This window comes from Promicromonospora sp. NPDC090134, assembly GCF_044746965.1.
Classification (GTDB): Bacteria; Actinomycetota; Actinomycetes; order Actinomycetales; family Cellulomonadaceae; genus Promicromonospora.
The window spans coordinates 833,503-948,845 of record NZ_JBIVCZ010000001.1; the positions used below are offsets into that span (position 1 = coordinate 833,503).

Below are 115,343 nucleotides of genomic sequence, written 5' to 3' on the forward strand. Positions count from 1 at the left end.
CCGGTGGGTGTCCCACCCCTCCCGGGGCGGGGGGCCCCCGCGGGCTTCCCCCCCGCGGGGGCGGGGGGGGCGGGTTGGCCCGCTGGGTGATCGGCAGCCCGGGCTGCCGATCACCTGACGAACTACCGCCCACGCGCCTCGTCTGGGCCTGTGGTGTCTTGACCCTTGGGCGGTCGCGGAATAGGCTTCGAATGAATCGTTTCAAGGTGCGCACGAAGGCGTGCGCGGAGAGGGAGGACGCCATGGCGGCATCCACACGTGTCGAGGCGGCCAGGTCCGCGCTCCGGCAGCAGACGATCGAGCTGCCGTCCTGGGCCTTCGGCAACTCGGGCACGAGGTTCAAGGTCTTCAGCCAGCCGGGTGTGCCGCGTGACCCGTTCGAGAAGATCGCCGACGCCGCCCAGGTGCACCGGTACACCGGGGTGGCCCCGCGCGTCAGCCTGCACATCCCCTGGGACCTGGTCGACGACTTCGAGGTGCTCGCCCGGCACGCCGCGGACCTGGGCGTGCAGATCGGCATGATCAACTCCAACGTCTTCCAGGACGAGGACTTCATGCTGGGCTCGCTCGCCCACCCCGACCCGAGGGTGCGCGCCAAGGCCGTGGACCACCACAAGCAGTGCATCGACGTCATGCGGGCCACGGGGTCCAAGGACCTCAAGGTCTGGCTGTCGGACGGCCTCAACTACCCCGGCCAGGACTCGATCCGGGCCCGGCAGGACCGGATCGCCGAGTCGCTGGCCGAGATCTACGCCGCGCTCGACGACGACCAGCACATGGTGCTCGAGTACAAGTTCTTCGAGCCTGCCTTCTACGTCACCGACGTGCCGGACTGGGGCACCTCCTTGCTGCACGTCCTGGCGCTCGGCGACCGGGCGAAGGTCGTGCTGGACACGGGCCACCACGCGCCCGGCACCAACATCGAGTTCATCGTGGCGCAGCTCCTGCGCCAGGGCCGGCTCGGCGCCTTCGACTTCAACAGCCGGTTCTACGCCGACGACGACCTCATGGTCGGCGCCGCGGACCCGTTCCAGCTCTTCCGGATCATGCACGAGATCGTGTCCGCCGGGGCGCACGCCCCGGACAGCGGCGTCAACTTCATGCTCGACCAGTGCCACAACATCGAGCCGAAGATCCCGGCGCAGATCCGGTCGGTCATGAACGTCCAGGAGGCGACGGCGAAGGCGCTGCTCGTCGACGTCGAGGCGCTGGAGGCCGCCCAGCGGGCCGGCGACGTGCTCGGCGCGCACGGCGTGCTGATGGACGCCTACGACACCGACGTCCGGCCGCTCGTCGCGCAGGTGCGCGAGGAGATGGGGCTGGACCCGAACCCGACCGCGGCCTTCGCGGCGTCGGGCTATGCCGAGAAGATCGCGAGCGAGCGCGTCGGTGGCGCGCAGGCGGGATGGGGAGCATGAACGGCGTCAGCGGAGCCGGCGTGGTCGAGGACCTCGTGGGCCGGTCGAACCGGCTGGGCTCCGACCCCCGGGTGACCAACTACGCGGGCGGCAACACGTCCGCGAAGGGCACCGCCACCGACCCGGTGACGGGCGAGCCCGTCGAGCTGCTGTGGGTCAAGGGCTCCGGCGGCGACCTCGGGACGCTCACCGAGCAGGGCCTGGCCGTGCTGCGGCTGGACCGGATGCGCGCCCTCGTGGACGTGTACCCGGGCGAGGAGCGCGAGGACGAGATGGTCGCCGCGTTCGACTACTGCCTGCACGGCAAGGGCGGCGCGGCGCCGTCGATCGACACGGCGATGCACGGCCTGGTCGACGCGCCCCACGTGGACCACCTGCACCCCGACGCCGGCATCGCGATCGCCGCGGCCGCCGACGGCGAGAAGCTGACCGCCGAGATCTTCGGCTCCGACGTCGTGTGGGTGCCGTGGCGCCGGCCGGGCTTCCAGCTCGGCCTCGACATCGCGGCCATCAGGGCGGCCAACCCGCAGGCCGTCGGCTGCATCCTGGGCGGCCACGGCATCACCGCGTGGGGCGACACCTCGGCAGAGGCGGAGGAGCGGTCCCTCGACATCATCCGGCGGGCCGAGGAGTTCATCGCGGCCCGGGCCGCGGCCCGCGACACCCATGCCTTCGGCGCGGTGCGCCCGGGCTACGAGCCCCTGCCCGACGCCGAGCGGCGGGCCCGTGCCGCCGCGCTCGCCCCCGTGATCCGCGGTCTGGCCAGCGTCGACGCCCCGCAGGTGGGGCACTTCACCGACTCGGGGCCGGTGCTGGACTTCGTCGCCCGGGAGCGGCTGGTGCCGCTCGCCGAGCTCGGCACGAGCTGCCCCGACCACTTCCTGCGCACCAAGGTGAAGCCGCTGGTCGTCGACGTCCCGACGTCGGCCACGGTCGAGGAGACCGTGACCGCGCTCCGGGCCGCGCACGAGGCCTACCGCGCCGACTACGCCGCGTACTACGAGCGCGGGGCGGCCCTCGCCCGGGCCCGCGGCGAGGAGCCGCCCGCGATGCGCGGCGCCGACCCGGCGATCGTGCTGGTCCCGGGCGTGGGCATGTTCTCGTTCGGCCGGAACAAGCAGACGGCGCGCGTGGCCGGCGAGTTCTACGTCAACGCGATCAACGTGATGCGCGGCGCGGAGACCGTCTCGACCTACGCCCCCATCGCGGAGGCCGAGAAGTTCCGCATCGAGTACTGGGCGCTGGAGGAGGCCAAGCTGCGGCGCATGCCCGCGCCCAAGCCCCTGGCGACCCGGGTCGCCCTGGTGACCGGGGCGGCGTCGGGCATCGGCAAGGCGATCGCCACGCGGCTGGCGGCCGAGGGCGCGTGCGTGGTGGTGGCGGACCTCGACGCCGGGAAGGCGGCGGCCGCGGCGGCCGAGCTCGGCTCGGCGGACGTCGCGGTCGGCGTGGCCGTGGACGTGTCGTCGGAGGCGGCCGTGCGGGCGGCGGTCCAGGAAGCGGTGCTGGCGTTCGGCGGGGTGGACCTCGTGGTGAACAACGCCGGGCTGTCCCTGTCCCGGTCCCTGTTCGAGACCACCGAGGCCGACTGGGACCTGCAGCACGACGTCATGGCCAAGGGGTCGTTCCTCGTTTCTCGTGAAACGGCGCGGGTGCTCGTGGACCAGGGCATGGGCGGTGACATCGTCTACATCTCGTCCAAGAACTCGGTGTTCGCGGGGCCCAACAACATCGCCTACTCGGCGACCAAGGCCGACCAGGCGCACCAGGTGCGGCTGCTGGCCGCCGAGCTGGGGCAGTACGGCATCCGCGTGAACGGCGTGAACCCGGACGGCGTGGTGCGCGGTTCGGGCATCTTCGCCTCCGGCTGGGGCGCCAACCGGGCGGCGGTGTACGGCGTGCCGGAGGAGAAGCTCGGCGAGTTCTACGCCCAGCGCACCCTGCTCAAGCGCGAGGTGCTGCCGGAGAACGTGGCGAATGCCGTGTTCGCGCTGTGCACCTCCGACTTCTCGCACACGACGGGCCTGCACGTGCCGGTGGACGCGGGCGTGGCAGCGGCGTTCCTGCGGTGAGCGAGGCGGTGGGCGACGCGGTGGGCGACGCGGTGGGCGGCCCCGCCGAGCCGGGGTTCGTCGCGATCGATCTGGGCGCGACGAGCGGCCGGGTGATGCTTGGTGTGGTGCACGGGGCGGCCGGGCCGACGTCGGGCGCGGCCGCGCACACCGGGCCGAGCGTCGAGCTCGTCGAGTGCGGCCGGTTCCCGAACGGGCCCCGGACGGACGAGCACGGCGCCCTGCGGTGGGACGTGCGCGCGCTGTGGCGCGGGATCCTCGACGGGCTGCGGGCCGCGCGCGATCTCGCGCGGGAGCGCGGCGTCGAGATCCGGGGGATCGGCGTGGACGCGTGGGCCGTGGACCACGCGTTCCTCGACGACGCCGGCGACCTGGTGGCGGACCCGTTCTGCTACCGCGACGCCCGCACGGACCACGTGGCCGACGACGTGTACCGGCACGTGCCGTTCGCCGACCACTACGCCGTCAACGGGCTGCAGCACCTGCAGTTCACCACGGAGTTCCAGCTCGTCGCGGGCGTCTCGACCGGCGTCGGCGGCGAGGAGTGGGCGCGGGCCCGGCACCTGCTGCTGGTGCCCGACCTGATCGCGTACCGGCTCACCGGCCGGCGGGTCGCCGAGGTGACCAACGCGTCCACCACGGGGCTGCTCGACGCCCGCTCGCGCACCTGGTCGGGCGAGCTCCTGGACCGGCTCGGGGCGGAGTACCCCGGGCTCGCTGGGCTGCGGGACCGGCTGCCGGGGCTCGTCGAGCCCGGCACCGTCGTCGGGCACCTCGTGCCCGAGGTGCGGGAGGCGACCGGGCTCGGGGAGGTGCCGGTGCTCGCCGTCGCCTCGCACGACACGGCGTCGGCCGTGGCGGCGACGCCGCTGGGTGCCGCCGGCGCGTACGTCTCGTCGGGCACATGGTCGCTGGTCGGGCTGGAGCTGCCCGCGCCCGTGCTCACCGAGGCGAGCCGCGCGGCGAACTTCACCAACGAGCTCGGCCTCGACGGGACCGTGCGCTACCTGCGCAACGTCATGGGCCTGTGGGTGCTGGACGAGTGCGTCCGGGCCTGGGCGCAGGACGACGGCGCGCCCGTGGACCTGCCCGGCCTGTTGGCGGCGGCCGCCGCCGAGCCGGGCGGCCGCTGCCTGGTCGACGTGGACGGCGGCGAGTTCCTCGCCCCGGGCGACATGCCGCGCCGGGTGTCGGACGCGGTCGCGCGCCTCGGCGTCGACCTCCCCACGGACGGACCGGCCGCGCGGCCCGCCCTGGTCCGGGTGGTCCTCGACAGCCTCGCGGCCTCGTCGGCGCGGGCGGTCTCGAACGCGTCGGCGCTGGCCGGCGTGGTCGTGGACACCGTGCACGTGGTGGGCGGCGGCTCGCGGAACGAGCTGCTGTGCCGGCTCACCGCCGAGGCGACCGGGCTGCCCGTGGTCGCCGGACCGGTCGAGGCGACGGCGCTCGGCAACGTGCTGGTGCAGGCCCGCGCCGTCGGGGTGCTGTCGGGCGACCTGACGGCGCTGCGCGACGTCGTGCGCGCGAGCACCCACCTGCGCCGGTACGACCCCGAGCCTCTACACCCCTGAGCCCGCGCTCGACGCGCGGACGATCAGCCGGGGGCTGAGCTCGATCCGGTGCACCGGGCGGTCGGCGTCCGCGAGCCGGCGCGTCAGCAGCTCCACCGCAGCCGCGCCGATCGCTGCCTTGGGCGGGCTCACCGCGGTGAGCGGCGGGTCGGCGAGAGCGGCCACCTCGTCGTCGTAGGCGACCACCGCGAGGTCCGTGGGCACCCGCACGCCGCGCTCCCGCGCCAGCTCCACCAGCGAGATCGCCTCCCGATCGGAGTGCACCAGCACCGCCGTCACGCCCGTCTCCGCGCACCGGTCCAGCACGGACGCGGCGTCGGCGGCCCACGCGGGGTCGCCCAGCGGCGCCGTCTCCAGGTCGAGCACCACGTCGAACTCCAGGTCCGGTGCCGCCGCGAGGAAACCGCGGCGGACGGCGGCCGAGTGCGGGCTGGTCCGCGACGTCACCAGGCCCACCTGCCGGTGCCCGCGCTCCGCGAGGTGGCGTGCCGCCGTGCCCGAGCCGAGCGCGTGGTCGGTCGCCACCGACTCCAGCGGCTCGCGGTACGGGCCACCCACGAGGCGTCGCTCCATCAGCACCACCGGCAGGTCCAGGCCGGCGAGCCAGTCGCCCAGCTCGGTGGCGTCGGGCCCGGAGGCGGGCGGCGCCACGAGCAGGCCGTCGACCCCCGGGCCGCCGTCGTCCCCGACGAGTGCCGCGAGCTGGTGCCGGATCTGGTCCACGTCGTAGGACCCGCCGCGCAGGATCAGCCGCGCCGAGCCGTCCGCGGCGCCGCGCGCGCCGCGGATCACCTCGGGCCAGTAGTAGTCGAGCGACGGCACGACCACGCCGATCGTCGGCTGCCCGGCGTCGGCGGCGTCCTCGACGTCCTGCCGCCCGGCCGTGCGGGCCGGGATCCGCGCACCGCCGTGCACCTTCTCCAGCGCGCCGTCCATGACCAGCACGGCGAGATCGCGCCGCACCGTCACGGGCGTCACGCCGAGCACGCGCGACAGGTCGCTCACGCGTGCCGAACCCGTCTCCCGCACCCGCGCGATCAGGCGCGCCCGACGCTCGCTCGGGAGCGGCGCTTCCTGCGTCATGCAACCTCCTGCGATCCCGACCCGGTGGGTCTCATGGTGACCTGGAACGTGCCCGACGGCGCCTCTGCGCGCGCCGTGAGTCGCAACCGGGTCAGGTGTTCACCCCATACGGCGGACAGCTCGCGGTCGTCCAGCACGCGCACGTCGAGCTCGGCGTCGACGTCCGCGACGTCCCAGGTGAGGGCGAGCGTACGGCCGGGCGGCCCGTCCGGGACACCGTCCGGCGCGAACCGGACGACCGCCCGGCCGGGCGTGAGCGTCACGTCGCCCGCGAGCAGCCAGTGCCACGCCGTCGGACCGTCCGGTGTGCCGGGCTCCGCGGGCGCGAACCGCCAGGAGTCCTCGACGGTCACCGTCTCGGCGTCCGGGTCCAGCCGCACGTCCCGCCACCAGTGCTCCAGGCCGGCGACCGGGTAGGCCCCGGCCAGGTCCACGCGCGCCCGCCAGCCCGCCGCGGCACCGGCGTGGGTGCTGTCGGCCGCGCCGGCTCCGCCGTCCGCCACCTCGAACGCGCGGGCGGCGAACTCCGGGCCCGGGGCCTGCTCCACCCCGCGCACCCGCGGGACGTTGTGCCAGTCGCCCCGGACCACCCACAGGTCGTACCGGTCCGGCCCGAAGGTACCCGCCCGGTAGGTGGGCTTGCCCGCGTCCACGACGACCGGCACGCCGTCGAGCGCCACGATCACCGAGCCGACGTCCACGTGGTTGTGGTTCTCGTCGTTGTGCCCGCCCTTGACCGACACCGCTACGCCGCGCGCCGAGCCGGGCGCGGAGCGCGCCACCGCGATGCCCGTCGCCGGGAACACGGACCGCCCCGCCAGCGGCGGCACGGCGGCGGGGCCGTCCGCCCAGGAGCCGGTCAGCAGGCCCACGGCGCGCGGCAGGGAGGCGCGCTCGTCGAACAGCCCGCCGGGCCGCCCGCGGTACGACGCCGCGTGCTGCGCCGCCGCGTCGTCGCCCACGCGCAGCGCCCAGGCGTGCACGACGTTCCAGGGCCAGGTCGCGAGCGGCCGCGCGGCGCCGTCGGCCACGTTGACGTACCAGTCGCCGCCGAGGTGCATGGCGTGCGGGAAGGCCACGGTGGCGCGGATCCGGTCCAGCGCCTCCCGGGCCGGCTCGATCCCCGCGAACGCGAGCAGGTCCTGCGCCTCCAGCGCCCGGGCGGCTCCCTGCCACCAGTAGTGGTAGCCCTCGTCGACGCCGCCGTCGGCGGGCAGGGACGCCCAGTACGCGGCGATGCCCTCGGCGACGAGCGCCGAGGTGGCCCGGCGCCGGTCCGGGTCCTCCTCCAGCGCGAGGTTGGCGGCGAGCACGTTGCCCTGGATCCAGGGGCTCCAGTTCATGATCGGGTGGTCGACGCCGAGCCACCACCAGTCGCGCCGCTCCGTGAACGGCCGCAGCACGCGGGCCTGCGCCTCCTGCCGGACCCGCCAGCGCACGCCGGGTGCGCGCTCGTCGAGGGCCGGGCCGAGCAGGTGGTCGACCCAGGCGAGCTGCGCGGCCACCTCGCCCGCCCCGAGGTCCAGGTACGGCTCGGTGACGGTGGGCGTGATCCGGCCGAACCGGTCGAACGTGTCGTCGTGGGCGGCCCAGCACCACGAGGACTGCTCGCACAGCAGCAGCACGCCGTCGACCACCTCGTCGACGCGCTCGTCGCTCGGGTCGACGAGGGCCGCGAGCGTGGCGCGGGTCAGCCGCGCCTGCCGGGCCGCGACCTGCGCCTCGTAGACCGTGCGGACGCCGTCGCGGAAGAACCGGGCGTACTGCGAGGCCAGGGTCTGCGGCCAGGGGGTACCGCGCTCGGCGTCGGCGGCGGCGAGCGTGGGGGCGAGGGCGCCCGCCACACGCGGCCCGGCCCAGAGGCTCCGGGCCGTGACGTCGGGCGCAGGCAGCGACGGTGCTGTCATGTGCGTATCTCCTATGATCGAAAATGATCGTAGTGGAACTCTTTCCCGAACGCCAGGGGCTTGCCAACGGCCAGCCGGGTGGGCTTCAATGGGCCATCGTTCGATCGTAGGTGATCGGAATTGTTCGTCTGAACGGTCAGGCGAACGCGGACTCGATGGAGAGGAGCGCGGTGGTGCGGCGACCTGAGGCCCTGCTCGTCATGGACGATCGGGCACTGCGTATGCAGTTCGGCCCGGACGAGGACTCCCGGCTGCGCGCGATCGCGCGGCTCGGCGAGCCCGCCCGTGTGACCGCGTACGACACCCCGGAGGCGAAGGCCCGCCTGGCCGACGTCGAGGTGCTCCTCACCTCCTGGGGCGCGCCCCGGATCACCGCCGACGTGCTCGACCTCGCGCCGAACCTGCGCGCCGTGCTGCACTGCGCGGGCTCGGTCCGGTCGCTCGTGTCCGACGCGGTCTGGGACCGCGGGCTGCTCGTCACCAACGCGGTGGTCGAGAACGCGCTGCCGGTCGCGGAGTTCACGGTGGCCGCGATCCTGATGGCCGGCAAGAAGGCGCCGTTCCTCGCGAACATCGCGCGCAAGCGCCGCGACGACTGGTCCTACCTGGGCGAGCACGGCGAGCTGTCCAACCGCGGCCGGGTCGTCGGCATCGTCGGCTTCTCTCGGACCGGCCGCCAGGTGGTGGCGCGCCTGACCGTGCCGGGCTCCGGCCCCGAGACCCGCGAGATCCTCGTGGCGGACCCGCTCGCGGACCCGGCCGCCGTGGCCGCCGCCGGCGCGCGGCTGGTGCCGCTCGACGAGCTGCTGGCGGCCTCCGACATCGTCTCCCTGCACGCCCCCGACCTGCCCTCGACGCGCAACCTGATCGGCGCGCGCGAGCTCGCCCTGCTGCCGGACGGCGCCACGCTGATCAACACCGCCCGCGGCGCCGTCGTCGACACCGCGGCGCTGGAGCGCGCGTGCGAGACCGGGCGCATCTACGCGATGCTCGACGTCACCGAGCCCGAGCCGCTGCCGGCGTCGTCGGTGCTGTACGACCTGCCGAACGTCATGATCACCCCGCACATCGCGGGGTCGCTCGGCACGGAGGCGCGCCGCATGACCGCGGCCGCGCTCGACGAGCTGGAGCTGTACGCGCGGGGCGAGGCGTCCCGCAGCGCCGTGACGCGCGAGGACATGGAGTTCGTCGCATGACCGACCACATCTCGTCCGTCCCGGCCGGCGCGGGCGCGTCCGGCCCCGAGGCCCGCGCCTGGCTCGCGGCCTACGCCGACCGGCTGCTGGCCGCCGTCGAGCCGTACGCGTCGCCGAGCGGCTCGCTCATCACGCTGCCCGGCACCCCGGGCGGGTACGGCACCGCCGTCGACGGGCTGGAGGGCTTCGCCCGCACGTTCCTGCTCGCGGGCTTCCGGCTCGCGGGGGAGGACGGCGCCGACCCGACGGGCCTCGCCGAGCGGTACGCGGCCGGCCTCGCGGCGGGCACCGACCCCGCGCACCCCGAGCGCTGGACCCGGCCCGACGAGCACGGCCAGGCCAAGGTCGAGGCCGCCTCGCTCGCCCTGATCCTCGACCTGACGCGGCCCTGGATCTGGGACCGCATGGACGCCGCCGCGCAGGAGCACGTGGTCGACTACCTCGGGACCGTGGTGGGCGACGAGGACTACCCGGACAACAACTGGGTCTGGTTCCGGATCGTCGTCGAGACCTTCCTGCGCTCGGTGGGCGGCCCGTTCTCCGCGGACGACGTGGCCCGCGACCTCGCCGCGCACGACCGGTTCCGCCGTCCGGGCGGCTGGTTCGCCGACGGCCCGGAGCGCAGCTTCGACCACTACGCCGGCTGGGCGCTGCACCTGTACCCCGCGCTGTGGGCGCGGATGTCCGGGGCCGCGGAGGTCGCGGCGGCGGCGGGCGACGACCTGGCCGTGCGCTCGGCGTCCGACCGCGAGCACCTGGCCCGCTACCTCGACGACGCCCTGGCGCTCGTGGGCGCCGACGGCTCCCCGCTGCTGCAGGGCCGCAGCCTCACGTACCGCTTCGCGGCCGCCGCGCCGTTCTGGGCCGGCGCCGTGTCGGGCGTGGGCCGGCCGGGGCAGCTCCGCGAGGCGGCGACACGCATCGTGCGGCACTTCGCCGACCACGACGTGCCCGGCGACGGCGGCCTGCTGACCCTCGGCTGGCACCACGCGTGGCGCCCCCTCGCGCAGCGGTACAGCGGCACCGGCTCGCCGTACTGGGCGAGCAAGGGCCTCCTGGGCCTCGCCCTGCCCGCCGCGCACGAGGTGTGGACGGCGGCCCCCGAGCTGCTCCCGGTCGACGTCGGCGACGTGCTCACCGTGGCCGCCGCGCCCGGCTGGGCGATCAGCGCCACGCGTGACGACGGCATCGTGCGCGTGGTCAACCACGGCACCGACCACGCCCTGCCCGGGGCAGACGGGGGTGACTCGCCCCTGTACGCGCGGCTCGGCTACTCGACCGCGACGTCCCCGCTGCTGGACGCGGACGGCTGGAGCTCCCCGCTGGACCAGTCGGTGACGCTCCTGGACGCGGCGGACGGGGCGACCCACCGCACGGGCTTCGAACCGGTCCCGGTCGAGACGACGGGACCGGCCGTGGCCCTGGCCTCCGTGGCCTCCGCGCACTGGGTCGAGGCCGATCCGGACGCGCCCGACCACGGGTCCGGGCGGCCCGGGGTCGCCACCGCCGCCGGGCGGATCACCACCGTCTCGATCGTGCGCGGCGCCTGGGAGGTCCGGCTGGTCCGGGCCGCGGACGGCGTCGACGCCCGGGCGACGGCGCTCCGGATCGGCGGCTGGGCCGCCGGGCCCGGCCTCGACTCGACGCTCGTACCGCTGCTGGGCGACATCGCGCCGGTCAGCGGGACGGCCACGGCCGAGGACGCGACCCCGCTCGCGGGCCCGACGACCACCCCCTGGCTGCGGTACGCCCCGGTGCCGGAGGGCTGGACCGGCGTCGCCGTCCGCCTCGGGCGGGCCTCCGCCGACGACCAGGACGCGCCGACGGCCCCGGCCGCCGCACCGCAGCTCGACCTCACCGCCGGACAGGCCGTCGTGACCTGGCCGGACGGGGAACGGACCACGGCAACCCTGCCCTGACCACACGCACCCGGTGGTTCGTCACCGGGGCGTCGCAGTACGACTCACTCGAAGGAGAGTAGGAATGAACCGCAAGATCATGAGCGCGCTCGGCATCGCCGCCGCCGCCTCGCTGGCCCTGACGGGGTGCGGCGGACAGGACGAGCCCGCGGCCGCCGAGGGCCCGGTCACCATCAGCCTGGCCGGCTGGGACTTCGCGTCCACGCCGGAGTTCCAGACGCTCGCGGACGCCTATCACGAGGCGAACCCGGACGTCACCGTGGAGCTCAAGGAGTACCCGGCCGGCGACGACTACGACACGGCCCTCACGGCCGACCTGTCCGCGGGTGCCGCGCCCGACATCTTCATCGTGAAGAACCTCAAGAACTACATCACGTTCCAGGAGGGCGGCACGCTGCTCGACGTCTCCGACGTGGCGGGCGAGCTCGACCCGGCGACGGGCGGCCTGGAGCCGATGGCCGTCGACGGCAAGACCTACGCGGTGCCCTACCGCCAGGACTCGTGGCTGCTCTACTACAACAAGGCGCTGTTCGAGAAGGCCGGCGTGGACCTGCCCGACGGCTCCTGGACCTGGGACGACTACGCCGAGGCCGCCGAGAAGCTGACCAAGGGCATCGGCGAGAAGGAGGTCACGGGCACCTACCTGCACAGCTGGCAGTCCACCGTGCAGGGCTTCGCGCTCGCGCAGACCGAGGGGGCCACGCTGGACGGCGGCGACTTCTCGTACCTGGCGCCGTACTACGAGCGGCAGCTCGCGCTGCAGGACAACGGCTCGCAGCCGTCGTTCGCGACGGTCACCACGAACGAGCTGGCCTACCAGTCGCAGTTCGGCACCCAGAAGGCAGCGATGCTCCCGATGGGCTCCTGGTACATCGGCACGCTGGTCGCCGAGCAGGCGTCGGGGGCGGCGGACACCTTCGAGTGGGGCATCGCGCCGATCCCGCAGCTCGACGAGTCCACGACCGGCACGGAGAACACCCCGGCCACGTTCGGTGACCCGACGACCATGGGCATCAGCTCGAACATCGACGAGTCCAAGATCGAGACCGCGAAGGACTTCCTGCGGTTCGCCGCCGGCCCCGAGGGTGCCGCCGCGCTCGCGGAGATCGGCATCACGCCGGCCCTGATCGACGACACCGTGGCCGACGCGATCTTCGCGCTCGACGGCGTGCCGCAGGACGACCTGTCCCGCTTCGCCTACACGACGCACGACACGCTGCCGGAGAACCCGGTGGGCGAGAAGACCGCGGCCATCCAGACCATCCTCGGCGAGATGCACTCGGCGATCATGTCGGAGTCCACCCCGGTGGACGAGGCGATCACCGAGGCCGAGGAGCGCGTCGCCAACGAGGTCGGCTGATGGCGACTCCTGTCGCCGACGACCGGCGGACGCTCGGGCTCACGCAGCCCGGGCGCCCGCCCCTCCGGGCGCCTCGCACGTCGCTCAAGATCCGCAACGCCCTGATCGGCTGGACGTTCATCCTGCCGAACTTCCTCGGCTTCGCGGTGCTCACCCTCGGCCCGGTGCTCGCGCTGTTCTACTTCTCGCTGACCAACTGGAACATCTTCGGCAACGCGGAATGGGTCGGCCTCGACAACTTCACGCGCCTGGTCGGGGACAAGAGCTTCCACAAGGCGCTCGGCAACACGTTCTACTACGCCGCGCTGCACATCCCCCTGACCATCGTGGTGTCCCTGTGCCTGGCGCTGCTGCTCAACCAGAAGCTGCGCGGCGCCGCCTTCTTCCGCACGGTGGCCTTCTTCCCGTACATCACCTCGATCGTCGCGGTCGCCGTGGTGTGGAACATGCTGTTCAGCCCCGAGTACGGGCCGATCAACCAGTTCATCGGCCTCTTCGTCGGGGGCGACCTACCCGGTTGGACGGTCTCGAAGGACTGGGTGATGCCCGCGGTGATCATCGTGGGCACCTGGAAGGACATGGGCTACTACATGCTCCTGTTCCTGGCCGGCCTGCAGACCGTGCCGGGCGAGCTGCACGAGGCGGCCCGGATCGACGGGGCCGGTGCCTGGCAGCGGTTCTGGAACGTCACGCTGCCCTGCCTGCGGCCCACCATGTTCTTCGTGACCGTCATGGTCACCATCCAGAGCTTCAAGGTCTTCGACCTGATCCTCGTGATGACCGACGGCGGGCCGGGTCAGGCGAGCCTCGTGCTCAGCCAGTACATCTGGCAGAAGGGCTTCGAGCAGTTCGAGCTCGGGTACGCCTCGTCCGTCGCCGTCGTCCTGTTCCTCATCTGCATCTCCGTGACCGTGGTGCAGTTCCTGTACAACAAGCGGAAGGAGGCGTGATGGCGGCCCGCACGTCCCCCCTGCAGAGGTCTGGCCGGGTGCTGCTCTACGCGGTGATGATCGTCGCCGCGGCAGGCATCATGCTGCCGTTCGTCTGGATGATCATCTCGTCGCTCAAGATGAACAACCAGGTGTTCACCGCACCCGTGCAGTGGATTCCCGACCCGGTGCAGTGGAGCAACTACGTCGACATCTGGGTCAAGGCCGACATGGTCACCTGGGTGCGCAACACCCTGGTGGTGTCCCTGGCGGTGACCGCACTGCAGGTGCTGACCGGCAGCTTCGCCGCCTACGGCTTCGCCAAGATGCGCTTCCCTGGCCGCGACGCGCTGTTCCTGCTGTACATCGGGACCATCGCCGTGCCGTGGCAGTCGTACATGATCCCGCAGTTCCAGATGCTCTCGAGCTGGGGCCTGAACAACACCCTGTGGGCGATCATGCTGCTGCAGGCGTTCGGCGCCTTCGGCGTGTTCCTCATGAAGCAGTACTACGAGTCGATCCCCGACTCGCTGTCGGAGGCGGCGCGCATCGACGGGCTCTCCGAGTACGGGATCTGGTGGCGCATCATCATGCCGCTGTCGGTCCCGGCCCTGGCGTCGCTGACGATCATCACGTTCGTCTCGACGTGGAACGACTACCTCGGGCCGCTCATCTACCTGCGCGACCGCGAGCTGTGGACCATCCAGATCGGCCTCCAGTCGTTCATCGGCGAGTACAACGCCGAGCACGCGCTGATCATGACGGGCTCGGTGCTGTCGGTCCTGCCGATCGCGCTGATCTTCCTGCTCGGCCAGCGGTACTTCGTGCAGGGCATCGCGACGACGGGCGTGAAGGGGTGAGTGCCGTGGGGATCGCGGGAGCGTCGGGCTCCGCCGGAGCGGCGGCCGGGGCGGCCGGCGCGGCCGCGCCGCGCCGTCGGCGGACCCTGCTCGGGCCCGAGACCTACGAGCTGGTGTTCGGCACCGTCTACACGGGCCTCATGACCAACCTGCTCCTGGCGGTCGCCTGCCTGCCCCTGGTGGTCCTGGTCGTGGCGACCGACGTCGCCACGACCTGGCCACTGGCCGCCCTGGCGGCGCCGCTGCTGGGCCCGGCCCTGGTCGCGGCCTTCGTGGTGTTCGGCGCCTTCAGCGCCGACGGGTCGACGGCGGTGGTCCGCACCTTCGCCCGCGCCTGGCGCCGGCACCTGCGCCGCGGCCTGGCGATCGGGGCGCTCGCGACGGGCGCCGTGGTGGTGGCCGCCGTCGACATGGCCTTCTTCTGGGGCCGGACGGCGGGGGCCGCCGCCATTCCCGTGCTGGTCACGCTGGCCGCCGTGGCGGTGCTGACCGCGCTCCTCGCGCTGGCCGCCGTGCCCGAGATGCCGGGCGCACGACTGCGGGACGTGCTGCTCGCGGCGCTCGTGCTCGGGGTACGGCGCTGGTATCTGTCGGCTGGTGCCCTGGTCGTCCTGGGCCTGCTGGCGGGCGTCGTCGCGACCCGCCCGGCCGTGGGCCTGGGCTTCGCGGCCGCCCCGCTCCTCTTCGCGACCTGGGGCGTCTGCCGTTTCGTCCTGCGTGCCGCGCCGCCGTCGGCGCGCTCGGCGCCGACGCTGCCCCGCTGACCCGTCCGCCCGGTCACAGGACTCGGTACTTCCCTTTGAGGCCCGGGTTTCTCCGCTTTGACAGGGCTCAAAGCGGAGAAACCCGGGCCTCGAAGAGAATTCGGCGTCCTTACAGGTGCGGGGCCACGTGCTTGTCGTAGCGGGTCAGCACCGTCGCCGCCGTCTCCGCGGCCGGGCGGGCCCAGATCTCCTCGTTGAAGATCTCGGTCTCGATGTCGCCCACGTAGCCGGCGTCGCGCACCCAGCCCGTGATCGTGGCGAAGTCGATGTACCCGTCGCCCACATGCCTGCGGGAGTTCAGCGGCTCCGCGGCCAGCGGCAGCGCCCAGTCGCACACCTGGTACGACGCGATGCGGTCCTCCCGCCCGGCCCGCGCGATCGACTTGCGGAGCGCCGGGTCCCACCACACGTGATAGGTGTCCACGACCACGCCCACCTCCGACGCCGCGAACGGCGCCGCCAGGTCGAGCGCCTGCGCGAGCGTGGAGATCACCGCCCGGTCGGCGGCGAAGATCGGGTGCAGCGGCTCCAGCACGATCCGCACGCCGTGCTCGGCGGCGAACGGCACCAGGTCGGCGATCCGGTCGGCCACCCGGCCGCGCGTGGCCACCAGGTCGCGGTCCACGTCCGACGTCGGGGCGCCGCCCGGCGTCGAGCCCACCAGGCCGCCGACCACGAAGACCAGCTCCGCGGTGCCGATCGTCGCGGCCTCCTCGATCGCCCGCCTGTTGTCGTCGAGCGCGGCGCGAATGCCGGCGTCGTCGGCCGCGGTGAGGAACCCGCCGCGGCACAGGGACGACGCGCGCAGCCCGGCGTCGGCGATGATGCGCGCCGCCTGCGGCGCACCCACGGCCTGGACCACGTCGCGCCACGGTCCGACGGCGCCGAAGCCCGTCGCCGCCGCCGCCTCGCACGCCTCGGCCAGCGAGGCGTGCTTGACGGTGGCGGTGTTCAGGGAGGCCCTGCTCATGCGGTCACCCCGTTCGTCGTCAGGAACGCCCGCAGGCGCGCGGCGGCCAGCGGCGGGTCGAGCAGCATGCCGCAGCCGTCGGCCAGGCGGGCCAGCTCGACCAGGTGCGCGAGCGACCGGCCGGAGTGCAGGCCGCCCACCAGGGAGAACCCGGGCTGGAAGCCGTTGAGCCAGGACAGGAACGCGATCCCGGTCTTGTAGTAGTACGTGGGCGCCGCGAAGATGTGCCGGCCCAGCGCCTCGGTCGAGGCCAGGATCTGGTGCCCGCGGGCGGCGTCCCCGGCGTCGAACGCCTGCAGGGCCGTGGAGGCCGCCGGGTAGATCGCCGCGAAGATGCCGAGCAGGGCGTCCGAGTGGCCCTGCTCGTCGCCCGCGATGAGCTCCGGGTAGTTGAAGTCGTCACCGGTGTACAGCCGGGGCCGCACCCCGTCGTCCGACGCCGGCAGCGCCGCCAGCGAACGGCGCAGCCCCACCTCGTGCGCGGCGTCGAGCAGCGACACCTTGACCCCGTCGATCCGGGGCTGGTGGGCACGGATCAGGTCGAGGAACGTCTTCGTGGCGTCGTCCACCGAGTCGGAGCCCCAGTAGCCGGCCAGCGCAGGGTCGAACATGGTGCCCAGCCAGTGCAGCACCACGGGCTGGTCGGCCTCGGCCAGCACGGCGTCGTAGACGCGGGCGTAGTCCTCGGGCCCGCGGGCGACCTGGGCCAGCGCGCGGGAGGCCATGACGATCACCTGCGCCCCGGCGTCCTGCACCACGCCCACCTGCTCGCGGTAGGCGTCGGCGACGACGGCCAGGCCGGCGTCGCCCGGTTCGAGCGCCGCGACGACCGTGGGGTCGAGCTGGTCCGTGCCCGCGCCGCACGCGACGCGCGCGCCCACGGAGGCGGCCTCGGCCGCCGAGCGGCGGACGAGCTCCTGGGTCGCCGCCCAGTCGAGGCCCATGCCGCGCTGGGCGGTGTCCATCGCGTCGGCGACGCCGAGCCCGTGCTCCCAGATGCGGTGCCGGTAGGCGAGCGTGGCATCCCAGTCGACGACGGCGGGCGCGCCCGGCACGTTCTCCGCCCCGACCTGCGGCACCACGTGGGCGGCCGCGAAGGCGATGCGGGAGGTGATCGGGTCCGACGGCGTGGTCCAGGGGCCGGGGGCGTTCAGCTCGACGGCCTCGGAGCCGCTGAGGCGGCCCGCGGCGTCGAACAGGGGGAGGACGACGGCGACCCCGCTCCCTGTCCCGCTCACAGGGTGATCTCCGGGATGTCGATGCGGCGGCCCTCGGCCGACGACTGCAGGCCCAGCTCCGCGAGCTGCACGCCACGCGCGGCCGACAGCAGGTCGTAGCGGTGCGGGCGCCCGGCCACGACGTCGCGCAGGAACTCCTCCCACTGCAGCTTGAAGCCGTTGTCGAGGTCGGCGTTCGCGGGGACGTCGAGCCACTGGTCGCGGAACGGCTCGGTGACCGGCAGGTCCGGGTTCCACACGGGCTTGGGGGTGTGCGCGCGGTGCTGGGCGCGGCACTCGCGCAGGCCCGCCACCGCGGATCCGTGCGTGCCGTCCACCTGGAACTCGACCAGCTCGTCGCGGAACACCCGCACGGCCCAGGACGAGTTGATCTGCGCCACGACGTCGTCACCGCCCGGGGTGGTGACGTCGAAGATGCCGTACGCGGCGTCGTCGGCGGTCGCGGCGTACTCGCGGCCCTGCTCGTCCCAGCGCGTCGGGATGTGCGTGGCGGTCTTCGCGGTCACCGTCCTGACCTGCCCGAGGATGCCCTCCAGCACGTAGTTCCAGTGGCAGAACATGTCGGTGGTGATGCCGCCGCCGTCCTCGGTGCGGTAGTTCCACGACGGGCGCTGGGCGGGCTGCGAGTCGCCCTCGAACACCCAGTAGCCGAACTCGCCGCGCAGCGACAGGATGCGGCCGAAGAAGCCCTCGTCCACCAGGCGGCGCAGCTTGACCAGGCCCGGCAGGTACAGCTTGTCGTGCACCACGCCGACGGTCACGCCCGTGGTGGCCTGCAGCCGCGCGAGCTCGATGGCCTCGGCGAGGGTCTCGGCGGTCGGCTTCTCGGTGAAGACGTGCTTGCCCTGCTGCATCGCCTTGGACAGCGTCGCAGGGCGCAGGTTGGTCATGGCGGCGTCGAACACGATGTCGGCGTCCTTGATGGCCGCGTCGACGTCGGTGGTCCAGTGCTCGACGTCGTGCAGGGCCGCGAGCTCCTTGAGCTTGTCCGCGTTGCGGCCCACCAGCACGGGCTCGACCTGGACGCGCGAACCGTCGGGGAGCGTGACGCCGCCCTGGTCGCGGATCGGCAGGATCGAGCGCACGAGGTGCTGGCGGTAGCCCATGCGGCCGGTGACGCCGTTCATGGCGATGCGAAGTGTGGTCACGGGCGAGACTCCATCGTCGTGGGAATGCGCTTTCCAGGCGAGAATAGCGCACGGATCCGGGGGAGTACATGGGGGCCGGGGTGAGAGGCGGGGCCGCGGGTCGGCAGTTTGCATCGCAGACTCGGCAGTTTGCATCGAGGTCGGCACAGGCCTGTGCCGACCTCGATGCAAACTGCCGACGTCGCAGGACACTGCCGACGTCAGCCGGCCCACGACATCCGCAGCAGGCTGCCGATGTCAGCCGGCGCGCAACGTCCGCAGCAGAGTGCCGAGATCAGCCCGCGCCCCCCGGCCCCGCAACCTGCTCGGGTGCGAGCCTCCGGCAGCGGCTGGGGTCAGGCGCTCCGCTCCTTGCCGAACAGGGCCGGCGTCGACGCCCGGAGCACGACCTCGCCGCGTACCGGCGTGCTCGTGTCGCCCGCCTTGCCGAGCGCCAGGTCGGTCGCCAGCTCGCCGACCTCCGCGAGCGGGATCCGCACCGTCGTCAGCCCGGGAGACACGTCGCGCAGGGTGTGGATGTCGTCGAACCCGGCCACGGCGACGTCGTCGGGCACGCTCAGGCCCGCGTCGCGGACGGCGGCCATCGCGCCCACCGCCATGACGTCGTTGACGGCGAAGACGAGCTCGGGCAGCCCGCCGGTGCGCTCGATCAGGTCGCGCATCGCGGAGTACCCGCCGTCGCGGGTGAACGGGCAGGCCAGCACGCCGTCGGGCGCGACGGGGCTGCCGAGCTCCGCCAGGGCTCCGGTGAAGCCGCTCGTCCGGTCCGCCGCCGTGCGGTGGCCCGCTGGGCCGGCCAGCACGGCGAACCGGCGGTAGCCGTGGTCGTGCAGGGCGCGGGCGAGGTCGGCCGCGCCGGCCGCGTTCGCGATCTCGACGACGGGCAGGCCGCCGATCGGCTGGCCGACCAGCGCGACCCCGCCCCCGGCCTCCTGGAACGCGTTCAGGGCGGCCTCCAGCGCGCCCTGGGCGGGGCGTGCGTCGTCGGACGCCGGCGCACCGCCCCCGCCGTCCGCCGCCGCACCGCCGCCGTCCGCCGCCCCACCGTCGCCGCTCGGCGCCGCCGCGCCGCCGTCCGCCGGCCCCTCCGCCGGCTCCAGCCGGCCGCCCGCCAGGATGATCGCGCGCGAGCGCTGGCGCCGCGCGAGCTCGACGAAGGCGAGCTCGCGCTCGGAGCTGTGCTCCGTGGACGCGAGCGTGACGATGAGGCCGGCCTGCTCCGCCGCGCGCGCCACACCAGCGGCGATCGTCGAGAAGTACGGGTCGGCGATGTCGTGCACCACGAGCCCGAGCGCCGTGGTGCGGCCGCGGGCCATGGCCTGTGCGCTGGGGTCGGGCGAGTACGCGAGGCGGCGTGCGGCCTCCAGGACGCGCTCGCGCAGGTCCTCGCGGACGCTGCGCGTGGCGCTCCCGTTGATCGCGCGCGACGCCGTGGCGAGCGAGACGCCGGCCTCGCGGGCGACCTGGCTCAGGGTGACGGGGGCGTCGGACATGAGGTCATCCTGCCGTGTCCGGCGCCCTCGTGGTCGCCGAGCGCTCGGCAAGGGTGCGGATACCGCCCGCCGGACACCCCGCGGGCGGGGCGCGTGGGCTGCGCCTAGCGTGGGGACGGACGACGGAGGACCGCCATGACCCCACATCAGGACGTCCCGTTCGACCCGGCGCTCACGGACCTGTACCAGGACCTGCACCGACATCCCGAGCTCGGCTTCCAGGAGCATCGCACCGCGCGGATCGTCGCCGACCGGCTCACGGCGTCCGGGTTCGAGGTGACGACGGGCGTCGCCAAGACCGGCGTGGTCGGCGTCCTGCGGAACGGCCCAGGTCCGACGGCGCTGCTCCGCGCCGACATGGATGCCCTGCCGGTCAAGGAGGACACGGGCCTGGACTACGCGAGCACCGCGACCGCGACGGACGCGGCCGGGAAGACGGTCCCGGTCGACCACGCCTGCGGGCACGACCTGCACACCACGTGCCTCCTGGGCGCCGCCGACGTGCTGGCGCACGCCCGCGAGAGCTGGGCCGGCACCCTGCTCGTGGTGTTCCAGCCCGCCGAGGAGCTGGGCCAGGGTGCCCAGGCGCTGGTCGACGACGGCCTCTACGACCGTTTTCCGACCCCCGACGTCGTGCTCGGCCAGCACGTGGCGCCGCTGCCGGCGGGCAAGATCGCGGGGCATCCCGGCGCGTCGTACGCGGGCTCCGACTCGCTCCAGGTCCGGCTCGCCGGCCGCGGGGCGCACGGCTCCATGCCCCAGGCGTCGGTCGACCCGATCGTGATGGCGGCGGAGACGGTGCTGCGCCTGCAGACGGTCGTCTCGCGCGAGATCCCGAGCACGGCCACCGCCGTGCTCACCGTGGGCTCGATCCACGCCGGCGACGCCGCCAACGTCATCCCCGGCGAGGCCGAGCTGCAGCTCAACATCCGCAGCTACGACGAGGCGGTGCGGCAGCGGATCCTCGACGCCGTCGAGCGCATCGTGCGTGGGGAGGCGATCACCGCCGGTGCGACCGAGGAGCCCACGATCACCCCGATCGAGCGGTTCCCCGTCGTCGTCAACGACGATGCCGCTCTCGCCCGGACGTTCGCCGCCTTCGGCTCGTGGCTCGGCCCCGGGAACCTGCTCGATCCCGGGGCGGGGGCGGGGAGCGAGGACGTGGGCATCCTGGCGACGAGCGCGGGCGCGCCCCTGTCGTACTGGCTGCTCGGCGGCACCGACCCGGCCCTGTTCACGACCGGCGACATGAGCGACCCCGCGCTCCTGACCGTGCCGTCCAACCACTCCCCGCACTACGCCCCGGTCCCGGACCCGACCCTGCGCAACGGCGTGACCGCCCTGGTCACGGCGGCCCGCACCTGGCTGCCCGCCGCGTAGTGCGGACGATCGGCAGAACGTCAGGTGGTCGGCACCCCGGGGTGCCGACCACCTGACGTCCTGCCGATCACACGAGGCGTCGGGACCTCAGACCCGCGCCATGCGTAAGCCCGCGTCGCGGTGGGTGCGCTCGATGATGCTCGAGTACCCGGCGATCATCCGGACGTGGCTGAACCGGGGCCGGACGGCGGTGCGCGCGGACTCCAGCTCCTCGCGGCGGGCGGCCGCCTCGATCCAGGTCGCGGCGATCTCGTCGGGTTCGAACGACGTCACGAACCCGATCCGCTCGACGATCGACGGCGCGTCGCCCACCGGCGTCGTGACCGGCACGGCGCCGCACATCGAGCCCTCGATGAGGCACAGCGGCGCGGCCTCGCCGAAGGTCGAGGTGAGCGCGACGACGTCGGCCGTCGCGTAGACCAGCTCCATGTCGTGTCGCACACCCAGCAGGTCGAGGCGCTCCAGCAGGTCCGGGCGGTCGCCGAAGATCCGCTCCAGGTCGGCCTGGAGGTCGGGGTTGGCCGAGCTCATGCCGGCGCCGCACATCAGCACCCGGCCCGTGGGCTCGAGCGCCAGGAACAGCCGGGCGGACCGGAGGAACAGCTCGGGGTTCTTCATCTCGTCGTACCGCGCGGCGTAGACCACCACCGTCGCGTCGGCCGGGATCCCGGCCGCACCCCGCAGGGCGAGCCGGCGCGCGCCCTGGACCGGGCGGAACCGGGCGAGGTTGATGCCGTTGGGCACCACGCGCAGCAGCTCGGCGGGCACGCCCGCCTCCCGGTACGCGTCGCGCGTGGACTCCGCGCAGCAGACGACGGCGGCGAGCCGGCCGCGCTCCGCCGCGGTCAGCAGGTCGCCGAGGGCGTCACCCTGGTGCTCCGGGTCGGACCGGTGCAGGCAGGCGATGACGGGGCGCTGCGGGAACGCGTCCTGGTTCACGAGCCGGAGCGGCTGCTCCTTGAGGGACAGGATGACGTGCGAGCCCTCGGCCTGGTGGGCCGCAGCCCGGAGCTCGGCCTCGGTGAACACCCGCGGGTCGTGGTTCGCGTCGGTGCTGCGGCCCAGGGAGCCGATCCGGACACCCGCGGCGCGCAGCGCGCGGTAGCGGGGGTCGTCCTCCATCCGCTGGAGGGTGGCCTCGCGCCGGACCTCGTGGTGCAGGCTCAGCACGGAATGCTGCTGACGACCGCCCTGATGCAGACCGGCGACCACCGTCGAGTGCAGGACACGAGCCCCGCCGCTGAAGAAGCCCTCGTAGAGCGAGAGCACACGCAAGCCGTTGCGCTGGATCACAGACACCACCTCCTGCGCCCAGAGTGAGCCCTGCGGATGTGCATCACATGGCAGTTCGGTTACACGAGGATTACGTATCCGAGGACTTCTGCACAAGGAGGTTCCGGATGTCCCTCTCGGCCTGAGCGGGTGATGTTTCGCGGCAGCCCAGCGCCACCCACCGCTCGATCATGGCCGGCTCCGCGCGCAGCAGCGAGGTGCCGCGGCGCAGCAGCGTGCCGAGCGGCTTGCGCGCCTCCGCGACGTCGCGCAGGAACCGGAACCAGAAGGTGACCAGGCGCGGCCGGGACAGGCAGATCGCGTCCGCGAGCAGCCCCTCGGCTCGGCACTCCTCGACGAGCTGCGCCGCGAAGATCCCCTCGGCCAGGATGAGCGGGGAGTCGCCGATGTCGAGGCGGCGCATGCCCGTGCGGCGGGACGTCGGGATGTCGTAGACCGGGACCTCGGCGCGGCCCTCCGTGGCCAGCTCCTGCAGCGCGGCCAGGGCGCCCTTGCCGTCCCAGCTCGCCGGGCTGTCCCAGTCCACGCTGCCGTACCGCTGCGGCAGGCCCGGGTGGTCGATGTCGAGGTAGAAGTCGTCGAGCTGGACCACCGGCAGGCCCAGCCGCTGCGTGAGCGAGGTCTTGCCCGAACCGGACGGGCCGGTCAGCAGCACCACCCGCGCGCGGGGGCGCCGGGCACCCGGGGGCAGTTCGAACAGGGTGGGCTCGGGGGCGGGGTCGGTCACGAGAGGCCATTCTCCCGCACCCGGCGCCCCACCGCTGCGGTGCGTGGGCGTGCGGGGCGTGACGCTGCTCGCCTTTGAGGCCCGGCTTTCTCCTCTTTGAGGCGGTCGAAAGCGGAGAAAGCCGGGCCTCGAAGGGGACGACGGCGGCGCGCCCCGCTGAGCGGGCCCGGCAGGCCCCGCCGGCCCGGCCCGGTCAGCCCCGCTGGTAGCGGCCCGGCGTCGTGCGCAGCAGGCGGCGGAAGTGCCGTGTCAGGTGCGCCTGGTCGTGGAATCCCGTGGCCACCGCGACGTCGGCCGCGGGCTCGCCGGCGAGCAGCCGCCGTCGGGCCAGGTCCAGACGGCGTCCCACCAGGTACCGGTGGGGCGGCAGGCCCAGCTCCCGGGTGAACGAGCGGACCAGGTGCGGCACGGTGACGTCCAGCGCGGCGGCCACCTCGGCGAGCCGGACGGGCCGGGCGGGGTCGGCGTCGAGCAGGTCGCGGGCGCGCCGGGCCGTGGAGGCGGCGGGCGGCTCGCGCGCCGGCGTCGGGCGGCCGGAGAGGTGCCAGGCCAGACCTTCCGTGACCAGGGCGAGCAGGCTCTCTGCCGCGACGTCCTCGCGCACGGTCAGCGCCCGGTCGAGGCCGGCGAACCGCGTGCGGAGCCGGTCGTCCGGGACCAGCGGGGCGTCGACCGCCCGGCCCACCAGGGCGCCGTCGAGCACCGTGGGCTCCAGGTAGACCACGCGCTTGCTGAAGCCCGTCGCGGTGACCGACCGCCCGTCGTGCACGACGCCGGGCGGCAGCACGGTCACGCCGGTGCGTCGCGCGGCGTGCTCGTGACCGTCCAGGCCGTAGCCGATCAGGCCGCTGTCGACGATCAGCACGGTCCAGGTGTCGTGGGTGTGCGCCGGGTAGGCGTGCTCGTGCCAGGCGGCGTGCAGCACCTCGGCGACGCCCGGGACCTCGGGCCGCCAGGCGCGCACCACGTCCGGGGCCGTACCGGCGGAGCGATCGAGCGAGGGCACATCAAGAACGTACAAGATTCCCGGCACGCTCCGCCGCCACCCTGAGGCTCATGACCTTCGAACAGCCCAAGATCGTGATCGTGCTCCGGGACGACCTGCTCGGCTGGCAGGAGAACAACGTCACCGCCTTCCTGGCCAGTGCCGTGACCGCCGCGTACCCGGAGCTCGTCGGCGACACCTACCGGGACGCCGACAGCCAGGAGTACCTCGCGATGCTCGGCACCCCGGTCATGGTCATGGTGGCCGACGGCGGCCGGCTCGCCACCTTCCGGGAGCGTGCCGCCACGCGTGGCCTGCGCATCGGCGTCTACACGGCCGACCTGTTCGCCACGGGGAACGACGTCGACAACCGGGCCGCCGTCGCCGGCGTGGCCACCGAGAAGCTCGACCTGGTCGGGATCGCGGTGGCCGGCGAGCGGCGCGTCGTCGACAAGGTGGTCAAGGGCGCACGGCTGCACCCCTGAGGTCAGGACACCAGCGCCACGTGCAGCGTCCGGGGCCCGTGCACGCCCTCGACCCGGTCGAGCTCGATGTCGCTCGTCGCGCTCGGCCCGCTGATCCAGGTCAGCGGCCGGCCGGGATCGGCGTCGAGCAGCCGCACGGCCTCCGGCACGGTCTGCACCACCTGGTCGGTCCGCACCACGCACACGTGCACGTCGGGGACCAGGGAGATCGCGCGCCGGCCCTGGTCGGTCTCGCCGTCCAGCACGATGGTGCCGGTCTCTGCCACGGCCACGCGTGCGGCCGTCACCACGGCGTCGATCGCGTCGAGCTCGGTCGCGGAGAGCGGGGCCTCCCGCGAGTCGGTCCGCACCTCGACGTCCGCCAGCCGGGAGAGCCACGCGCCCTCCACCCCGTGCGGCACGACGACCGAGCTCGCGGGCACCTCGGCCAGCAGGCTCGCGAGCAGGGCCGGCAGGTCCGCAGCCGTGACCCGGTGCACGTGGGCCTTGTAGTCCTCCAGCCGGTCGACCAGCAGGTCCAGCACTTCCGCCGACCCCGGCGCGTGCTCGCCCCCGGACCGGTACTGCCGCGGGACCGCCGCGGGCGCCGGCGCCTCGGTGCCCAGCGCCGTGCGGATGCGGGACAGGATCTCGGTCCTGGCGTCGCTCATCGGTCGTCCTCTCGCTCGGCCCACCAGTCGCGGAACGTCTGCCGCGGCGGCTCCATCAGGTCCCGCGAGCGGGTCCAGAGCGAGCCGGGGAACGGCAGCCGCCGGATCACGCCGTGCCGCGAGATCGCCCGCAGCACCCGCGGTACCCGGGCGGCCCGGCGGAAGCGCGCGCCGTCGGCCATCGCGAAGGACGCCGCCTTCATGGCCGCCTTCCAGACGCGGTCCGCGGCGTCGGGCGAGGAACCGGCGAGCTCGACCTCACGTGCCCGGAGCTCCACCAGGATCGACGGGATGTCGATCTTGACCGGGCAGACCTCGTAGCAGGCGCCGCAGAGCGTGGACGCGTACGGCAGGTCGGACTTCTCGCCGGTCAGCTGCGGGGTGAGGATCGCACCGATCGGGCCGGGGTAGACCGAGCCGTAGGCGTGCCCGCCCACCCGCTCGTACACGGGGCAGACGTTGAGGCACGCGGAGCAGCGGATGCAGTGCAGGGCCGAGCGCCCGGCCTCGTCGGCGAGCACCTTGGTGCGGCCGTTGTCGAGCAGCACCAGGTGGAACTCCTGCGGGCCGTCGCCCGGCGTCACGCCCGTCCACATCGAGGTGTACGGGTTCATCCGCTCGCCCGTCGAGGAGCGCGGCAGGAGCTGGAGGAACACCTCCAGGTCGTCGAACGTGGGCACGAGCTTCTCGATGCCCATCACGGTGATCAGGGTCTCGGGCAGCGTGAGGCACATGCGGCCGTTGCCCTCCGACTCCACCACGGCGAGCGTCCCGCTGTCCGCGACGGCGAAGTTGGCGCCGCTGATCGCGACCGTCGCCGAGAGGAACTTGCGCCGCAGGTGCGCCCGGGCGGCCATCGCGAGCTCGCGCGGCACGTCCGTCAGGTCCGGCGGGGCGTCGGCCATGCGCTCCAGGAAGATGTCGCGGATCTCGGTGCGGTTGCGGTGGATCGCGGGCACCAGGATGTGTGACGGCATGTCGTCGGCGAGCTGGACGATCAGCTCCGCCAGGTCGGTCTCGACCGCCGCGACGCCCTCCTCGGCCAGCGCCTCGTTCAGCCCGATCTCCTGGGTCGCCATGGACTTGACCTTGACCACCTCGTCGGTGTCCTTGGCGCGCACCAGGTCGGCGACGATCCGGTTGGCCTCCGCGGCGTCCCGCGCCCAGTGCACGACGCCGCCGCGCGCGGTCACGTTGCGCTCGAGCTCCTCCAGCAGCTCGGGGAGCCGGGCCATGACGTCGGTCTTGATCGCGGAGCCGGCGTCGCGCAGGGCCTCCCAGTCCGGCACCTCCCCGACCACGCGCGCCCGCTTGGACCGGATGGTGGAGGTGGCGTTCCCCAGGTTGCGGCGCAGCTGCTCGTTCGCCAGCGCGGCCTTCGCGGCGTGCGGGAACGTCGCACCCCAGTGCAACGGGTCCTCCGGGCGGCCCACGCCGCCGAGGGTGCCGGGTGCGGCGTCGGGACTGGGGCCGCGGCCGGCGCGCGTGGCCGGCATGCCGAGGAAGGTGCTCATCGGGTCACCTCCTGGCGGTCGCCGGGGCGCACCGGTGCCTCGCGGGTCGAGGCGAGGATCTCGGCCAGGTGCATCGGCCGCACGCCCGTGCCACCGCGCGACAGGCCTCCGCCGATGTGCATCAGGCACGACCAGTCGCCCGCGGTGAGCACCTCCGCCCCCGTCCCCACCACGGAGGCCACCTTGTCGTCGAGCATCGCCGCCGACGTGTCCGCGTTCTTCAGCGAGAACGTCCCGCCGAACCCGCAGCAGCCCTCGGCCTGCTCCAGCGGCACGAGCTCCAGGCCCTCGACCGCCCGCAGCAGCCGCTCGGGCTTGTCGCCCACGCCGAGCATCCGCAGCGAGTGGCACGTGGGGTGGTAGGTCACGCGGTGCGGGAACCAGGCGCCGACGTCGGTCACGCCGAGCACGTCGACCAGCAGCTCCGAGAGCTCGTAGGTGCGCTCGGAGACGGCCGTCGCGGTCCGCGCCTCGGAGCTCAGGCCCGCGCGCTCCAGGACCATCCTCTGCTGGTGCCGGATCGAGCCCGTGCACGAGCCGGAGGGCACCACGACGGCGTCCCACTCGCCGTCCGCCACCGGGGCGAAGGTCCGCACGTGGTTCCGCACCACCGGCACGGCCTCGGCGAGGTAGCCGGTGTTCACGTGCATCTGGCCGCAGCACGCCTGCGCGGCCGGGAACACGACCTCGTGGCCCAGGCGCTCCAGGAGCGTGACGACGGCCTTCGGGGCCTGCGGGAACATCGCGTCGGCGATACAGGTGGCGGCCAGGGCGATACGCATGGGCACTCTCCTTCGAGGTCTGTCCTCACCATAGCCCACTGTGGACAGACCACTGAAGTAGCATGGCGACCGTGCGAACCCACGAGCGCGTCCTGGCCCAGATCGAGGCGGGCCTCACCGCGGGCAAGTGGTCCATCGGCGAGCGGCTCCCGGCGGAGCGGGCGCTCGCGGAGCAGCTCGGCGTGTCCCGCCCGTCCGTGCGCGAGGCCATCCGCATCCTGGAGGCGATGGGCATCGTGCGCACCGCCGTCGGCTCCGGCCCCACGGCGGGCGCCACGGTGATCGACCGGCCCGCGGCCGGCCTGGGCGCGGCGGTGCGCCTGCACGTGGCCTCCGGCACCCTCCCCGTGTCCGACGTCGTCCGCACGCGCGTGCTGCTGGAGACCGGAGCCGTGCGCGACGCCGCCGAGGGGCGCTGGGACGAGGCCGCCCTGGAGCCCCTGCGGGCGCACCTCGCCGCGATGGCCGAGCCCGGGCTGGGCGTGGCCGACTTCCTGGAGGGCGACCAGGACCTGCACATCGGGATCGCGCGGCTGGGCGGCAACCAGCTCGTCGAGGCGATCCTGAGCGGCATGCGGGCCGCCGTCGCGTCCTACGTGGCGGCCGGGGCGGAGGCGGTCGAGAACTGGCCGCGGACCGCCGCGCGCCTGTGTGCGGAGCACGAGGCGATCGTGGCCGCCGTCGCCCGGCAGGACGCCGCCGAGGCGGAGCGCCTCATGCGCGAGCACATCGAGGGCTTCTACCGCGAGACGGGTCTGGGCGAGCCCTGAGCGTCTGACACGTCACCGGGCGTCCGGCACGTCCGCCGGCTTGGTCGCCTGGACCACGGTGCGGCACGGGTCGTGGTCCGGACCGGTGCCCGTGGCGGCCCGCTCCAGCAGCTCGCGGAGCACCGCGCGCTGCGCCGGCTCGAGCCCGGAGAGCAGCTCCTCCTCCGCGGCGGCCACGCGCGCGTCCATCGCGGCGAGCACCTCCAGCCCGCGGTCCGTCGCGACGATGCGACGCGCGCGCCGGTCGGCCGGGTCCTGCTGCCGCTCGACCAGCCCGCAGCCCTCGAACGCGTCGAGCAGGTAGGTCATCACCGTGCGGTCGATGCCGAGCGACGCGGCGAGCGCTGCCTGGCTCGGGAGGTCGCCGTGCACCACGGCCGTGAGGAGCTGGTAGCCGCGCGTGCCCTGCGGCAGGTCGTCGGCGGCGGCGTCGACCCGGGCGCTCCACTCCCGCAGGAGCGCGGCGAGCGACCAGCCGAACAGGGAGTGCTGGCCCGTGCGGGTCTCGGTGGGCGCGGTGCTCATGCCCCCATCCTAGGGGAATGTGCAGCGATTCAGAAGAGTTGTGACTAATATCGTCTGCTAGACAGACGATCTGCCGCGAGGCGCGGCAGGCGCAGAGCGACACGAGGGACACCGCACGCATGACCGACTACGGGCACGACCTGCTCTTCGGCACCTTCATCACCCCGGCCAACGCGGACCCGCAGGTTCCCGTGCGGCTGGCCCAGCTCTCCGAGCAGCTGGGCCTGGACCTGGTCACGTTCCAGGACCACCCGTACCAGCCGTCGTTCCTGGACACCTGGACGCTCCTGTCGTGGGTGGCCGCGCAGACCGAGCGCATCCACCTCTCCGGGAACGTGCTCAACCTGGGCATGCGCCCGCCCGCCCACCTGGCGCGCGCCGCCGCGAGCCTCGACCTGCTGAGCGGCGGCCGCTTCGAGATGGGCGTGGGCACCGGCGGCTTCTGGGACGCCATGGTCGCGATGGGTGCCACGCGCCGTACCCCCGGCGAGGGCGTCACGGCCCTCGAGGAAGGCATCGAGATCATGCGCGGCATCTGGGACGCCGGTAACCGGACGCCGCTCCGGGTGCCGGGGCAGTTCCACCACGTCGACGGCGCGAAGCGCGGCCCGGCGCCCGCGCACGACATCCCGATCTGGCTCGGGGCCTACAAGAAGCGCATGCTCCGGCTCACCGGGGCCAAGGCCGACGGCTGGCTGCCCTCGCTGCCCTACTTCAAGGACGGCGACCTGGCGCGCAGCAACGCGACCATCGACGAGGCGGCCGAGGAGGCCGGGCGCTCGCCGAGCGAGATCCGGCGCCTGCTGAACCTCGGCGGGGCCATTGCCGACCGGTCCACCGGCCCGCTCCAGGGCCCGGCCGACCAGTGGGTCGAGGAGCTCACCCTCATGGCGCTGGAGGACGGCGTCAGCGGGTTCATCGCCATGGGCGACGACCCGGACCAGATCCGCGCGTTCGCCCAGGAGGTGGCGCCCGCCGTCCGCGAGGCCGTGGCGGCGGAGCGGCGCTCCGCGGGCACGGCGCCGGCGGCGGCCCGCCGGGGCGCGACGGCGCTGGCCGCCCGTCGCGGCGGGATCGACTACGACTCGCTCCCGCCGGAGCTCGCGGCGCACGCCGTGGAGCCGGGCGACCGCGAGTACGGCGCGGTGCGGCACAACTACCTCCGGTCCGGCGCGCCGGGCCTGGTGCTGCGGCCGCGGGGCGTCGACGAGGTCGCGGCCGGGCTGGCCTGGGTGCAGAAGCAGGACGTCGAGTTCGCCGTCCGCTCCGCGGGGCACGGCATCTCGGGCCGCTCCACGAACGACGGCGGCGTGGTGCTCAGCCTGAGCCGGATGCGTTCCGTCGAGGTGGTTGACGAGGCCACGCGCCGGGTGCGGATCGGCGCCGGGGCCACCTGGGGCGAGGTCGCGGAGGTCCTGGCCCCGCGCGGCTGGGCCATCACGTCGGGCGACTACGGCGGCGTGGGCGTGGGCGGGCTCGCCACCACCGGCGGCATCGGGTTCCTGGGCCGGCTCCAGGGCCTGACCGTCGACCACGTGGTGGCCGCGGAGGTCGTCACGGCCGACGGGCGGGTGCTGCACGCGTCCCGCGACGAGCACCCCGACCTGTACTGGGCGCTCCGCGGCGCCGGCGGGAACATGGGCGTGGTCACCTGGCTGGAGATCGAGGCGGGCGCCGTCGGCGCCGTGGTCTTCTCCCAGATGACGCTGGACGCCTCCGACACGGCCGGCCTGCTGGAGCGCTGGGGCGCCACCGTCGAGGCGGCGCCGCGCGGGCTCACGTCGTTCATGATCCTGGGCGGCGGACGGCGCGGGCAGACGCCGATGGCACAGCTCCTGACCGTGTTCGCGGCCGAGGGCGCCGACGCCGACCCGGACGAGGCGATCGCCCAGCTCGAGCTGCTGGCCGACGCCGGCCCGCTGCTCGGGCACCAGGCGCAGCTCCTGCCGTACTCGGGGGTCGTGCGCAAGGAGGACGCCCACCACTCCGGCGGCGGCGACCCGTCGGCGCGGTCCGGCCTGCTGACGCACCTGGACCAGGGCACGAGCCGGGCGGTCGAGCGCCTGCTGGGCACCGGGGAGTCGTACTTCACGTCGATCCGGGCCACGGGTGGCGCGGGGAACGACGTCGCCCCGGACGCGACGGCGTACGCGCACCGGCACCAGAACTTCGCGCTCTCTGCCCTGGGCTCGGACCAGGACCGGCTCAACCAGGCGTGGGACGACGAGATCGGGTCGGTGATGGACGGCTCGTACCTGTCGTTCGACACCGACAGCCGGCCCGAGCGGCTGCTGGAGGCGTTCCCGGAGCCGACGTTCACGCGGCTGCGGGAGGTCAAGGCGGTCTACGATCCCTCGAACGTGTTCCGGACGAACTTCCCGATCCCGCCGGCCGGTCCGGCCGAGGGCACCTCGGGGAGCGATGCCTGACAGGTCCGCCTTGTGACGCTGGGTTGTGGATAACTTCACGTGCGTGTGGGTGAGAGCCCGTAGGTTCGATCGCGTCCGGTGCAGCCGGACGCGATCTGACCGTTGAACGACCACCGCAGGGGTACCCATGAACCTTGTCGCCGCCTCGCGCCTCGCGCGCGAACTGATGGACCAGCACGGGCTGAAGGCCTGGACGTTCGAGTTCGACGACGCCGTCCGGCGCGCCGGGATGTGCAGCTACGGCAAGCGGCGCATCAGCCTGTCCGCGCCGCTCACCCGCATCCATGACGAGCGGGAGGTGCGGGACACCATCCTGCACGAGGTGGCGCACGCGCTCGCGGGTCACAAGGCGAAGCACGGCCCGGCATGGCGCGAGGTGGCGGTGCGGATCGGGTGCTCGGGGCTGCGCTGCGTGGACCCGTCGGCGCCGTCGATCGACGGGCCGTGGGTGGGCACGTGCCCGGACGGTCACCGGAGCACCCGGTTCCGGCGGCCGCCGGGCATCATGTCCTGCCGCTCGTGCGGCCCGCGGTTCGCCCTGGCCAACCTCATCGCGTGGACCTACAAGGGACGTAACGCGGCGATGGGGGAGCGGTACGACTCCCAGCTGCGCGGGGCCTTCCGCGAGGTGGGCGAGGTGCCGGCCACGGGACCGGGCGCCGAGGAGCGCGTGGCGCGGGCGGCGCGGGAGCTCGCCGCAGGGACCCTCATGGAGCCGTTCGACCTCGGCGCGCTACGTTGATCTCATGGCTACCGCTCTCACGCTCCCGTCCGGCGCCGCCGGCTCCCGCATCGTCGGTCTGGGGCACCACCAGCCACCGCAGACGCTGACGAACGACGACATCGCCCAGCGGGTCGAGACCAACGACGAGTGGATCCGGTCGCGCACCGGCATCGTCACCCGTCACGTGGCGGCGGACGACGTCACCGTCGCCGAGATGGCGACCGCCGCGGCCGAGCACGCGCTGGCCGACGCCGGCCTGACCGCGGACGCCGTCGACCTGGTGATCGTCGCGACCGCCACCAACGACGACCGGTCGCCCAACACGGCCGGCCGGGTGGCCTACGCGCTGCACACGGGCGTGCAGCCCGGCGCCTCCACGCCGGAGGGCGAGGAGGCGCCGGACCTGCGCGGTGTCGTGGGCCCGGCCGCGCTGGACCTCAACGTGGCCTGCTCCGGGTTCGCGCACGGGGTCGGCGTGGCCGACCAGGCGATCCGTACCGGGGCGGCGCGCACGGCGCTGGTGATCGGCGCGGAGAAGCTCACCGCATACACCGACTGGACCGACCGCTCGACGTGCATCCTCACGGCGGACGGCGCCGGCGCCGCGGTGCTGCAGGCGGCGGACGCCCCCGCCGTCGGGCCCGTGGTGTGGGGCACCGAGCCGGAGCTCACGCCCGCGGTGCGCATCGAGGCGCCCGAGGTGAAGTTCCAGCAGGACGGCCGCTCGGTGTTCAAGTGGGCCATCACGCGCGCCGCGGACCGGGCTCGGGACGTCGTGGCGGCGTCCGGGCTGAGCCTCGACGACATCGAGGTGCTCGTGGCGCACCAGGCGAACCTGCGGATCATCGAGCCGCTGGCCAAGGCGCTCGGTATGGAGGGCAAGGTGGTCGTCACGGACATCACCGAGTCGGGCAACACGTCGGCGGCGTCGATCCCGCTGGGGCTGTCCAAGTGGTGGCATGCGGGCAGGATCCCGGCGGGCGCGCCCGCGCTGCTGTTCGGGTTCGGCGGCGGTTTCGCGTGGGCCGGCCAGGTGGTGCTGACGCCGGAGCGGTGAGCCGGCCGACGGCCGGTCGATGACGGGGCGGGCAACTGCGCGGCGGGCATGGACAGCGCTTTCCCGGCGTCGTATCGTTTCAATCCCATCCACCCGACGTCGACGACGACCGAAGGAGCTCTCCACCGATGCCTGAGCCGACCACCGAGCCGATCACCGGTCCGACCCAAGAGCCCGTGCCGCCGTCGGGCCCGCTGCCCGAGGGGCGCCGCCGCTACGCGGTGGTGGGCACGGGGCACCGCGCCTCCATGTACGTCGACGCCCTGATCGGTACCCACGCGCCCGACGGCGAGATCGTCGCCTGGGTAGAGCCCAACCCCGTGCGCGCAGCGGCCTACGAGGCGCGCGTCGCGGCCGCGTTCGGCGGCGTCCGCCCCGTGTACGGGCCGGACGACCTGGAGAAGGCGATCGCGGAGCAGTCCGTCGACCGCGTGATCGTCACGTCGATCGACCGCACGCACGGCGACCTCGTCACCCGCGCCCTGCGGGCCGGGGCCGACGTGGTCGTGGAGAAGCCCATCGCCGCGCACCCCGACCAGGCCCGGCAGATCGTCGACGCCGTGGCCGAGACGGGCCGCGACCTGGTCACGACGTTCAACTACCGTTACTCGCCCCGCAACAGCGCGCTGCGCGAGGTGATCGCGAGCGGCGAGATCGGGCGGGTGCTGTCGGTCCACTTCGACTGGGCGCTGGACACCGTGCACGGCGCCGACTACTTCCGCCGCTGGCACCGCGAGAAGGTGAACAACGGCGGCCTGCTGGTGCACAAGTCGAGCCACCACTTCGACCTGGTCAACTGGTGGATCGACGGCGTGCCGCAGCGCGTCTTCGCCACGGGCGGGCGGCGCTTCTACGGCGACGACGGCGCGCACGAGTCCGGCTACGAGTCCACGGCCGGCGAGCGCGCCCTGAACGAGCGCGGCATCGACCCGTGGCAGCTCTCCGTGGAGAACAACGAGTGGCTGTCCACCCTCTACGGGCCCGAGGCCCAGGCGGTGGACGGCTACGTGCGCAACCGCTCGGTGTTCGACGCGGGCATCACCACCGAGGACACGCTCGGGCTGGTCGTCGAGTACGAGGGCGGCGCGCTGCTCACCTACTCGCTCACCGCGCACGCGCCCTGGGAGGGCTACCGCGTGGTGGTCAACGGCACGCGCGGCCGAGCCGAGCTGGAGGTCACCGAGCGCGGCTCGGTGGAGTTCGGTGACAAGGCCGCGATCCTCGACCCGAGCGCGACCGAGGTGTTCGAGGAGGACCTGGTGCGGCCCATCGGCGAGCGGCTCGTGGTGCAGCGGCACTGGGAGCGCGCCGAGGAGCGGCCGATCGTGCGCGGCGGCGGCGGGCACGGCGGCGGCGACGCCCTGCTGCTGGCCGACGTCTTCAAGCCGTCGGCCGAGCCCGACCCGCTGGCCCGCGCGGCCGGCTACGTCGACGGCGTCCGCGCGTCGTCGGTGGGGTACGCGGGCAACCGCTCGCTGGAGACGGGCGCCCCGGTCCCGGTCAAGGACCTCAACCTGGGCATCTGACAACCTGGGCATCTGACCCGCGGTCCGCCCGCATCATTCCCTTCGAGGCCCGGGTTTCTTCGCTTTGACAGGGCTCAAAGCGAAGAAACCCGGGCCTCGAAGAGAACCGCCGCCGCAGGGGTTGCCTCGGCCGGGCGGGTCACACCAGCAGCCCGCCGATCACCACCAGCACCGGCACGCACAGCGCCGTCGTCCAGACGGTCGCACGGGCCGCGACGCCGTCGAACACGCCGTACCGCGTCGCGTAGGTCGTGACGTTCACCGCCGTGGGCAGCGCGGCCATCGTCACCACCAGGGCGAGGGCGGGCGCGTCCAGCCCCACCGCTGAACCCAGGGCCCACGCCGCGAGCGGGTGCAGCAGGTTGCGCACCAGCACGGCGATCGCGATCACCCAGCCCACCAGGCGGCGGCCGCGCCCGGCGGTCACGCCGAGGTCGGCATCCGCGGCCGGCATGGGGACGGCGAGCGTCATCCCGAACGTGAGCAGGCCCAGCGGCGGCGCGGCGGCGCCGATCAGGTCGAACGGGAGCAGCACGACGTCGGGCAGCCGCGCGCCGGTCAGCTCGGCCACCACGGCGACGAGCAGGCCCGCGACCGTGCCGAGCGTGATCGGGTTCCGGAACGCCGCGAGGAACACCTGCCCCATCGACCGCCAGCCCGACCTCGCGGGAGTCCCGCCGTCGGCCGACGCCGTCGCCCGGTCGAGCGCCGAGAGGGTCAGCGGCGCCAGCACCAGGAGCTGGAACAGCAGCGTCGGCACCACGGCGAGGGCGTCGTCGAAGAGGTAGACCGCCAGCGGCAGCCCGATGTTGCCGCCGTTGACGTAGACGGCGGCGAGCGTCGTGACGGCGGCGGGGCCCGCGGGCAGGCGCAGGAGCCACCGCGCGGCCGCGGCCGTCGCCAGGCCGAGCACCGCCGTCGTGATCCACGTGACCGCGGCGCCGCGCGAGAGCACGTGCGCCAGGTCCGTCGAGGCGAGCGTGCTGAACATCAGGGCCGGCGCGCAGATCGTGAACGACAGCGTCGCCAGGGTCTGCCGGGCGCCCGCCCCGCCGTCACCCGCCGCGGCCCGGGCGACCCCGCGGGGGAGTCCGCGGCCGGCCAGCAGGCCGGTCCGCTGGATCACCCAGCCGAGCGCGACCACGCAGGCCATGGAACCGATGGCAGTCAGGACGGGCAGCACCCGAGCACCATTTCACGATCCGGGGGAGCTACGGCTGGACCGTCCACGGGGCGCCGAGCTCCGTGAACGTGCGCTGTTCGCGCGCGGCGCGCTCGCACCACGCGGCGACGTCGTGCACCACCGGGTGCCGCGCGTCGCCCTCAGGATTTCCCTGCCCGACGCCGCCCGGACCGCCCACGACCGGTGCCACCCCGTCCACCCAGTCCACGAACGCGTCGTCGATCGGCGCCGGGTCCGGTGCGGTCCGCACGGCGTCGAGCACCCGCATGAACGCGCCGGTGTCCCGCACGTCGCACAGGAGCCGCTCGCCCGCGCCGGCCCGGACCCGCAGCAGGTTCTCCAGCAGGCCGGTGCGCTCGTACCGCTTCTCGGCGACCACGCGCCCGGTGCGCAGCCGCACCAGGTCCTGCTCGTAGCCGAGCTCGATCTCGCCCTCGGTGCCCTGCACGATCACGTGCGCCGGGGTGCGCTCCGCCGCGCACAGCGTGAGGCCGAACCCGTAGCGGGTCCCGTCGGTGCCGACGGCGCGCAGGGACGAGGTGTCGTCGGCCTCGATGGGGTTGGCCCGCCACAGGTCCGTGTTCACGTACGCGAGGTCCGCGGCGGTCCGGGCGCCGCCCACCCACAGGGCGGTGGCCACGGCGTGCGCCAGCGGGTTGGTCACCACGCCGTCCACCACGGCGCGATCGCCCATGCGCCGCCGCCCCGCCCACGGCGAGCGCGCCCAGTAGGCAGCGGTCCGCACCCAGGTGCCGACGGCGCCGATGCCGGTCACCTGCCCCACCTCGCCGCGCGCGACCATGTCGGCGACGGCGGGCAGCGCGTGCGACCCGAAGGTCTGGAACCCGACCTGGCACAGCCGCCCGGTCCGTTCGACCACGGCGACGAGCTCGGCGTGCTCCGCCAGGGACGCCGTGGTCGGCTTCTCGAGCAGCACGTCGATCCCCGCCTCCAGCGCGGCGCGCGCGAGCGGCAGGTGCGTGTGGATGGGCGTGGCGAGCACCAGGACGTCGGGCAACGCGTCGGTGTCGGCGGACAGCAGGTCGCCCAGGCTCGCGAACCACAGGGCCGGCGCGTTGTCGGGCTCCCGCGGGTCGACGACGGCGCTCAGGCGCGCCAGCCCCCGGTCCTCCAGGTCCGCGACGGCCCGCAGGTGCGAGCCGCCGTGGCCGTGGATGCCGACCACGGCCACCTTGGGCAGGCTCACCGCCGGCCGCCGTCGGTCAGGTCGGCGGCCAGTGCCTCGGCCGCGTCGGTCGTGAGCTCGGTGTCGAGCAGCACCGCCACGAGGTCGAGCTGCACGGAGCCGCCGTCGGGCACGAGCAGGGGCGCGTCCCAGGCCAGGGCCGGGCAGGCGCCGGGGTACTCGGCCGAACGCAGGAACCACGGCCGCACCTGGCCCGGCTGCACCAGCAGGAGGGTCGTGGACCGGCCGCCCTGCTGCTGCACGAACGCCACCCAGGGCGAGGTGCTGCCGTGCGCCCGGTTCTCGCCGGTGCCGGCCGCGGACAGCACCGTGGTGCTCTCGGCGATCGGCAGGCGCCAGAACAGGCCGCCGTACCCCGCGCCCGGCCGCCCGTTCGTGGCGGGCGAGCGGATCTCCAGCGGGCCGTGGTCCGCGTGCAGCGTCGAGCGCCAGTCGAGCACCCAGCCGGGGGCGGCGTCGGCCCCGGGCGCCAGGGGGAGCAGGCGCGCCGAGACGCGGCGCTCCTCGCGGAGCTGCGGCTCGCCGTGCTCGTCGGACCACAGCACCTCCTCGACCAGGGTCTCGCCGGCCGTGCCCACGGCGCCCGGAGCGCCGGGAACGCCCGGCTCCACCCGGATCCCCGACGACGTCTGCCGGCCGTGGTTCTTCAGCAGCGTGGGGCCCACGTCCTCGATGAAGGTACGGCCGCCCCAGTGGCTCGTGCCGTTCACGTCGGGCACGGCGATGCCCACGCCGTAGTGGTGGCGGTGGTCCACGGGGCTCACGTCGGTGAGCGGGACCCCCGCCAGGGTGTGGACGGGGTGCAGGTAGGGCCGGCGCGCGTGCACCTTGGGCATGCGGTCGCCCGCGTCGCGGCGCACCAGCTCCAGCCCGTCGCCGCAGGTCAGCACGACGGCGTCGGCAGCAGGATCGGCGGGCACGGACCAGACCGGCGTGGCGGTCGGGGGCACGGTGGGCACCTCCTCCGGCTGCCCGACGACGAGGTCGTCGTCCGTGATGTGCACCCGTTCCGGGCCCTGGGGCACGGGTCCGGTGCTCCCGCGCACCTCCAGGCTGGGCGTGAACCGTGCAGAGCGTGCGGGGTGGGCGTCGTCGTCGATCACGGCGTGCAGCTCCCTCCAGGCGTGGCGGCCGAGCTCGGCCTGCGGCACCGCGACCGTCGTCAGCGCGGGTGTGGCGTAGCGGGACAGTTCGATGTCGTCGAAGCCGGCCACCGAGATGTCGGCGGGCACGGCCACCCCGGCCTCGTTCAGGCCTGCGAGCAGGCCGAACGCGACGAGGTCGTTGAAGGCCAGCGCCGCGGTGGCGCGGGTGGCGAGGACGGCGGGCGCGGCGGCGTGGCCCGCCTGGATGTCTGGTCCGGCGGGCAGGTCGAGGATCTCGAGGTCGGCATGCCGTTGGCGGGCCCGGGCCAGGCCGGCCCTGCGCAGCTCGTCGGACGCGCTGCGCACGGGTCCGCCCAGGTAGACCAGACGGCGGTGGCCGAGCGCCACGAGGTGCTCCACCACCTGGACGGCGCCGTCCTCGTAGTCCACGACCAGGCTGGGCGCCGTCCCGCCGGTCTCGCGGTTGACCAGCACCACGGGCTCGACGTCGGCGATGAGCGCGCTGAGCTCGGCGTCCCCGATGCGGGGCGACACGAGCACCAGGGCGTCGCACCGCATGCGCGCCTCCAGGGCGATGGCGCCCTCCTGCTGGTCGTCCTCGACCGTGTCCGCGACGAGCACGCGGTACCCGTCCTCGGCCGCGCCGTCCATGACGCCGCGCAGGATCTGCTGGAACACGGGGTTGCCGAGGTCCGGCACCACGAGCGCCACGGTCTGCGTGCGGCCGAGCGCGAGGCTGCGGGCCGCGTTGCTCGGCCGGTAGCTGAGCTCCGCCGCGACGCCGCGCACGCGCTCGGCGATCGCGGCGTCGACCGTGCTGCGCCCGTTCATCACGCGGGACACGGTCGCCCGGGAGACCCCCGCCGCCGCCGCGACGTCGCCGATCGTGGCGACCGCACGGCGCTGACCTGCGCCTCGAACGCTGCCGCTGCCCATGTGCTCTCCGTCCGTGACCTTGTCCGACCGGATCGCGCGTGGCGCGCGCCCTCGTCGGCGTGGCCTCCGCGTTACCGGTTTCCCGATGTGACGGTACACCATGGGAAACCGGTTCCTCGTGTGGTACGTTCCTCCACCAGAGACCGGTTTCTCACCGACGAGCCGGGGATCGACGACGATCCGGAGGACAACGCGATGCGCCACCCGAACCGCGAGCCCGGACCCTGGCGGTCCGAGCCCCCACCCGCCCTGACGGGGCCCGTCCGCGCGGGGGTGAACCCATGTCAGTGATCCAGGAGCTCTCGCGCGGCAAGCAGTCCGCCGGAGCACGCAGGAGGGGCGACGGGCGCTGGGCGCTGTTCTTCCTCGCGCCGTGGTTCGTGGGCCTCGTGCTCATCACGGCAGGTCCCATGGGCGCGTCGCTCTACCTGTCCTTCACGGACTACGACCTGCTCTCCGCGCCCCAGTGGGTGGGCCTGGAGAACTACACGCGGATGTTCGACGACCCGCGGTTCCTCCAGTCCCTCGGTGTCACGTTCACCTACGTGTTCGTCTCGGTGCCGCTCCAGCTCGCCGCGGCCCTCGGCCTCGCGCTGCTGCTCGACAAGGGGATGCGCGGGCTCGCCCTGTACCGCTCCGTGTACTACCTGCCCTCCCTGCTGGGCGGGTCGGTGGCCATCGCCATCCTCTGGCGGCAGATCTTCGGCGCGGACGGCCTGGTCAACCAGGTCCTGGCGCTCTTCGGGGTACAGGGGCAGGGCTGGGTCTCGCACCCGGACTACGCGCTCGGCACCCTGATGGCGCTCAACGTCTGGACGTTCGGCGCGCCCATGGTCATCTTCCTGGCCGGCCTGCGGCAGATCCCGCAGATGTACTACGAGGCGGCCGCGATCGACGGCGCCTCGCGGTGGCGGCAGTTCCGCAGCATCACGGTGCCGCTGCTCACGCCGATCATCTTCTTCAACCTCGTGCTGCAGCTCATCGAGGCGTTCCAGTCGTTCACGCGGGCGTTCGTCGTCAGCGGCGGCAACGGCGGCCCGTCCGACTCCACGCTGCTGTACACGCTGTACCTCTACCTCAAGGGGTTCGGCTCGCTCGACATGGGCTACGCCTCGGCGATGGCCTGGTTCCTGCTCCTGATCATCGGCGGCATGACGGTCGTCAACTTCCTCGCCTCCAAGTACTGGGTCTTCTACGATGACTGACGCCTCGACGACCGCACAGACCACGACGCCGACGGCGGTACGTCCGCCGTCCGACACCGCACCCGGCGCCCGGCGCGCCGGGCCGTCCGACCGCCGTCCGACCGCCGTCCGGCCGCGCGGCCGGCGCGTCAGGGCCCGGGTGGGGAGCGTGCTCAAGCACGCGGGCCTCATCGCCTTCGGGTTCGTGATGCTGTACCCGCTGCTCTGGATGCTGGCCAGCTCGTTCAAGCCGAACGCGCTGATCTTCCGGGAGCCGGGGCTCATCCCCACCGACATCGACCTGTCCAACTACACGGACGGGTGGAACGCGCTGCTGCACCCGTTCAGCCACTACCTGATCAACTCGGCGCTGGTGGTGCTCGGCTCGCTGCTGGGCAACCTGCTGTCCTGCTCCCTGGCGGCCTACGCGTTCGCGCGGCTGGAGTTCAAGGGCAAGCGGCTGTGGTTCGCGATCATGCTGATGTCGATCATGCTGCCGATCCACGTGGTGATCGTGCCGCAGTACGTGCTGTTCTCCCAGCTCGAGTGGATCAACACGTTCCTGCCGCTGATCGTGCCCAAGCTGCTCGCGACGGACGCGTTCTTCATCTTCCTGATGGTCCAGTTCTTCCGGGGCATCCCCCGCGAGCTGGACGAGGCGGCGACCCTCGACGGCTGCAACCACCTGCGGATCTACCTGCAGATCATGCTGCCGCTGTCCATGCCGGCCCTCGCCACCACCGCGATCTTCACGTTCATCTGGACGTGGAACGACTTCTTCAGCCAGCTCATCTTCCTGACGCGGCCGGAGATGTACACCGTGCCGATCGCGCTGCGCACCTTTGTCGACTCCACGGGCGAGAGCTCGTGGGGCTCGCTGTTCGCGATGTCGATCGTCTCCCTGATCCCCGTCTTCATCGCCTTCCTGTTCGGACAGAAGTACCTGGTCAAGGGCATTGCGACCACCGGGATCAAGTAGCTCCACCCGCGATGCGACAACGACGTCAACGTCACCGAAGGAGAAATACATGAGCACCACCGGCAACCCACGACCCACGAGGCGCGGCAAGCGGCTCGCCGGCTCGGCCGCGGGCATCGCGGCCGTGGCCCTGACCCTCGCGGCCTGCGGGGGCGGCGACTCGGGCATCGGCGGGGGCGGCGACGACGGCCCGGCCGCCGCCGAGGAGTGCCCCTGCGAGATCCGCTTCTCGTGGTGGGGCTCGGACAGCCGTCACGAGTCGACGCAGCAGATCATCGAGGCGTTCGAGGCGGAGAACCCGGACATCACCGTGGTCCCCGACTTCACCGACTGGGACGGCTACTGGGACAAGCTCGCCACCTCGGTGGCCGCGGGCGACACCCCGGACGTCATCACCCAGGAGGAGCGCTACATCTCCGACTACTCGACCAAGAACGTGCTCGCCGACCTGGGCACGCTCGACATCGACATGTCGAAGGTGGACGACGGCGTGCTGGCCGGCGGCCAGATCGACGGGACCCAGTACGGCATCCCGACCGGCATCAACGCCTACGCGCTCGTCGCCGACCCGGAGATCTTCGCCGACGCAGGCGTCGACGTGCCGGACGACACCACCTGGACGTGGGAGGACTACGTCACCACGGCGAACGCCGTCGCGAAGGGCGCCGGCGACGGCGTCTGGGGCACGCAGGACTACGGCTTCAACGAGGCCGGCCTCAACGTGATGGCGCGCCAGCGCGGCGAGACCCTCTTCACGGCCGACGGTGAGCTGGGCGTCTCCGAGGAGACCGTCGCCGACTTCTTCCAGGTCTCCCTCGACCTGGTCGAGGGTGGCGGCCAGCCCGACGCCGCCCGCACCGTCGAGTACCAGGCGGCCGGCCCCGAGGGCGGTCTGCTCGGCACCAACAAGGGCGCCATGGGCGTCTGGTGGACCAACCAGCTCGGCGCGCTGTCCGACTCGTCGGGTCACGGGCTGGAGCTGCTGCGGCTCCCGGGCGAGTCGGAGGGCGAGCGCACCGGCATGTACTACAAGCCGGCGATGTTCTACTCGGTCTCCGCCGACACGGAGTACCCGGAGTCGTCCGCGAAGTTCGTGGACTTCCTGCTCAACTCCGAGGAGGCCGCCAAGATCATGCTGACCGACCGCGGCCTCCCGGCGAACACCGACGTGCGCGAGGCGATCCTGGGCGACCTGTCGCCCACGGACCAGAAGGTCGCCGACTTCATGGCGGACATCGAGGACGAGATCGTCGACAACCCGGCGGTCCCGCCGCACGGCTCCGCCGAGCTCGCCGACATCATGGAGCGCATCAACACGGAGGTCCTCTTCGAGCGCATCACCCCGGATGAGGCGGCCACCCAGTTCCTGGACGAGGTCAACGCGGCGATCGCAGACTGACGCCACCCACCACGTGTCAGACGTACAGGTCACCCGGGTGACCTGTACGTCTGACACGTTCCGGACGTCGGTAGGATGAAACGGTTCAGAGGAGAGGTGCCACAGGTGTCACATGATCTGCTCGTGCTGCGGGAGGGCGACGACGTCGCCGTCGCCACGCTCGACCTGAGCCCCGGCGATGCCGTCGTGGTTCCCGGGGGCGGTCCGTTGGCCGTGCGGCAGCCGGTGCCGCGGGGGCACAAGATCGCGCTGCGGTCGGTGCCGGTGGGTGGCCGGGTGCGCAAGTACGGGCAGGCCATCGGGGTCGCCACCACCGACATCGGCCCCGGTGATCACGTGCACTCCCACAACCTCGGGTTCGAGGACGGGTCGCGGGAGGCGCCCCTCGGCGGCACGCACCACGACCTCCCCGTGCCCGACGACGAGCCCCGGCCCACCTTCCGCGGGTACCGCCGGGCCGACGGCCGCGTCGGGACCCGGAACTTCGTGGCGATCCTGACCAGCGTGAACTGCTCGGCCTCGACGGCCAAGATGATCGCCGACCAGTTCCGCGGCAACGTGCTGGACGAGTTCGAGAACGTCGACGGTGTCATCGCCCTGACCCACACCTCCGGGTGCGGCCTGGTCCCGGACTCCGAGGGCGGGCAGATCCTGCTGCGCACCCTGCGGGGATACGCCGCGCACCCCAACGTCGCCGGCCTGCTGGTGCTGGGGCTGGGCTGCGAGATGGTCCCCGGCGCGGCGCTGTCGGCCCGGTCGGGGCAGGTCGCCGACCTCGGGATGCCCGGCATCGGCGCCCCCGACGACACGCGGTCCGGGCTGCTGGCCGCGATCGCGGACGACACCGTGGTGCGGTCCCTGACCATCCAGGAGACCGGCGGCGTGCGGGCCTCGGTGCGCGCCGGTGTCGCCGCGGTCCGCGAGATGCTGCCCCTGGTCAACCAGCGGGAGCGCGTCGAGTGCGACGTGTCCGAGCTGGTCCTCGCGCTGAACTGCGGCGGGTCGGACGGCTACTCCGGGATCACGGCCAACCCCGCGCTCGGCTGGGCCTCGGACCGCCTGGTCGCCTACGGCGCCACCTCGGTGCTGGCCGAGACCCCCGAGGTGTACGGCGCCGAGCACCTGCTCACCGCGCGGGCCACCGAGACCGCCGTCGCGAAGAAGCTCCTGGACCGGATCGACTGGTGGCGCGACTACGTCGCCGCCGGTGGCGGCACGCTGGACAACAACCCCTCGCCGGGCAACAAGGCGGGCGGCCTGACCACCATCCTGGAGAAGTCGTTGGGGGCGGTGGCCAAGGGCGGGCAGGCCGACCTGGGCGCCGTGTACGAGTACGCCGAGCCCATCACCCAGCGCGGGTTCGCCTTCATGGACACCCCCGGGTACGACCCGGTCTCCGTGACGGGCCTGGTCGCGGGCGGCGCCAACGTCGTCGTCTTCACCACCGGCCGCGGGTCAGTGTTCGGGTGCCGCCCGACCCCGTCGATCAAGGTCGCGACCAACACCCCGATGTACTCGGTGATGTCCGAGGACATGGACCTCAACGCGGGCGTGATCGTCGACGGCACCGCGACCGTCGCCGACGTGGGCCGGCAGATCTTCGACCGCATCCTCGCCGTCGCCTCCGGGCAGCAGACCGTCAGCGAGGAGCTGGAGATCGGCGCCGAGGAGTTCATCCCCTGGCACATCGGCGCCGTCACCTGATCCCGGGCGCCCGAGACCGCGGTTAGGGTCCCGGGTATGGAAATCCTCGTGATGCTGGTCGTTGTGCTGCTGGTTCTCAACTGGATCTCCGCCAGCGGGCACCGGCGTGCGCAGCAGGCGGCGCTGGACAAGCTCGACCGCAAGATCGACCTCGTCATGGCGCAGGTCGGTGTGGTCGTGCCCGAGCCGGAGGGGATGTCGGAGGTCGACATGCTGATCCGGGCCGACCGCAAGATCCAGGCGATCAAGCGCTACCGGGAGATCACGGGCGACGGCCTCGCCGAGGCCAAGGCCGCGGTGGACCGTCGCGAGCAGACCCTGAGCTGACGGGCATGGTGGGCGTGATCGCCTCCTGAGACAGGCGACGATCACGCCCACGCGCACGCTACGGGTAGCTCACCACCTTCGCCGGGATCGTCTCCGTGCCCGCCGCGCGCGGGCCCACGCCGTTGATGACGTGCTCGTACGTGCCCACCCCGCCGAGCGACACGGTGAGCAGCGAGTGCATCCGCACTCCCGGCGTGACCGGCACCTCGAAGCCGTTGTCCGAGGTGATGGAGGCGTCCGAGGTGAACACGCAGTACGAGCCCAGACCCCAGGCCTCGTGCTGCGTCACGCCGTCCGCGACCTTGTACGCCGCCCAGCCCCGGACGCCGTCGTGGTTCCACGCCGCCTGGTTCGGCGGGTCGTACGGCAGCTCGTTCTGGTAGAAGATCGTGCGGCCGCGCTCCCCGGTCCACAGGGTGTTGTACTCCTGGTAGTGCTCCACGAAGAGCCCGTACCCGTCCACGTCGTCGCCGTTGACCACCAGGCCGTTGCGCGCGGTGTTCACGTCCCAGCCCACGCCGTCGCCGTGGTCGCCGCGCCACGACCAGATGTGGTCCACGATCGTGTCGTCGGCGTTCACCACGATCGCCTGGTCCACCCGCCCGGCGTGCGCACCGCCCACGCGGACGAACACGTCGTGCAGCGAGATCGGGTCGTCGGCGTGGTCCGCCGTCGACCCCGGGGCGCCGATGGTGAGCATGGACGGCGACTCTGCCGCGCCGGCGTCGAACAGCACGCCGGCGACGCGGACGCCGTCCACGTCGGCCACCCGCATCGCCGTCTGGCCGGCCGTCGGCACGATCGTGGCGTACCCGAGCCCGAGCACGACGGTGTCGGCGCGGTCCACCTCGATGGTCCCGGTGGTCTCGTAGATCCCCGGCGTGAGCAGCAGGTGCAGGCCCTGGTCGAGCGCCTGGTTGATCCGCTCTGCGGAGTCCCCGGGCCGGGCCACGTAGAACTGGTCCAGCGGGATCGAGGTGCCCGACGTCGTCCCGCCGTCCCACGTCGCGCCGCGCGTGCCCGACCGGGCCGACGGCACGAAGACCGCGTAGTCGTCCCCGTCCAGGTAGAGGTACGGCTTCTCGCGGATGATGCCCGTGGTGTCCAGGGTGGTCACCGCGGGTTCGGGGAACGACGTCGGCGGGGCGTTCTCGACGCCGGAGAACACCATGTTCCACAGCGTCCCGGCCCAGCCGCCCGTGAGCGTCGAGTCGCGGGTGTACCACTGCTGCTGGGTCCAGGCGCGAACCTGCCCGTCGACCACGGAGTCGGCGATGTAGCCGCCCGACGCCCAGCCGTACCGCGACGAGTGCAGCATGAGGTTGCCCTTGACGTGCACCCGGCGCATCGGCGCGGCCTGGGAGACGGCCCACCGCATGTCCCCGCCGGACGGCGTCACGGCCAGGTTCTCGACGGAACGCCAGAAGTTCTGCGTGGCGTTGCCCTCGAACCACTCGGCGTCGGCCCAGACGCCACCGGTGATGTTCACGTCGTCGGGCCTCGCCCCCAGACCGGAGATCGAGGTGTGGAAACCGGCGTTGACGTGCACCGGGTAGGTGCCCGGCTCGAAGAGGAACTGATGCCGCCCGTCGCCGAACTGGTCCGCCTCCTGCTGGTCGTAGACGGCGTCCACGGCCGCCTGGACCTGGGCCGTCGGGGTGTCCGGGCCGAAGACGTGCACGTTCGGCCCGAGGTCGCCGCCGCCCGGGATCGGGTCGCCGGGCACGGTGCCGCCGTCGCCGGTGAACACCTTGAGCTCCCAGAGCGAGTACCCGTACCCGGTGCCCCGCTCGGTGCCGGTGAGCCGCACGTACCGGCCCGAACCGGCGACGTCGAGGGACTGGTTGCCGCCGGTCCCGTCCGTGACGGTCTTGAGCGTCCGCCACATGGTGCCGTCGTCGGAGGCCTCGATCCGGAAGTCCCTGCCGTACGCGGTCTCCCAGGAGAGCTCGACACGGCACAGGTCCGAGGCCGTGCCGAGGTCGACCCGGATCCACTGCGGGTCGGAGGCCGCGCTGCTCCAGCGGGTGCCGGGGTCGCCGTCGACGGCCGAGGCCGCGCCGAACGGGCCCTCCGTGGACGACGCCGTGGCCGGCCGCCCGAGCGCCGCGTTCGTGGTGCCGCAGGCGGCCGCAGCCGGCGCAGCCGCCGCCGTCAGCGGCGCCGCCACGCAGGCCGCGACCGCCGCGGCCGCCAGCCAGACCCGGCCCGCTCTCATGAAGCCACCTCCTCGCGTGCGGCCGTGGTCTCGGGCACGAGCTCGTAGTTCTCGTCGAGCACGGTGCCGCGGTGCGGCTTGTAGAGGTCGTAGCCGCGCGGGTTGCACTGCAGGCCGCCGTTGATGCAGTGCTCCACGAGCCGGCGGAGCACCTCGGGGTCCCAGGCGTTGACGAAGTCGTAGTGCCACGACTGGTCGGACCCGCTCACCAGCGCGACGTCGGACATGTCACCGCTCACCGGCCACGCGATCTTGAACTCCAGCATCGGGACGGCGACCGGGTGGCTCATGGGGCACTGGCCCGCCTCCGGGTACGCCATGTGCGAGCCGTGGCCCATGTGCGCCGACTCCTCCGGCGTCAGGTGCATCCCGTCCCAGCAGCTCGGCGCCTGGTACCGGATGTTGAGCTGGGTGCCCTCGGGGCAGTGGGCCGGGATCTCCCAGCTCTTGGAGATGTCGCCGCACTCCCAGCCCTCGACGGCGCCCGGCGCGGTGCGGAACTCCTCGACCGTCGCCATCATGTCGCCGGTCACGAACTGGAGGCCCTCCGGGAACGGCACCACGTCCTGGTAGTCGTCGATGCCCGACTTGTAGTAGACGGTCATGGGGATGTTCGGCTCGACCGGCACGCCGCCCTTGGTGATCGCGGGGAACCAGTAGGCCGAGTGGTCCTGCGGCACCGTGCAGGTGCTCTCCGGCATCGCGTTCAGGCTCGTCGGCGTGGTGAACGCGTCCGTCGACCGGTTGCCGATGAACGTGTGCAGGTGCGACCGGCCCGGCTGGTTCGGGTACACGATCGAGTCGTCCGGCAGGAAGTGCGAGAACTCGCAGTTCGCCTGGAACTCGTGGTGCGTCACCTCGTCACCGGGGAACGGCGGCGGGTCCTCCGGCCCGCCGGCCTCGCCGTCGCCGAACACCTGGAGCTCCAGGAGCGAGTAGCCGTAGCCGGTGCCGCGGGCCGTGCCGACGAGCTGCACGTAGCGGCCGGTGGCGGTGATGTCGTAGACCTCGGTGCCGCCGGTCCCGGCGCCCTCGGTGACCACGGTGGTCCAGTTCTGGGCGTCGGCGGAGACCTGCAGCGTGAAAGCCGCGCCGTACGCGGCCTCCCACTCCAGGGCCACGTGGTCCAGCGCGTACGACCGGCCCAGGTCGATCCGGATCCACTCGTCGTCCGTGGGGGCGCTGGCCCAGCGGGTGGTGCGGTCGCCGTCGACCGCGAACCGCGGCCCGAGGCCGCCGGACTCCGAGCTGGACGCCGCCGTGAGCGCGCCCTGCGAGAGCAGGGTGTTCGGCTCGGCGACAGCGGTGGTGGCGCCGATGGCGCCCGCCGCGCTCAGGGTCGAGGCGAGCAGTGCGGTGGCGGCCAGGCCGCCCAGGACGCGAGGTCTGAGGTCGCGGGGTGTGCGGAGTGCTGTGCGCATGGTTCCTCCTTCGGTGGTGGTGTGCCTTGCTGACCCGTCACTGCCGTGCTCACTGCTGGTAGACGCCGACCTCGTACAGGGAGTAGCCCCACTCCGTGCCGCGCTCGGTGAGGTTGAGCCGCACGTACCGGCCCGTCCCGGCCACGTCCAGGCTGTCGACGCCGCCGTTGCCGCCCGTCACGGTGCGGACCGTGGTCCAGGCGTTCCCGTCGTTCGACGTCTGCACCTGGTACGACTTGCCGTAGGCCGTCTCCCAGACGAGCTGCACGTGGTCGAACGACTGCACCGAGCCGAGGTCGATCTGGTACCAGGCGGTCGGGCCCCACTCGCTGGCCCAGCGCGTCGTGGCGTCGCCGTCGACGGCGCGACCGGGCGTCCAGTCGCCGTTCCACGGGTCGAAGCTGGAGGCCGTCGCCGTCTTGCCGCGAGCGATGTTCGTCCCGTCCACCGGGGGCGCGACGACGCGGAACGACCGCGTCTCCACGCCCACGTTGCCGTGGCCGTCCTCGGCGAACACGTAGACCTTCCAGACACCGAGCATCTCGGGCGCCGTGACCCGGAACGTGCCGGGCGCCGTCTGGTCGAAGTCCGCCTGCGCGATGCCGCCCGCGTTGTTGACGTACTTGCTGTTCAGCATCACGTTGGCGTCGATCGGGTCGCCGTCGGGGTCGGTCACGTCCACGCTGACGGTGAACTCCTCGCCGGCGGCGACCGCCGTCGAACCCGCGACGTTCATCGCGGTGATGCGCGGCGGGGTGTTCATGCCGGAGGTGTCGACGCCCCAGGCCCGCGCGATGGAGTAGTAGCCGAGGCGCTTGTTGTCGCCCGGGAGGACGTTGAACCACACGCCGCCGAAGTCGCCCTCGATGCCGTAGTGGAAGAACGTGGCGCCCAGCGCGACGCCGTCGTGCTCCCGCAGGCAGCGCCATGAGTCCACGTACGCCTGCTCCTTCTCCAGGTCGGTCGGCTCGTCGGGCACGCCGTTCGCGTCGTCCGGCACCTCCCACTCACCGGCCGCGCCGCCCTCGGTGATGATGTACGGCCGGTCGTAGCCGCCGGCCTCCCAGGCCGCGGGCACGTTGCACAGGTCGCCGTACGCGTTGACCGAGAGCAGGTCCAGGTCCGGGGCGTTGCGCTCGATGTACGGCCAGGCGCCGACCCACGCGTCGGTGCTGGTGGTCGGGTGCTTCGTGTCGGCCTGGTGGACGGCGACGCTCACCTCGTTGACGAAGGCCGCGTACGCGTTGCGGATCGCCTCCAGCTCGGCGCCCGAGTAGCAGTTCTGGAGGCCCAGGAGCGACTCGTTGCCGATGTTCCACATGAGCACGCCCGGGTGGTCCTTGTACGCCGCGACCTGGCTCAGGATGTCGGCCTTCGTGGTCGTCCTGTAGCTCGTGTCCGTGCGGTAGTCGATGCAGCCGCCGGACCCGGGACCGCCTCCGGGCAGCAGCCAGAAGCCCATCACCACGCGGACGTCGTGCGCCGCCGCGGAGTCGAGGAGCTGCCGGGTGTCCGCCCCGGTGCCCCAGGTGCGGATCGTGTTGGCGCCCATGGCCGTGAGGGTCGGCATGTAGTGGTCGGCCGTGCTGAACGCCGGACCCCACGTGAAGCCGCGGACGGTGTACGGCTGCCCGTCGACCTCCAGGTCCCAGTCGCCGTTGCCACCCACCACCTCGACGGTGCTCGCGCCCGAGTCCCGCACCGGGACGTTCGGGTGGCCCGGGTTCACGTAGCTCGGGTCACCCGGATCGCCGGGGTCGGTGCTGCCGCCCGCCTCGCCGAAGACGCGCAGCTCCCACAGCGAGTTGCCGTACCCGCCCGAGCGCGCCGTCGAGAGCAGCCGCACGTACCGGGCCGTGCCGTCCACGTCGAAGGTGTCGGTGCCGCCGTCGCCCGAGGTGGTCGAGTACACGGTGGACCAGGACGACCCGTCGGCCGAGACCTGGAACTGGTAGCTCGTCGAGTACGCCGACTCCCAGACCAGCTCCACGTGGTCGAGCGTGGCGGAGCGGCCCAGGTCCACCCGGATCCACTGGGGGTCGCTGAACTCGCTGGCCCAGCGCGTGCCCAGGTCGCCGTCGACGGCGGCGCCCGCGGGCGTGTAGTCGGGGTTCTCCACGGAGGAGGCGGTGGCGGGCCGGCCCTGCGACAGCAGGACCGGCTCCGCCTGTGCGGCGGCGTGCGCCGGCGCTGCGGGCGTCGGCGCTGCGGGCGCCGAGGCGGCGGGCACGACGAGTGCCGCCGCGGCCAGCAGGCCGGTCGCCAGGGCGGCGGCCCCGGCGCGCGTGCCGCGCCTGAGCCTGGCCGCGCGTGCGCCGGGTGATCCGGTGGTGGTCATGGTGTTCCTCTCCGTCCGCCCGTCGGCGGCCAGGTGCGGCGGCCGTGGCGCGGTTCGTCGTTGAGCCTGCGCTCGCGATGCTCCGGTGCGCCGCGAGTTGGGAGAGCGCTCTTACGTCGCCCATCCTTGACCCGTTCTTGGCGGAGCGTCAAGGCCTGGCGCGGGACACTTCACCTGCTGTTTTCTGGTGTTTCCTTGCTTTTGGGCGGTCAAGATTGACTTTGATTCCGACGCCGGACGGCGCGAGATCTGTCGCATCTCATCCGCACGGGCTCCCTCGGAGAGCGCTCTTACTCTGTTACCGTCGGCCTGTGAGCAAGGATCTACGGCGTGCGGCGCCGACCCTGGAGGACGTGGCGAAGGTCGCCGGTGTCTCTCGCGCGACCGTTTCCCGTGTGATCAACGGCAAGCGGAAGGTGGCGCCCGCGGTCCAGGAGGTGGTGCTGGAGGCGGTCGCGGAGACCGGCTACGTGCCCAACCGGGCGGCGCGCTCGCTGGTCACCCGGCGCACGGGCACGGTCGCCGTCGTCATCTCGGGTGCGGACGCAGACCCCGAGGGCGAGCTCGACCTGTCGGGCGTCTTCTCCGACCCGTTCTTCGGCCGGGTCGTGGGGTCGCTCGTGCGGACGCTCCGGCCGCACGACGTGCACCCGGTGCTGATGTTCGCCGACGACGCGCAGACCCGGGGGCAGGTCACCTCCTACCTGCGGTTCGGCAACGCAGACGGTGCCCTGCTGGTCTCCACGTACGCGGACGACCCGCTCCCCGAGGAGCTCATCGGCACCGGCCGGCCCATCGTCCTGTTCGCGCGGCCCGGCCACGCGATCCCGGCGAGCTACGTGGACCTGGCCAACGCCGACGGCGCCCGGATGGCCGCGAACCACCTGCTCGACCGGGGCTGCCGCACGCTCGGCGTGATCTCGGGTCCGCTCGACGTCCCGTCCGCCCGGGACCGGCTCGACGGTTTCCGGGACGCGGCGGCCCGGCGCGGGCACGCCTTCGTCCCCAGCGTGGCGGGGTCGTTCACGTTCGAGAGCGGGGAGTCGGCCATGGCCGAGCTGCTCGCCGCCGCGCCGGACCTCGACGGCGTCTTCGTCTCGAACGACCTCATGGCCCAGGGCGCCATCCACGTGCTCCAGACCCAGGGCCGCCGCGTCCCCGACGACGTCGCGATCGTCGGGTTCGACGACAGCCCCGTGGCCGTGCAGACCCGCCCTCGGCTGACGACGGTGCGGCAGCCCGTGGAGAAGATGGCGGAGGAGATGGCGCGGATGCTGCTGGAGCAGATCGACGCCGACGAGCCGGCCGTGCGCTCGGCGATCTTCGAGCCGATCCTGGTGGTCCGGGACTCGGCGTGAGCCGTCCATACCCACAAGGGGTCACGCGCGGGCGACCCGCAAGAGCCTGGCGATCAGCGAAACTGGTCACGCCTCCAGTGGCGCGGTGATCGCTTCAAGGATGTCGCGGGCAATGAACCGGCGGTTGTAGGTGCCGATCGGTCCGTCCAGGACGCCGAGGGCGACGAGCTTCTCGAATGCCTGGTTCACGCCCTGGAGCGACTTGCCCAGTCGTCGTGCGATACCGGGTGCGGTCACGATCGGAACCTCGATGAGCAGATCGACGATGTCACGAACGATCGCGCCGCGCACATTCGCACCTTTCAGCTGCTCGATGTGTTCACCCCTGATCTTGAGCATCCGGTCGATGCGTTGCGCGGTGTCGGTTGCGGACGCTTCGAGCCCCGTGCTGAAGAAGCGGATCCACGGAACCCAGTCTCCGGTCGCGGAGACGTGCGCAAGGTGGTCCTGGTATTCGCTGCGGCGCGCTTCGAACCATGGCGACACGGTGAGGAGCGGTTCGTCGATCACTCCGTCGACCATGAGCTGCAGGACGATGAGAAGTCGGCCGATCCGCCCGTTCCCGTCGTTGAACGGGTGGATCGTCTCGAACTGATAATGGGCCGTCGCTGCGGAGATCACCGGCTCCCGTGACTTCCCATCGTTGATCCAGTCGGACAGGTCACGGAGTGCTGGTTCTATCCCGTAGTCGGGTGGCATGGGAATGAAGCGCGCATCCTCGACGCGGCCACTCGGGCTTCCGATGACCACCTGGGTGGTTCTAACGCTTCCGGCGTCGTGGGTATCGGCGCTCGTGCCTCGGACCAATGTCTTCTGGGTCTCCGCGAAGAGGGCGACGGAAACCTGGCGATACTGGTGTACCCAGCGGAACGCCGGGTCGGCAGCCTCCACATAGTTCATGACCTCGCGAAGCTCGGCGCTCCCGGACGGTTGTGCCGCGGCTTCAGCGGCGAGGACCTCTTCAATCGGAGCGTAGGTACCTTCGAGGGCTGACGTGCTCTGGGCTTCTCTCCGGAGCGTCGGTCGACGCAGGATCCCCGGGTTGGGGATCTGACGCGATGCCTGATCGAGCCTGGCAAGCGCTCGGCCGGCGTTGGCGACCATCTTCCACGTCGCACCATCGAGCTCCGGTTCCTGGCCCAGCGGGTTGGCGACAAATGCGTGATGTTCGAAGGCGCGGTTGTGGCGACGATCGTGCCCTGAGATGGGTACGAGGCGTCCGACGGGACTGGAGCTGAAGCTCGTGATCTTCACCCCGCTAGGCTAGGCGACTAGTTATGTCGTCGCAGTGGGGAAGTCAGCGGCAACTGAATTCTCCCGGCAAGATATCAGCGGAAGGCCCGTTCCGCTGATGTTTGGGTGGGAAACTCAGCGCTGGCTGATGTTCCGATGTGCCGTCGCGCCCTGGTCGAGATCAGCGCGCCCCATCCTGGTGGTTCGCGACTCGGCGTGACCTGACCCGTCACGTACGGGTCGTGCGTGTGGGAATCCCTCACGCCTCATCCGGACGCATCTTGCTAGGTTCCTGAACAAATCGGCCGTCGGTGTCGACGACGGCCCAGGACCCGAAGCGAGGTGGTTCCCCGTGAGAGCTCGTCGCGTACCGCTCTTTGTCGCAACCCTTGTCGCCGCACTCCTGACGACCGGGGTCGTCGCAGTCCCCGGTTCGGCGGCCACCGCAGGCGGCTCTGCCGCTCCCGCCGCGGTCGCCGACTGCAGCGCGCCCGCCTGGAGCGCCGGCGCCGTCTACGTCGGCGGAAACCTCGTCACGCACGCCGGCGCCTCGTGGCGCGCCAAGTGGTGGACCCAGGGCGAGACGCCCGGCACCACCGGCGAGTGGGGTGTGTGGGAGCGGGTCGGCACCTGCGACGGCGGTGAGCCGCCGGTCGACCCGCCCGGCACCGACGACTTCCCGGTCAGCCAGGCTCAGTTCAACTCGTTCTTCCCCAACCGGAACTCGTTCTACACCTACGCGGGCCTCGTCGACGCGCTCAGCGCATACCCCGGGTTCGCCAACAGCGGCAGCGAGACCGTCCAGAAGCGCGAGGCGGCGGCGTTCCTCGCCAACGTCTCGCACGAGACCGGCGGCCTGGTCCACATCGTCGAGCAGAACACCGCGAACTACCCGCACTACTGCGACACGTCCCAGCCCTACGGCTGCCCGGCCGGCAACGACCAGTACTACGGTCGCGGACCCGTCCAGCTCAGCTGGAACTTCAACTACAAGGCCGCCGGCGACGCCCTCGGCATCGACCTGCTGAACAACCCCAGCCTGGTCTCGACCAACTCGGCGATCGCCTGGAAGACCGGCCTCTGGTACTGGAACACCCAGAACGGCCCGGGCACCATGACGCCGCACAACGCCATCGTGAACGGCGCCGGGTTCGGCGAGACCATCCGGAGCATCAACGGCTCCATCGAGTGCAACGGCGGCAACCCGGCCCAGGTGCAGAGCCGCGTGGACACCTACCTGCGGTTCACCAGCGCCCTGGGCGTCGACCCGGGCGGCAACCTCTACTGCTGACCGCTGACCCGCTGACCCGACCGGGCCAGATCCGTTGACCACAGCAGCTGCTGCCAGGAGCACGGCCGTCCTGGCAGCAGCTGCTGTGGTCAACGACGCCGGGCGACGACGCCGGACGGCGACGCCGGGCGGCGCCGTCGGCGCCGTCGGCGCCGGGCAAGAAGGCGGGCGAGGAGAGCGCGGCGACTAGGTTTCATCCGAAGTATGAGAAGGAAGCCGCCGCATGGCCTCGCCCGGGGCACACCTTAGACGTCAGGCCGGCACGAGGTCGAGCAGGTTCTGGGTCGTCACCACGCGAGAGCCCTCCGGCAGGTCCTCCGGGGCGTCGAAGCCGAGGTAGGTGACCGGTCCGGTGCCCTGCGGCAGCTCGTGGTGCACCTTCACGCCGTCGGCCCGGAGCAGGTCCACCAGGTAGCGCACCGTGAGGTAGCGGCGCGCAGCGATGTCCCGGACCAGTGTCGTCGTGGTGACGCGATGCCCCTCCACGGTGTTGAACCTCGACCTTCCGCGGAGGTTCAGGTGCAGCCAGAGCGCCTCCCAGCCGTCCCCGCCCCGGAGGAAGGCCGCCGGGATCGCCACCCGGCCCTGGCCCGCGAGGTCCGACTTCAGGCGGACCGTCGCCGGCTCGAACGGCAGCCCGGTTTGCGCGACGTCGCGCGTCATGAACCCGAAGAAGCCCTCGGCGACCTCGTCGAACCGCTCACCCGAGTACACGTGCACCTCCGGCACGACGACGTCCCGCCGGATCCCGGACAGCTTGACGTCGACGAACTCCGTGGCACCGTCCGGGGCCTCGGTGAGATCGCCGGAGTGCACGAAGCCGCCGCCGCGCAGCCGGGTCCACGAGACGTGCTCGGCGTCGGTGAACTCGCGGTCCAGCAGCAGGCAGGACAGGTCGAGGTCGGTGTCCGTGGCCTGCTGCCGCCAGTGCACGAAGAACCGCAGCAGCTCATCGGTCACGCGGGTCCGCGAGCCACGGGGCAGCACCCCGGCGCCGTCGGGCCGGGCCCGTGCCGACAGCGGGAGGGCCACGTCGAGGAAGTCGGGCTCGACCACCAGGTCCTGCGGCCTCGGCACCCGGCGGAGCACCTCGGCGTCGCAGGCGCGGGCCAGCGCCGCCACGGCGTCCGCGGGCAGGTCCGCGCGCTCGTCGGGCACGGCCCACGCCCCGCCCTGCCGGTTGACGAAGACGCGCCGGTCGCGGTCCGGACGGCGCCGGTTCTCCAGGTGCTCGCGCAGCCCGAGGACGACGCGGCCGGACACCCCGGGCAGCGCCCGCACCAAGGCGTCGGCCACGGCGGTCGCCTCGGCGTCGTCCGCCGCCGAACGCAGCAGGTGGTCCGCGCGCCGCACGAGCGTGCCGGGCGCCGCGGCGAGCAGCCGCAACGCCTCCGCCCGGGCACCCGAGGCGAACGACCGCTCGACCCGGGCGGCCAGGGACGGCGCGTCCTCGTCGCCGCGGGCGACGGCGAAGACCCGAGCGCCGGGGCCACGGTGCTCGTGCGGGTGCAGCCGCTCGCCGAGCCGCTTCCACGCCTCCCGGTGCGCCGCGACGTCGCCGAGCTTCGCGGGCGACGCCGCCACGACCGCGTCGAGCGTTCCGAGCAGCACGCGCCGGACGGGGCGCGGCAGCGACCGGAACCGGGTGGCCGCCTCCAGCGTCACGTCCCCGCCGGACAGGGCGCAGGCCAGCCGGAGGACGTCGGTGACCGTGTCGGCCTGGACCTCGCGGCCGTACAGCACGTGGGTGGCGTTGACGATCGCGCGCGCCGTCCGCGTCGGCACTGTCGCGGGCTGTTCCATGCCACCGCAGTGCTGGGCCAGCAGCGCGAGCGCGACGAGGTCGGCGTCGGACAGCGGGGTCGTGCTCCCCGCGAGGTGGAGGTAGAGGCGGTGGGCCTCCTCGTCGAGCGTGCCGCCGACGTCGAGCACCGTGCGCCGGTCGCCGAGCGCGGGCACGAACGCGTCGTGCGCCGCGACCATCTCCTCGTAGGTGTGCTGGTACCGGCCGTAGCGGGGCAGGGCGAGCAGGTCGATCCCAGTGCGTCCGGCGAAGACCTTGACGGCACCCGGAACCTCCTGCAGGGCGTCCCGCAGGCACGACACCCAGAAGTCCAGCGTGTCCGGCACGTTCTGCGGGAAGTCCTGGAAGTACGTGTTGTGCTGCACGTGGGCGCCGAGAGCCTCGTGCACGACGGCGAGGGTCTGCACCGCCACCAGCCGCGCGTCCTGCGGCGACAGGGTGCCCAGGTAGCTCAGCAGCCGACCCGAGGCCTTGTAACCCGAGGTCAGGAGCACGGCGTCGAACCGCCGGGCGACCGAGGCGGCGTCACCGGTCGAGACCGCGGTGAGGGGGACCCGCCACGTCCGGCGGACGACCAGGTCGAAGATCTGCGCAGGCATGACGCGCATGGTGGCACGGAACCGTGGTCCGGGCGGACAGGTTTCCCGTGCCACGATTGCCGTATGCCTCTCGCACCCCGGTATCTCGCGGCCGACAACCGCTACGAGACCATGACCTACCGCCGCACCGGACGCTCCGGGCTCGACCTCCCCGCGCTGTCCCTGGGGCTCTGGCACAACTTCGGCGACACCAGCCCGTTCGACACGCAGCGCGCCATCCTGCGCCGTGCGCTCGACCTGGGCGTCACGCACTTCGACCTCGCGAACAACTACGGCCCGTCCTACGGCGCGGCTGAGGCGAACTTCGGCCGGCACCTCGCCGCCGACCTCAAGCCGTACCGCGACGAGCTGATCCTCTCCACGAAGGCCGGCTACGACATGTGGCCCGGCCCCTACGGCGACCACGGCTCGCGCAAGTACCTGCTGGCCAGCCTCGACCAGTCGCTGAACCGCATGGGCGTCGACTACGTCGATGTCTTCTACCACCACCGGCCCGACCCCTCGACGCCGCTCGAGGAGACGATGGGCGCGCTGGCGTCGGCGGTCCAGCAGGGCAAGGCCCTGTACGTGGGCGTCTCCAACTACTCGCCCGCGCGCACCCGTGACGCCGCCCGGATCCTCGGCGAGCTGGGCGTGCCGCTGCTCATCCACCAGCCCTCCTACTCGATGTTCAACCGGCACATCGAGAACCCCGCCCACGAGGACGGGTACGACGGCGTGCAGACCGAGTCGCTGCTCGACGTCGTCGGCGAGCTGGGCGTCGGGACCATCGTGTTCTCCCCGCTGCAGCAGGGCCTGCTGACCAGCAAGTACCTCGCCGGCGCCGCCCCGGCCGGGTCCCGCGCGGCCCGCTCGGACTCGCCGTTCCTCTCGGACCGGGCCCTCACCGAGGACTACCTGGGCCGCGCCAAGGCGCTCAACGAGATCGCCGCGGGCCGCGGGCAGACGCTCGCGCAGCTCGCGCTCGCCTGGGTGCTGCGGGACGAGCGCGTCACGTCGGCGCTCATCGGCGCGTCGTCCGTGGCGCAGCTCGAGGACAACGTCGCGGCGCTCGCGGCGGGGCCGCTCACCAAGGACGAGGTCGTGGCGATCGAGCCGCTGGCGCGCCCGCTGGGCTGACCTGTCGGCACAGCCGCTCGACGCCGTCCGCCCCGGGCACCACACCGGGGCGGACGGCGTCGGCCGCTCCACACCCCCCGTTCCACCGCACTTCACGAGGACGTCGCGCCGAATCGACCGGCGCGGCGGACGATGGGGGGAGTCCGCCGCTCGACGGGGAGGGGTACCGGGGTACTGCACTCGCGAGAAGGAGCACCAGCGTGACCGATACCAAGTCCGCGATCGTCGTCGGGGCCGGCATGGTCGGCCTGTCCACCGCCTGGCACCTGCAGGAACGCGGCGTGGAGGTGACGGTCCTCGACCGGCACGGCGTCGCCGCCGGCTCCTCCTGGGGCAACGCCGGCTGGCTCACCCCGGGCATGGCGATGCCCCTGGCCGACCCGTCGCTCTGGGCCTACGGCCCCCGGGCGATGCTCGATCCCGACGCCGCCCTCAGCGTCCCCTTCCGGTTCGACCGGGCGCTCTGGGGCTTCCTCGCCCGGTTCATGACCCACGCCACGACCGGCGCCTGGCAGCGCGCGATGGCGGCCCTCACCCCGATCGACCGCATGGCGCTGGAGGCGTACGACGAGCTGGAGGCCGGGGGCGTGCACGCGACGTCGTACGCCAGCCCCTGGGTGGTCGGGTTCGAGCGTGAGCAGGAGTCCCGCCCGTTCGTCCACGAGCTGCGGGCGGTCGCGAAGGCTGGTCAGGAGATCAGGCTGTCCCGGGTGCCCGACGGCGTCCGCGTGCCGCACCTCTCCCGGGCGGTCCGGTCGGCCTGGACCCTGGAGGGTCAGCGGTACATCGAGCCGGGGCCGTACGTGGAGGCGCTGGCGACGTCGGTCAGTGCGCGGGGCGCGAAGGTGCTCACGGACGCCCGGGTCACGGCCGTCCGTCCGGCGCCGGGCGGTGGTTCCGACGTCGAGGTGGCCGGCCGGGACGCGCTACGGGCGGACGCCGTCGTGGTCGCCACGGGCGCGTGGCTCCCGGACCTGACCCGGCAGCTCGGTGTGCGCACCCGGGTGCAGGCGGGGCGGGGGTACTCGTTCAGCGTGCCCGTGTCCGGCCCGCCGATCGACCACCCGGTCTACTTCCCGGCCCGCCGCGTGGCCTGCACCCCGTACCAGGGGCGGCTGCGGATCGCCGGGACAATGGAGTTCCGCGGGCCTGACGAGCCCTTCCAGCCCCGGCGCGTCGAGGCCATCGTGAACTCGGTGCGCGGCCTCTTCGAGGGCGTCGACCTCGACTCCCGCGAGGACGAGTGGGTGGGCTCCCGGCCGGTGACGCCGGACGGGCTGCCGCTCGTGGGCCGTGCGGCGGCCCCCGGCGTCTACGTGGCGGGCGGCCACGGGATGTGGGGCATGGTGCTCGGCCCGGCCACCGGCCGCGCGCTGGCGACGCTGATGACCACGGGGGAGACGCCCGAGGAGATCAGGCCGTTCGACCCGCTGCGCTGACCTGCTGTCCGGCCAGCCGGTCAAGGCCGTCGAGGATCAGGTCCAGGCCGAACTCGAACTCGGTCTGGTCGTCGCACCAGCCGAGGGTGGACTCGGGACCCTCGTGCCCGACCTCGGCCAGCATCTCCACCATGTGGGGTGCCTGGTCGGCCATCTGCACGATCATCGCGGTGGCGGCGTCGTCGGCGCCTTCCGTGGTGCCGCCGCGTGCCGCCGCTCCGGCCGCCGTGTCAGCCACCACACCCGCCGCGGCGCCGCCGGGCTCGAAGAGCTCCTGCGAGAACCCGAGCGCCCGGCTGCCCAGGGTGTGCGTGGCGTGGTGGATCAGGTCGTAGCCGAACCCGCCACGCCGCATCAGGCCGAGGAGCGAGTCGAAGTACCGCACGATGTGCAGGCTGAGGGTGGTCCGGCTGCCCAGGACGGTCGGAGCCCACGGGTGACGGAGCAGCACCGCGCGCGCCGTGAGGATCTGCCGGCGCATGGCGGGCTTCCAGGAGGCGGGCGCGGCGTCGTCGGCCAGGGGCTCCAGCCTGCCCACCTCCTCCTGGATCTCCGCCGCGACGACGTCGACCACGCCGTCCAGCAGGTCCTCCTTGTTGGCCACGTGGTGATAGAGCGACATGGCCTCGATCCCGAGCTCGCGGGCCAGGCTGCGCATCGTGAGGGACCCGATGCCGTCGCGGTCCGCGAGGGCCACGGCCGACTCGAGCACCTGGGCGCGGCTCAGGGTGCTGCGTTGCGTCGTGCCTGCCGTCCGGGGTGAAGTCATGGTGTCGCGATCCTACGTCGGCGAGGTGCTTGACCGAATGGTCCTACGGCCCTACCTTACAACGTAAGGCTTACGCCGTAAGTCTCTACGAGAGGGCGGGGCGTCATGTGGGTCTGGATTCTCTGGGTCGCCGTCGGGCTGGTGGTGCTCGGGCTCGGCCTGGCCCTCACGGTCGTGGTGACCATGCGCACCAAGAACCCGCGGGGGCTCGGCGTGATCCGCAGGTTCCACCGCCGGTACACCAACCGGAGCATGCTGCGGGACGCCGGGGAGCCGGGCGCGTACGCCGCCCTGATCCGGCACGTGGGGCGAAGGTCGGGAAAGCCGTACGCGACCCCGATCGGGGTGTACCCGAAGGATGACGGCTTCCTGGTGCTCCTCCCGTACGGTGCCGACGCGGACTGGTTGCGGAACATCCGCGCGACGGGCTCCGCGGAGCTGCGGGCCGACGGACGCACGCACCTGGTGACGCCGCAGGTCGTGGGGCTGGCGGAGGCGCTGCCCTACCTCTCCGCGGGGAACCGCCGGATCGTGCGGCTCCTCGGTCTCGTCGACTTCCTCGTGCTGCGGCCGGCCCCGGTCCCCGCGGGCGACGGTCGGTGAGGGGCGTGCGAGCCGTCGTCCGGGACGAGTACGGGCCGGTCGACGTCCTGCGGGTCGCCACGGTCGAACCGCCCGATCCCGGTCCGGGCGAGGTGGTGGTCCGGGTCCGGGCCGCCTCGCTCAACATGGCGGACCTCGATCACCTGCTGGGCCGTCCCCGAGCCGCCCGCGTCGCCACGGGCCTGTTCCGGCCGACCAACCGCGGGGTCGGGGTCGACGTCGCCGGGACGGTCGAGGTGCTCGGCCCGGACGTGACCGCGTTCCGGCCCGGCGACCGGGTGTGGGCCGACCTGTTCGACTCCGGGCACGGTTCGCTGGCGGACCGGGTGCTGGTCCCGGCGTCGGCCCTGTCGCCGCTCCCCGGGGACCTGCCGTTCGACGTCGCCGCCGCCGTGCCGCACTCCGGGTCGCTCGCCCTCCAGAGCCTGCGTGCCGTCGGACCGGTCCGGCCGGGCGAGCGGGTGCTGGTCAACGGTGCGGGCGGGTGCGTGGGGCCCTTCGCGGTGCAGATGGCGAAGGCCCGCGGCGCCGTGGTCACCGCCGTCGACCACGGCGACAAGCTCGACTTCCTCCGGGAGGTGGGCGCGGACGAGGTGGTCGACTACACCCGGGAGGACGTCATGCGCGGGGGCCGGCGGTTCGACGTGGTCCTCGACATCGCGGACACCCGGTCCGTGCTGGCGCTCCGCCGCTGCCTGGCCCCCGGCGGCCGGTGCGTGCTGGTTGCGAGGAGGATCAGCTCCTACGCGGAGAAGGCGCTGCTCGGCCCGGTGGTCGGCCGGATGACCGGGACCCGGATGGGAACCTTCATGTGGCGCCCGAACCAGCGGGCCGACCTGGACGAGCTGGCCGGGCTGCTCGCCTCCGGCGCCGTGCGGCCCAGGATCGACCGCCGCTACGACCTCGACGACGCGGTCGAGGCCTTCCGCCGCCTGGAGTCGGGCGCGGCCCGCGGCAAGCTGCTGATCATCCCGTAGCCGGGCCGTCGTCGAACGTAGGCCTGATCGGCGCATCAGCCCCGTTCGAGCGACGGGCCCTACGTCCGGCGTCCGCGGCTCAGGACGGGCGCCGCACCAGGGCGTCGCGGTGGCAGGATCGGGCGCATGACGCAACGCCGCATCCTCATCCTCTCCGGCCGTGGACGTTACGAGGATCCCTGGCACGACCACGCGGCGACGTCGCACGTGGCCGCCGGGATCCTCGGTGAGCTGGGGGCCGTCGAGGTGCGCGGGCTGTTCCGCGACGCGCTGGACGACCTGGACTCCGTGGGCCTGCTGGTCGTCAACGGTGGGACGGGCCGCCGGGACGCCGACTTCGACGGGTCCGACGACGACTGGCGCCCCGTCCACGACCGGTTGTCCGCCTGGGCGCGGGCCGGGGGCGCCGTGCTCGGGCTGCACCAGGCGGCGAACACCTTCTACGACGCGCCCGACTGGGAGGCGGTGCTCGGCGGCCGCTGGATCCCCGGCGAGTCGATGCACCCGCCGATCGGCATGGCCCGCTTCGAGCTGGTTCAGGGCCACCCGGTCACGGACGACCTGCGCGTGGTCGAGACCTTCGACGAGCGGTACTGCCACCTCCGCGTCTCCCCGGACACGCGGGTGCTCGGTACGACCCTGGACGATGACGGCGCCCCGCACCCGGTCCTGTGGGTCAACGAGGCGCACGGCGGCCGCAGCGTGTACTCGGGGCTCGGCCACGACGTCCGCTCGTTCGCCTCGGCGGGGCACCAGGAGCTGCTGCGCCGGTCGGCGGCCTGGCTGCTGTCGTAGTACAAGGAGTGCGACGCCCTGGTCTCGTCATCGTGTCGAACGACGCGTACAACGCGGCGGCCCGGCGGCTGGGTCGCGGCGTGCTGACCGTCGTGCCGCTGACCAGCAACGTGAAGCGCGTGCTCTCGTTCCAGGTGCTCGTCTCGAAGCGGGGCTCGGGGCTCGCGGTCGACTCGAAGGCGCAGGCAGAGCAGGTGCGAGCGGTCGACATGGGTCGCCTGGTCAACCGGGTCCGCAAGCTGTCCACCGAGGAGGAGTCGGCGCTCGACGACGCCCTGCGGGTGCACCTGGGTATCTCCTGATCCGCTTGACCTCAACCATCGTTGAGGTTGTTGGCTGGGCCGCATGGAGATCATCAGCATCGACACGGTGACCCGCTCGATCGCCGAGACGGCCGCGTACTACGAGACGGTCCTCGGGCTCCCGGTCAGCAAGGAGATCGGCGCGGTCGAGGTCACGGTCGGGCGCACGGTCCTGCGCTTCCGCGAGGACGCCGACGCCGCGGGCGACCAGCACTACGCGTTCCTGATCGACGACGCGCGGTTCGACGCCGCCCGCCAGTTCCTGACGGCGGGACCCGGTCTGCTGAGCGAGGGCGACCGCGCGGAGTTCGAGGCGCAGGCCGCCTGGAACGCGCGGTCGCTCTACTTCCCGGGACCGGACCGCTCGGTCCTGGAGGTCATCGCGCGCCGAGATCTCCCTCAAGACCTGGGTGCCGGGCGCGGGGCGGGTGCGAAGGCCTCGAGCCCGCACGTGCCCGGCACCCAGCCCGTCCCGTTCGGAGCGGGCGACCTGCTGTCCGTGAGCGAGGTGGGCATCGCGGTGCCCGACGTCGTGGGCACGGCCGACCGGCTCACCGAGGCCGGGATCGGCCGCTACCCCTCCGGCTCGGCGACGTTCAGCCCGGCGGGGCACATCGACGGCATGCTGATCCTGGTCAGCGTGGGCCGCACGTGGTTCCCGACGTCGGACCGCGCGGTGGGCGAGCCGCCCGTCACCGTGGTCGCCCAGTCGGGACCGGCCAGCCTCGGCGTCGTGCCGGGGCGGTACGAGCTGGCCCCGGGGCGTGTGCTGGTGGTGCGGCCGTAGGCCCTCGCCTTTCAGCTAGAGCCGAGATGTCCGAGAGCGACGACATGATGCCGTCCGGGCGGGTGTAGCTGGTGTTGCCGGCGGTAGTTATCACTTCTGCGATCATCCGGTTATCACTTCTGCGATCGATCGAGGGTTGGCCTTCGCTTCACGCCCCCTCGGCGAACCCCGCCTGGCGCCACACCTCGTAGACCGCGATCGACGCCGCGTTCGTCAGGTTGAGCGACCGGCGCCCGGGCAGCATCGGGATCCGCAGCTCGTCGGTGACCCGGGGGTGCTCGAGCGCCTCCGGCGGCAGCCCGGTGGGCTCGGGGCCGAACAGCAGCACGTCGCCCGGCCGGTACTCGACATCGGTGAAGCGGGTGGTCGCGCGGGTCGTGAACGCGAACACCCGGGCCTCCGGCAGCGCGTCGAGGGCCGCGTCGAGCGACGGGTGCACGTCCATGACGGCGAGGTCGTGGTAGTCGAGGCCGGCGCGCTTCAGCTTGGCCTCCGACAGGTCGAAGCCCAGCGGCTCCACGAGGTGGAGCCGGGCCCCCGTCACGGCGGCGAGCCGGATCGCGGACCCGGTGTTCCCGGGGATACGTGGCTCGAAGTAGACGATGTGGGCGAGGGGGTTCTCGGGCGGCGCGGGGGCGTCAGACTGGTGCGGCACGGGTCCATTCTCGCTGCCGGACGGCGGGGCGTCGTCCCGCCGTCCGGCCAACGCCCGGTCATGCCAGCAGCAGCGACTTGCCGACCGTCCTGCGCTCGGCCAGCGAGGCATGGGCGGCCGCGGCGTCGGCCAGGGGGAAGGTCGCGCCGATGGCGGGCCGCACGCGGCCCGCGGCCGCCAGGTCCAGCACCCTCGTCAGCAGCGCGCGGACAAGCTCCGGCGCCGGCGGACCGCCCGCGAGCTCGTTGATCACCTCGATCCGGCGCCGTTCGGCGACCAGGGGATCGATCGCGGTGAACTGACCGCTGGACGTGCCGTAGGTGACGAACCGCCCGCCGTCGGCCACCGTCTCGAAGACCTCCGCGCCGAGGGCGCCGCCGGCACCGTCCAGGGCCAGCGCGACGCCGGATCCGCCCGTCGCCGCACGCACCCGCTCCGTCCAGCCCGGCTCGGTGTAGTCGACGGCGACCTCCGCGCCCAGCTCGCGGGCCAGGCTCAGCTTGGCGTCGCCGCGGGCCGCCGCGACGACCCGCGCCCCGGCGTCGCGCAGGATCTGGACCGCCAGGGAACCGGCGCCGCCCGCCGCTGCCGCGACCAGTACCCAGGGCGCCCCGTCGGCGCCGGCGGGGGCGTGCCGGGTCAGCCGCAGCGCGGTCACACCGTCGGTCATGAGGGCCGCGGCCTCGGTCAGGTCCAGGCCGTCCGGCACCGGCACGACGTCGCCGAGGTCCGCGGCGACCAGCTCGGCATAACCCGGACCGTGCACGACGACCGGACGCCCGACCCAGCCAGGGTCCACCCCGCTCCCGGCGGACTCGACCCGGCCCGATCCGCCGGTCCCGGGTACGTAGGGCGGCTGCAGCGGGAAGATCTCGCCGCCCCACCCGCCGCGCAGGAGGGTGTCGAGAAAGATGACGTCGGCCGCGACGAGCCGCACCACCACCTGGCCCGGCCCCGCGACCGGGTCCGGGACCTCCCGGGCGACCAGCACCTCGGGCCCGCCGAACTCGTGTACCTCGATGGCCCGCATGTCGCTCTCCCTCGCCCCGGCCGGCCCTCCTGACCCACCTCGGACGGCCACGCTAGAACCTCAACCATGGTTGAGAGCAAGGGCCCTGGCCGCCATCCCCGTGCCCGCCGGCTCCTTGATCGCCGCCGCGCGCCCGCCTACCCTGGCCACATGACGCACGGGCTGAACTGGTGGCGGCTGCACCCGCAGCCGTGACCTGACGCGCCCACCGCACAGAAGAGTCCCGAGCTGCTCGCCGCAGCCCGGGACTTTTCTGTGCCCGACGTCGTGCGCGGGCGGCTCCCTGACCAAGGAGACCCAGCATGTCCATGACCCTGCCGCCCGAGGCGGCCCCGACGTCGTCCGCCCCCGGCACACTGCTCGACCTCGAAGCTGCCCGCGAGAAGCGCAGCACCACCCGCTCCGCCGAGGCGGCGCGCGAGCGCACCGCCGTCCTGGAGGACCTGATCGCCCGGAACCCGGGGGAGTACCGGGTGCTGACCGGCGACCGGCCCACCGGAGCCCTGCACCTGGGCCACCTCATGGGCACGGTCGCGAACCGCGTGCGCCTGCAGGACCTGGGCGTCGAGGTGTTCCTCATCGTCGCCGACTACCAGGTCATCACCGACCGCGACGACGCCGGCGACCTGCACGCCACCGTCCGCGAGGTGCTGCTCGACTACCTGGCGGTGGGCCTGGACCCGGAGCGCAGCACCGTCTTCACGCACTCGGCGGTGCCGGCCCTCAACCAGCTCCTGCTGCCGTTCCTGTCGCTGGTCACGGTGGCCGAGCTGGAGCGCAACCCCACCGTGAAGTCGGAGGCGGAGGCGGCCGTGCTGCGGCAGAAGCGTGGCATCTCGGGCCTGCTGCTCACCTACCCGGTCCACCAGGCCGCCGACATCCTGTTCTGCCACGGCAACCTCGTGCCGGTCGGCGTGGACCAGCTGCCGCACCTGGAGATCACCCGGACCGTGGCGCGGCGGTTCAACCAGCGGTACTCGGCCGCGCGCCCGTACTTTCCCGAGCCGGACGCGCTCATCGCGCCGTCGACCACCGTGCTCGGCAGCGACGGTCGCCGGATGTCCAAGTCGCGGGGCAACGCGCTCGAGCTGCGGGCCTCGGAGGACGACACGGCGGCGTACTTCAAGCGCGCCCGGACCGACGCCGAGCGCACCATCACCTACGAGCCGGAGCGTCGGCCGGAGATCGCCAACCTGCTCCAGATCGGCGCGTACTTCACCGGCACCTCGCCGGAGGCGCTCGCCGACGAGGTCGGCGCCGCAGGCGCCGGGCGGCTCAAGGCCCTGGTCACCGAGGCGGTCGTGGAGGGTCTGCGCCCCCTCCGTGCCCGACGCCGGGAGCTCGCCTCGGCCGGGCCGCGCCACCTGGACGAGGTGCTCGCCCGGGGCAACGCGCGGGCGAACGAGATCGCGGACCGCACGCTGGACGACGTCCGCGGGCTGATGGGGATGCGCTACTGAGTCCACAGGTCTGTGGACAACGGGCCTGTGGACAAAGGAGATCCCCGGCCGGGATGCCTCAATAACCCGGCCGGGGAAATCTGTTCGGACGGCCGACGGCACGACGGGTAGCCACCCGAGAGGATCGCGCCGTCAGCCGCCCGAGATCATCGGGCCAGACGCTCCCGCAGGGCGTCGAGCTGGGCGCGCAGCGCCGCCGGCGTGTGGTCGCCGAACCGGTCGAAGAACTCCTCGGTCAGGTCGGCCTCGGCCTGCCACGGGGCGGTCGGGACGTCGAAGAGCGCGGCCATGTCGGCGTCCGGTACGTCGATGCCGTCCAGGTTCAGCGTGCCGGGCGCGGGCAGGCTGCCCACCGGCGTGGCCACGGAGGTGTCCTCGCGCAGGCCGCGGCCGGCCTCGACCTGGCCCACGATCCACTCGATCACACGCGAGTTCTCGCCGAACCCGGGCCACAGGAAGCGGCCGTCGTCGCCCTTGCGGAACCAGTTGACCTGGAAGATCCGCGGGCGCTTCGACTCCTCGATGCCCGCGCCTACCTCCAGCCAGTGCGCCCAGTGGTCGGCCATGTTGTAGCCGCAGAACGGGAGCATCGCGAAGGGGTCGCGGCGCAGCTCACCGAGCGCGCCCTCGGCGGCGGCGGTGCGCTCCGAGGAGATGGTGGCGCCCATGAACACGCCGTGCTCCCAGCCGAACGACTCCGCCACGAGCGGCACGTTGCTGGCGCGGCGGCCGCCGAACACGATCGCGTCGACCGGCACGCCCGCCGGGTCCTCCCAGGTGTCCGCGATGGTCGGGCACTGCGCGGCGGACACGGTGAAGCGGGAGTTCGGGTGCGCCGCCGGGGTCTCGGAGTCCGGCGTCCAGTCGTTGCCCTGCCAGTCGGTCAGGTGCGCCGGCGCCTCGGCCGTGAGGCCCTCCCACCACACGTCGCCGTCGTCGGTCAGTGCGACGTTCGTGAAGATGGTGTCGCGGTCGAACGTGGCGACGGCGGTCGGGTTGGTGTCGACGCCGGTGCCGGGCGCGACGCCGAAGAAGCCGGCCTCCGGGTTGATGGCGCGCAGCGTGCCGTCGGGGCCGGGGCGCATCCAGACGATGTCGTCGCCGAGGGTCTCGACCTTCCAGCCCGGGATGGTGGGCTGCAGCATCGCCAGGTTCGTCTTGCCGCACGCGCTCGGGAAGGCGGCGGCCAGGTGGTACTGGCGCTGCTCGGGCGAGGTGACGCGGATCAGCAGCATGTGCTCGGCGAGCCAGCCCTCGTCGCGCGCCATCGCCGACGCGATGCGCAGCGCGAAGCACTTCTTGCCGAGCAGGGCGTTGCCGCCGTAGCCGGAGCCGTACGACCAGATCTCGCGGCTCTCCGGGAAGTGCACGATGTACTTGGTGTCGCTGCACGGCCAGGCCACGTCCGCCTCGCCCTCGGCCAGGGGCGCGCCCACCGAGTGCACGGCGGGGACCCACTGCTGGCCGGCGTCGATCAGGCGCAGGATCTCGTCCGAGACGCGCGTCATGACGTGCATGGAGACGACGACGTAGGGCGAGTCGGTGAGCTCGATGCCCACCTGCGAGATGGGACCACCCACGGGGCCCATCGAGAAGGGCACCACGTACATGGTGCGGCCCTTCATCGAGCCCTCGAAGACGCCCTCCAGCTCGGTGCGCATGTCGGCCGGCGCCACCCAGTTGTTCGTGGGGCCGGCGTCCTCCTCGTCCTGCGAGCAGATGAAGGTGCGCGACTCGACGCGGGCGACGTCGGCCGGGTTGGAGCGCGCCAGGTACGAGCCCGGCCGCTTCTCCTGGTTGAGCGCGACGAGCGTGCCCGCGGCCAGCATCTGGTCGATGAGGCGCTGCTTCTCGTCGGCGGAGCCGTCGCACCAGACGATCTCGTCCGGCTGCGTGAGCTCGGCGACGCGGGCGACCCAGTCGCGCACGTCGAGGTCTCCGGCGGCAGGGATGCCGTTCGCGGCCGTGGACGCCGAGGTGTCTGCCGTGGTGGAGTCCTGACCGATGGTCACGTCGGCCACGAGCTCGGCGACGAGCCGGGTTCGGCGGGGGTTCGCGAGGACGGACATGTGCGCTCCGATCGTCAGACTGCGGGCCACGGTGGCGGGCTTGTTTCCACCTTCACGTGCGGATCGCCCCGAATTCCAGCCCACGAGCTGTCAAGAATCGCCGATCTTCACGTAGTGTGAAGGAGCGGGTTCCTGCTGGCCCGTCCCGGGCAGCAAACCGGCGTCCGCGAGCACGAACGGAGCGCGACATGCCCACCGGATCCGAGCCGAAGCCGTCGGACACCGAGACGGACCTGATCACCCTGGGCCGCCGGATCCGGCACCTGCGCACCGCGCAAGGGCTCACGCTGGACGCGCTCGGCGAGAAGGTGGGCTCGGCGCCGAGCCTGCTGTCGCTCGTGGAGAACGGCCGGCGCGAGCCGCGGCTCGGGCTCCTGCGCTCGATCGCGGAGGCGCTCGGCGTGCCGATGGGCGAGCTCCTGAGCGCCGAGCCGCCGTCGCGCAGGGCAGCCCTGGAGATCGCGCTCGACCGGGCGCAGCGCGGCCCGCTGTTCACCACCCTCGGCGTGCCCGCGGTCAAGCCCAGCCAGAAGCTGCCGATGCCGGTCCTGGAACAGCTCGTGGGCCTGCACGACGAGCTGGCCCGGCGCGAGCGGCTGGCCATCGCCACGCCCGAGGAGGCCCGGCGGGCCAACACCGAGCTGCGCCTGGAACGGGAGGCCCGCGACAACCACTACCCGCAGTTCGAGGCCGTCGCGGAGCAGATGGTCAAGGCCGCCGGGTACACGGGCGGCGCGCTGACGCACCGCACCGTGGCGCGGATGGCGGAGCAGATGGGCTTCACGCTGCTGCACGTGGGCGACCTGCCCCGGTCCGCCCGCTCGGTGACCGACCTGCGCAACGGGCGCATCTACCTGCCGCCGGCGTCGACCCCGGGTGGGCACGGCCTGCGGTCGCTCGCGCTGCAGGCCCTGGCGCACCGCGTGCTGGAGCACGACCGTCCGCGGTCCTACGGCGAGTTCCTGCGGCAGCGCGTCGAGATCACGTACTTCGCCGCCGCCTGCCTCGTGCCGCAGTTCGTGGCCGTGCCGTTCCTCCAGGAGCGCAAGCGGGAGCACGATCTCGCGGTCGAGGACTTCCGCGACGCCTTCGGCATCACGCACGAGGCGGCGGCGATGCGGCTCACCAACCTCGCGACGCACCACCTCGGCATCCCGCTGCACTTCCTGCGCGTGGGGGCCGACGGCGCGCTGTTCCGCGGCTACGCGAACGACGGCCTGCCCTTCCCGCAGGACGTCACGGGCGCCATCGAGGGGCAGCTCATCTGCCGGCGCTGGGCGGCGCGCGAGGCGTTCGAGCGACGCGACCGGGCCACCGAGTTCTACCAGTACACCGACACCCCGGCCGGGACGTTCTGGTGCTCCACCCAGACGGGGTCGACGGCGCCCACAGGTGGGCCCGACGGCGGCTCGGGCGCCTTCTCGATCACCGTGGGCGTGCCGTACGCGCACGCCAAGTGGTTCCGGGGGCGGGACTCGCAGGTGCGCCGCGTCTCGACCTGCCCGGACCCGGCCTGCTGCCAGCGCCCGTCGCCGGAGCTCACCGACCGCTGGTCGGGCGAGGCCTGGCCGTCGGGGCGCATGCACCAGCAGATCCTCGCGGCCCTGCCGCGGGGCGCCTTCCCCGGTGTGGACGACGCCGAGGTGTACGCGTTCCTGGACAAGCACGCCCCCGACTGACGCACGTATGACCCTCCGTCGAGTCCGGACGCCGTGGTCGGGTTAGCGTAGGCGACCGTGGCATCGAACCTGGCTTGCATCGGACTGGACGTCTGGCGACGTAGCGAATTTCGCGACCTGGTGGCCTCGGCACGCGCCGAGGCGGAGACCATCGCCAAGGACGGCGAGGTCGGCGTGCACATCTGGACCGACGTGTCCGGCGCCCGCCTGATCATCACCACCGAGGGCGACCTGGTCCGGGTGGTCACGCCCACGTTCTACGCCGCGCCCGGCGCCATCATCTCCGAGCCGCAGGCGGTCGACGGCGGACTGGTGCTCGCCGAGCTCGTGAACCAGCACGACGAGGTCATCACCGAGATCGCCTGCCAGCTCGAGGAGCTCGCTCTGCTGGGCACCGCGGAGGCCCCCGTCACGGGTCCGGCGTCGATCGTCGTGCTCGGCAACTCCGTCCAGGTGATCGGGCGGGCCGACGCCGCAGTGTCCGGCCTGGTCTTCGAGCCCACCGGCGCGTACGCCGCGTCGACCGACGCCGTCGCGCACCTGACCGGGGTGGTCCTCGCGATCGAGCAGCGCTCAGTCTCCCGCACCGGCCAGGCCTTCACCGCCGCCCGCGTGCAGACCGACGGCTTCCAGGTGACCCTCTGCCTCCCGGCGGGTCAGCCCGAGCTCACCACCGGCGACGTCGTCGAGGTGGACGGCTACGTGGTCGCGTCGCTGCCGGAGCTGCGCGGCTGAGCAAGGCGGGGTCCGAAGGGGCAGGGCCGGCCGCGCGTCGGGCGGGGCCGGGGTAGGGCAGGCCCTACCGGGCGGCGGGGGGTGTGCAGGCTGGGCTGGGCGCAGCCCGGTTCCTACGGTCTAGACATGGCCTCTGACCTGCGCAAAGACGCTCCCGTAGCCCCCTCGACCGCCCGACGGTCCACCCCGCCCGCCCCGTCCGCCGGGCGCCGTCGGCCGTGGTGGCGCCGGCCCTGGACGGTGCTGCTGGGCGTGCTCGTCCTGGCCTTCCTCGCGGTGTCGCTGCCCCGGTACCTGGGCCTGGACCCGGGGAAGACGCTCGTCCCCTCGACCTTCCCCGGGCACTACGTGCTGCTCGTCGCCCACATCGGCTTCGCGACGGTCGCGATGACCACCGGCTTCTTCCAGGTGTGGCCGTGGTTCCGCAAGCGGTTCCGGATGGCGCACCGGCGCCTCGGGCGGGTGTACGTGCTGGGCGGGGTGATCCCGGCGGCGATCCTCGCGGGCGTCATCGGGGCGGCCTCGCCGTTCGGGCCGATGTCGGCGGTGAGCCATGTGTTCCTCTCCGTGCTGTGGCTCTCGTGCACGGTCGCGGGGCTGCGGGCCGCCTGGCAGCGCCGGTTCGACGAGCACCGCGAGTGGATGGTGCGCAGCTACGTGCTCACGATGTCGATCATCTCCAACCGCCTGTGGCACTTCGTGTGGGGGCCGGTCCTCGGGGCCCAGGTGGACACCTGGTTCCAGGGGAGCGAGGTCGCGATGCTGCAGACGGAGATGGCCCTCACGAACTGGCTGGGCTGGACGGTGCCGCTGGTCGTCGCGGAGGCATGGCTGCTGCACCGGCGTCCGGGCCGCCGGCGTCGGACCGTTGGGGGAACCACTGATGACAGGGCGCGCCCGCGGCTGGTGTGATTTCACCCGGCACCGCGCGTCCGGTCGGTGGCTCACGGCGATCCCCGAGGAAGGTCCCACCCATGAGAACCTCCCGCCCTCTGCTCGTCGTCGCGGCCCTGGCCGCCGGCGCTCTCGGCGTGGCGCCGGTGTCTGCCGCGCTCACCACGGCCGCCGAGGCCGCCCCGCCCGGCGGCACCTACTACGTGCAGAGCGCCACCACCGGGCTCAACGCGGCGGACGCCGGGGGCGCCGTCGAGCAGCGCCGGCCGAAGGGCGACGAGGACCACCAGCAGTGGACGCTGCGGGCCGTCGGGTCGGCCCACGTCCTGGAGAGCACCGACGCGGCGGGCACGTGCCTGGGCCGCTCGGGCGGGCAGGCCCGGACGGTCGGGTGCGCGAGCGCCGACGCCGCGTGGGAGGTGCTCGACGCCGGCGGGGACCGGCACCTGCTCCGCGCTCCCGGCACCGGTGACCACCTCACCGTGGGCGCCAAGCCGGGCGGCGCGAACTACCCGGCCCAGCTCGCGGTGGGCGGCGACGGGGCGCTCGCGGAGTGGTACCTCACGCCGGTCGGCCCGGTCACCGGACCGCTGCCGCCCGCCGACGAGCGCACCCTGGACGAGATGACGTTCCTCACCGCGCACAACGCGTACGCGAACGGGGTGGACGGCGGCTTCGCGCCCCCGTTCGTCAACCTGGCGCCCAACCAGACGCGCGGGATCGACCAGCAGCTCGCCGACGGCGTCCGCGGGTTCCAGCTCGACATCCACCAGACGGGCGACGGCGCGATCCTGTGCCACAACAGCTGCACCCTGGTCAGCAGCCCCGTCGCGCTCTGGGTGGACCTCCAGCGGATGGTCGACTTCCTGGAGGCGCACCCCGACCAGTTCGTCACGGTGTTCCTGGAGGACTACGTGGAGCCCGCCGTGCTGCGTGCCGAGCTCGACCGCGTCGACGGGCTGGCGGACGTGCTCTACCGGCCGGACCGCACCGGCGTCCGCGAGAACGGCTGGCCGACGATGGCCCGGCTCGTCGCGGACGACGACCGCCTGCTGATCCTCAGCGACCACAGCCGGTCCGCCGACGAGGGCGCGGGCCTGACCCGGGAGAGCTTCGGCGTCATGTACCAGCGCGAGTGGACCGTGGAGAACTACTGGTCCATGGGCGCGGGTATCGGCGACTCGGACTGGTCCTGCTACAGCCGCTGGTACGACGCCGGCACGAACATCCCGCTCACGAGCCCGGGGACGGGGTTCCGGCCGCTGTTCGTGATGAACCACTTCCGGGACGTGCCGGTCGAGGTGACGGCCCGGACCGACAACGAGCGGCTGCTCGACCGGGCCCAGCGGTTCTGCCAGCCGGCGGCCCGCAAGAAGCCGACGTTCGTGGCGGTCGACCGCTACGACGTCGGCGACCCGGCCGCGGCGGTCGCGGCCCTGAACACGTACACCTACTGACGAACGTGTCAGGCGTACGGGTCACCCCGGTGACCTGTACGCCTGACACGCGGGTCAGTCGCGGAGCGGGCCGCCCCGGGCGTCCAGGCGGTCCAGCAGCCTCGGCAGGACGTCGCCGAGCCGCAGCCCGTCGTGCTCGAACTCGTTGGTGACCCACGGCTCGACGTTGCCCACGTGCGCCGCCGTCTCCAGCGAGAGCGAAGCGTCGACGAACATGTCGTCGAAGTACACGGCGGCCTCGACCGGGATCTCGTTGTCCGCGAGCCGGTGCAGGTCGTACAGGTCGCCCCAGTCCTGCCGCTGGGCGAGGGCGTCGGCCGCGGCCTCGAACGGCCGCAGCGCACTGACCTCGGAGAACATCCAGGGGTAGATCATCTCGCCGGTCAGCAGCAGCGGCCGGGCGTCCTCGCCGAACGCCGGGTCGGCGTCGCGCACGGACTGGGCCGCCCACGCGGTGGGGCCCGTGTGGGACTGGGCGTAGATCGACTCGTGGAGCACGGCGTACAGCGGGTTGGTCGCGAACGACGTCTCGGCCGCGACCGTGGCGCGGAACGTGTCGCTGAGCGGGCCGCCGTGCGGGGAGTCGAACGCCTCGTCGATGGTCCAGTGCACGCGCTCGAACCCGGGCTGCATGCCGAAGTCCATGCCGAGCGTCTGGAAGCGCCGCGTGGTGAGGACGTCGCCGCCGGGCTCGGTCACCTCGCCGGTCGAGAGCCGGTCGGCGATCCGGCCGAGGGCCTTGGTGACGTGCGGGTAGCGCGCACGGAACCGCTCGTTCTTGGCCACCACGCGCGGCTGGGTGCGCTCGTAGACCTCCCGGGCCGACGCCGTCAGGCCCGGCAGGCCGCCGGTCACGAGGCTCGCGTTGAGGCCCTCGGGCGCGAACGACAGGTACGTCATGGTGATGAAACCGCCGTACGACTGGCCCAGCGAGGTCCAGCGCCGGCCGCCGAAGAGCGTCTTCCGGACGTGCTCGGCGTCGCGCACGATGGTGTCGGCGCGGAAGTGCGTCAGGTACTCCGCCTGTTCCGCGGGCGTGCCGAGGGCGGTCAGCGCCTCCGCGCGGACGGCGCTGGACCGCCCCGTGCCGCGCTGGTCGAGGAGCACCACGCGGAACCGCTTGAGCGCCGCGCCCACCCAGCCGTCCGGGCCGGTGGGGCGGGGACCCTTGCCGCCGGGGCCGCCCTGGAGGAACACGAGGAGCGGCAGGTCCTCGGTGCGGCGGGTCGGGTCCACGAGCTCGCGCGCGAACACCGAGATCGTGGGCGACCCGTCGGGCTGGGACCAGTCGAGCGGGACGTCGACGGAGTGGTCGGTGACATGGACACCGGGAAGCGTGTAGCTGATGGGCACGGGCCGAGCCTACGACCGCACACCGGGCCGTCGCAGCGCCGCGTTCGCGATATTGATTGCATTAATGGAGTGGCTGCTCTAATAATTGGGCCATGACGACCACCGAGGTACGCCAGCCGCCCGCGCTCCCGCTCGTACTGGGCCTGGCCGTGCTCGCGCTCGGCCTCGTGCTCGGCTGGTTCGCCGCGCCGCTGGCGGGCGGGCTCGCCGGCCTGATCGACGCCACACCGCTGCCCGTGCCGCGGCTGCTCACCCTGATCGAGTCGCTGTCCCCGCCCTGGACGCTCGGCATCCTGGGCGGGCTCGGCTTCCTGGGCGGCGGGTTCATCGCCTTCATCACGGTGGGGGAGGCGCCGCAGCTCACCGTCGCCGACGACCACCTCGAGCACCGGCAGGAGGAGCGCGAGGTCTGGGTCGAGCGGTCCGACGTCGGCGCCGCGTTCCGCGACAAGGAGGACCTGGTGCTGCTGCGGCCCGACGGCGGCCTGCGCGCCCGCCTCGACACCGACACCCTCTCGGCCGAGAAGGTGCGGCAGGCGTTCACCGGGCACGGCTGGCCCTGGCGCGACGGCGACCCGCACGAGCACGTGTTCGAGCGCTGGGTGGACGGCCGGCCAGGGTTCACGGCCGCCGAGCACGAGGTGCTCCGCCGTCGGCTCCAGGAGCGCAAGGACGCCGCCGCCCGCCGTCAGGCGGACGAGGACCTGGCCGCGCTCGGCCTGGTGGCGCGGGTCCGGGACGACCGGATCCAGGTGCGCCGCACCGCGGCGACCGAGGACGCGCGTGGCACGGACCGTTGATCCCGCACGCCACGAGGCCCGCCGGCTGGTCATCATCGACGCCGCGCTCACCGTCTTCGCGGAGCGGGGCTACGACGGCACCACCACCGCGGCGATCTGCCGGCAGGCGGGCATCGGGTCGGGCACGTTCTTCCACTACTTCCCGACCAAGCTGGAGCTGCTGCTCGCGATCCTGACGCTCGGCACCCAGGAGGTGCGTGACGCCGAGGCGCGGTACGCGGGCCGGACGGACGCGCTCGGCGTGGTCCTCGACATCGTCCGGCAGGGCGCGGACGACGCCGCGGACCCCCGGATGCCCGGTTTCGTGCGCGCGGTGGGCGGCGTCATGCACCTGCCGGAGGTCGCGGCCCAGCTCGACGAGGACACCCGGGCCCAGCAGGACCTGATCCGGCCGTGGGTGGAGCGGGCCCAGCGGGCCGGCGAGATCCGGACGGACCTGACCCCGGACCGCGTCACGTCGTGGCTGTACCTGCTGACCGACGGCTTCCTGGGGCGCGTGGCGGTCGACCAGGGGTTCACGGCGGAGGGCGAGAAGGCGACGCTCGTGGAGACGGCGCGCCGGTTCCTGGCGACCTGACGCCCCCCGGAAACGTGTCAGACGCTCAGGTCACGGGAGTGACCTGAGCGTCTGACAGGGGGTGGTGCGGTCAGCCGATGTCGGCGTCGACCCAGTCGAACGTCTTGGTCACCGCCTTCTTCCAGCTCCGGTAGAGCCGGTCCCGCTCGCCCTGCTCGACGGCGGGCGTCCAGCGCCGGTCCTCGGCCCAGTTCGCGATGACGTCGGACTCGCCCTTCCAGAAGCCGACGGCGATACCCGCGGCGTACGCGGCGCCGAGCGCCGTCGTCTCCGCCACGACGGGCCGGACGACGGGAACCCCGAGCTGGTCGGCCTGGAACTGCATGAGCAGCTCGTTGGCGACCATGCCGCCGTCGACCTTGAGCTCGGTGAGGTCCACGCCGGAGTCGGCGCGCATGGCGTCCATGACCTCGCGGGTCTGGAACGCCGTGGCCTCCAGCGCTGCCCGCGCGATGTGGTTCCGGTTGACGTACCGGGTCAGCCCCACCAGCGCACCGCGCGCGTCGGGCCGCCAGTACGGCGCGAACAGGCCGGAGAAGGCCGGCACGAAGTAGGCGCCGCCGTTGTCCTCGACCTTGCGGGCGAGCCACTCGATGTCCTCCGAGTCGGTGAACATCCCCAGGTTGTCGCGGAGCCACTGCACCAGCGAGCCCGTGACGGCGATGGATCCCTCGAGCGCGTAGATCGCCGCCGCGTCGCCGATCTTGTAGCAGACCGTGGTGAGCAGGCCGTTCTCGGACGGGACCTTCTCGGTGCCCGTGTTGAGCAGCATGAAGTTGCCGGTGCCGTACGTGTTCTTGGCCGTACCGACCTCGAAGCACGCCTGCCCGAAGGTCGCGGCCTGCTGGTCGCCGAGGATGCCCGCGATGGGCACGCCGGGCACCATGCCCCGGGGCCGCCCGGTGCCGTAGACCTCGGACGAGGAGCGGATCTCGGGCAGCATCGACAGGGGGATGCCCATGTCCGCCGCGATGTCCTCGCGCCAGGACAGCGTGTCGAGGTCCATGAGCATGGTGCGGGACGCGTTCGTCACGTCGGTGACGTGCACGCCGCCGTCGACGCCGCCGGTCATGTTCCACAGCACCCACGCGTCGGTGTTGCCGAACAGCAGGTCACCGCGGTCCGCCGCCTCGCGGGCGCCCTCCACGTTGTCGAGGATCCACTTCACCTTGGGGCCGGAGAAGTAGGTGGCGAGCGGCAGGCCGACGATCGCCTTGTACTTGTCCGCGCCCTCGGACCCGGCGAGCTCGTCGACGATGGCCTGCGTGCGCGTGTCCTGCCAGACGATCGCGTTGTAGACCGGCTTGCCGGTCGTCTTGTCCCACACCACCGTGGTCTCACGCTGGTTGGTGATGCCGACGGCGGCCAGGTCGGTGTGGTTGATGTTCGCCTTGGTCAGCGCGAGTCCCACGACCTGGCGGGTGTTGTCCCAGATCTGTTCCGGCTTGTGCTCGACCCATCCCGCCTTCGGGAAGATTTGGTCGTGCTCGAGCTGGCCCGTGGACACGATGGTCCCGGCGTGGTTGAAGACGATCGCCCTGGAGCTCGTGGTGCCCTGGTCGATCGCGAGTACGTAGTCAGCCATCGGAGTTGACTCCCTTGTCTGTTTCGAGGTCTGCGGGTTTGCGGCTCAGGCTCAGGCTCAGACCGCGACCGCCGCGGCGAGCAGGCCGCCCAGTGCGCCGCCGACCAGCGGGCCCAGCACCGGGACCCACGAGTAGCTCCAGTCGCTCGATCCCTTGCCGGGGATGGGCAGGAGCAGGTGGGCGATGCGAGGTCCGAAGTCACGGGCCGGGTTGATGGCGTACCCCGTGGGGCCACCGAGGCTGGCGCCGATACCGAGCACCAGCAGCGCTGCGGCCAGCGGCCCCATGTCCCCGGGCCAGTTCCCGAACGACAGGATGACGAAGACCAGCATGAACGTGCCGATGACCTCGGTGACGAAGTTCCACGTGTACGAGCGGATCGCCGGGCCGGTGGAGAAGACCGCGAGCTTGGTCGCCGGGTCGGCCTCCTGGTCGAAGTGCCGCTTGTACGCCAGGTAGGCGACGATGGCGCCCACGAAGGCGCCGGCGAGCTGGGCGACCCAGTAGATGAGCATGTTGCCGAAGTCGGCGGGGATGCCCGGACCGAACTCCTCGGCCCCGCTGGCGAGGATGCCGAGGGTGACGGCGGGGTTGATGTGCGCGCCGGATCTCAGGGACACGAAGACACCGGCGAAGACCGCCAGGCCCCACCCGAAGTTGATCATCAGCCAGCCGCCGTTGAACCCCTTGTTCATGGGGAGGATGGCGTTGGCCACCACGCCGGCACCGCCGAGGAGCAGGATCATGGTGCCGAGGAACTCCGGCACGATGATGTCCGTGAATGCGTTCATTGCTGACTCGCTTTCTGCCGACAGCTCTGTCGGCGTACGGAGGTAGTCCCGGCGGTCCCTCTAGGGCGACCCGTCGGCTGTGTGAGTAGGTGCGGTCCTTCGCTTTCCTTAGTTTCGGAGCGGCTGCATGGCCGCTACGTCCGGTGTGGTCAGGCGCGCTCGTTCGGCGCCCTCGTCGTCAGGCTCTTGTGCGGCCTGGCGTTCCGCGTCGATCCGTGCCCGCCAGGCACCGACCTCGCGTTCGGCGTCCGCCGCGTCCCACCCGAGCAGCGGGCCGACGACGGCGGCGATCTCCTCGGCCGCTCCCGTGCCGCTGTCCGGCACCTCGTAGACCAGGCGCGTGCGATGACTCAGCACGTCCTCCAGGTGGAGGGCGCCCTCGTGGCTCACCGCGTAGTGCACCTCGGCGCGCAGGTAGGCGGTCGCGTGCTCGAGCGGCTTGGCGAGCGTCGGGTCGGCGTCGCACAGCTCCACGATCTCGGCCAGGTTGGCGCCGTACCGGTGCAGCAGGTGGTCCAGCATCGGGGGCGACCAGCCGAACCGCTTGCCCCACGTGCGCGCCTGGCGCTGCACCGCGCGCAGCCCGACGGCGCCCGTGAGCGGGATCTGGTGCGTGATCGAGGGGAGCGCGGCGGCGCGCTGTCCGATCGCGAAGTCCACGGCGTCCTTGGCCATGATCCGGTACGTCGTGAGCTTGCCGCCCGCGACGACGGTGAGGCCCGGCGTCGGGGAGGCGACGGTGTGCTCGCGGCTGACCTTCGCGCTGCTGGTGCCCGCCTTGGTGCCCGGCTGCAGCAGCGGGCGCAGGCCCGCGTAGGTGCCGATGACGTCTTCCCTGGTCAGGGGGTGTGCAAGCACGGCGTTCGCGTGGTCCAGCACGTAGTCGATGTCGGTGCTCGTGGCCACGGGGTGGGTCGGGTCGAGGCTCCAGTGGGTGTCCGTGGTGCCGATGATCCAGTACCGGCTCCACGGGATGACGAACAGCACGGACTTCTCCGTCTGCAGGATCAGCCCGGCATGGCCCCGGATGCGCTCGCGCGGGACGATCAGGTGCACGCCCTTGCTGGCGAGCACGCGCAGCCCGCCCTCCGAGCCTGCCAGGGCCTCGGTGTCCTCGGTCCACACGCCGGTCGCGTTGATCACGGACCGCGCCCGGACGGTGATCTCCTTGCCCGTCTCCAGGTCCACGACCACCGCACCGTTCACGGCGCCGGTCGCGCCCTGCGTCAGGCTGACCACCTGGGTCCGGCTGGCGGCGTGCGCGCCGTAGCTGGCGGCCGTGCGGATCAGGGTCGCGACCAGGCGGGCGTCGTCGACCGAGGCGTCCCAGTACTGCACGGCCCCGACGGCGGCGTCGTGCGCCAGGTCCGGGAACTTGGCCTCCATCTGGTGGCGGCTGAGGTGCCGGTGGAACGGCATCGGCCGGCGGCCGGGGGTCAGCGTCGCAAGGACGTCGTACATCGCGATGCCGGCGCCCACGTAGGCGCGCTCCCACACGCGGTGCTCCAGCGGATACAGGAACGGGACCGGCCGCACCAGGTGCGGTGCGAGGTCCCGGAGCAGGAGGTCGCGCTCGGTGAGCGCCTCGTGCACCAGCTCGAAGTCGAGCATCTGGAGATAGCGGAGGCCGCCGTGCACCAGCTTGCTGCTGCGGCTGGACGTGCCCTGCGCCCAGTCCTGCGCCTCGACGACGGCGGTCGACAACCCCCGGGTGACCGCGTCCAGGGCGATGCCGGCGCCGGTCACGCCGCCCCCGATCACCAGCACGTCGAGCTCTGCGGCGGGGCTGACACTGGCTTCGAGCGCAGCCAGCGCCTGGGTCCTCGCTTCTGCGGTCAGGCGGGTAGAGGCCATGCGCCAAACTCACCACGCATTCCGCGACTTGGCAACACCTTTGCCCTCTTGGGGAGGGTGTGTTCGGATGTTCTCTCGCTCACATTCCGGTTTGCCCTTCGTTTCACCAGGTACGGGGCCTGTGGGCGTGTCCGGATGTCACCCGCACGTCACCCGCTGCGCCGGCCGGCCGTAGTGTGTCGCCGTGACGACACCCGAGGCGCCGGCAGTGCCCGTGATCCGACCCGCCCTTCCCGCCGACGTGCGCACCATCCGCGACCTCGTCGAGCCGCTGAGCCAGGAGCGCATCCTCCGGCCGTACGAGATGGTCGGGTACTTCGAGGCGGTCCAGGAGTTCCTGGTGGCGGCCGATCCCGCCGCGCCGGACTCCGCCGTCGGCTGCGGGGCGCTGCACGTGATGTGGGACGACCTCGCCGAGGTGCGGACGCTGGCCGTGCACCGCGACTGGCGCGGCCGCAAGGTGGGGCACGCGCTGCTCGAGGCGCTGGTCGAGCGGGCCCGCGCGCTGGGCCTGAGCCGGGTCTTCTGCCTCACGTTCGAGGTCGACTTCTTCGCCGCGCACGGGTTCCGGGAGATCGACGGCACGCCCGTGACGCCCGAGGTGTACACCGAGCTGCTGCGCTCGTACGACGAGGGCGTGGCCGAGTTCCTCGACCTGGCGCGCGTGAAGCCCAACACGCTGGGCAACTCGCGGATGCTGCTGGAGCTCTGACCCCGCGCTACCGGGGCAGGTGCAGGCGGCCGGCGTCGTCCTGCTCGGCCAGGCCGTCCTCGACCAGGCCGGCGATCGCGCGGTCGAGCTGGGCCGGGTCGTGCCACAGGCCCGCGAGCAGGGCCCGGTCCACGGGCTCGGACGCGTGCCGGAGCTCCGCCATCACCCGGCCGCGCGCCTGCCGGTCGGTGCCCGCCCAGGCCTGGGTGCGGCGCTTGCCGGCGTGCGCGTCCGGGGGCGAGCCGGCGCGGCGCCACGCGCACAGCCCGGCGACAGGGCACGCACCGCACTTCGGCGCCTTCGCGGTGCAGACCAGCGCGCCCAGCTCCATCGAGGCGGCGGCCCACCGAGCGGCGTCGGCGTCGCCCTCGGGGGCGAGCGACGTCGCGAGCGCCCGTTCGGCGGCCGTGTACGACGGCGCGGGCAGCGCCGACCCGCCGACCGCCCGCGCCAGCACCCGCCGCACGTTCGTGTCGACCACCACGGACCGCTTGCCGTAGGCGAACGCCAGCACCGCGGCGGCCGTGTACTCACCGACGCCGGGCAGGGCGAGCAGCTCGGGCTCGGTGCGGGGTACGACGCCGTCGTGCCGCTCGACGATCGCCCGGGCGCACTCCTGGAGCCGTAGCGCGCGCCGCGGGTAGCCGAGGCGGCCCCAGGCGCGCAGCACGTCAGCCGTGGGCGCCTGCGCCAGGTCCGCGGGCGTGGGCCACTGCTCCAGCCAGGCGTGCCAGGCGGGCTCGACGCGCACCACGGGGGTCTGCTGCAGCATGACCTCGCTCACCAGCACGCCCCACGCGGTGCGGTCCGGCGCCCGCCAGGGCAGGTCGCGCGCGGCGCCGTCGAACCACTGCACGACGCCGGAGCGCACCTCGGTACGTCGCGTCGCCTCCGCTGCTGTCACGGGGACTCATCCTGCCGCACGGGTGGTCGTCCGGCCGACCTGGTGGGTGGGGTGGGCGGCCGGCGGCGGCCGACGGGCCTGGCGCGGCCGGCCGGGCCGTGAACGCGGCCGGCCGGGCCGTGAAGTAGGACATGTGACCGACTCGGCGGCGCGGCTGCCGCCCGGGCCGCGCGCGGAGTCGTACTTTGGTGCCGCGGCCGTCGGAGCACGTCAGGCCGTAGGTGTCGCAACAGCTTCAGGGGGTCGAGCAGGTGGTCAGTGCGCCGGAACGGGCCGAGTGGTCCCTGGGTCGGGTCGCCGTGGAGCAGCGCCCGTCCGGCAGACGCCCGCGCCGGCCGGGGCGGCTGATCGCGGTGCTGGCCGTGGTGGCGCTGGGCGGGATCGGGGTAGCGGTGACGTGGCCGCACCCGGACCCGCCGATCGTGGCGGAGAAGCTGAGTCCGCCGGAGCCCGTGGACCCGAACGCCGCGGCCGCGCCGTGCGCGCCCGAGGACCTCGACGTGGGGCTCGCTGCCGACCGCACGGCGGTCACGCCCGGCGTGCCGGTGAGGTTCACCGTGTCCGTGCGGAACACCGGTCAGGTGCAGTGCCTGGTCGAGGCTCCCCGGCACGGCCTCGCCGTGACCGTGTACGAGGGTGAGCTGGGCGAGCAGACCGCGGAGCGGGCCTGGTCGTCGGCGGACTGCGCCGACCAGGACGAGGAGCGGCTGCTGCTCCTCGGGCCGGGCGACGTCGACGTCACGAACGTGAGCTGGTCCGACGCACGCTCGGCGCCGGGCTGCGCGGCCGACCAGCCCAAGCCGACGGCTGGCGCGTACACGGCGCAGGTCACGCTCGCCGGGGTCGAGGGGGCGGCCAGCGACGTCGTGCGGCTGACGTACACGGTGCCGCAGCCGTCCGGTTCGCCGTCGCCGTCCGGGTCGCCTTCGGGCGAACTGTCCGGGGACGCGTCGCAGAGCGGTTCCGGTGAGCCGTCGCCGAGCGGTTCCGGGGAGCCGGACACCGACGCGGGCGGAGAGCGGGGAGCCGATACCGGCGCGGAGCCAGACACCGACGAGAAGGCCGAGCCGTCGAGCCCCTGAGGCCAGGTCTCCGGACCGCCCGGCTGACTCGGCTCCACGTCGATGCCGAGTCAGCCGGTTGGTCCGACCAGGTCGCTGACTCGGGGGTTCGCCGGGGGTGACTCAGGTGGTTGGTCGGACCAACCGCCTGACTCGGCGCACACCCCGGCCGGAGCCGATGGAGCGGTGCCGGGTCAGACGTAGCGTTCGAGGATGCTCGACTCGGCGAGCCGGGACAGCCCCTCGCGGATCGTCCGGGCGCGCTGCTCGCCCACGCCGTCGACCGACATGAGGTCGTCCACGCTCGCGGCGAGGAGCTTCTGCAGGCTGCTGAAGTGCCCCACGAGCTGCTCGATGGTGACGCTGGGCAGGCGCGGCACCTTGGACAGGAGCCGGTAGCCGTGCGGCGCGACGGCGGCGTCCAGCGCGTCCCCGCCGCCCGGCAGGTCCAGGATCCGGCCGATCTGGCTCATGTCGAGCAGCTCCTGCGACGTGAGCGCGGAGAGCTCCGCCTGCACGTCGGCGAGCGTGCGGTCCTTGCGGCTGAGCACGTAGTCGCGGATCACGAACTCGCGGTCCGAGCCGACGTCACCGATGAGCTCGTCGAGCTGCAGCGCGAGCAGGCGGCCGTCCACACCGAGCTCGATCACGTAGCCGGCGATCTCGTCGGAGATACGCCCCACCATCTCCAGGCGCTGCACCACGGAGCACACGTCGCGCACGGTGACCAGGTCCTCGATCTCCAGCGCCGACAGCGTGCCGGAGACCTCGTCGAGGCGGGCGCGGTAGCGCTCCAGCGTCGCGAGCGCCTGGTTCGCGCGGCCGAGGATCGTGTCCGAGTCCTCCAGCACGTGCCGCTGGCCGCCCACGTAGAGGGCGACGATCCGCATCGACTGGCTCACCGAGATGACGGGAAACCCGGTCTGCTTGGCCACGCGCTCGGCCGTGCGGTGCCGGGTGCCGGACTCGGTCGTCTCTATCGTCGGGTCGGGCAGCAGCTGCACCGCGGCCTTGCGGATCCGCGTGGCGTGCCGGTCGAGCACGACGGCGCCGTCCATCTTGGACAGCTCGCGCAGGCGGGTGGCCGAGAAGTCGACGTCGAGCGAGAAGCCGCCGGAGCAGATCTGCTCCACGACCGGGTCGAGACCGAGCACAATGAGCGCGCCGGTGCGGCCGCGCAGGATGCGTTCGAGTCCGTCGCGAAGTTCGGTCCCGGGCGCGACGGCGGCCAGGGTCTCACGGAGCAGCTCGTCAGTGTGCGAGGAGGTCGTGGCCACGAAGAAATCCTACGCTGTGCCCTTGGGGGCAAGCAGTTGGTTTCATGAACCGGTCATCTGTCGTCCATCGTGTTGTCACCGCGACGGCCTAGGCCCTGCGCCCACTCCACCGCGTCGCGGATGTGCGTCGCCTCGACGAGCTGAAGCCCCTCGGGTGCCTTGACCCCGGTCCCGTGCGGCACGACGGCGTGAGCGAAGCCCAGGCGGGCGGCCTCGCCCAGCCGGCGGTCCAGCCCGGCGACGGGTCGCAGGTCCCCGGCCAGGCCCACCTCTCCGACGGCGACGGTGGCGCCGGGCAGCGGCTTTCCGGTCCGCGCGGACACCAGGGCGAGGGCGGCCGCGAGGTCGGACGCCGGCTCCGTGATCCGGGCGCCGCCCACCGTCGAGGCGTAGACGTCCTGGTCGGCGAGCCGCAGCCCGCCGTGCCGCTGGAGCACGGCGAGGATCATCGCCAGCCGGCTGGAGTCCACGCCGCTGGTCGCGCGGCGCGGGTTGTTCAGGGGGCTGGGCGCCACGAGCCCCTGCACCTCGACGGCGAGCGGGCGCCGTCCCTCCAGCGTGACCGTGATGCACGACCCGGCGACCCCCGTGCCGGCGTGCGACAGGAACAGCCCGGACGGGTCGGGCAGCCCCACGATCCCGTCCTCCGACAGGTCGAAGCAGCCCACCTCGTCCGTGGGGCCGTACCGGTTCTTCACCGCGCGGATCATGCGCAGGCGCGAGTGCCGGTCGCCCTCGAACTGGCAGACCACGTCCACCAGGTGCTCCAGCGTGCGCGGGCCGGCCACCGAGCCGTCCTTGGTCACGTGCCCCACGAGGATGGTCGGGATCTGCCGCTCCTTGGCCACGGCGATCAGCGCCGCGGCGACCTCCCGCACCTGCGAGACGCCACCCGGAGCCCCGTCCACCTGCGCGGACGCGATGGTCTGCACCGAGTCGACGATCAGCATGTCCGGCTGGTTCGCCTCCAGGTGCCCCAGCACCGTCCCCAGGTCCGTCTCGGCGGCCAGCAGCAGCGTGCGCGAGAGCGCCCCGATCCGCTCGGCCCGCAGCCGCACCTGCCCGGCCGACTCCTCGCCGGTCACGTACAGCACTGTGCGGGGCGACTCGAACCCGTCGGGGCCCAGCGCGCCGTCGGCCACGTTGCTCGCGACCGCGAGCAGCAGGGTCGACTTGCCCACGCCCGGCTCGCCCGCGAGCAGGATCACGGCCCCGGGCACGAGGCCGCCGCCGAGGACCCGGTCGAACTCGCCGACGCCCGTCGGGTTGGCGCGCGCCGACTCCACGTCGATGTCGGCGATGGGCCGGGCGGGCGCGCGAGCGGGGGAGACGGCGGCGGTGCGCGGTCCGGTCGCCGCCGGCCCGTCCTCGGTCACGGTGCCCCACTCCTGGCACTCCCCGCAGCGGCCGACCCACTTGACGGTGGTCCAGCCGCACTCGGTGCACCGGTACGCGGGGCGAGCCTTCTTGGAGGTCGATGAGGTCACGAGGGGAACCGTACGTGCCGCCACTGACACCGGCCGAAGATCACCCGGGCCACGGCCCCCTGGCGGCCGCGCCGCACGCTCCGGCCAGGTAGTTTGCGACCATGCCGGCCACCGACGGGCGCATGGTGCGCCCCGACCGGTCGCGCACCGGCCCGGACCTCCCCGCGCCCGCCCCCACGCGTGGCGCGCACCGTTCGGCGACCCGCCTGGCGGGGGTCGCGGTCGCGGCCGCCGCGGCGCTCGGGACCCTGCTGGTCTGGTGGGCGATGGTCACCACGTGGCCCGGGCAGCGGGTCGAGGAGCGGGTCTTCGTCACGGCCGACCTCTTCCAGGACGTGGTCAACCGGCCCGTGGAGCCCGTGCTGCTGCTCGGCTCGCCGCCGTGGCTCGTGACCGGCTTCCTCGCCGTGTGCGGCATCGGGCTGGTCCGGCGGAGGTGGGGCACCACCGCCCTGGCCGCCGCGGTGATCCTCGGCTCGAACCTCACCACGCAGGTGATCAAGGACGGCGTGTTCTACCGCACCGGGCTCGTCGGCGAGTGGAACCGCGACATCAACACCCTGCCCAGCGGCCACGTCACCGTCGTCGCGGCGGCCTGGGCGGCGCTCCTGCTCGTCGCGCCCCGTCGCTGGCGGCCGGCGACGGCGCTCGCGGGCGCCGCCATGACCTGTGCCATGGGCCTCGCGACGATCGCGGACCGGTGGCACCGCCCGTCGGACGTGGTCGCCGCGGTCCTCGTCGTGGTGCTGTGGACGGCGCTGGCGGCCGTCGCGACGCCGGCCGGGTGGGCGGACCGGCCCGAGGACGACCCGCTCGGGCGCACCGCCCTGCCGACCCGGCTCGTCGCGGTCGCGCTCGGTGTTGCCGCGGTCCCGGCCGCCGTGCTGTCGGTCCTGGCCGCCGCCGCGACGGAGGGGCGTCTCGGACCGGGCCTGCCCTGGGACGCCGGGCTCACCGCGTACGCGGGAGGCCACCTCGCGGCGTGCGCGGTCGCGGCGGCCGCGTTCGCGGTGCTGCTCCCGCTGTGCCAGGCGGCGGCGCGGCCCCGCTGAACGCGCGGCCCCGCCGAAGCCACCCGCCCCTCACCCGGTCCCGCCGGGCGTGCCTCCCTGCCGATGTCAGTGGCGCGACATAAGGTCTCGGATGAGCCATCGTGAGGTATCCGATGGACCTAGCACGGGGGAGCCAGACATGACCGACCAGCGCGTGAACTCACCGCGCACCGGTGCGACCGCATCGGTGGCCGCGAGGAAGGCGTCGCCCGCCGTGTACCGGCGCCGTCGTCTCGTCGTGTTCGTGGGCGTGCTCGTCGTGGTGCTCGTGCTGGTGCTCCTGGCCGGCTTCGCGTGGCCCGGCTTCTGGCGCTCGGAGGCGACGCCGGAGCCCGTGCCCACGGTGACCGTCACGGCCCCGGTGCCGACGCCCACGGTCAAGGCGATGGACCGCAGCGGCGAGGAGACCGCGTTCCAGAAGGCCCTGCCGTCGGCGGTGCTGCAGCTCGCGCTCGGCTCGCTCGCCGAGGCCAAGGAGCCCAAGGGCGAGGGCGCGCTGGAGGCCTGGAACGCCGAGTACTCCGACGGCGACTCGGTCGAGGTCGCGGTCGTGGCCGGCCAGTGGGCCACGGAGGACGAGGCGGCCACCGGCGCCGCGGCCTGGACCGCGTCCGCGGGCGAGGCCGACCGGACGGGCGACGTCAAGGTCGGCAAGAAGGTCGTGGGGCAGTACGCGTTCGTGCCGGCCGACGGGGGCAAGACCGTGGTGGTGTGGCAGAACGGCACAGCGGTGCTGCGGGCGACCGGCCCGGCAGACGTCATGGAGGACTTCTACACGGCGTTCCCCCTGTGACGAGGTCTCGATCGGCCCCGTCCGCACACGGACGGGTGCGGCCCCTCGTTCCCGCGCGCCGGGGGACAATGGTGTGGTGAACCAGCGACTTGCAGTGCTCGGGGCCGGGAACATGGGCGAGGCGGTGCTCGCGGGTGCGCTCTCGGCGGGCTGGGCCGCGTCCGACGTCGTCGCCACCGTGCGTACCGAGGCCAAGGCGCAGCACCTGCGCGAGACCTACCAGGTGGCCACCACCAGCGACAACGTCGCCGCGGTCCAGGGTGCGGGCATCGTGCTCGTCGGCGTGAAGCCCAAGGACGTGGGCGCGCTGCTCGACGAGATCGCGTCCGCGATCGACCCCACCGCCGTCGTCGTCACCGTCGCGGCCGGGCACCCCACCGCGTTCTACGAGCGGCGGCTGCCGGCGGGCGTCGCCGTGGTGCGCACCGTGCCGAACACGCCCGCCGCGATCGGCGCGGGCATCACGGCGATCGCGCCGGGCGCCGCCGTCACGGACGTCCACCTCGAGGCCGTCGAGCACCTCTTCGCCGGCACGGGCGCGGTGGTGCGCGCCGCGGAGAAGGACCTGGACGCCGTCTCGGCGATCTCCGGCTCGGGCCCCGCGTACGTCTTCTACGTGGCCGACGCGCTCGCCGAGGCCGGCGTGCTGCTCGGCCTGACGCGCGACGTCGCGCGGCGCCTCGCGATCCAGACGCTGCTCGGCGCGTCCCGCCTCATGGACGAGACGGGGGAGCACCCCGTGATCCTGCGCGAGAAGGTCACCTCGCCCGGCGGCACCACGGCGGCCGCCCTGCGGGCCCTGGACGACGGCGGCGTGCGGGCCTCGTTCCTGACCGCCGCCACCGCGGCGCGTGACCGCGCGCGTGCGCTGGGTGGATGATTCCTCCCGTGACCATCTCTCGACCCGCGACGACGCGGCCGCCGGCCATGGCCGACGTCGCCGCGCTCGCCGGCGTGTCCCACCAGACCGTGTCGCGGGTGCTCAACGGCCACCGGAGCGTGCGCCCGGCGACGCGTGAGCGGGTGCTGGAGGCCATCGCCGAGCTCGGCTACCGCCGCAACAGCGCGGCGCGCGCCCTGGTCACGGCCCGGTCGGCCACGGTGGGCGTGGTGACCACCGGGTCGCCGCTGTTCGGTCCGTCGAGCACGCTGATCGCGGTCGAGGAGGCGGCGCGGGAGCAGGGCTGGTACGTCAGCGTCGCGACGCTGCGGCAGTACGACGGCGCCACCCTGCACAAGGCTCTCGAACACTTCATGGACCAGGCGGTCGAGGGCATCGTGGTCATCGCGCCGCACAGCGACGTGGCCGACGCCGTGGAGTCGTTCCAGGCGCCCGTGCCCGTGGTCCTCATCGCCGCCCGCGAGCTCCAGCCCGACGTCCCGGTCATCCCGCTGTCCGTGGACCAGCGGGCTGGGGCCCGGCTCGCCGTCGAGCACCTGATCGAGCTGGGGCACCGGCAGATCCTGCACGTCGCGGGCCCGCAGGACTGGCTGGACGCCGTCGAGCGCGAGGAGTCCTGGCGCGCCGTCCTCACCGAGCACCGGCTGCCCGTGCCCGAGCCGGTCGTCGCGGGCTGGACCGCGGACCGCGGCTACATGGTGGGCCTCGACCTGGCCCAGCGCGTCCGGTCCGGCGCCGGTCCCACGGCAGTCTTCGCCGCCAACGACCAGCTCGCCCTCGGCCTGCTGCGCGCCTTCTGGGAGTGCGGCGTCTCGGTGCCCGACGACGTGTCGGTGGTCGGCTTCGACGACGTCGACGGCTCCGGCCACTTCATCCCGCCGCTCACGACCGTGCGCCAGCCGTTCGTCGACCTCGGCCGGCGCAGCGTGGCCCTGCTCCTCGCGGCCGTGGACGGCGGCAGGCCCGCGGCCGAGCTGATCGCGCCCGAGCTGGTGGTGCGCAGGAGCGCGGCGGCCCCGCGCGCCTGACGGGCTGCCCGCCTCACCGGCGCTCCGCCCTGACCGGCCCCGGACGCCCCGTATACCTTTCTCAGAACGTTGCCTCAGATGGCGTTGACACGTCCGCGAGGCAGTGGCAGAGTCACCGCGCACGAGGATGTTTACGTTCACATTCCCGTCGCCGGGCACCGTCGTCCGGCGTGTTCCAGGACATAGCCGTCCAGGTGAATCCGGACGCCGTCGTCCGGGGAAAGGGGTGTGCCCGTGCCCGGTCGCCGCCCACCGAGCCGCCGCGTCTCCGCGGCCGGCTGGAGTTTTGTGACGCCCTTCCTGGTGGCGTTCGCCCTGATGATCGTCACCCCGCTGGTCTACTCGATGTACCTGAGCCTGTTCCGCAACCAGCTCATGGGCGGGACCACGTTCGCGGGGTTCGCCAACTACATGACCGCCTTCACCGACCCGAAGCTCTGGGACGGCGTGGGACGGGTCAGCCTGTTCCTCGTGGTGCAGGTCCCCATCATGCTGGGGATCGCCCTGATCGCCGCGCTCGCTATCGACAGCGGCCGCCTGCACGGCAGGAGCTTCTTCCGCGTGGCGCTGTTCCTGCCGTACGCCGTGCCCGGCGTCGTGGCGGTGCTGATGTGGGGCTTCATGTACGACGACCGGCTGGGGCTCACGGGCAGCGTCAACGACCTGGTGGGCTTCCCGCTCATCGACCCGTACACCAAGGAGTGGATCCTCACCGCGATCGGCAACATCGTGACCTGGGAGTTCGTGGGTTACAACATGCTGATCCTCTACGCGGCGCTCAAGACGGTGCCGCTCGAGATCTATGAGGCGGCGGCCATCGACGGCGCCAACCAGTTCCGCATCGTGCGGTCCATCAAGATCCCCGCGGTCCGCGGGGCCCTGGTGATCGCGACGATCTTCTCGATCCTCGGCAGCTTCCAGCTGTTCAACGAGCCGACGATCCTGAAACAGATCGAGCCGGCCCTGATCTCGACCTACTACACACCCAACATCTATGCCTACAACCTGAGCTTCGTCGGCAACCAGGTGAGCTACGCCGCCACGGTCGCGATCGTGATGGGCGTGGTCACCGCGATCGTCGCGTACGTCGTGCAGCTTCGCGGGACCCGGAGGGAGATCTGATGGCCGGTTACTCGTACCTTCGCCCGCGCAAGTCGATCACGCTGACCGTCCTGCTCGGCGCGCTGCTGATCTACTCGGTGCTGCCGCTGACCTGGATGCTGTTCAGCGTCACCAAGACACAGCCCGAGCTGCTCAGCTCGTTCGGCCTGTGGTTCTCGGGCCCGTTCGCGTTCTTCGACAACGTGCGGGCGGTGCTGACGCACGACGACGGCGTCTTCCTGAAGTGGTTCGGCAACACGCTCGTCTACGTGGTGGTGGGTGCCGGCGGTGCCACGGTCCTCGCGACCGCCGCCGGGTACGGGCTGGCCAAGTACCGGTTCCGCGGCCGGAACGCGGTGTTCGCCGTCATCCTCGGGGCGATCGCCGTGCCCGGCACCGCGCTCGCGGTGCCCACGTTCCTGCTGTTCAGCCAGTGGGGCCTGACCAACACCATGTGGGCCGTGATCCTGCCGTCGCTCGTCTCGCCGTTCGGGCTCTACCTCATGTGGGTGTTCTCGGCGGAGGCGGTGCCCACCGAGATCCTGGAGGCGGCCCGGGTCGACGGCTCGGGCGAGTGGCGCACCTTCTTCACCATCTCGCTGCGGCTTCTGGCGCCGGGCATCGTCACGGTGGCGCTGTTCGCGATCGTCGCCACGTGGAACAACTACTTCCTGCCGCTGATCATGCTCAACGACCCGGACCTCTACCCGTTGGTGCTGGGCCTGTACCAGTGGCTGGCGGATGCGTCGGGCATCGGCGCCCAACCGGTGTTCAACTTGGTGATCACGGGCTCGTTCCTGACGATCGTGCCGATCGTCGCCGTGTTCCTCGTGCTCCAGCGGTACTGGCAGTCCGGCCTGAACGCGGGCAGCGTCAAGGCATAGACGAGGTCGGCCCCGCCGACGTCGAAAGACCTGAACTACAACGATGTGGAAGAAGGAAGACCATGACCATCACCCGTAACCGCCGGGTCGCGCTCGGCGCCCTGGCCGCTCTGATGGCAGCCTCGCTCACCGCCTGCTCGGGTGGTGGGGACGACGACGGCGGCAGCGGCACCACCGAAGGTGCCGGCGCGGACGAGATCGAGGCCGCGCTCCAGGAGGGCGGCAGCATGACCTACTGGACCTGGACGCCCCAGGCCGAGACGCAGGTCGAAGCCTTCGAGAAGGCGTACCCGAACGTCGACGTGACCCTCGTGGACACGGTGGGCGCCGGCGACGCCAACACCAAGCTGCAGAACGCGATCGCCGCCGGCGACGGCGTGCCCGACGTGGTGCAGATCGAGTACCAGTCCATCCCGCAGTTCCAGCTCCCCGGCCAGCTCGTGGACCTCACCGCGTTCGGGTTCGCCGACCTGGAGGACCTGTACACGCCGTCCACGTGGGGCGCGGTCTCGCAGCAGGGCATCTGGGGCCTGCCCCAGGACTCCGGCCCCATGGCGTTCTTCTACAACCAGGAGGTGTTCGACGACGCCGGGGTCGAGGCGCCCACGACCTGGGACGAGTACATCGAGGCCGCGCGCACCATCAAGGAGAACGACCCCGACACCTGCATCGGCAACGACACGGGCGACGCCGGCTTCACCACCAGCATGATCTGGCAGGCCGGCGGCAAGCCGTTCCACACCGAGAACGGCGCCGTGACCATCGACCTGGCCGACGAGGGCACCACCAAGTGGGCCGACATGTACCAGCCGCTCATCGACGACGAGCTGCTGTGCCAGCTCCCGGGCTGGAGCGACGAGTGGTACCAGGCCCTGAACGACGGCACCATCGGCTCGGTCGCGCTCGGCGCGTGGATGCCCGGCATCCTGGAGGACGGCGTTCCGGACGGCAAGGGCAAGTGGCGCGTCGCCCCGATGCCGACCTACGACGGCACCCCCACCAACGCCGAGAACGGCGGCAGCGCCGAGTCCATCCCGGGCGCGGCGGAGAACAAGCTGCTCGCGGCCGGCTTCCTCAAGTGGCTCAACTCGAGCGACGAGTCGATCGACGCCTTCATGGAGACGGGCGGCTTCCCCGCCACCGTCAAGCAGCTGGAGTCCCCTGAGTTCCTGGGCTACGAGTCCGAGTACTTCGGCGGGCAGAAGATCAACGAGGTCCTCGCCGCGGGTGCGGCGGACGTCAACGAGGGCTGGCAGTACCTGCCGTGGCAGTCGTACGCGAACAGCATCTTCGCGGACACCGTCGGCCAGTCCTACCTCGACAAGTCGTCGCTGATGGACGGCCTCGCCGCCTGGCAGGAGGAGAACGTGTCGTACGGCACCGAGCAGGGTTTCGAGGTGAACGGCGGCTGACGCCGAACCCTCTCCGTACCGGGCGGTGAGCGCCGCCCGGACGCGTCAGACCCCCAGGTCCCCCGGGTGACCTGGGGGTCTGACACGTACGGGGGACCGGCTTGGGTACAGCGTTGTCGGCAGGTATCGTGTGAGCGCTAACATCGCCGGGCGGTCAGCGGGCTGCTCACCGCCGCGGCCGAACGACGGAGACACGAGCTAAGCCTCGCGACGGTGCGGGCAGGACGGAGCGGTCCACGATGGTGGAGCGGCAGGACGAAGGAGCGGGGCAGCTCGCCGGTCACCGGGAGGCGATCGAGCAGGGGTGGACCGCACTCGGCATCGAGCTCGGCTCCACCCGGATCAAGGCGTGCCTCGTCGGACCGGACAACGCCCCGCTCGCGAGCGGCAGCCACGACTGGGAGAACCAGCTCGTCGACGGCGTGTGGACCTACTCGCTGGAGGCGGTGCGGACCGGCCTGCAGGAGTCCGTCGCCGCGCTGCTGGCCGACGTCGAGCGGCAGTACGGCGTGCGGCCCACCACCGTGGGCGCCATCGGCGTCTCGGCGATGATGCACGGCTACCTCGCGTTCGACGACGCGGACGAGCTGCTGGTGCCGTTCCGCACCTGGCGCAACACCACCACGGAGCGCGCGGCCACGGAGCTGACCGGGCTGTTCGGGCACAACATCCCGCTGCGCTGGTCGGTCGCCCACCTGTACCAGGCGATCCTCGACGAGGAGGCGCACGTGCCGCGGGTGCGGCACGTCACCACGCTGGCCGGGTACGTGCACTGGATGCTGACGGGGCAGCAGGTGCTCGGCGTGGGCGACGCCTCGGGCATGTTCCCGATCGACGCGGCGACCAGGGGCTACGACCAGCGGATGCTGGCGCAGTTCGACGAGGTGGCCGCAGGCCACGGGTTCGGCCGGGGCATCGCGGACCTGCTGCCCGGCGTCCTGCCCGCCGGTGCGGACGCCGGCGTCCTGACCGAGCAGGGCGCCGCCCTGCTCGACCCGAGCGGCACGCTCCGCCCGGGCATCCCGCTGTGCCCGCCGGAGGGCGACGCCGGGACCGGCATGGTGGCGACCAACTCGGTGGCGCCGCGCACCGGCAACGTGAGCGCCGGGACCAGCATCTTCGCGATGGTCGTCCTGGAGCAGCCGCTGGAGCGGGTGCACGACGAGCTGGACCTCGTGACCACCCCCGCCGGGGACCTCGTGGCGATGGTGCACTGCAACAACGGGGCCAGCGAGCTGGGCGTCTGGGCCGAGGTGTTCGGCCAGTTCGCGGCCGCCCTGGGCCAGCCGGCCGAGCCGGGCGCCGTCTTCGAGGCGTTCCTGCGGTCCGCGCTGGACGGCGACGCCGACGGCGGCGGCCTGCTCGCGTACAACTACCTGTCCGGGGAGCCCATCACCGGCCTGGAGGCCGGGCGCCCGCTGTTCACCCGCACGCCGGACAGCCGGCTCACGCTGGCGAACTTCGCCCGCACGCAGGTCTACAGCGCGTTCGGCACCCTGAGCCTCGGCATGCGCGTGCTCGCGCAGGAGCGGGTCGAGCTGGACGCGATGTTCGCGCACGGCGGCATGTTCAAGACCGAGGGCGTGGCCCAGCGCCTGCTGGCCGCCGCGCTCGGCGCCCCGGTGGCCGTGGGCCGCACGGCGGGCGAGGGCGGTGCCTGGGGCATCGCCGTGCTGGCCGCCTACCGGGCGTCCGCGGCCGGCGCGGCCGCCCCGGCGAAGGACCTGGGCGAGTACCTGGGCACCGAGGTGTTCGCGGACGCCGCGCTCGACGTCGTCGAGCCGGACGCCGCCGACGTGGCGGGCTACGCCGCCTTCCTGGAGCGCTACAGCGCGGGCCTGGCGGTCGAGCGCGCCGCCGTCGCCGCGCTCCGCACCCGAGACACGACGCAGGAGAGCGACTGATGAGCAAGACACTGACCGACTACTCGCCGGCCGTCCAGGAGGAGGTGGCGCGCGTCCGCGCCGTCGTCTCGGACCTGCACGCGGAGCTGCCGCGCTGGGACCTCGTGGTCTGGACCGCCGGCAACGTGTCACAGCGGGTGCCGAACACCGAGGTGCCGGACGGCAGCGCCGACCTGTTCGTCATCAAGCCGTCGGGCGTCTCCTACGACGACCTCACGCCGGCCGACATGGTGGTCTGCGACCTCGACGGCAACCTCGTGGACGGGACCCGGGCGCCGTCGTCGGACACCGCGGCGCACGCCTACGTGTACAGCCACATGCGCGAGGTGGGCGGCGTCGTCCACACGCACTCCACGTACGCGACGGCCTGGGCCGCGCGCGGCGAGGAGGTGCCGTGCGTGCTGACGATGATGGCCGACGAGTTCGGCGGGCCGGTGCCCGTGGGGCCGTTCGCGATCATCGGCGACGACTCGATCGGCCGCGGCATCGTCGAGACCCTCAGCGGCCACCGCAGCCCCGCCGTGCTCATGCGCAACCACGGCCCGTTCACCATCGGCAAGGACGCACGCGCCGCCGTGAAGGCCGCCGTGATGGTCGAGGAGGTCGCCCGCACGGTGCACGTCTCCCGCCAGCTCGGCGAGCCCGTGCCGATCGAGCAGCAGCACATCGACGCCCTCTACGACCGCTACCAGAACGTCTACGGCCAGCAGGCCGCGACCACCACGGAAGGACAGGCATGAGCACCAAGCCCTACGCGGACCGTGAGGTCTGGTTCCTCACCGGGAGCCAGGACCTCTACGGCGAGGAGACCCTGGCCCAGGTCGCGGAGCAGTCCCAGGAGGTCGCCCGCGCCCTGGACGCGTCGTCCGACGTGCCGGTCAAGGTCGTGTGGAAGCCCGTCCTGAAGGACTCGGCCGCCATCCGCCGCGCCATGCTCGACGCCAACGGCGACGACCAGGTGCTGGGCGTCGTGACCTGGATGCACACGTTCAGCCCCGCCAAGATGTGGATCGCGGGCCTGGACGCGCTGCGCAAGCCGCTGCTGCACCTGCACACGCAGGCCAACGTCGAGCTCCCCTGGGACGAGATCGACATGGACTTCATGAACCTCAACCAGGCCGCGCACGGCGACCGGGAGTACGCGTACATCGCGACCCGGCTCGGCGTCGCGCGGACGACGGTGGTGGGGCACGTCTCCAACCCGGCCGTCACCCGCCGGGTGGGCACCTGGGTGCGCGGCGCGGCCGGCTGGGCCGCCACGCACGAGCTCAAGCTGGTCCGGTTCGGCGACAACATGCGCAACGTCGCGGTCACCGAGGGCGACAAGACCGAGGCCGAGCTGCGGTTCGGCGTCTCGGTGAACACCTGGGGCGTCAACGAGCTGGTCGCGGCGGTGGACGCGGTCGAGGAGTCCGCGATCGACTCCGTCGTCGCGGAGTACGAGGCGAAGTACGACGTCGCCGCCGAGCTGCGCGCCGGCGCCGAGCGGCACGAGTCGCTGCGGTACGCCGCGCGCCAGGAGATCGCCCTGGAGGGCTTCCTGGAGGCGGCCGGCGCCAAGGCGTTCACCACCAACTTCGAGGACCTCGGCGCCCTGCGCCAGCTCCCGGGCCTGGCGGTCCAGCGCCTGATGGAGAAGGGCTACGGCTTCGGCGCCGAGGGCGACTGGAAGACCGCGGTGCTCGTCCGTGCGGCCAAGGTGATGGGGCTCGGTCTCCCGGGTGGGGCCAGTCTCATGGAGGACTACACCTACGACCTCACCCCCGGCTCCGAGCTCATCCTCGGCGCGCACATGCTGGAGGTCTGCCCGTCGCTGACCACCTCGACGCCGCGCATCGAGATCCATCCGCTCGGCATCGGCGGCAAGGAGGACCCGGTCCGCATGGTGTTCTCCGCGGACGCCGTCGAGGGCGCCGTGGTGGTGTCGCTCGCCGACATGCGCGACCGGTTCCGCCTGACGGCGAACGTGGTCGACGTCGTCACGCCGCCGCGCGACCTGCCGAACCTGCCCGTGGCCCGGGCCATGTGGGCGCCCCGGCCGTCGTTCGAGATCTCCGCCGAGTCGTGGCTGACGGCGGGCGGCGCGCACCACACCGTCATGTCGACCGCCGCGGGCATCGAGGCGTTCGAGGTGTTCGCGGACATCGCGCGCACCGAGCTGCTGGTCATCGACGAGGACACGACGCGCCGCGGCTTCGCCGACCAGGTGCGTCACAACCAGGCGTACTACCGCCTGGCCCAGGGCTTCTGACCCTCCTGCCGAAGTAGTCGAACCGGGGTGAGATAGAGCCGCAGCGTGCGCGCACGGTGCGCTGCGGTTCTGTCTCGCCCTGTGCTATTTCGCTGCGGTTCTGTCTCGGCAGGGTCAGGTGGTGCCTGCCGTGGTTGCGGCCGTCGTCGAGGCCATCACGGCGATCATCACCGCGTTGAGGTCGTCGATCGCCCGCTTCACCGCCGCGCCCGCCCACTCCGAGTCGGCGATCTCCTTCGCCCGCCGCTTCAGTTCTTGCCGGTCCTGGTCGGGGAAGAGCCTGCGGATCAGGTCGGTCGCGTGCAGCAGCGAGACGAGAGCCGCCATCGCCTCGTCCAGGTCCGCGCTCCCGGTGAGGGCGGCCAGCACCCGCTCGCGGACGGCGGCCTCCGGTGCCGGGTCGTGCGTCTTCCACGTGGTGCTGGGAAACAGCCCGAGCACCTTGACCTGCTCCTCGCGCAGCACGCCCCGCGCGGCCAGCCCCTGTTGCAGCGTCTCGCGCAGCGTCCGGGCGAAGCTGCCCTGCCCGATCTTCCGGATCGCATCCTTGGGCTTGCGGCCGTCCAGCAGCCCGAGGATCTCGAGCTGCACCGGGTCCGACGGCGTGGCCCGGCCGGTCACGCGGAACCTGCCCTTCTGCCCGCCGTCGACGCCGTCGGACACGTCGAGCGCGCCCCGCAGCATGAGCTCGGCGACCGTCGCCCCGGCCAGCGCGAACTGCAGGTGCTGCGCGCCGATCAGCGGCCGGCCCGAGGTGTCGTCGAGGGCGAGGAGCAGGTACTCCTCGGCGAGGCTCATCTCCATGGCTGTCTCCCGTCGTCGTGCCTTCGGGTCCAGCAGACCACGGCGCGTCCGGTCGGGGGATCCGCCGTCGGGATGACGCCCCGGACCCGTCGCAAGGCGAAGATGCGCGAGCAATGCGGGGATCGCGCCAGTTGGCTCGTTCCGTTCCCTTACTGGGGCAAACGAGACAGACTCGTTACTGGAATGTGACGTCCTCCACTTTCGGTCTGTATTTGTGAGCGCTAACATTCCAACGGGCACCACGCCGCTAGCACCCGCACGATGCAGTGCGGGATCTCAAGGAGGAGACATGGCACGCACGACCCTGACCCGTACCGTTCTGGCCGCAGTGTCGGCAGCCGCGCTGTTCGCACTCGGTGCGTGCAGCTCGGACGCAGGTACTGAGACCGGCGGTGGTGGCGAGACCGGCGCTGCCGCCAACGACGGCGTCATCACGCTCGGTTTCTCGCAGGTCGGCGCGGAGTCCGGGTGGCGCGCCGCCAACACCAAGTCGATCCAGGACACGCTCACCGCGGAGAACGGGTTCGACCTGAAGTTCTCCGACGCGCAGCAGAAGCAGGAGAACCAGATCCAGGCGATCCGCTCCTACATCACGCAGGGCGTGGACGTCATCGCGTTCTCCCCGGTGGTCGAGACCGGCTGGGACGCCGTGCTCCAGGAGGCCAAGGCCGCCGGCATCCCCGTGATCCTCACGGACCGCGCCGTCGACTCCAGCGACGAGACCCTCTACGAGTCGTTCATCGGCTCGGACTTCGTCAAGGAGGGCGAGATGGCCGGCGAGTGGGCCGTCGAGCAGTACGACGGCGAGGGCTACAAGGCGGTCGAGCTCCAGGGCACCACCGGCGCCGCGCCGGCGATCGACCGCAAGGAGGGCTTCGAGTCCGCCATCGAGGGCTCCGACATCGAGATCATCGACAGCCAGACCGGCAACTTCACGCGCGCCGAGGGCAAGACCGTCATGGAGGGCTTCCTCAACGCCCACGACGACATCGACCTCGTGTTCGCGCACAACGACGACATGGGGCTCGGCGCGATCGAGGCGATCGAGGCCGCCGGCCTGACGCCGGGCGAGGACATCAAGATCATCACGATCGACGCCGTCAAGGACGGCATGCAGGCGCTCGCCGACGGCAAGATCAACTACATCGTCGAGTGCAACCCGCTGCTCGGCCCGGACCTGGCGGACATCGCCGAGAAGGTCCTCGCCGGCGAGGAGGTCGAGAAGCGCATCGTGGTCAAGGACGAGGCGTTCGACCAGGAGGCGGCGAAGGAAGCGCTGCCCACCCGCGAGTACTGACCGGCCGCGACCGAGGTGGGGCGCCCGCGCGACGGGCGCCCCGCCTCGGCGACGGAGCACGTAGCCAGGGTGTCGCAGCACGCCAGACAGAAGGTCGAGGATGACCCAGCAGACAACACCACCCGTCGTCGAGATGACCGGCATCAGCGTCGAGTTCCCACCGGTCAAGGCCCTCGACGGCGTCGACTTCAGCCTGCGCCCCGGTGAGATCCACGCCCTCATGGGCGAGAACGGCGCGGGCAAGTCCACCCTGATCAAGGCCCTGACGGGCGTCCACTCGCCGACGGCGGGGACCATCCGTGTGGACGGCGTCGAGCGCCGGTTCAGCGGTCCCGCCGACGCCCGGGCGCACGGCGTCAGCACCGTGTACCAGGAGGTCAACCTCTGCGAGAACCTCACGGTCGCGGAGAACATCATGCTCGGCGCGGAGCCGCGGGTGCTGGGCGGCCTGAACTGGCGGGCGATCCGCCGGCAGGCGGCGACGCACCTGGAGCGGATGGGCCTGGACATCGACCCGGCGTCGTCCCTGGGGTCGCACTCGCTGGCGGTGCAGCAGCTCGTGGCGATCTGCCGGGCCACGGTGGGCGACTGCAAGGTGCTCATCCTCGACGAGCCCACCTCCAGCCTGGACACGGACGAGGTCGAGCACCTGTTCACCGTCATGCGCACGCTGCGCGCCGACGGCGTCGCGATCCTGTTCGTCAGCCACTTCCTGGACCAGGTCTACGAGGTCTCCGACCGGATGACGGTGCTGCGCAACGGCACCCTCGTGGGGGAGTACGTGACCGCCGAGCTGCCCGCCGCGGAGCTGGTGCAGCACATGATCGGCCGGTCCATGGACGTCCTGGAGGCCGCGGAAGAGGTGCTGGAGCAGGCCGAGCGCCCCGCCGACGCCACCCCGCTGCTGCAGGTGGTCGGCCTGGGCCGCAAGGGTTCGGTGCAGCCGTTCGACCTCGACCTCTACGAGGGTGAGGTGGTCGGCCTCGCCGGGCTGCTCGGCTCGGGCCGCACGGAGCTCGCGCGCCTGCTCACGGGCGCCGACCGGGCCGACGTCGGGCAGGCCCGCGTGTCCGGGCGGCCGACGCGCCTGCGGAACCCGCGCGCGGCGATGAGCCACCGCATCGCGTACACGTCCGAGGACCGCAAGGGCGAGGGCGTCGTGGACGGCCTCACCGTGCGGGAGAACATCGTGCTCGCGCTCCAGGCGGAGCGCGGCTGGATGCGGCCGCTGCCCCGCAGGCAGGTGGACGAGCTGGTCGCGCGGTACATCAAGCAGCTCGGCATCCGGCCCGCCAACCCGGAGGCGCTGCTGCGCAACCTGTCCGGCGGCAACCAGCAGAAGGTGCTGCTCGCGCGGTGGCTGGCCACCGCGCCGAAGCTGCTGGTGCTGGACGAGCCGACGCGCGGCATCGACGTCGGCGCGAAGGCGGAGATCCAGAAGCTGGTGGCCGAGCTGGCCGCCGACGGCATGTCCGTCGTCTTCATCTCCGCGGAGCTGGAGGAGGTGCTGCGCCTCTCGCACCGCATCGCGGTGCTGCGCGACCGCCGCAAGGTCGCGGAGATCGACGGGAACGGAGCCACGATGGACCAGGTGGTCGGCCTCATCGCGGGAGGTGGGGCAGCGTGAGGGACGTCCTGCGCCACCACCTGTTCTGGCCCGTGGCCGCGCTGGTCGCGCTGCTGGTCGCCAACACGGTCGCCCGGCCGGGCTTTCTCGCGATCACCGTCCGGGACGGCCACCTCTTCGGGGCCCCGATCGACATCCTGCGGACGACGGCGCCCCTGCTGCTCGTCGCCCTCGGTATGACGCTGGTCATCGCGACGCGCGGCATCGACCTGTCGGTCGGCGCGGTGGTCGCGGTCTCCGGGGCGGTCGCGCTGTCGCACATCGCGTCCTCGCCGGACCCGGAGTCGCCGGTCACCGTGCTCACCGCCATCGGCCTGGCCCTGGCGCTCTGCCTGGTGCTGGGCGTGTGGAACGGGTTCCTGGTCGCGGCGCTCGGCATCCAGCCGATCATCGCCACGCTCATCCTCATGACGGCGGGCCGCGGCGTGGCCATGCTGATCACCGGCGGCATGATCACCACCGTCAACAGCGCGCCGTTCAAGGTGCTGGGCTCCGGGTTCTGGCTCGGCCTGCCCGTGGCGGCGGTGATCGCGTTCGGCGTGTTCGCCGTGGTCGCGTTCGTGGTGCGGCGCACCGCGCTCGGCATGCTGCTGGAGGCCACGGGCATCAACCCCGCCGCCAGCCGGCTCTCCGGCGTGCGGTCCAGGACGCTGACCTGGACCGTGTACACGGCGTCGGGCCTGTTCGCGGGCCTGGCCGGTCTGCTGATCAGTGCCGACACCATGGCCGCGGACGCCAACAACGCCGGCCTGTTCATCGAGCTCGACGCGATCCTCGCGGTGGTGATCGGCGGGACGGCGCTCTCGGGCGGCAAGTTCAACCTGTCGGGCACCCTGGTCGGTGCGCTGGTCATCGCCACCCTGGAGCGGACCGTCACCGTGCTCGGCATCTCGCCGCTGGTCACGCCCCTGTTCATGGCGCTCGTCGTGATCGCCGTGACCCTGCTCCAGTCGCCCCGGATGCGGGAGCGGCTCACGGCCGCGCGCCGCCGCCAGGTCGTGGCACCGACCGGGCCGCGGCCCACCGCTCGCCCCGACTCGACCCCCGACTCGACCCCCGACTCGACGGAGGTGAAGGCCTGATGACGACGTCGGCCCCCGCCCGTACCCCGCGCGCCCGCCGCGGGCTGCGGCTCCCCACCCGGCTGGACCGGCGCTACCTGCCGGTCCTGGGCACGTTCGTGGTGCTCGCCCTCATGCTCGTCGTCGGCGGCACCCGGTACGAGAACTTCCTGACGCCCGCCGTGATCTCCAACCTGTTCATCAACAACGCGCACCTCATCGTGCTTGCCGTGGGCATGACGTTCGTGATCCTCACGGGCGGCATCGACCTGTCGGTCGGGTCGGTCCTGGCGCTGTCCACGGTGATCACCGCGGCCCTGCTCCAGGCCGGCTGGCCGGTGGCCGTGGTGATCCCGCTCGCCGTGCTCGCCGGGACGGTGATCGGCCTGGCGCACGGCGTGATGATCCACTACTTCCAGGTGCAGCCGTTCGTCGCGACCCTCGCGGGCATGTTCCTCGCGCGCGGGCTGTGCTTCCTCATCGCGCCGGAGTCCATCGCGATCGACAACCCGGTGTTCATCGAGCTGGCCACCTGGGTGCAGATCTTCGGCGAGTGGCGCATGACCTCCAGCGTGCTGATCGCGCTGATCGTGGTGGGTATCGGGTTCCTCGTGCTGCACTTCACGCGGTTCGGCCGCACGGTGTACGCGATCGGCGGCGGCGAGCAGTCCGCGCTGCTCATGGGCCTGCCCGTGGCCCGCACCAAGGTGCTCGCCTACGTGGTGAGCGGCACCTGCGCCGGGCTCGGCGGCCTCCTGTTCGCGATGGCCTTCCGGTCCGGCTACTCGCTGACCGGCGTCGGCATGGAGCTCGACGCCATCGCGGCCGTCGTCATCGGCGGCACGCTGCTCACCGGCGGCACGGGGTTCGTGCTCGGCTCCGTGCTCGGCGTGCTGGTGCTCGGCCTGATCCAGACCATCATCACGTTCGAGGGCACCCTCAGCTCCTGGTGGACCAAGATCGTGATCGGCGTGCTGCTGCTCATCTTCGTGCTGCTCCAGCGCGTCCTGAGCCTCCGCCGCACGTAACCCTGGTACCCCGCCCCTGACTCGCCGCACCGCCTGCGCCGAGTCAGGGGCGGGGTCCGACCAACCCACTGACCCGGCGAGCCCGCCATGCCGAGTCAGCGCCACAGTCCCACCGTGATCTGATCCGACAGCCACAACGAAGTGACGAGAGGGATTACAACGATGAAGAGATCGACGAGACGCAGGACCGCCCTGGTGGCGGCAGCACTGAGCCTGGGGCTTGCCGTCCCCGGGGTCGCGGCGGCCACCACCCCGGCCGGTCCGGCCGCCCCCGCCCTGGCGTCGGGCACCGCCGCGGACGGCGAGCACGCCGCCTACTTCTTCCCCTACTTCACGGGCGAGTCCACCGCGGACGGCGAGACGATCTCGTTCGCCGTCTCGGACGGGCCCGACCCGCTGGAGTGGACCACGCTGAACGGCGGCGAGCCCGTGCTCTCCTCCGACCTCGGGACCAAGGGCCTGCGCGACCCGTTCCTCATCCGCGGCGGGGACGGCACCTACTACCTGCTCGCCACCGACCTGCAGATCTACGGCGGCGGCAACTTCGGCGACGCCCAGGAGACCGGCAGCCGGTCGATCATGGTCTGGGAGTCCACCGACCTGGTGAGCTGGGGCGAGCAGCGCGAGATCGAGCTGGCGCCCGAGAACGCCGGCAACCTGTGGGCGCCCGAGGCCTACTGGGACGAGGCGGCGGGGGAGTTCGTCGTCTACTGGGCCTCGGCGCTCTACCCCGAGGACGTCCCGCCCGCCGAGCGCGACATCCGCGACTCCTACCAGCGCATGCTGTACGCGACCACCACCGACTTCGAGACCTTCTCGGAGCCGCAGGCCTGGATCGACGAGCCGCAGGGCGACGGCCTCGGCATGATCGACTCCACGGTCGCGCAGGAGGACGGCGTCTACTACCGCCTCACCAAGGACGAGTCGTACATGGGGATGCGGCAGGAGTCGTCCACCGACCTGCGCCGCACCCAGGGCGTGTCCGACGGCGACGGCTGGGACCTCATCAAGGAGCGGGTCGGGTTCGGGCAGCCCAACCCCTGGGGCGGCACGTTCACCGGGGGCGAGGGCCCCACGCTGTTCCCGTCGCTCACCGATGACCGCTGGTTCCTGCTCCAGGACCAGCCGAGCTACCACGGCGGCCAGGGCTACATGCTCTTCGAGACGGACGACCTCGCCAGTGGCGAGTGGACGGCCAACCTCGACGCGATCCTGCCGGCCAGCCCGCGGCACGGGACGGTGCTGCCGATCACCGCCGAGGAGCGGGACCGCCTGCTCGCGGCGTACCCGCCCGCCGAGACCTCGGTCCAGGAGCACACCCTGGAGGTCGACGCCGACGCCGCCGGCACGGAGATGAGCGACGACCTCTACGGCGTCTTCTACGAGGACATCAACTACGCCGCCGACGGCGGCCTGTACGCCGAGCTGGTCCGCAACCGGTCCTTCGAGTTCGCCGCGACCGACAACGCGAGCTTCACCGGCATGACCGGCTGGGACGTGGTGCAGCGGGACTCGACGGGCACCGCCGTCGTGGAGTCCGAGCGGGGCGAGTGGCTCAACGCGTCGAACCGGGCCTACCTGACGGTCGAGGCCGACGGCCCCGGCGTCAGCGTACGGAACGCGAGCTACAACGAGGGCTTCGCGATCGAGCGGCGCAAGAAGTACGACTTCTCGGTGTTCGCCCGCGCCGAGCGCGGGCAGCGCGTCACCGTCAGCCTGGAGTCGCCCGACGGTTCGACGACGTACGCGTCGACCACGGTCGCCGTCAACGGCTCCGACCGCTGGAAGAAGCACACGGCCACCCTCATGGCGAACCGCACCGTGAACGACGCCCGGCTCGTGGTGACCGGCGGCGCTCGCGGCACCCTGCGGCTGGACATGGTCTCGCTGTTCCCGCGCGACACCTGGGTGGGTCCGGTCAACGGGCGCTCGGCGCTGCGCAAGGACCTCGCCCAGAAGGTCGCCGACCTGGAGCCGTCGTTCCTGCGGTTCCCGGGCGGCTGCGTCACCAACGTGGGCACCTTCGACACGTACCTGGAGTCCGACGGCGCCGACCGCCGTCGGACCTACCAGTGGAAGGAGACCATCGGGCCGGTCGAGGAGCGGCCCACCAACTGGAACTTCTGGGGCTACAACCAGACCTACGGCCTGGGCTACCTGGAGTACTTCGAGTTCGCCGAGGACCTGGGCGCGACGCCGCTGCCCGTGCTCTCGGTGGGCGCCAACGGCTGCGGCAGCACCATCCCCGAGATGACCGACGACGCCCGCATCGACCGCTGGGTGCAGGACACCGTGGACCTCATCGAGTTCGCCAACGGGTCGGTGCGGACCGAGTGGGGCAAGGTGCGCGCCTCGCTGGGGCACCCCAAGCCGTTCGGCCTGAGGTACATCGGCCTGGGCAACGAGGAGAACACCGACACCTTCCAGGCCAACTTCCCGCGGTTCCGCGACGCCGTCGAGGCGGCCCACCCGGAGGTCACCGTGATCTCCAACTCGGGCCCGGACGACACCGGCGCCCGGTTCGAGGAGCTGTGGGACTTCAACCGCGAGCAGGGCGTCGCGATGGTCGACGAGCACTACTACAACGACCCGTCATGGTTCCTGTCGAACGCCGAGCGGTACGACTCCTACGACCGCGAGGGGCCGCACGTCTTTCTCGGTGAGTACGCCTCGCGGGGCAACGCGTGGTCGAACGCGCTGTCCGAGGCGGCGTACATGACCGGGATCGAGCGCAACTCCGACCTCGTGGAGCTCGCGTCCTACGCCCCGATGTTCGCCAACGAGGACTACGTGCAGTGGTCCCCGGACATGATGTGGTTCGACAACGACGAGTCATGGGGCTCGACGTCGTACTGGACGCAGAAGATGTTCATGACGAACACGGGCGACCAGGTGGTCCCGTCCACGCACGACGGCCCGGAGGAGACGCCCGCGGACATCTCGGGCGGCGTCTTCCTGTCGACCTGGAACACCCGGGCCGCCTACGACGACGTCGTGGTCACCGACAACGCGTCCGGCGACGTGCTCTTCTCGGACTCGTTCGACGACGGGTCGGGCTGGGACCCGCAGTCCGGATCGTGGGCGGTGGCGGACGGCGAGTACGTGCAGTCGGCCGGGAACGTCACCGACGCCCGCTCGATCATCGCGGACGCGTACGCCAAGGACTGGGACAACTACACCCTGGAGCTCGACGCCCGGAAGCTGGGCGGCAGCGAGGCGTTCCTGATCGGCTTCGCAGCCGGCGGCCGGGACGACTTCTACTGGTGGAACCTCGGCGGGTGGAACAACACCCGGCAGGCGCTGCAGCGGGCCGACAACAGCTCGGCGAACGAGGTCGCGGCCGTGGAGGGGCACTCGATGGAGACGGGCCGGGACTACCACGTGAAGGTCGTGGTCTCCGGGCGCACCATCAAGCTCTACCTCGACGGTGCGCTGCAGCTGACCTACACCGAACCGACCACCGAGTCGCTGTACCAGGTGGTGACGCGCGACGAGCGCACCGGCGACCTGATGCTCAAGGTCGTCAACCCGTACGAGTCGGTGGCGCGTACGTCGGTGTCGGTCGCCGGGGCCGAGGTGGCCTCCCGTGCCGAGGTCACCGAGATGAGCGGGGCGCCGTCGGCCAGGAACACCAAGACCCAGCCCGAACGGGTGGTGCCCGTCGAGAGCAGGACCCGGCTCGACGTGTCCAGGTCCGGCGGCGGGTCGGCGTTCACGTACGACTTCCCCGCCCACTCGATCACGTTCCTGCGTCTTCAGGAGCGTTAGCCGGTTCACGCCCACGGGACCACCGTCACCCCGTACGGTGGTCCCGTGAGCAAGCTGCCCGAGGACGTCCGGGAACGCCCCATGCCTGACCCTGCCGAGCTACGTCAGCTGGTCGCCGACCTCCGCCGCCTGGTGCTGACCTACAAGTTCGGGATCGACGAGGTCATGACCAAGGTCTCGATCCTGCGGGACGAGTTCCGGCACATGCAGAACTACAACCCCGTGGAGCACGTGGGGTCGCGGCTCAAGTCGTTCGAGTCGATCGTCGCCAAGTGCCGGCGCAAGGGCATCCCGCTGACGCCGGAGGGCGTGCGGAACCAGATGTTCGACGTCGCCGGGGTGCGGATCACCTGCAGCTTCGTCAACGACATCTACCTGGTGCGCGACATGCTGCTCCAGCAGGCCGACCTGACGCTGCTCGAGGAGCGCGACTACATCAAGCACCCGAAGGCGACGGGGTACAAGTCGCTGCACCTCATCGTGCAGATCCCCGTGTACCTGTCCGACCGGGTCGAGAAGGTGATCGTCGAGATCCAGCTCCGGACCATCGCCATGGACTTCTGGGCGAGCCTGGAGCACAAGATCTACTACAAGTACGACGGCGACGTGCCGCGGCACCTGACCGACTCCCTCAAGCTCGCCGCCGACGTCGCGTGGTCGCTCGACACCTCGATGGAGCGCATCCACGACGAGGTCAAGGCGATCTCGGGCGACGAGGAGCCCGTGGCGAGCCGGCACAACCTGCACACGCCGGAGGAGATGCTGCGCGACTTCTGGCGCGCGGCGGAGGCAGACGGCGGCCTGGGCTTCGACAGCGAGTCCTGACCCTCTGCCTCTCGCGCTCCCGCCGTGTCAGACGTACAGGTCACTCCGGTGACCTGTACGTCTGACACGTGTCATGTGCTCAGGACGAGGTGAGGGTGCCCGACAGCGCCGTCCACGACTCCGGCGGCAAGGTGATCGTGGTGCTGCCGCCGGCGGCACCGGCGGCGCCTCCCGGGGTCACCCGGCCGGTGACGTCGAACGCGCCCCAGTGCTTCTCGGCCACCTTCGCCGCGTGCTCCGGGCCGACGACGGCGGGCTCGTGGTCGGCTGTCATCGACCAGCCCTCGGTGATCCCCAGCGCCGCGCCCGGGTGCGCCAGCTCGACCTCGACCGGCTCGGCCGAGCGGTTGGTCAGGAACAGCGCCACGGCCCCGTCCGACAGCGTGGCCGCCGCCGTCACCGACGGCACCTCGCCGTGGGCCTTGGTGGTGAGGGTCGGCGTGGTGACCCGCAGGTCGAGCGCCTCGCCCTGCGCGAGGCGCGCCGTCGTCGCGAACGGGTGGAACGTGGGCTGCCGCCAGGCCTCGCCGGCCGGCTCGGTCATGATCGGCGCGATCACGTTGACGAGCTGGGCCAGGCACGCCACGGGCACCCGGTCGGCGTGGTTCAGCAGCGTGACCAGCAGGTCGCCCACCACCACGGCGTCGAGCCCCGAGTAGACGTCCTCGATGATGCGCGGCGCGTCCCGCTGGATCGGCAGGTTCTCCTCGCCCGGGAACCGCGTGGTCAGGTACCAGACGTTCCACTCGTCGAAGCTGACGGTGATCTTCTTGTCGGAGCGGCGCTGCGCCCCCACGGCGTCGGCCGAGGACACGACCCGCTCGATGAACCGGTCCATCGCGGTGCCCGAGCCGAGGAACGACGCGCGGTCGCCGTCGACCTCCTCGTAGTAGGCGTGCATCGAGATGTGGTCCACCAGGTCGTACGTGTACTCCAGGACGGTGCGCTCCCACTCGCCGAACGTGGGCATCTGCATCGAGGAGGAGCCGCACGCGACCAGCTCGATCGACGGGTCCACGAGCTTCATCGCGGCGCCCGCGTTGCGGGCGAGCTTGCCGTACTCGTGCGCGTCCTTGTGCCCGATCTGCCACGGGCCGTCCATCTCGTTGCCGAGGCACCAGAGCTTGACCCCGTAGGGCTCCTCGCGGCCGTTGGCGATGCGCAGGTCGGCCCAGCGGGTGCCGGCCGCGCCGTTGCAGTACTCGAGCAGGGCTACGGCCTCCTCGACGCCGCGCGTGCCGAGGTTGACCGCCATCATCGGCTGGATGCCCTCGCGCTCGGCCCACTGCAGGAACTCGTCGGTGCCCACGAGGTTGGGCTCCACGGTGCGCCAGGCGAGGTCGAGGAACGGCTTGCGCTGCTCCACGGGCCCGACGGCGTCCTCCCACCGGTAGTTCGACACGAAGTTGCCGCCGGGGTACCGGACGGTCGTGACGCCCAGCTCGCGGGTCAGGTCGGCGACGTCGCGGCGGAAGCCGTGCTCGTCCGACGTCGGATGGCCGGGCTCGTGGATGCCCGTGTACACGGCGCGTCCCAGGTGCTCCACGAAGGAGCCGAAGAGGCGGCGGTCGACGGTACCCACGGTGAAGTCGGGGTGCAGCAGGACGCGGGTGCGGGAGGTCGTCATTGTTCCTCGCTGATCGGTCGGCGGTTCTACAACGTTGCACACTAGCCGATGGACGACGCGGCAGCGATGCCCGTCCTCTACCCTGTGGACAAACCTGACGAGCGGAGGCAGGCAGCGTGGCCGTGACGATGCACGACGTGGCGCAGCGCGCCGGCGTCTCCATCAAGACCGTGTCGAACGTGGTGAACGGGTACCCGTACATCCGCGCCGCCACCAAGGAACGCGTCGAGGCCGCGATCGAGGAGCTGGGCTACCGCGTCAACATGTCCGCGCGGAACCTCCGCACGCGGCGCACCGGGCTGATCACCCTGGCGGTCCCCGAGCTGTCGCTCCCGTACTTCGCGGAGCTCGCCGACGCCGTCATCTCGGCCGCCGACGCCGCCGGCTGGACCGTGCTCATCGAGCAGACCAGCGCCAGCCGCGAGCGGGAGACCGAGGTGCTCTCGGGCCGGCGCCGGCACCTCACCGACGGGCTGATCTTCTCGCCGCTGGCGCTGGGGCCCGACGACATCGGCCTGTTCTCCGTGGACTTCCCCCTGGTGATCCTCGGCGAGCGCGTGTTCGGGGCGCCCGCCGACCACGTGACGATGAACAACGTGGCCGCGGCCAAGGCGGCGACGCTCCACCTGGCGTCGCTGGGACGGCGTCGGATCGCGGTGATCGGGGCGCACGAGGGGGAGCAGGTCGGGTCGGCAGCGCTCCGGACCGAGGGCTACCGGGAGGGGCTGGCGGAGGCCGGGTTGCCGTTCGACCCGGAGCTGGTCGGCGAGGCGGGCCTCTGGCACCGCTCGACCGGCGCCGAGACGATGAGCCGGATGCTCGACGACGGGGTGGAGATCGACGCCGTCTTCGCCCTCAACGACGCGCTGGCGCTCGGTGCGCTGCACGCCCTGCACGCGCACCGGATCGACGTGCCGGGGCAGGTCGCGCTCATCGGGTTCGACGACGTCGACGACGCGAGGTACTCCGTCCCCGCGCTCTCGTCCGTGGACCCGGGCCGGGACCAGATCGCGCACACCGCGGTGGAGCTGCTGCTGGAGCGCATCGGCGCGTCCGGCGACCCGGCGCCGTTCCGCAGGGTGGTGCCGGACTCCCGGATCGTGGGGCGCGAGTCCACGGGCGAGCAGGGCGACGTGGTGGGCGTCCAGCCGGGCGGCACCGAGCAGGTGGCCGTCGACATGACCTGGGCCTGACGAACCACCGATCACCGCGTCCACCTCTTGCCACGGCGGCATGGTTGCCGGTAGAACGGTGCCCGGCGTTCCTACAACGTTGAAAAGTGACCCCGGTGACGACGCCGGGAGCGACGTGGTCCCTCGACCGCGGAGCACCGAATCAAGGAGGACTCGGATGCGTACTTCAGCCCGACGCCGAGGCGTGGCCGCCGCAGCTGCCGTGGCCGTATCCGCCATCGGCCTCACGGCCTGCTCCGGCGGTGGCGGGAGCGCCGAGGAGGCGACCTGCACCAACGAGATCAAGCAGCCCGACGCCGCCCAGGTGACGGTGTGGGCGTGGTACCCGTCGTTCGAGTCGGTCGTGGACAACTTCAACGAGACCCACACCGACCTGCAGGTCTGCTGGACCAACGCGGGCCAGGGCGCGGACGAGTACAACAAGTTCCAGACCGCCATCGAGGCCGGCACCGGCGCGCCCGACGTGATCATGCTCGAGGCCGAGGTGCTGCCCACCTTCACGATCCTCGAGTCGCTCGTCGACCTGTCCGAGTACGGCGCCGCCGAGCTGGAGGGCGACTACACGCCCGGCTCCTGGTCGGACGTCTCCAACGGCGACGCGGTCTACGCGATCCCCGTGGACGGCGGCCCCATGGGCATGCTCTACCGCGCCGACATCTTCGAGGAGTACGGCGTCGAGGTGCCGACCACCTGGGACGAGTTCGCGACCGCCGCCCAGGACCTGCGCGACGCGGGCTTCGAGGGGCACATCACCGACTTCCCGACCAACGGCAACGCGCTCAACTACGCGCTGTTCGCCCAGAACGGCTGGGAGCCGTTCCAGTACGACGCCGCCAAGCCGACCGAGGTGGGCATCACCGTCGACAGCCCGGAGGCCGAGGAGGTCCTGAGCTACTGGAAGGGCCTGATCGACGACGACCTGGTGGCCACCGAGGATGCCTTCACCACCGACTACAACGCGGCGCTCGTGGACGGCACGTACGCCGTCTACCTCGCGGCCGCGTGGGGCCCCGGCTACCTGCAGGGCCTGTCGGAGGCGGACGCCGACGCCGAGTGGCGCGCGGCCCCGCTGCCGCAGTGGGACCCGGAGAACCCGGTGCAGGTGAACTGGGGTGGCTCGACCTTCGCCGTGACCGCGCAGTCCGAGCAGCCGGAGGCCGCGGCGACCGTGGCCAAGGAGCTGTTCGACACCGACGAGGCGTGGAAGCTCGGCGTCGAGGAGGCGGCCCTGTGGCCGCAGTGGAAGCCGATGCTCGAGTCGGACTGGTTCACGGGCCTCGAGGCGCCGTTCTTCGGCGGGCAGAAGATCAACGAGGAGGTGTTCCTGGACGCGGCCAACGGGTACCAGGGCTTCTCGTTCAGCCCGTTCCAGGTCTACGCCTACGACCAGCAGACCCAGGCCCTGTACGACATGGTGCAGAACGGCACGGACGCCGCGACCGCGCTGGGCACCGTCCAGGACGGGCTGGTGCAGTACGCCACCGAGCAGGGCTTCACGGTCTCCGAATGAGTGCGAGCAAGAGCGCCGTCGCGCCGTCCGCGTCCCGCCCCACCAGCAAGATCGCCAGCCGGCGGCAGCGCTGGGGATACGTCTACGTGGCGCCGTTCGCCGCGGTGTTCGCGGTGTTCCTCGTGCTGCCGCTGGGCTACGCGCTGTGGATGAGCCTGCACAACAAGGGCATCGCCACGGCCGGGCGCAGCGTGTTCGTGGGCGCCGACAACTACGTCAAGGCGTTCACGGACCCGGTGTTCCTGGAGGGTCTGTGGCGGGTGCTCCGGTTCGTGCTGGTCATGGTGCCGGTGCAGATCGTGGTCGCGCTCGTGGCGGCGCTCCTGCTGGACACGCTCGCCACGCGGCTCAGCCGGGCCACGCGCCTGCTGATCTTCGTGCCGTACGCGATCCCCGCGGTGATCGGCGCGCTCATGTGGGGCTTCCTGTACAGCCCCCGGTTCGGCCCGGCGCAGGACGTGTTCGGCCTGGTGGGCCTGACGGCGCCGAACTTCCTCAGCTCCGCCAACATCTTCGGGTCGCTGGTCAACATCGTGACCTGGCAGTGGGTGGGCTACTACATGATCATCATCTACGCCGCCCTGCGGTCGATCGACCCGTCGGTCTACGAGGCCGCGGTGCTCGACGGCGCGGACGGCCGCCAGATCGCGCTGCGCATCAAGGTGCCGATGATCTCGTCGTCGATGGTGATGATCGTGGTCTTCGCGCTCATCGGCACCCTGCAGTTCTTCACGGAGCCGCAGGTGCTGAGGTCCTCCGCGCAGGGCGCCATCCCGTCCGACTACACCCCGAACATGTACGCGTTCGCCACGGCGTTCAACTACAGCCAGTTCAACTACGCCTCGACGCTGGCGTTCGCGCTCGGCTTCCTCGTGTTCGTGGGCTCGTACGTGTTCCTGTTCCTGACGCGCAAGCAGAGCGGGCTCAAGTGATGGCGACCTCGACCCTTCTTTCCGGAACCCGCGCCGACCGCACGACGCGGGACACGTCGGCCCCCGTGGGCCAGGGCCGCCGCCTGGGCTCGCACGTGGTGCTCGTGCTCCTGGCGATCTATTTCGTGGTCCCGCTGTGGTGGCTCGCCGTGGCGTCCACCAAGACGAACGCGGGCCTGTTCGCCGGGGACGCGCTCTGGTTCGGCCCCGACTTCGCGCTCTGGGACAACATCGCGGGGCTGTTCACGCACCAGGGCGGCATCTACTGGACGTGGTTCCGCAACTCGTTCGTGTACGCGATCGCCGGCGGCGTGGGCGCGACGGCGCTCTCCGTGCTCGCGGGCTACGGTCTCGCCAAGTACCGGTTCCGGGGGCGTTCGGCGTTCTTCGCGCTGCTGCTCGGCTCGGTCATGGTGCCCATGACGGCTCTCGTGATTCCCACGTTCGTGCTGCTGAGCGGCATGGGGCTGCTCAACACGATGTGGGCGGTCATCCTGCCGTCGCTGCTCAGCCCGGTCGGCGTCTACCTCGTGCGGGTCTACGCCCAGGACGCGGTGCCGGAGGAGGTGCTCGACGCCGGGCGGGTCGACGGCGCGGGTGAACTTCGCCTCTTCTTCCAGGTGGTGCTGCCGCTGCTCCGGCCGGCGATCGTGACCGTGCTGCTGCTGACCACGGTCGCGACATGGAACAACTTCTTCCTGCCGCTGGCGGTCCTGCGAGACCCCAACCTGCTGCCGGTGACGGTCGGCATCTACAACTGGCAGGCCCTCTCGAACGCCGGCGCGGGTGGCGAGCAGGTGTGGAACCTGATCGTCACGGGGTCGTTCCTGTCGGTGGTTCCGCTGGTCGCAGCGTTTCTCTCGTTGCAGAGGTACTGGCAGGGCGGGCTGTCGCTCGGCAGCGTCCGATGACGTCGGCCGGCCCGCGCGGCGGGCCGGCCGAGGCTCAGACTTCCTTGACCCGACTCCCGGCCGGTTGACGGTCTCGATGCCGTAACCATTCAAGAAGGCTTCCTTACTTTTCCCGGACCACGGCTACGGTGAACCCCGTCACCGATGGGTCGTGGCGGGGTTCAGCCGACGCGACTTTGACCAATGGGCTTGTGAGCGTTCACAATCTGTTGCGTTCACAAAGTGAAGTCGGCCGGGTTGCAGAGACGTTGCCCGGGCAACACTCGAAGAGGAGAAGTCATGGCAAGGAAGCTGTGGGCAACGCGTGGTCTGGCCGCGCTGGCAACGGGCGCGATGGCCGTCTCGCTCGCCGCGTGTGGCGGTGGCGGTGCCGGCGCCGGTGGTGGCGCGGGTGATGGTGCCGGGGACGGCGAGGCCGGCGGCCTCGTGGGTGTGGCCATGCCCACCCAGACGTACGAGCGCTGGATCGCCGACGGCGACGCCGTGAAGACGGGTCTCGAGGAGGCCGGGTACGACGTCGACCTGCAGTTCGCGGGCGACGACATCCCGACCCAGCAGCAGCAGATCGACGCGATGATCAACAAGGGTGCCGAGGCGCTCATCATCGCCTCGATCGACGGCACCGCGCTGGGCAGCCAGCTCGAGGCCGCCGCCGCCGCGGACATCCCGGTCATCTCCTACGACCGCCTGATCCGCGACTCGGAGAACGTCGACTTCTACGTCACGTTCGACAACTACCAGGTGGGCGTGCAGCAGGGCACCTCGCTGCTGACCGGCCTGGGCATCCTCGACGAGAACGGCGAGGAGGCCGCGGACGCGCCCGAGGGCCCGTTCAACATCGAGCTGTTCGCCGGCTCGCCCGACGACAACAACGCCGGGTTCTTCTTCGACGGCGCGATGTCGGTGCTCCAGCCGTACATCGACGACAAGACGCTCGTGGTGCCCTCGGAGCAGGTCGACTTCGGCAAGGTCGCCATCCAGCGCTGGGAGCAGGAGCGTGCGCAGAAGCGCATGGAGGACCTGCTGACCTCCACGTACACCAAGGGTGACGTGACCGTCGACGGCGTGCTGGCCCCGGCCGACGTCATCTCGCGCGGCATCATCACGGCCCTGGAGAACTCCGGCTACGGCAAGGGCGACCTCGCGATGCCGATCATCACGGGCCAGGACGCCGAGGCGTCGTCCGCCAAGCTGATCGTC

At 72.4% G+C, this 115,343-nt stretch carries 94 protein-coding genes (1 of these 94 running past the window's edge); 60 read left to right on the forward strand and 34 right to left on the reverse strand.

Features of this window, described 5'->3' with window-relative positions; translation table 11 throughout:
• Positions 1-242 precede the first annotated feature (242 nt).
• The 3 genes from rhaI (at position 243) to ACIPN7_RS03625 (ending at position 5,061) form a co-directional block, all read left to right on the forward strand.
• Positions 243-1,418, forward strand: coding sequence for an L-rhamnose isomerase (gene rhaI / locus ACIPN7_RS03615; protein WP_400538059.1), 1,176 nt, complete (start codon positions 243-245; stop codon positions 1,416-1,418).
• Positions 1,415-3,490, forward strand: coding sequence for a bifunctional aldolase/short-chain dehydrogenase (locus ACIPN7_RS03620; protein WP_400538061.1), 2,076 nt, complete (start codon positions 1,415-1,417; stop codon positions 3,488-3,490). Before rhaI ends, ACIPN7_RS03620 begins: the two co-directional genes overlap by 4 nt.
• Positions 3,491-3,585: 95 nt before the next feature.
• Positions 3,586-5,061 (forward strand): rhamnulokinase family protein, encoded by a 1,476-nt coding sequence (locus ACIPN7_RS03625; protein ID WP_400539143.1) that lies wholly within the window; start codon positions 3,586-3,588, stop codon positions 5,059-5,061.
• Here the strand turns inward: ACIPN7_RS03625 and ACIPN7_RS03630 are convergent.
• Together ACIPN7_RS03630 and ACIPN7_RS03635 are read right to left on the reverse strand one after the other, a co-directional pair.
• Complete coding sequence (locus ACIPN7_RS03630) at positions 5,050-6,144, reverse strand: substrate-binding domain-containing protein (protein ID WP_400538063.1); 1,095 nt, start codon at positions 6,142-6,144, stop codon at positions 5,050-5,052. The genes ACIPN7_RS03625 and ACIPN7_RS03630 overlap by 12 nt on opposite strands.
• The gene (locus tag ACIPN7_RS03635; protein WP_400538065.1) at positions 6,141-8,051 is read right to left on the reverse strand and encodes a heparinase II/III family protein; all 1,911 of its coding nucleotides are present in this window, start codon (positions 8,049-8,051) and stop codon (positions 6,141-6,143) included. Before ACIPN7_RS03635 ends, ACIPN7_RS03630 begins: the two co-directional genes overlap by 4 nt.
• Positions 8,052-8,224: 173 nt before the next feature.
• On the opposite strand from ACIPN7_RS03635, the gene ACIPN7_RS03640 reads away from it, so the two are divergent.
• The 6 genes from ACIPN7_RS03640 (at position 8,225) to ACIPN7_RS03665 (ending at position 15,079) form a co-directional block, all read left to right on the forward strand.
• Complete coding sequence (locus ACIPN7_RS03640) at positions 8,225-9,247, forward strand: hydroxyacid dehydrogenase (RefSeq protein WP_400538066.1); 1,023 nt, start codon at positions 8,225-8,227, stop codon at positions 9,245-9,247.
• Positions 9,244-11,166: a DUF2264 domain-containing protein gene (locus tag ACIPN7_RS03645; RefSeq protein WP_400538067.1), complete on the forward strand. Its 1,923-nt coding sequence runs from the start codon at positions 9,244-9,246 to the stop codon at positions 11,164-11,166. The genes ACIPN7_RS03640 and ACIPN7_RS03645 overlap by 4 nt, the downstream gene beginning before the upstream one ends.
• 64 nt (positions 11,167-11,230) lie before the next feature.
• Positions 11,231-12,526, forward strand: coding sequence for an ABC transporter substrate-binding protein (locus tag ACIPN7_RS03650; RefSeq protein WP_400538068.1), 1,296 nt, complete (start codon positions 11,231-11,233; stop codon positions 12,524-12,526).
• Positions 12,526-13,476, forward strand: a complete 951-nt coding sequence (locus tag ACIPN7_RS03655) for a carbohydrate ABC transporter permease (protein WP_400538069.1) — start codon at positions 12,526-12,528, stop codon at positions 13,474-13,476. Before ACIPN7_RS03650 ends, ACIPN7_RS03655 begins: the two co-directional genes overlap by 1 nt.
• Complete coding sequence (locus ACIPN7_RS03660) at positions 13,476-14,315, forward strand: carbohydrate ABC transporter permease (RefSeq protein ID WP_400538070.1); 840 nt, start codon at positions 13,476-13,478, stop codon at positions 14,313-14,315. Before ACIPN7_RS03655 ends, ACIPN7_RS03660 begins: the two co-directional genes overlap by 1 nt.
• Before the next feature lie 5 nt (positions 14,316-14,320).
• Positions 14,321-15,079, forward strand: a complete 759-nt coding sequence (locus tag ACIPN7_RS03665) for a ferredoxin-NADPH reductase (RefSeq protein WP_400538071.1) — start codon at positions 14,321-14,323, stop codon at positions 15,077-15,079.
• A gap of 109 nt (positions 15,080-15,188) precedes the next feature.
• On the opposite strand, the gene ACIPN7_RS03670 is transcribed toward ACIPN7_RS03665, so the two are convergent.
• From ACIPN7_RS03670 to ACIPN7_RS03685, 4 genes are all read right to left on the reverse strand, one after another.
• The gene (locus tag ACIPN7_RS03670) at positions 15,189-16,049 is read right to left on the reverse strand and encodes a sugar phosphate isomerase/epimerase family protein (protein WP_400538072.1); all 861 of its coding nucleotides are present in this window, start codon (positions 16,047-16,049) and stop codon (positions 15,189-15,191) included.
• Entirely contained in the window at positions 16,046-17,248 is a 1,203-nt protein-coding gene (locus ACIPN7_RS03675; protein ID WP_400539145.1) for a dihydrodipicolinate synthase family protein, read from the reverse strand. Before ACIPN7_RS03675 ends, ACIPN7_RS03670 begins: the two co-directional genes overlap by 4 nt.
• Before the next feature lie 35 nt (positions 17,249-17,283).
• Positions 17,284-18,414: a Gfo/Idh/MocA family protein gene (locus ACIPN7_RS03680; protein ID WP_400539147.1), complete on the reverse strand. Its 1,131-nt coding sequence runs from the start codon at positions 18,412-18,414 to the stop codon at positions 17,284-17,286.
• Positions 18,415-18,770: 356 nt separating this feature from the next.
• Positions 18,771-19,928, reverse strand: coding sequence for a LacI family DNA-binding transcriptional regulator (locus ACIPN7_RS03685; protein WP_400538074.1), 1,158 nt, complete (start codon positions 19,926-19,928; stop codon positions 18,771-18,773).
• A 135-nt stretch (positions 19,929-20,063) separates the two neighbouring features.
• On the opposite strand from ACIPN7_RS03685, the gene ACIPN7_RS03690 reads away from it, so the two are divergent.
• Entirely contained in the window at positions 20,064-21,308 is a 1,245-nt protein-coding gene (locus ACIPN7_RS03690) for an amidohydrolase (RefSeq protein ID WP_400538075.1), read from the forward strand.
• An 87-nt stretch (positions 21,309-21,395) separates the two neighbouring features.
• Here ACIPN7_RS03690 and ACIPN7_RS03695 read toward each other — a convergent pair whose 3' ends face one another.
• From ACIPN7_RS03695 to ACIPN7_RS03705, 3 genes are all read right to left on the reverse strand, one after another.
• Entirely contained in the window at positions 21,396-22,601 is a 1,206-nt protein-coding gene (locus ACIPN7_RS03695) for a glycosyltransferase (RefSeq protein ID WP_400538077.1), read from the reverse strand.
• 70 nt (positions 22,602-22,671) lie between these two features.
• A complete protein-coding gene (locus tag ACIPN7_RS03700) occupies positions 22,672-23,328 on the reverse strand; it encodes a uridine kinase (RefSeq protein ID WP_400538079.1) in 657 nt (218 codons plus the stop codon).
• A gap of 193 nt (positions 23,329-23,521) precedes the next feature.
• A complete protein-coding gene (locus ACIPN7_RS03705; RefSeq protein ID WP_400538081.1) occupies positions 23,522-24,334 on the reverse strand; it encodes an AraC family transcriptional regulator in 813 nt (270 codons plus the stop codon).
• 50 nt (positions 24,335-24,384) lie between these two features.
• Here ACIPN7_RS03705 and ACIPN7_RS03710 point away from each other — a divergent pair, with 50 nt between their 5' ends.
• The gene (locus ACIPN7_RS03710) at positions 24,385-24,798 is read left to right on the forward strand and encodes a DUF2000 family protein (protein ID WP_400538083.1); all 414 of its coding nucleotides are present in this window, start codon (positions 24,385-24,387) and stop codon (positions 24,796-24,798) included.
• 2 nt (positions 24,799-24,800) lie between these two features.
• On the opposite strand, the gene ACIPN7_RS03715 is transcribed toward ACIPN7_RS03710, so the two are convergent.
• From ACIPN7_RS03715 to ACIPN7_RS03725, 3 genes are read right to left on the reverse strand one after another with little or no spacing between them, the layout of a single operon-like run.
• Positions 24,801-25,448, reverse strand: coding sequence for a lactate utilization protein C (locus ACIPN7_RS03715; RefSeq protein ID WP_400538085.1), 648 nt, complete (start codon positions 25,446-25,448; stop codon positions 24,801-24,803).
• Complete coding sequence (locus ACIPN7_RS03720) at positions 25,445-26,962, reverse strand: LutB/LldF family L-lactate oxidation iron-sulfur protein (protein ID WP_400538087.1); 1,518 nt, start codon at positions 26,960-26,962, stop codon at positions 25,445-25,447. The genes ACIPN7_RS03715 and ACIPN7_RS03720 overlap by 4 nt, the downstream gene beginning before the upstream one ends.
• Complete coding sequence (locus ACIPN7_RS03725) at positions 26,959-27,744, reverse strand: (Fe-S)-binding protein (protein ID WP_400538089.1); 786 nt, start codon at positions 27,742-27,744, stop codon at positions 26,959-26,961. Before ACIPN7_RS03725 ends, ACIPN7_RS03720 begins: the two co-directional genes overlap by 4 nt.
• 71 nt (positions 27,745-27,815) lie before the next feature.
• Between ACIPN7_RS03725 and ACIPN7_RS03730 the strand changes: the two genes are divergently transcribed.
• The gene (locus ACIPN7_RS03730; protein ID WP_400538091.1) at positions 27,816-28,514 is read left to right on the forward strand and encodes a FadR/GntR family transcriptional regulator; all 699 of its coding nucleotides are present in this window, start codon (positions 27,816-27,818) and stop codon (positions 28,512-28,514) included.
• A 12-nt stretch (positions 28,515-28,526) separates the two neighbouring features.
• Here the strand turns inward: ACIPN7_RS03730 and ACIPN7_RS03735 are convergent, their stop codons facing one another.
• Positions 28,527-29,039: a MarR family winged helix-turn-helix transcriptional regulator gene (locus tag ACIPN7_RS03735; protein ID WP_400538093.1), complete on the reverse strand. Its 513-nt coding sequence runs from the start codon at positions 29,037-29,039 to the stop codon at positions 28,527-28,529.
• 119 nt (positions 29,040-29,158) lie between these two features.
• On the opposite strand from ACIPN7_RS03735, the gene ACIPN7_RS03740 reads away from it, so the two are divergent.
• The 4 genes from ACIPN7_RS03740 to ACIPN7_RS03755 all read left to right on the forward strand — a co-directional run bounded on the left by ACIPN7_RS03740 (position 29,159) and on the right by ACIPN7_RS03755 (position 34,775).
• Positions 29,159-31,468, forward strand: coding sequence for an LLM class flavin-dependent oxidoreductase (locus ACIPN7_RS03740; RefSeq protein ID WP_400538095.1), 2,310 nt, complete (start codon positions 29,159-29,161; stop codon positions 31,466-31,468).
• Between the two features lie 127 nt (positions 31,469-31,595).
• Entirely contained in the window at positions 31,596-32,210 is a 615-nt protein-coding gene (locus tag ACIPN7_RS03745; protein WP_400538097.1) for a SprT-like domain-containing protein, read from the forward strand.
• 4 nt (positions 32,211-32,214) lie between these two features.
• Positions 32,215-33,249 (forward strand): 3-oxoacyl-[acyl-carrier-protein] synthase III C-terminal domain-containing protein, encoded by a 1,035-nt coding sequence (locus ACIPN7_RS03750; RefSeq protein WP_400538099.1) that lies wholly within the window; start codon positions 32,215-32,217, stop codon positions 33,247-33,249.
• Positions 33,250-33,377: 128 nt separating this feature from the next.
• On the forward strand, positions 33,378-34,775 hold the full coding sequence (locus tag ACIPN7_RS03755; RefSeq protein WP_400538101.1) for a Gfo/Idh/MocA family protein: 1,398 nt from the start codon (positions 33,378-33,380) through the stop codon (positions 34,773-34,775).
• A gap of 139 nt (positions 34,776-34,914) precedes the next feature.
• On the opposite strand, the gene ACIPN7_RS03760 is transcribed toward ACIPN7_RS03755, so the two are convergent.
• The 3 genes from ACIPN7_RS03760 to ACIPN7_RS03770 are packed head-to-tail and all read right to left on the reverse strand — an operon-like array spanning position 34,915 to position 39,207.
• Entirely contained in the window at positions 34,915-35,958 is a 1,044-nt protein-coding gene (locus ACIPN7_RS03760) for an AEC family transporter (RefSeq protein ID WP_400538103.1), read from the reverse strand.
• Positions 35,959-35,986: 28 nt separating this feature from the next.
• The gene (locus ACIPN7_RS03765) at positions 35,987-37,165 is read right to left on the reverse strand and encodes a Gfo/Idh/MocA family protein (protein ID WP_400538105.1); all 1,179 of its coding nucleotides are present in this window, start codon (positions 37,163-37,165) and stop codon (positions 35,987-35,989) included.
• Complete coding sequence (locus ACIPN7_RS03770; RefSeq protein WP_400538107.1) at positions 37,162-39,207, reverse strand: DUF6807 family protein; 2,046 nt, start codon at positions 39,205-39,207, stop codon at positions 37,162-37,164. Before ACIPN7_RS03770 ends, ACIPN7_RS03765 begins: the two co-directional genes overlap by 4 nt.
• 281 nt (positions 39,208-39,488) lie before the next feature.
• Between ACIPN7_RS03770 and ACIPN7_RS03775 the strand changes: the two genes are divergently transcribed.
• From ACIPN7_RS03775 to ACIPN7_RS03795, 5 genes are all read left to right on the forward strand, one after another.
• A complete protein-coding gene (locus tag ACIPN7_RS03775; protein ID WP_400538109.1) occupies positions 39,489-40,412 on the forward strand; it encodes a carbohydrate ABC transporter permease in 924 nt (307 codons plus the stop codon).
• Positions 40,405-41,370 (forward strand): carbohydrate ABC transporter permease, encoded by a 966-nt coding sequence (locus ACIPN7_RS03780; protein WP_400538111.1) that lies wholly within the window; start codon positions 40,405-40,407, stop codon positions 41,368-41,370. Before ACIPN7_RS03775 ends, ACIPN7_RS03780 begins: the two co-directional genes overlap by 8 nt.
• A 49-nt stretch (positions 41,371-41,419) precedes the next feature.
• Positions 41,420-42,769, forward strand: a complete 1,350-nt coding sequence (locus ACIPN7_RS03785; RefSeq protein ID WP_400538115.1) for an ABC transporter substrate-binding protein — start codon at positions 41,420-41,422, stop codon at positions 42,767-42,769.
• 75 nt (positions 42,770-42,844) lie between these two features.
• Positions 42,845-44,473, forward strand: a complete 1,629-nt coding sequence (locus tag ACIPN7_RS03790; protein ID WP_400538117.1) for a UxaA family hydrolase — start codon at positions 42,845-42,847, stop codon at positions 44,471-44,473.
• 36 nt (positions 44,474-44,509) lie between these two features.
• Complete coding sequence (locus tag ACIPN7_RS03795) at positions 44,510-44,800, forward strand: ribosomal protein L7/L12 (RefSeq protein ID WP_400538119.1); 291 nt, start codon at positions 44,510-44,512, stop codon at positions 44,798-44,800.
• A 58-nt stretch (positions 44,801-44,858) separates the two neighbouring features.
• Here the strand turns inward: ACIPN7_RS03795 and ACIPN7_RS03800 are convergent, their stop codons facing one another.
• The 3 genes from ACIPN7_RS03800 to ACIPN7_RS03810 are packed head-to-tail and all read right to left on the reverse strand — an operon-like array spanning position 44,859 to position 50,777.
• The gene (locus tag ACIPN7_RS03800) at positions 44,859-47,018 is read right to left on the reverse strand and encodes a discoidin domain-containing protein (RefSeq protein ID WP_400538121.1); all 2,160 of its coding nucleotides are present in this window, start codon (positions 47,016-47,018) and stop codon (positions 44,859-44,861) included.
• Positions 47,015-48,439 (reverse strand): DUF1996 domain-containing protein, encoded by a 1,425-nt coding sequence (locus tag ACIPN7_RS03805; RefSeq protein ID WP_400538123.1) that lies wholly within the window; start codon positions 48,437-48,439, stop codon positions 47,015-47,017. The genes ACIPN7_RS03800 and ACIPN7_RS03805 overlap by 4 nt, the downstream gene beginning before the upstream one ends.
• A gap of 49 nt (positions 48,440-48,488) precedes the next feature.
• Positions 48,489-50,777, reverse strand: coding sequence for a discoidin domain-containing protein (locus ACIPN7_RS03810; RefSeq protein ID WP_400538125.1), 2,289 nt, complete (start codon positions 50,775-50,777; stop codon positions 48,489-48,491).
• A gap of 311 nt (positions 50,778-51,088) precedes the next feature.
• Between ACIPN7_RS03810 and ACIPN7_RS03815 the strand changes: the two genes are divergently transcribed.
• Positions 51,089-52,135 (forward strand): LacI family DNA-binding transcriptional regulator, encoded by a 1,047-nt coding sequence (locus ACIPN7_RS03815; protein ID WP_400538127.1) that lies wholly within the window; start codon positions 51,089-51,091, stop codon positions 52,133-52,135.
• Between the two features lie 66 nt (positions 52,136-52,201).
• On the opposite strand, the gene ACIPN7_RS03820 is transcribed toward ACIPN7_RS03815, so the two are convergent.
• On the reverse strand, positions 52,202-53,389 hold the full coding sequence (locus ACIPN7_RS03820) for a Fic family protein (protein ID WP_400538129.1): 1,188 nt from the start codon (positions 53,387-53,389) through the stop codon (positions 52,202-52,204).
• A 331-nt stretch (positions 53,390-53,720) separates the two neighbouring features.
• Here ACIPN7_RS03820 and ACIPN7_RS03825 point away from each other — a divergent pair, with 331 nt between their 5' ends.
• Positions 53,721-54,659: a glycoside hydrolase family 19 protein gene (locus ACIPN7_RS03825; protein WP_400538131.1), complete on the forward strand. Its 939-nt coding sequence runs from the start codon at positions 53,721-53,723 to the stop codon at positions 54,657-54,659.
• 252 nt (positions 54,660-54,911) lie between these two features.
• On the opposite strand, the gene ACIPN7_RS03830 is transcribed toward ACIPN7_RS03825, so the two are convergent.
• A complete protein-coding gene (locus ACIPN7_RS03830) occupies positions 54,912-57,062 on the reverse strand; it encodes a hypothetical protein (RefSeq protein ID WP_400538133.1) in 2,151 nt (716 codons plus the stop codon).
• A 63-nt stretch (positions 57,063-57,125) separates the two neighbouring features.
• Here ACIPN7_RS03830 and ACIPN7_RS03835 point away from each other — a divergent pair, with 63 nt between their 5' ends.
• Positions 57,126-58,181, forward strand: a complete 1,056-nt coding sequence (locus ACIPN7_RS03835) for an aldo/keto reductase (protein ID WP_400538135.1) — start codon at positions 57,126-57,128, stop codon at positions 58,179-58,181.
• A 200-nt stretch (positions 58,182-58,381) separates the two neighbouring features.
• Complete coding sequence (locus tag ACIPN7_RS03840; protein ID WP_400538137.1) at positions 58,382-59,620, forward strand: NAD(P)/FAD-dependent oxidoreductase; 1,239 nt, start codon at positions 58,382-58,384, stop codon at positions 59,618-59,620.
• Here ACIPN7_RS03840 and ACIPN7_RS03845 read toward each other — a convergent pair.
• Entirely contained in the window at positions 59,595-60,389 is a 795-nt protein-coding gene (locus ACIPN7_RS03845) for a TetR/AcrR family transcriptional regulator (RefSeq protein WP_400538139.1), read from the reverse strand. The two genes, ACIPN7_RS03840 and ACIPN7_RS03845, sit on opposite strands and share 26 nt — an antisense overlap.
• A gap of 105 nt (positions 60,390-60,494) precedes the next feature.
• Here ACIPN7_RS03845 and ACIPN7_RS03850 point away from each other — a divergent pair, with 105 nt between their 5' ends.
• The 5 genes from ACIPN7_RS03850 (at position 60,495) to ACIPN7_RS03870 (ending at position 63,853) form a co-directional block, all read left to right on the forward strand.
• Entirely contained in the window at positions 60,495-60,992 is a 498-nt protein-coding gene (locus ACIPN7_RS03850) for a nitroreductase family deazaflavin-dependent oxidoreductase (RefSeq protein WP_400538141.1), read from the forward strand.
• Between the two features lie 5 nt (positions 60,993-60,997).
• Entirely contained in the window at positions 60,998-61,969 is a 972-nt protein-coding gene (locus tag ACIPN7_RS03855) for an NAD(P)-dependent alcohol dehydrogenase (protein ID WP_400538143.1), read from the forward strand.
• 126 nt (positions 61,970-62,095) lie between these two features.
• Positions 62,096-62,764, forward strand: coding sequence for a ThuA domain-containing protein (locus tag ACIPN7_RS03860; protein ID WP_400538144.1), 669 nt, complete (start codon positions 62,096-62,098; stop codon positions 62,762-62,764).
• A gap of 8 nt (positions 62,765-62,772) precedes the next feature.
• Entirely contained in the window at positions 62,773-63,066 is a 294-nt protein-coding gene (locus ACIPN7_RS03865; RefSeq protein WP_400538146.1) for a type II toxin-antitoxin system PemK/MazF family toxin, read from the forward strand.
• A gap of 43 nt (positions 63,067-63,109) precedes the next feature.
• Entirely contained in the window at positions 63,110-63,853 is a 744-nt protein-coding gene (locus ACIPN7_RS03870) for a hypothetical protein (RefSeq protein WP_400538148.1), read from the forward strand.
• Positions 63,854-64,001: 148 nt separating this feature from the next.
• On the opposite strand, the gene ACIPN7_RS03875 is transcribed toward ACIPN7_RS03870, so the two are convergent.
• Together ACIPN7_RS03875 and ACIPN7_RS03880 are read right to left on the reverse strand one after the other, a co-directional pair.
• On the reverse strand, positions 64,002-64,457 hold the full coding sequence (locus tag ACIPN7_RS03875) for a tRNA (cytidine(34)-2'-O)-methyltransferase (protein WP_400539149.1): 456 nt from the start codon (positions 64,455-64,457) through the stop codon (positions 64,002-64,004).
• A 109-nt stretch (positions 64,458-64,566) separates the two neighbouring features.
• A complete protein-coding gene (locus tag ACIPN7_RS03880) occupies positions 64,567-65,538 on the reverse strand; it encodes a zinc-binding dehydrogenase (RefSeq protein WP_400538150.1) in 972 nt (323 codons plus the stop codon).
• Positions 65,539-65,840: 302 nt separating this feature from the next.
• Between ACIPN7_RS03880 and trpS the strand changes: the two genes are divergently transcribed.
• The gene (gene trpS / locus ACIPN7_RS03885; RefSeq protein ID WP_400538152.1) at positions 65,841-66,998 is read left to right on the forward strand and encodes a tryptophan--tRNA ligase; all 1,158 of its coding nucleotides are present in this window, start codon (positions 65,841-65,843) and stop codon (positions 66,996-66,998) included.
• 146 nt (positions 66,999-67,144) lie between these two features.
• On the opposite strand, the gene ACIPN7_RS03890 is transcribed toward trpS, so the two are convergent.
• Positions 67,145-69,067 carry a phosphoenolpyruvate carboxykinase (GTP) gene (locus tag ACIPN7_RS03890; protein WP_400538154.1) on the reverse strand — a complete coding sequence of 641 codons (1,923 nt, stop codon included), beginning with the start codon at positions 69,065-69,067 and terminating at the stop codon, positions 67,145-67,147.
• 188 nt (positions 69,068-69,255) lie between these two features.
• On the opposite strand from ACIPN7_RS03890, the gene ACIPN7_RS03895 reads away from it, so the two are divergent.
• From ACIPN7_RS03895 to ACIPN7_RS03910, 4 genes are all read left to right on the forward strand, one after another.
• Positions 69,256-70,746, forward strand: a complete 1,491-nt coding sequence (locus ACIPN7_RS03895; RefSeq protein WP_400538156.1) for a helix-turn-helix domain-containing protein — start codon at positions 69,256-69,258, stop codon at positions 70,744-70,746.
• A 57-nt stretch (positions 70,747-70,803) separates the two neighbouring features.
• Complete coding sequence (locus tag ACIPN7_RS03900) at positions 70,804-71,481, forward strand: hypothetical protein (protein WP_400538158.1); 678 nt, start codon at positions 70,804-70,806, stop codon at positions 71,479-71,481.
• Between the two features lie 126 nt (positions 71,482-71,607).
• The gene (locus tag ACIPN7_RS03905; protein ID WP_400538160.1) at positions 71,608-72,393 is read left to right on the forward strand and encodes a DUF2306 domain-containing protein; all 786 of its coding nucleotides are present in this window, start codon (positions 71,608-71,610) and stop codon (positions 72,391-72,393) included.
• 62 nt (positions 72,394-72,455) lie between these two features.
• Complete coding sequence (locus tag ACIPN7_RS03910) at positions 72,456-73,832, forward strand: hypothetical protein (RefSeq protein WP_400538162.1); 1,377 nt, start codon at positions 72,456-72,458, stop codon at positions 73,830-73,832.
• A 54-nt stretch (positions 73,833-73,886) separates the two neighbouring features.
• Here the strand turns inward: ACIPN7_RS03910 and ACIPN7_RS03915 are convergent, their stop codons facing one another.
• Positions 73,887-75,185 carry an alpha/beta fold hydrolase gene (locus ACIPN7_RS03915; RefSeq protein WP_400538164.1) on the reverse strand — a complete coding sequence of 433 codons (1,299 nt, stop codon included), beginning with the start codon at positions 75,183-75,185 and terminating at the stop codon, positions 73,887-73,889.
• 92 nt (positions 75,186-75,277) lie between these two features.
• Between ACIPN7_RS03915 and ACIPN7_RS03920 the strand changes: the two genes are divergently transcribed.
• Together ACIPN7_RS03920 and ACIPN7_RS03925 are read left to right on the forward strand one after the other, a co-directional pair.
• The gene (locus ACIPN7_RS03920) at positions 75,278-75,985 is read left to right on the forward strand and encodes a hypothetical protein (protein ID WP_400538166.1); all 708 of its coding nucleotides are present in this window, start codon (positions 75,278-75,280) and stop codon (positions 75,983-75,985) included.
• Positions 75,969-76,562, forward strand: a complete 594-nt coding sequence (locus ACIPN7_RS03925; protein ID WP_400538168.1) for a TetR/AcrR family transcriptional regulator — start codon at positions 75,969-75,971, stop codon at positions 76,560-76,562. Before ACIPN7_RS03920 ends, ACIPN7_RS03925 begins: the two co-directional genes overlap by 17 nt.
• 70 nt (positions 76,563-76,632) lie before the next feature.
• On the opposite strand, the gene glpK is transcribed toward ACIPN7_RS03925, so the two are convergent.
• The 3 genes from glpK to ACIPN7_RS03940 form a co-directional block, all read right to left on the reverse strand.
• Positions 76,633-78,147, reverse strand: coding sequence for a glycerol kinase GlpK (glpK, locus tag ACIPN7_RS03930; protein WP_400538170.1), 1,515 nt, complete (start codon positions 78,145-78,147; stop codon positions 76,633-76,635).
• 57 nt (positions 78,148-78,204) lie between these two features.
• Positions 78,205-78,939 carry an MIP/aquaporin family protein gene (locus ACIPN7_RS03935; protein WP_400538172.1) on the reverse strand — a complete coding sequence of 245 codons (735 nt, stop codon included), beginning with the start codon at positions 78,937-78,939 and terminating at the stop codon, positions 78,205-78,207.
• 108 nt (positions 78,940-79,047) lie between these two features.
• Positions 79,048-80,793 carry an FAD-dependent oxidoreductase gene (locus tag ACIPN7_RS03940; protein ID WP_400538174.1) on the reverse strand — a complete coding sequence of 582 codons (1,746 nt, stop codon included), beginning with the start codon at positions 80,791-80,793 and terminating at the stop codon, positions 79,048-79,050.
• 184 nt (positions 80,794-80,977) lie between these two features.
• Between ACIPN7_RS03940 and ACIPN7_RS03945 the strand changes: the two genes are divergently transcribed.
• Complete coding sequence (locus tag ACIPN7_RS03945) at positions 80,978-81,505, forward strand: amino-acid N-acetyltransferase (RefSeq protein ID WP_400538176.1); 528 nt, start codon at positions 80,978-80,980, stop codon at positions 81,503-81,505.
• Positions 81,506-81,512: 7 nt separating this feature from the next.
• Here ACIPN7_RS03945 and ACIPN7_RS03950 read toward each other — a convergent pair whose 3' ends face one another.
• Positions 81,513-82,409 carry an A/G-specific adenine glycosylase gene (locus ACIPN7_RS03950; protein ID WP_400538178.1) on the reverse strand — a complete coding sequence of 299 codons (897 nt, stop codon included), beginning with the start codon at positions 82,407-82,409 and terminating at the stop codon, positions 81,513-81,515.
• A 221-nt stretch (positions 82,410-82,630) separates the two neighbouring features.
• On the opposite strand from ACIPN7_RS03950, the gene ACIPN7_RS03955 reads away from it, so the two are divergent.
• Positions 82,631-83,491, forward strand: coding sequence for a hypothetical protein (locus ACIPN7_RS03955; RefSeq protein WP_400538180.1), 861 nt, complete (start codon positions 82,631-82,633; stop codon positions 83,489-83,491).
• Between the two features lie 173 nt (positions 83,492-83,664).
• On the opposite strand, the gene disA is transcribed toward ACIPN7_RS03955, so the two are convergent.
• Positions 83,665-84,747, reverse strand: coding sequence for a DNA integrity scanning diadenylate cyclase DisA (disA, locus tag ACIPN7_RS03960; protein ID WP_285100798.1), 1,083 nt, complete (start codon positions 84,745-84,747; stop codon positions 83,665-83,667).
• A gap of 53 nt (positions 84,748-84,800) precedes the next feature.
• Positions 84,801-86,234 (reverse strand): DNA repair protein RadA, encoded by a 1,434-nt coding sequence (gene radA / locus ACIPN7_RS03965; protein WP_400538183.1) that lies wholly within the window; start codon positions 86,232-86,234, stop codon positions 84,801-84,803.
• Positions 86,235-86,335: 101 nt separating this feature from the next.
• On the opposite strand from radA, the gene ACIPN7_RS03970 reads away from it, so the two are divergent.
• The 10 genes from ACIPN7_RS03970 to araA all read left to right on the forward strand — a co-directional run bounded on the left by ACIPN7_RS03970 (position 86,336) and on the right by araA (position 97,560).
• Positions 86,336-87,286 carry a phosphatase PAP2 family protein gene (locus ACIPN7_RS03970; RefSeq protein ID WP_400538184.1) on the forward strand — a complete coding sequence of 317 codons (951 nt, stop codon included), beginning with the start codon at positions 86,336-86,338 and terminating at the stop codon, positions 87,284-87,286.
• A gap of 139 nt (positions 87,287-87,425) precedes the next feature.
• Positions 87,426-88,079 carry a hypothetical protein gene (locus ACIPN7_RS03975; RefSeq protein ID WP_400538186.1) on the forward strand — a complete coding sequence of 218 codons (654 nt, stop codon included), beginning with the start codon at positions 87,426-87,428 and terminating at the stop codon, positions 88,077-88,079.
• Between the two features lie 76 nt (positions 88,080-88,155).
• Entirely contained in the window at positions 88,156-88,959 is an 804-nt protein-coding gene (proC, locus tag ACIPN7_RS03980) for a pyrroline-5-carboxylate reductase (protein ID WP_400538188.1), read from the forward strand.
• Between the two features lie 47 nt (positions 88,960-89,006).
• On the forward strand, positions 89,007-90,008 hold the full coding sequence (locus ACIPN7_RS03985) for a LacI family DNA-binding transcriptional regulator (protein WP_400539151.1): 1,002 nt from the start codon (positions 89,007-89,009) through the stop codon (positions 90,006-90,008).
• Between the two features lie 228 nt (positions 90,009-90,236).
• The gene (locus ACIPN7_RS03990) at positions 90,237-91,130 is read left to right on the forward strand and encodes a carbohydrate ABC transporter permease (protein ID WP_400538190.1); all 894 of its coding nucleotides are present in this window, start codon (positions 90,237-90,239) and stop codon (positions 91,128-91,130) included.
• Positions 91,130-91,993: a carbohydrate ABC transporter permease gene (locus ACIPN7_RS03995; protein ID WP_400538192.1), complete on the forward strand. Its 864-nt coding sequence runs from the start codon at positions 91,130-91,132 to the stop codon at positions 91,991-91,993. The genes ACIPN7_RS03990 and ACIPN7_RS03995 overlap by 1 nt, the downstream gene beginning before the upstream one ends.
• 62 nt (positions 91,994-92,055) lie before the next feature.
• Positions 92,056-93,405, forward strand: a complete 1,350-nt coding sequence (locus ACIPN7_RS04000; RefSeq protein ID WP_400538194.1) for an ABC transporter substrate-binding protein — start codon at positions 92,056-92,058, stop codon at positions 93,403-93,405.
• 239 nt (positions 93,406-93,644) lie between these two features.
• Positions 93,645-95,309, forward strand: a complete 1,665-nt coding sequence (locus tag ACIPN7_RS04005; protein ID WP_400538196.1) for a xylulokinase — start codon at positions 93,645-93,647, stop codon at positions 95,307-95,309.
• Positions 95,309-96,049 (forward strand): L-ribulose-5-phosphate 4-epimerase, encoded by a 741-nt coding sequence (locus tag ACIPN7_RS04010; RefSeq protein ID WP_400538198.1) that lies wholly within the window; start codon positions 95,309-95,311, stop codon positions 96,047-96,049. The genes ACIPN7_RS04005 and ACIPN7_RS04010 overlap by 1 nt, the downstream gene beginning before the upstream one ends.
• Positions 96,046-97,560, forward strand: a complete 1,515-nt coding sequence (gene araA, locus ACIPN7_RS04015) for an L-arabinose isomerase (protein ID WP_400538200.1) — start codon at positions 96,046-96,048, stop codon at positions 97,558-97,560. The genes ACIPN7_RS04010 and araA overlap by 4 nt, the downstream gene beginning before the upstream one ends.
• Before the next feature lie 114 nt (positions 97,561-97,674).
• Here araA and ACIPN7_RS04020 read toward each other — a convergent pair whose 3' ends face one another.
• A complete protein-coding gene (locus ACIPN7_RS04020) occupies positions 97,675-98,364 on the reverse strand; it encodes a GPP34 family phosphoprotein (RefSeq protein WP_400538202.1) in 690 nt (229 codons plus the stop codon).
• 289 nt (positions 98,365-98,653) lie between these two features.
• On the opposite strand from ACIPN7_RS04020, the gene ACIPN7_RS04025 reads away from it, so the two are divergent.
• The 6 genes from ACIPN7_RS04025 to ACIPN7_RS04050 all read left to right on the forward strand — a co-directional run bounded on the left by ACIPN7_RS04025 (position 98,654) and on the right by ACIPN7_RS04050 (position 107,970).
• Positions 98,654-99,661 carry an ABC transporter substrate-binding protein gene (locus tag ACIPN7_RS04025; RefSeq protein ID WP_400538204.1) on the forward strand — a complete coding sequence of 336 codons (1,008 nt, stop codon included), beginning with the start codon at positions 98,654-98,656 and terminating at the stop codon, positions 99,659-99,661.
• A gap of 100 nt (positions 99,662-99,761) precedes the next feature.
• Complete coding sequence (locus tag ACIPN7_RS04030) at positions 99,762-101,288, forward strand: sugar ABC transporter ATP-binding protein (protein WP_400538206.1); 1,527 nt, start codon at positions 99,762-99,764, stop codon at positions 101,286-101,288.
• Entirely contained in the window at positions 101,285-102,370 is a 1,086-nt protein-coding gene (locus ACIPN7_RS04035; RefSeq protein ID WP_400538208.1) for an ABC transporter permease, read from the forward strand. The genes ACIPN7_RS04030 and ACIPN7_RS04035 overlap by 4 nt, the downstream gene beginning before the upstream one ends.
• The gene (gene yjfF, locus ACIPN7_RS04040; protein ID WP_400538210.1) at positions 102,370-103,377 is read left to right on the forward strand and encodes a galactofuranose ABC transporter, permease protein YjfF; all 1,008 of its coding nucleotides are present in this window, start codon (positions 102,370-102,372) and stop codon (positions 103,375-103,377) included. The genes ACIPN7_RS04035 and yjfF overlap by 1 nt, the downstream gene beginning before the upstream one ends.
• A 162-nt stretch (positions 103,378-103,539) precedes the next feature.
• On the forward strand, positions 103,540-107,145 hold the full coding sequence (locus ACIPN7_RS04045; RefSeq protein WP_400538212.1) for an alpha-L-arabinofuranosidase C-terminal domain-containing protein: 3,606 nt from the start codon (positions 103,540-103,542) through the stop codon (positions 107,143-107,145).
• A 45-nt stretch (positions 107,146-107,190) separates the two neighbouring features.
• Positions 107,191-107,970 (forward strand): GTP pyrophosphokinase family protein, encoded by a 780-nt coding sequence (locus tag ACIPN7_RS04050; protein WP_400538214.1) that lies wholly within the window; start codon positions 107,191-107,193, stop codon positions 107,968-107,970.
• Between the two features lie 79 nt (positions 107,971-108,049).
• Here ACIPN7_RS04050 and ACIPN7_RS04055 read toward each other — a convergent pair whose 3' ends face one another.
• Positions 108,050-109,597, reverse strand: a complete 1,548-nt coding sequence (locus tag ACIPN7_RS04055; protein ID WP_400538216.1) for an alpha-N-arabinofuranosidase — start codon at positions 109,595-109,597, stop codon at positions 108,050-108,052.
• Positions 109,598-109,713: 116 nt separating this feature from the next.
• Between ACIPN7_RS04055 and ACIPN7_RS04060 the strand changes: the two genes are divergently transcribed.
• From ACIPN7_RS04060 to chvE, 5 genes are all read left to right on the forward strand, one after another.
• Entirely contained in the window at positions 109,714-110,790 is a 1,077-nt protein-coding gene (locus ACIPN7_RS04060) for a LacI family DNA-binding transcriptional regulator (protein WP_400538218.1), read from the forward strand.
• 157 nt (positions 110,791-110,947) lie between these two features.
• A complete protein-coding gene (locus ACIPN7_RS04065) occupies positions 110,948-112,300 on the forward strand; it encodes an ABC transporter substrate-binding protein (RefSeq protein WP_400538220.1) in 1,353 nt (450 codons plus the stop codon).
• Positions 112,297-113,232 (forward strand): carbohydrate ABC transporter permease, encoded by a 936-nt coding sequence (locus ACIPN7_RS04070; protein ID WP_400538222.1) that lies wholly within the window; start codon positions 112,297-112,299, stop codon positions 113,230-113,232. The genes ACIPN7_RS04065 and ACIPN7_RS04070 overlap by 4 nt, the downstream gene beginning before the upstream one ends.
• Positions 113,232-114,143 carry a carbohydrate ABC transporter permease gene (locus ACIPN7_RS04075; protein WP_400538224.1) on the forward strand — a complete coding sequence of 304 codons (912 nt, stop codon included), beginning with the start codon at positions 113,232-113,234 and terminating at the stop codon, positions 114,141-114,143. Before ACIPN7_RS04070 ends, ACIPN7_RS04075 begins: the two co-directional genes overlap by 1 nt.
• Before the next feature lie 279 nt (positions 114,144-114,422).
• A protein-coding gene (chvE, locus tag ACIPN7_RS04080; RefSeq protein WP_400538226.1) for a multiple monosaccharide ABC transporter substrate-binding protein crosses the window boundary here: on the forward strand, positions 114,423-115,343 show its 5' portion. It continues 255 nt past the right edge of the window; only the first 921 of its 1,176 coding nucleotides appear in the window; it begins with the start codon at positions 114,423-114,425; the stop codon falls past the right edge of the window.

Excerpts from the sequence above, each read along its gene's own strand:
- ACIPN7_RS03975 (WP_400538186.1), top strand. The coding sequence starts at position 87,426 with ATGACCGACCAGCGCGTGAACTCACCGCGCACCGGTGCGACCGCATCG.
- ACIPN7_RS03910 (WP_400538162.1), top strand. The coding sequence starts at position 72,456 with ATGAGAACCTCCCGCCCTCTGCTCGTCGTCGCGGCCCTGGCCGCCGGC.
- ACIPN7_RS03905 (WP_400538160.1), top strand. The coding sequence starts at position 71,608 with ATGGCCTCTGACCTGCGCAAAGACGCTCCCGTAGCCCCCTCGACCGCC.
- ACIPN7_RS03935 (WP_400538172.1), bottom strand. The coding sequence starts at position 78,939 with ATGAACGCATTCACGGACATCATCGTGCCGGAGTTCCTCGGCACCATG.
- ACIPN7_RS03920 (WP_400538166.1), top strand. The coding sequence starts at position 75,278 with ATGACGACCACCGAGGTACGCCAGCCGCCCGCGCTCCCGCTCGTACTG.
- ACIPN7_RS04005 (WP_400538196.1), top strand. The coding sequence starts at position 93,645 with ATGGTGGAGCGGCAGGACGAAGGAGCGGGGCAGCTCGCCGGTCACCGG.
- ACIPN7_RS03770 (WP_400538107.1), bottom strand. The coding sequence starts at position 39,207 with ATGGGCAGCGGCAGCGTTCGAGGCGCAGGTCAGCGCCGTGCGGTCGCC.
- ACIPN7_RS03835 (WP_400538135.1), top strand. The coding sequence starts at position 57,126 with ATGCCTCTCGCACCCCGGTATCTCGCGGCCGACAACCGCTACGAGACC.
- ACIPN7_RS03635 (WP_400538065.1), bottom strand. The coding sequence starts at position 8,051 with ATGACAGCACCGTCGCTGCCTGCGCCCGACGTCACGGCCCGGAGCCTC.
- ACIPN7_RS03805 (WP_400538123.1), bottom strand. The coding sequence starts at position 48,439 with ATGCGCACAGCACTCCGCACACCCCGCGACCTCAGACCTCGCGTCCTG.
- ACIPN7_RS03785 (WP_400538115.1), top strand. The coding sequence starts at position 41,420 with ATGAGCACCACCGGCAACCCACGACCCACGAGGCGCGGCAAGCGGCTC.
- ACIPN7_RS03645 (WP_400538067.1), top strand. The coding sequence starts at position 9,244 with ATGACCGACCACATCTCGTCCGTCCCGGCCGGCGCGGGCGCGTCCGGC.
- ACIPN7_RS03750 (WP_400538099.1), top strand. The coding sequence starts at position 32,215 with ATGGCTACCGCTCTCACGCTCCCGTCCGGCGCCGCCGGCTCCCGCATC.
- ACIPN7_RS03890 (WP_400538154.1), bottom strand. The coding sequence starts at position 69,067 with ATGTCCGTCCTCGCGAACCCCCGCCGAACCCGGCTCGTCGCCGAGCTC.
- ACIPN7_RS03620 (WP_400538061.1), top strand. The coding sequence starts at position 1,415 with ATGAACGGCGTCAGCGGAGCCGGCGTGGTCGAGGACCTCGTGGGCCGG.
- ACIPN7_RS03690 (WP_400538075.1), top strand. The coding sequence starts at position 20,064 with ATGACCCCACATCAGGACGTCCCGTTCGACCCGGCGCTCACGGACCTG.
- ACIPN7_RS03940 (WP_400538174.1), bottom strand. The coding sequence starts at position 80,793 with ATGGCCTCTACCCGCCTGACCGCAGAAGCGAGGACCCAGGCGCTGGCT.
- ACIPN7_RS03715 (WP_400538085.1), bottom strand. The coding sequence starts at position 25,448 with ATGAGCGACGCCAGGACCGAGATCCTGTCCCGCATCCGCACGGCGCTG.
- trpS (WP_400538152.1), top strand. The coding sequence starts at position 65,841 with ATGTCCATGACCCTGCCGCCCGAGGCGGCCCCGACGTCGTCCGCCCCC.
- yjfF (WP_400538210.1), top strand. The coding sequence starts at position 102,370 with ATGACGACGTCGGCCCCCGCCCGTACCCCGCGCGCCCGCCGCGGGCTG.
- ACIPN7_RS03895 (WP_400538156.1), top strand. The coding sequence starts at position 69,256 with ATGCCCACCGGATCCGAGCCGAAGCCGTCGGACACCGAGACGGACCTG.
- araA (WP_400538200.1), top strand. The coding sequence starts at position 96,046 with ATGAGCACCAAGCCCTACGCGGACCGTGAGGTCTGGTTCCTCACCGGG.
- ACIPN7_RS03685 (WP_400538074.1), bottom strand. The coding sequence starts at position 19,928 with ATGTCCGACGCCCCCGTCACCCTGAGCCAGGTCGCCCGCGAGGCCGGC.
- ACIPN7_RS04020 (WP_400538202.1), bottom strand. The coding sequence starts at position 98,364 with ATGGAGATGAGCCTCGCCGAGGAGTACCTGCTCCTCGCCCTCGACGAC.
- ACIPN7_RS03810 (WP_400538125.1), bottom strand. The coding sequence starts at position 50,777 with ATGACCACCACCGGATCACCCGGCGCACGCGCGGCCAGGCTCAGGCGC.
- ACIPN7_RS03845 (WP_400538139.1), bottom strand. The coding sequence starts at position 60,389 with ATGACTTCACCCCGGACGGCAGGCACGACGCAACGCAGCACCCTGAGC.
- ACIPN7_RS04030 (WP_400538206.1), top strand. The coding sequence starts at position 99,762 with ATGACCCAGCAGACAACACCACCCGTCGTCGAGATGACCGGCATCAGC.
- ACIPN7_RS03870 (WP_400538148.1), top strand. The coding sequence starts at position 63,110 with ATGGAGATCATCAGCATCGACACGGTGACCCGCTCGATCGCCGAGACG.
- ACIPN7_RS04010 (WP_400538198.1), top strand. The coding sequence starts at position 95,309 with ATGAGCAAGACACTGACCGACTACTCGCCGGCCGTCCAGGAGGAGGTG.
- ACIPN7_RS03625 (WP_400539143.1), top strand. The coding sequence starts at position 3,586 with ATGCTTGGTGTGGTGCACGGGGCGGCCGGGCCGACGTCGGGCGCGGCC.
- ACIPN7_RS04000 (WP_400538194.1), top strand. The coding sequence starts at position 92,056 with ATGACCATCACCCGTAACCGCCGGGTCGCGCTCGGCGCCCTGGCCGCT.
- ACIPN7_RS03850 (WP_400538141.1), top strand. The coding sequence starts at position 60,495 with ATGTGGGTCTGGATTCTCTGGGTCGCCGTCGGGCTGGTGGTGCTCGGG.
- ACIPN7_RS04025 (WP_400538204.1), top strand. The coding sequence starts at position 98,654 with ATGGCACGCACGACCCTGACCCGTACCGTTCTGGCCGCAGTGTCGGCA.
- ACIPN7_RS03650 (WP_400538068.1), top strand. The coding sequence starts at position 11,231 with ATGAACCGCAAGATCATGAGCGCGCTCGGCATCGCCGCCGCCGCCTCG.
- ACIPN7_RS03880 (WP_400538150.1), bottom strand. The coding sequence starts at position 65,538 with ATGCGGGCCATCGAGGTACACGAGTTCGGCGGGCCCGAGGTGCTGGTC.
- ACIPN7_RS03995 (WP_400538192.1), top strand. The coding sequence starts at position 91,130 with ATGGCCGGTTACTCGTACCTTCGCCCGCGCAAGTCGATCACGCTGACC.
- ACIPN7_RS03725 (WP_400538089.1), bottom strand. The coding sequence starts at position 27,744 with ATGCGTATCGCCCTGGCCGCCACCTGTATCGCCGACGCGATGTTCCCG.
- ACIPN7_RS03755 (WP_400538101.1), top strand. The coding sequence starts at position 33,378 with ATGCCTGAGCCGACCACCGAGCCGATCACCGGTCCGACCCAAGAGCCC.
- ACIPN7_RS04070 (WP_400538222.1), top strand. The coding sequence starts at position 112,297 with ATGAGTGCGAGCAAGAGCGCCGTCGCGCCGTCCGCGTCCCGCCCCACC.
- ACIPN7_RS03790 (WP_400538117.1), top strand. The coding sequence starts at position 42,845 with ATGAAACGGTTCAGAGGAGAGGTGCCACAGGTGTCACATGATCTGCTC.
- ACIPN7_RS03630 (WP_400538063.1), bottom strand. The coding sequence starts at position 6,144 with ATGACGCAGGAAGCGCCGCTCCCGAGCGAGCGTCGGGCGCGCCTGATC.
- ACIPN7_RS03670 (WP_400538072.1), bottom strand. The coding sequence starts at position 16,049 with ATGAGCAGGGCCTCCCTGAACACCGCCACCGTCAAGCACGCCTCGCTG.
- ACIPN7_RS03860 (WP_400538144.1), top strand. The coding sequence starts at position 62,096 with ATGACGCAACGCCGCATCCTCATCCTCTCCGGCCGTGGACGTTACGAG.
- ACIPN7_RS03655 (WP_400538069.1), top strand. The coding sequence starts at position 12,526 with ATGGCGACTCCTGTCGCCGACGACCGGCGGACGCTCGGGCTCACGCAG.
- ACIPN7_RS03780 (WP_400538111.1), top strand. The coding sequence starts at position 40,405 with ATGACTGACGCCTCGACGACCGCACAGACCACGACGCCGACGGCGGTA.
- rhaI (WP_400538059.1), top strand. The coding sequence starts at position 243 with ATGGCGGCATCCACACGTGTCGAGGCGGCCAGGTCCGCGCTCCGGCAG.
- ACIPN7_RS03710 (WP_400538083.1), top strand. The coding sequence starts at position 24,385 with ATGACCTTCGAACAGCCCAAGATCGTGATCGTGCTCCGGGACGACCTG.
- ACIPN7_RS04045 (WP_400538212.1), top strand. The coding sequence starts at position 103,540 with ATGAAGAGATCGACGAGACGCAGGACCGCCCTGGTGGCGGCAGCACTG.
- ACIPN7_RS03735 (WP_400538093.1), bottom strand. The coding sequence starts at position 29,039 with ATGAGCACCGCGCCCACCGAGACCCGCACGGGCCAGCACTCCCTGTTC.
- ACIPN7_RS03745 (WP_400538097.1), top strand. The coding sequence starts at position 31,596 with ATGAACCTTGTCGCCGCCTCGCGCCTCGCGCGCGAACTGATGGACCAG.
- ACIPN7_RS03800 (WP_400538121.1), bottom strand. The coding sequence starts at position 47,018 with ATGAGAGCGGGCCGGGTCTGGCTGGCGGCCGCGGCGGTCGCGGCCTGC.
- glpK (WP_400538170.1), bottom strand. The coding sequence starts at position 78,147 with ATGGCTGACTACGTACTCGCGATCGACCAGGGCACCACGAGCTCCAGG.
- ACIPN7_RS03660 (WP_400538070.1), top strand. The coding sequence starts at position 13,476 with ATGGCGGCCCGCACGTCCCCCCTGCAGAGGTCTGGCCGGGTGCTGCTC.
- ACIPN7_RS03970 (WP_400538184.1), top strand. The coding sequence starts at position 86,336 with ATGCCGGCCACCGACGGGCGCATGGTGCGCCCCGACCGGTCGCGCACC.
- ACIPN7_RS04065 (WP_400538220.1), top strand. The coding sequence starts at position 110,948 with ATGCGTACTTCAGCCCGACGCCGAGGCGTGGCCGCCGCAGCTGCCGTG.
- ACIPN7_RS03740 (WP_400538095.1), top strand. The coding sequence starts at position 29,159 with ATGACCGACTACGGGCACGACCTGCTCTTCGGCACCTTCATCACCCCG.
- ACIPN7_RS04055 (WP_400538216.1), bottom strand. The coding sequence starts at position 109,597 with ATGACGACCTCCCGCACCCGCGTCCTGCTGCACCCCGACTTCACCGTG.
- ACIPN7_RS03795 (WP_400538119.1), top strand. The coding sequence starts at position 44,510 with ATGGAAATCCTCGTGATGCTGGTCGTTGTGCTGCTGGTTCTCAACTGG.
- ACIPN7_RS03830 (WP_400538133.1), bottom strand. The coding sequence starts at position 57,062 with ATGCCTGCGCAGATCTTCGACCTGGTCGTCCGCCGGACGTGGCGGGTC.
- ACIPN7_RS04075 (WP_400538224.1), top strand. The coding sequence starts at position 113,232 with ATGGCGACCTCGACCCTTCTTTCCGGAACCCGCGCCGACCGCACGACG.
- ACIPN7_RS03720 (WP_400538087.1), bottom strand. The coding sequence starts at position 26,962 with ATGAGCACCTTCCTCGGCATGCCGGCCACGCGCGCCGGCCGCGGCCCC.
- ACIPN7_RS03775 (WP_400538109.1), top strand. The coding sequence starts at position 39,489 with ATGTCAGTGATCCAGGAGCTCTCGCGCGGCAAGCAGTCCGCCGGAGCA.
- ACIPN7_RS03680 (WP_400539147.1), bottom strand. The coding sequence starts at position 18,414 with ATGAACGGCGTCACCGGCCGCATGGGCTACCGCCAGCACCTCGTGCGC.
- ACIPN7_RS03985 (WP_400539151.1), top strand. The coding sequence starts at position 89,007 with ATGGCCGACGTCGCCGCGCTCGCCGGCGTGTCCCACCAGACCGTGTCG.